This is a genomic window from Dyadobacter sp. CECT 9275 (genome assembly GCF_907164905.1).
Lineage (GTDB): Bacteria > Bacteroidota > Bacteroidia > Cytophagales > Spirosomataceae > Dyadobacter > Dyadobacter helix.
Map to the genome: position 1 here is coordinate 3,344,948 of NZ_CAJRAF010000002.1, position 115,343 is coordinate 3,460,290.

At 45.7% G+C, this 115,343-nt stretch carries 105 protein-coding genes and 1 tRNA gene (2 of these 106 running past the window's edge); 61 read left to right on the forward strand and 45 right to left on the reverse strand.

The features are described from left to right. The 3 genes from KOE27_RS21560 to KOE27_RS21570 all read left to right on the forward strand — a co-directional run. Positions 1-1,826: the 3' portion of a penicillin acylase family protein gene (locus tag KOE27_RS21560; protein ID WP_215240856.1), read on the forward strand. 631 nt of this gene lie to the left of the window's left edge; only the last 1,826 of its 2,457 coding nucleotides appear in the window; the start codon falls outside the window, past its left edge; the stop codon is at positions 1,824-1,826. Between the two features lie 13 nt (positions 1,827-1,839). After that, positions 1,840-2,178, forward strand: coding sequence for a hypothetical protein (locus tag KOE27_RS21565; RefSeq protein WP_215240857.1), 339 nt, complete (start codon positions 1,840-1,842; stop codon positions 2,176-2,178). Between the two features lie 95 nt (positions 2,179-2,273). Further along, positions 2,274-2,891, forward strand: coding sequence for an OmpH family outer membrane protein (locus KOE27_RS21570; protein WP_215240858.1), 618 nt, complete (start codon positions 2,274-2,276; stop codon positions 2,889-2,891). Positions 2,892-3,081: 190 nt separating this feature from the next. Here KOE27_RS21570 and KOE27_RS21575 read toward each other — a convergent pair whose 3' ends face one another. From KOE27_RS21575 to KOE27_RS21585, 3 genes are all read right to left on the reverse strand, one after another. After that, entirely contained in the window at positions 3,082-3,834 is a 753-nt protein-coding gene (locus KOE27_RS21575) for a succinate dehydrogenase/fumarate reductase iron-sulfur subunit (RefSeq protein WP_215241712.1), read from the reverse strand. Between the two features lie 85 nt (positions 3,835-3,919). Beyond that, positions 3,920-5,908, reverse strand: coding sequence for a fumarate reductase/succinate dehydrogenase flavoprotein subunit (locus KOE27_RS21580; RefSeq protein ID WP_215240859.1), 1,989 nt, complete (start codon positions 5,906-5,908; stop codon positions 3,920-3,922). A gap of 96 nt (positions 5,909-6,004) precedes the next feature. Further along, a complete protein-coding gene (locus KOE27_RS21585) occupies positions 6,005-6,676 on the reverse strand; it encodes a succinate dehydrogenase cytochrome b subunit (protein ID WP_215240860.1) in 672 nt (223 codons plus the stop codon). Positions 6,677-7,046: 370 nt separating this feature from the next. Between KOE27_RS21585 and KOE27_RS21590 the strand changes: the two genes are divergently transcribed. The 4 genes from KOE27_RS21590 (at position 7,047) to KOE27_RS21605 (ending at position 14,226) form a co-directional block, all read left to right on the forward strand. Next, entirely contained in the window at positions 7,047-9,932 is a 2,886-nt protein-coding gene (locus tag KOE27_RS21590; protein WP_215240861.1) for a T9SS type B sorting domain-containing protein, read from the forward strand. Between the two features lie 296 nt (positions 9,933-10,228). Then, positions 10,229-13,105 (forward strand): T9SS type B sorting domain-containing protein, encoded by a 2,877-nt coding sequence (locus KOE27_RS21595; RefSeq protein ID WP_215240862.1) that lies wholly within the window; start codon positions 10,229-10,231, stop codon positions 13,103-13,105. A gap of 105 nt (positions 13,106-13,210) precedes the next feature. Then, positions 13,211-14,089 carry an ACP S-malonyltransferase gene (gene fabD / locus KOE27_RS21600; RefSeq protein ID WP_215240863.1) on the forward strand — a complete coding sequence of 293 codons (879 nt, stop codon included), beginning with the start codon at positions 13,211-13,213 and terminating at the stop codon, positions 14,087-14,089. A gap of 66 nt (positions 14,090-14,155) precedes the next feature. After that, positions 14,156-14,226 (forward strand) — tRNA-Gln (locus KOE27_RS21605). Positions 14,227-14,292: 66 nt separating this feature from the next. On the opposite strand, the gene KOE27_RS29900 is transcribed toward KOE27_RS21605, so the two are convergent. The 5 genes from KOE27_RS29900 to KOE27_RS21630 all read right to left on the reverse strand — a co-directional run bounded on the left by KOE27_RS29900 (position 14,293) and on the right by KOE27_RS21630 (position 16,710). Then, the gene (locus KOE27_RS29900; protein ID WP_215240864.1) at positions 14,293-14,511 is read right to left on the reverse strand and encodes a Bor family protein; all 219 of its coding nucleotides are present in this window, start codon (positions 14,509-14,511) and stop codon (positions 14,293-14,295) included. Positions 14,512-14,521: 10 nt separating this feature from the next. Further along, on the reverse strand, positions 14,522-15,151 hold the full coding sequence (locus tag KOE27_RS21615) for a hypothetical protein (RefSeq protein ID WP_215240865.1): 630 nt from the start codon (positions 15,149-15,151) through the stop codon (positions 14,522-14,524). Between the two features lie 23 nt (positions 15,152-15,174). Further along, the gene (locus KOE27_RS21620; RefSeq protein ID WP_215240866.1) at positions 15,175-15,612 is read right to left on the reverse strand and encodes a hypothetical protein; all 438 of its coding nucleotides are present in this window, start codon (positions 15,610-15,612) and stop codon (positions 15,175-15,177) included. Between the two features lie 280 nt (positions 15,613-15,892). Next, on the reverse strand, positions 15,893-16,294 hold the full coding sequence (locus KOE27_RS21625; protein WP_215240867.1) for a hypothetical protein: 402 nt from the start codon (positions 16,292-16,294) through the stop codon (positions 15,893-15,895). A 20-nt stretch (positions 16,295-16,314) separates the two neighbouring features. Further along, positions 16,315-16,710 carry a hypothetical protein gene (locus KOE27_RS21630; RefSeq protein WP_215240868.1) on the reverse strand — a complete coding sequence of 132 codons (396 nt, stop codon included), beginning with the start codon at positions 16,708-16,710 and terminating at the stop codon, positions 16,315-16,317. Between the two features lie 276 nt (positions 16,711-16,986). Here KOE27_RS21630 and KOE27_RS21635 point away from each other — a divergent pair, with 276 nt between their 5' ends. The 4 genes from KOE27_RS21635 (at position 16,987) to KOE27_RS21650 (ending at position 22,307) form a co-directional block, all read left to right on the forward strand. After that, on the forward strand, positions 16,987-18,747 hold the full coding sequence (locus tag KOE27_RS21635) for a sensor histidine kinase (RefSeq protein ID WP_215240869.1): 1,761 nt from the start codon (positions 16,987-16,989) through the stop codon (positions 18,745-18,747). Beyond that, positions 18,744-19,511, forward strand: a complete 768-nt coding sequence (locus KOE27_RS21640; RefSeq protein ID WP_215240870.1) for a response regulator — start codon at positions 18,744-18,746, stop codon at positions 19,509-19,511. Before KOE27_RS21635 ends, KOE27_RS21640 begins: the two co-directional genes overlap by 4 nt. Before the next feature lie 511 nt (positions 19,512-20,022). After that, the gene (locus KOE27_RS21645; protein WP_215240871.1) at positions 20,023-20,628 is read left to right on the forward strand and encodes a TetR/AcrR family transcriptional regulator; all 606 of its coding nucleotides are present in this window, start codon (positions 20,023-20,025) and stop codon (positions 20,626-20,628) included. A 173-nt stretch (positions 20,629-20,801) separates the two neighbouring features. Beyond that, positions 20,802-22,307 carry a lipopolysaccharide biosynthesis protein gene (locus KOE27_RS21650; RefSeq protein WP_215240872.1) on the forward strand — a complete coding sequence of 502 codons (1,506 nt, stop codon included), beginning with the start codon at positions 20,802-20,804 and terminating at the stop codon, positions 22,305-22,307. 2 nt (positions 22,308-22,309) lie between these two features. Here the strand turns inward: KOE27_RS21650 and KOE27_RS21655 are convergent, their stop codons facing one another. Both KOE27_RS21655 and KOE27_RS21660 read right to left on the reverse strand, forming a co-directional pair. Further along, complete coding sequence (locus KOE27_RS21655; protein WP_215240873.1) at positions 22,310-23,062, reverse strand: ABC transporter ATP-binding protein; 753 nt, start codon at positions 23,060-23,062, stop codon at positions 22,310-22,312. 12 nt (positions 23,063-23,074) lie between these two features. Further along, positions 23,075-23,803, reverse strand: coding sequence for an MlaE family ABC transporter permease (locus KOE27_RS21660; protein WP_215240874.1), 729 nt, complete (start codon positions 23,801-23,803; stop codon positions 23,075-23,077). A gap of 62 nt (positions 23,804-23,865) precedes the next feature. On the opposite strand from KOE27_RS21660, the gene KOE27_RS21665 reads away from it, so the two are divergent. The 3 genes from KOE27_RS21665 to KOE27_RS21675 all read left to right on the forward strand — a co-directional run bounded on the left by KOE27_RS21665 (position 23,866) and on the right by KOE27_RS21675 (position 26,444). Then, positions 23,866-24,576: an SDR family oxidoreductase gene (locus KOE27_RS21665; RefSeq protein ID WP_215240875.1), complete on the forward strand. Its 711-nt coding sequence runs from the start codon at positions 23,866-23,868 to the stop codon at positions 24,574-24,576. Between the two features lie 76 nt (positions 24,577-24,652). Continuing rightward, on the forward strand, positions 24,653-25,561 hold the full coding sequence (locus tag KOE27_RS21670) for an ROK family protein (RefSeq protein WP_215240876.1): 909 nt from the start codon (positions 24,653-24,655) through the stop codon (positions 25,559-25,561). Positions 25,562-25,733: 172 nt separating this feature from the next. Then, positions 25,734-26,444: a glycosyltransferase family 2 protein gene (locus tag KOE27_RS21675; RefSeq protein WP_215240877.1), complete on the forward strand. Its 711-nt coding sequence runs from the start codon at positions 25,734-25,736 to the stop codon at positions 26,442-26,444. Positions 26,445-26,482: 38 nt separating this feature from the next. Here KOE27_RS21675 and KOE27_RS21680 read toward each other — a convergent pair whose 3' ends face one another. Then, positions 26,483-27,976 carry a hypothetical protein gene (locus tag KOE27_RS21680; RefSeq protein ID WP_215240878.1) on the reverse strand — a complete coding sequence of 498 codons (1,494 nt, stop codon included), beginning with the start codon at positions 27,974-27,976 and terminating at the stop codon, positions 26,483-26,485. A gap of 65 nt (positions 27,977-28,041) precedes the next feature. After that, positions 28,042-29,055, reverse strand: coding sequence for a UDP-N-acetylmuramate dehydrogenase (murB, locus tag KOE27_RS21685; RefSeq protein ID WP_215240879.1), 1,014 nt, complete (start codon positions 29,053-29,055; stop codon positions 28,042-28,044). Between the two features lie 114 nt (positions 29,056-29,169). Here murB and KOE27_RS21690 point away from each other — a divergent pair, with 114 nt between their 5' ends. Together KOE27_RS21690 and gmd are read left to right on the forward strand one after the other, a co-directional pair. Then, positions 29,170-29,736: an SPOR domain-containing protein gene (locus tag KOE27_RS21690; RefSeq protein WP_215240880.1), complete on the forward strand. Its 567-nt coding sequence runs from the start codon at positions 29,170-29,172 to the stop codon at positions 29,734-29,736. A gap of 44 nt (positions 29,737-29,780) precedes the next feature. Next, positions 29,781-30,893: a GDP-mannose 4,6-dehydratase gene (gmd, locus tag KOE27_RS21695; RefSeq protein ID WP_215240881.1), complete on the forward strand. Its 1,113-nt coding sequence runs from the start codon at positions 29,781-29,783 to the stop codon at positions 30,891-30,893. A gap of 85 nt (positions 30,894-30,978) precedes the next feature. On the opposite strand, the gene KOE27_RS21700 is transcribed toward gmd, so the two are convergent. Further along, the gene (locus KOE27_RS21700) at positions 30,979-31,446 is read right to left on the reverse strand and encodes a thioredoxin family protein (protein WP_215240882.1); all 468 of its coding nucleotides are present in this window, start codon (positions 31,444-31,446) and stop codon (positions 30,979-30,981) included. A 192-nt stretch (positions 31,447-31,638) separates the two neighbouring features. On the opposite strand from KOE27_RS21700, the gene yihA reads away from it, so the two are divergent. The 5 genes from yihA (at position 31,639) to KOE27_RS21725 (ending at position 35,848) form a co-directional block, all read left to right on the forward strand. Continuing rightward, on the forward strand, positions 31,639-32,247 hold the full coding sequence (gene yihA, locus KOE27_RS21705; RefSeq protein ID WP_215240883.1) for a ribosome biogenesis GTP-binding protein YihA/YsxC: 609 nt from the start codon (positions 31,639-31,641) through the stop codon (positions 32,245-32,247). Between the two features lie 155 nt (positions 32,248-32,402). Continuing rightward, positions 32,403-32,897 (forward strand): DUF5606 family protein, encoded by a 495-nt coding sequence (locus KOE27_RS21710; protein ID WP_215240884.1) that lies wholly within the window; start codon positions 32,403-32,405, stop codon positions 32,895-32,897. Between the two features lie 81 nt (positions 32,898-32,978). Then, positions 32,979-33,635, forward strand: a complete 657-nt coding sequence (gene deoC / locus KOE27_RS21715) for a deoxyribose-phosphate aldolase (protein ID WP_215240885.1) — start codon at positions 32,979-32,981, stop codon at positions 33,633-33,635. After that, positions 33,632-34,759 carry a glycosyltransferase gene (locus KOE27_RS21720; protein WP_215240886.1) on the forward strand — a complete coding sequence of 376 codons (1,128 nt, stop codon included), beginning with the start codon at positions 33,632-33,634 and terminating at the stop codon, positions 34,757-34,759. Before deoC ends, KOE27_RS21720 begins: the two co-directional genes overlap by 4 nt. A gap of 144 nt (positions 34,760-34,903) precedes the next feature. Then, a complete protein-coding gene (locus KOE27_RS21725) occupies positions 34,904-35,848 on the forward strand; it encodes a 3-oxoacyl-ACP synthase III family protein (RefSeq protein WP_215240887.1) in 945 nt (314 codons plus the stop codon). Positions 35,849-35,932: 84 nt separating this feature from the next. Here the strand turns inward: KOE27_RS21725 and KOE27_RS21730 are convergent, their stop codons facing one another. Beyond that, positions 35,933-37,927 (reverse strand): M1 family metallopeptidase, encoded by a 1,995-nt coding sequence (locus tag KOE27_RS21730; RefSeq protein WP_215240888.1) that lies wholly within the window; start codon positions 37,925-37,927, stop codon positions 35,933-35,935. 140 nt (positions 37,928-38,067) lie between these two features. Between KOE27_RS21730 and meaB the strand changes: the two genes are divergently transcribed. Both meaB and KOE27_RS21740 read left to right on the forward strand, forming a co-directional pair. After that, positions 38,068-39,063: a methylmalonyl Co-A mutase-associated GTPase MeaB gene (gene meaB, locus KOE27_RS21735; RefSeq protein WP_215240889.1), complete on the forward strand. Its 996-nt coding sequence runs from the start codon at positions 38,068-38,070 to the stop codon at positions 39,061-39,063. Between the two features lie 108 nt (positions 39,064-39,171). Continuing rightward, positions 39,172-39,648, forward strand: a complete 477-nt coding sequence (locus KOE27_RS21740) for a lipocalin-like domain-containing protein (RefSeq protein ID WP_215240890.1) — start codon at positions 39,172-39,174, stop codon at positions 39,646-39,648. A 22-nt stretch (positions 39,649-39,670) separates the two neighbouring features. On the opposite strand, the gene KOE27_RS21745 is transcribed toward KOE27_RS21740, so the two are convergent. Beyond that, a complete protein-coding gene (locus KOE27_RS21745) occupies positions 39,671-40,102 on the reverse strand; it encodes a YybH family protein (RefSeq protein ID WP_215240891.1) in 432 nt (143 codons plus the stop codon). A gap of 216 nt (positions 40,103-40,318) precedes the next feature. On the opposite strand from KOE27_RS21745, the gene KOE27_RS21750 reads away from it, so the two are divergent. From KOE27_RS21750 to KOE27_RS21805, 12 genes are all read left to right on the forward strand, one after another. Then, positions 40,319-41,197 (forward strand): diacylglycerol/lipid kinase family protein, encoded by an 879-nt coding sequence (locus tag KOE27_RS21750; protein ID WP_215240892.1) that lies wholly within the window; start codon positions 40,319-40,321, stop codon positions 41,195-41,197. Positions 41,198-41,227: 30 nt separating this feature from the next. Continuing rightward, a complete protein-coding gene (locus KOE27_RS21755) occupies positions 41,228-41,560 on the forward strand; it encodes a translation initiation factor (protein ID WP_215240893.1) in 333 nt (110 codons plus the stop codon). A gap of 88 nt (positions 41,561-41,648) precedes the next feature. Then, the gene (locus KOE27_RS21760; RefSeq protein ID WP_215240894.1) at positions 41,649-42,890 is read left to right on the forward strand and encodes a glycosyltransferase family 4 protein; all 1,242 of its coding nucleotides are present in this window, start codon (positions 41,649-41,651) and stop codon (positions 42,888-42,890) included. A gap of 28 nt (positions 42,891-42,918) precedes the next feature. Further along, complete coding sequence (locus KOE27_RS21765; protein WP_215240895.1) at positions 42,919-43,371, forward strand: methylglyoxal synthase; 453 nt, start codon at positions 42,919-42,921, stop codon at positions 43,369-43,371. A gap of 45 nt (positions 43,372-43,416) precedes the next feature. After that, positions 43,417-44,037, forward strand: coding sequence for a thioredoxin family protein (locus KOE27_RS21770; RefSeq protein WP_215240896.1), 621 nt, complete (start codon positions 43,417-43,419; stop codon positions 44,035-44,037). A gap of 99 nt (positions 44,038-44,136) precedes the next feature. Next, positions 44,137-45,471, forward strand: coding sequence for a 4Fe-4S binding protein (locus tag KOE27_RS21775; RefSeq protein WP_229252875.1), 1,335 nt, complete (start codon positions 44,137-44,139; stop codon positions 45,469-45,471). Between the two features lie 24 nt (positions 45,472-45,495). Continuing rightward, a complete protein-coding gene (locus KOE27_RS21780; protein ID WP_215240897.1) occupies positions 45,496-46,017 on the forward strand; it encodes an NADH-quinone oxidoreductase subunit J family protein in 522 nt (173 codons plus the stop codon). After that, complete coding sequence (gene nuoK, locus KOE27_RS21785) at positions 46,014-46,325, forward strand: NADH-quinone oxidoreductase subunit NuoK (protein ID WP_304488615.1); 312 nt, start codon at positions 46,014-46,016, stop codon at positions 46,323-46,325. The genes KOE27_RS21780 and nuoK overlap by 4 nt, the downstream gene beginning before the upstream one ends. Before the next feature lie 86 nt (positions 46,326-46,411). Next, positions 46,412-46,858, forward strand: coding sequence for a DMT family transporter (locus KOE27_RS21790; protein WP_215240898.1), 447 nt, complete (start codon positions 46,412-46,414; stop codon positions 46,856-46,858). 216 nt (positions 46,859-47,074) lie between these two features. Continuing rightward, positions 47,075-47,509 carry a MarR family winged helix-turn-helix transcriptional regulator gene (locus KOE27_RS21795; RefSeq protein WP_215240899.1) on the forward strand — a complete coding sequence of 145 codons (435 nt, stop codon included), beginning with the start codon at positions 47,075-47,077 and terminating at the stop codon, positions 47,507-47,509. Between the two features lie 273 nt (positions 47,510-47,782). Beyond that, positions 47,783-48,511, forward strand: a complete 729-nt coding sequence (locus KOE27_RS21800) for an SIMPL domain-containing protein (protein WP_215240900.1) — start codon at positions 47,783-47,785, stop codon at positions 48,509-48,511. A gap of 110 nt (positions 48,512-48,621) precedes the next feature. Beyond that, entirely contained in the window at positions 48,622-48,942 is a 321-nt protein-coding gene (locus KOE27_RS21805) for a YtxH domain-containing protein (RefSeq protein ID WP_215240901.1), read from the forward strand. Between the two features lie 61 nt (positions 48,943-49,003). Here the strand turns inward: KOE27_RS21805 and nudK are convergent, their stop codons facing one another. Further along, positions 49,004-49,594 carry a GDP-mannose pyrophosphatase NudK gene (gene nudK, locus KOE27_RS21810; RefSeq protein ID WP_215240902.1) on the reverse strand — a complete coding sequence of 197 codons (591 nt, stop codon included), beginning with the start codon at positions 49,592-49,594 and terminating at the stop codon, positions 49,004-49,006. Between the two features lie 50 nt (positions 49,595-49,644). Here nudK and KOE27_RS21815 point away from each other — a divergent pair, with 50 nt between their 5' ends. Together KOE27_RS21815 and KOE27_RS21820 are read left to right on the forward strand one after the other, a co-directional pair. Then, complete coding sequence (locus KOE27_RS21815) at positions 49,645-50,391, forward strand: DeoR/GlpR family DNA-binding transcription regulator (RefSeq protein ID WP_215240903.1); 747 nt, start codon at positions 49,645-49,647, stop codon at positions 50,389-50,391. 57 nt (positions 50,392-50,448) lie between these two features. Next, positions 50,449-50,955, forward strand: a complete 507-nt coding sequence (locus tag KOE27_RS21820) for a cupin domain-containing protein (RefSeq protein ID WP_215240904.1) — start codon at positions 50,449-50,451, stop codon at positions 50,953-50,955. A 15-nt stretch (positions 50,956-50,970) separates the two neighbouring features. Here the strand turns inward: KOE27_RS21820 and ggt are convergent, their stop codons facing one another. Beyond that, on the reverse strand, positions 50,971-52,737 hold the full coding sequence (gene ggt, locus KOE27_RS21825; protein ID WP_215240905.1) for a gamma-glutamyltransferase: 1,767 nt from the start codon (positions 52,735-52,737) through the stop codon (positions 50,971-50,973). Positions 52,738-52,963: 226 nt separating this feature from the next. Between ggt and KOE27_RS21830 the strand changes: the two genes are divergently transcribed. Both KOE27_RS21830 and KOE27_RS21835 read left to right on the forward strand, forming a co-directional pair. Beyond that, positions 52,964-54,205, forward strand: coding sequence for an ABC transporter permease (locus KOE27_RS21830; protein WP_215240906.1), 1,242 nt, complete (start codon positions 52,964-52,966; stop codon positions 54,203-54,205). Between the two features lie 63 nt (positions 54,206-54,268). After that, the gene (locus tag KOE27_RS21835) at positions 54,269-54,709 is read left to right on the forward strand and encodes a hypothetical protein (protein WP_215240907.1); all 441 of its coding nucleotides are present in this window, start codon (positions 54,269-54,271) and stop codon (positions 54,707-54,709) included. Between the two features lie 19 nt (positions 54,710-54,728). On the opposite strand, the gene KOE27_RS21840 is transcribed toward KOE27_RS21835, so the two are convergent. The 7 genes from KOE27_RS21840 to KOE27_RS21870 form a co-directional block, all read right to left on the reverse strand. Further along, on the reverse strand, positions 54,729-56,639 hold the full coding sequence (locus tag KOE27_RS21840) for a heparinase II/III family protein (protein ID WP_215240908.1): 1,911 nt from the start codon (positions 56,637-56,639) through the stop codon (positions 54,729-54,731). A 28-nt stretch (positions 56,640-56,667) separates the two neighbouring features. Next, on the reverse strand, positions 56,668-58,773 hold the full coding sequence (locus KOE27_RS21845; RefSeq protein WP_215240909.1) for a bi-domain-containing oxidoreductase: 2,106 nt from the start codon (positions 58,771-58,773) through the stop codon (positions 56,668-56,670). Positions 58,774-58,970: 197 nt separating this feature from the next. Continuing rightward, a complete protein-coding gene (locus KOE27_RS21850) occupies positions 58,971-60,023 on the reverse strand; it encodes a hemin-degrading factor (RefSeq protein ID WP_215240910.1) in 1,053 nt (350 codons plus the stop codon). 60 nt (positions 60,024-60,083) lie between these two features. Then, on the reverse strand, positions 60,084-60,869 hold the full coding sequence (locus KOE27_RS21855) for a heme ABC transporter ATP-binding protein (protein WP_215240911.1): 786 nt from the start codon (positions 60,867-60,869) through the stop codon (positions 60,084-60,086). Next, positions 60,866-61,975 carry a FecCD family ABC transporter permease gene (locus KOE27_RS21860; RefSeq protein WP_215240912.1) on the reverse strand — a complete coding sequence of 370 codons (1,110 nt, stop codon included), beginning with the start codon at positions 61,973-61,975 and terminating at the stop codon, positions 60,866-60,868. The genes KOE27_RS21855 and KOE27_RS21860 overlap by 4 nt, the downstream gene beginning before the upstream one ends. 9 nt (positions 61,976-61,984) lie before the next feature. Then, positions 61,985-62,827, reverse strand: a complete 843-nt coding sequence (locus KOE27_RS21865) for a heme/hemin ABC transporter substrate-binding protein (protein ID WP_215240913.1) — start codon at positions 62,825-62,827, stop codon at positions 61,985-61,987. An 11-nt stretch (positions 62,828-62,838) separates the two neighbouring features. Next, complete coding sequence (locus KOE27_RS21870) at positions 62,839-63,186, reverse strand: DUF6686 family protein (RefSeq protein ID WP_215240914.1); 348 nt, start codon at positions 63,184-63,186, stop codon at positions 62,839-62,841. Between the two features lie 221 nt (positions 63,187-63,407). On the opposite strand from KOE27_RS21870, the gene KOE27_RS21875 reads away from it, so the two are divergent. Beyond that, positions 63,408-64,682 (forward strand): cation:dicarboxylate symporter family transporter, encoded by a 1,275-nt coding sequence (locus tag KOE27_RS21875; RefSeq protein WP_215240915.1) that lies wholly within the window; start codon positions 63,408-63,410, stop codon positions 64,680-64,682. Positions 64,683-64,699: 17 nt separating this feature from the next. Here the strand turns inward: KOE27_RS21875 and KOE27_RS21880 are convergent, their stop codons facing one another. After that, positions 64,700-65,419, reverse strand: coding sequence for a tetratricopeptide repeat protein (locus KOE27_RS21880; protein WP_215240916.1), 720 nt, complete (start codon positions 65,417-65,419; stop codon positions 64,700-64,702). Positions 65,420-65,500: 81 nt separating this feature from the next. Then, on the reverse strand, positions 65,501-66,091 hold the full coding sequence (locus tag KOE27_RS21885) for an RNA polymerase sigma factor (RefSeq protein WP_215240917.1): 591 nt from the start codon (positions 66,089-66,091) through the stop codon (positions 65,501-65,503). Between the two features lie 291 nt (positions 66,092-66,382). On the opposite strand from KOE27_RS21885, the gene KOE27_RS21890 reads away from it, so the two are divergent. The 9 genes from KOE27_RS21890 (at position 66,383) to KOE27_RS21930 (ending at position 78,412) form a co-directional block, all read left to right on the forward strand. Beyond that, on the forward strand, positions 66,383-67,387 hold the full coding sequence (locus tag KOE27_RS21890) for a porin family protein (RefSeq protein ID WP_215240918.1): 1,005 nt from the start codon (positions 66,383-66,385) through the stop codon (positions 67,385-67,387). A gap of 97 nt (positions 67,388-67,484) precedes the next feature. Continuing rightward, entirely contained in the window at positions 67,485-69,215 is a 1,731-nt protein-coding gene (locus KOE27_RS21895) for a M3 family oligoendopeptidase (protein WP_215240919.1), read from the forward strand. 76 nt (positions 69,216-69,291) lie between these two features. Further along, on the forward strand, positions 69,292-69,543 hold the full coding sequence (locus KOE27_RS21900) for a hypothetical protein (protein WP_215240920.1): 252 nt from the start codon (positions 69,292-69,294) through the stop codon (positions 69,541-69,543). 243 nt (positions 69,544-69,786) lie between these two features. Then, on the forward strand, positions 69,787-70,020 hold the full coding sequence (locus tag KOE27_RS21905; RefSeq protein ID WP_215240921.1) for a PspC domain-containing protein: 234 nt from the start codon (positions 69,787-69,789) through the stop codon (positions 70,018-70,020). Positions 70,021-70,181: 161 nt separating this feature from the next. Continuing rightward, a complete protein-coding gene (locus KOE27_RS21910; protein ID WP_215240922.1) occupies positions 70,182-71,360 on the forward strand; it encodes an acetyl-CoA C-acyltransferase in 1,179 nt (392 codons plus the stop codon). A 106-nt stretch (positions 71,361-71,466) separates the two neighbouring features. Further along, entirely contained in the window at positions 71,467-72,468 is a 1,002-nt protein-coding gene (locus KOE27_RS21915) for a glycosyltransferase family 2 protein (protein WP_215240923.1), read from the forward strand. Further along, positions 72,468-73,586, forward strand: a complete 1,119-nt coding sequence (locus KOE27_RS21920; protein WP_215240924.1) for a glycosyltransferase — start codon at positions 72,468-72,470, stop codon at positions 73,584-73,586. Before KOE27_RS21915 ends, KOE27_RS21920 begins: the two co-directional genes overlap by 1 nt. Positions 73,587-73,596: 10 nt before the next feature. After that, complete coding sequence (locus KOE27_RS21925; RefSeq protein ID WP_215240925.1) at positions 73,597-76,476, forward strand: putative Ig domain-containing protein; 2,880 nt, start codon at positions 73,597-73,599, stop codon at positions 76,474-76,476. Between the two features lie 121 nt (positions 76,477-76,597). Continuing rightward, on the forward strand, positions 76,598-78,412 hold the full coding sequence (locus tag KOE27_RS21930; RefSeq protein WP_215240926.1) for an acyl-CoA dehydrogenase family protein: 1,815 nt from the start codon (positions 76,598-76,600) through the stop codon (positions 78,410-78,412). A gap of 95 nt (positions 78,413-78,507) precedes the next feature. On the opposite strand, the gene KOE27_RS21935 is transcribed toward KOE27_RS21930, so the two are convergent. After that, complete coding sequence (locus KOE27_RS21935; RefSeq protein WP_215240927.1) at positions 78,508-78,693, reverse strand: hypothetical protein; 186 nt, start codon at positions 78,691-78,693, stop codon at positions 78,508-78,510. 34 nt (positions 78,694-78,727) lie between these two features. On the opposite strand from KOE27_RS21935, the gene bshC reads away from it, so the two are divergent. Further along, on the forward strand, positions 78,728-80,314 hold the full coding sequence (gene bshC, locus KOE27_RS21940) for a bacillithiol biosynthesis cysteine-adding enzyme BshC (RefSeq protein ID WP_406566865.1): 1,587 nt from the start codon (positions 78,728-78,730) through the stop codon (positions 80,312-80,314). A gap of 3 nt (positions 80,315-80,317) precedes the next feature. On the opposite strand, the gene KOE27_RS21945 is transcribed toward bshC, so the two are convergent. From KOE27_RS21945 to KOE27_RS21955, 3 genes are all read right to left on the reverse strand, one after another. Then, a complete protein-coding gene (locus KOE27_RS21945) occupies positions 80,318-81,349 on the reverse strand; it encodes a DUF4097 family beta strand repeat-containing protein (RefSeq protein WP_215240928.1) in 1,032 nt (343 codons plus the stop codon). Next, the gene (locus KOE27_RS21950) at positions 81,318-81,923 is read right to left on the reverse strand and encodes an MbeD/MobD family mobilization/exclusion protein (protein ID WP_215240929.1); all 606 of its coding nucleotides are present in this window, start codon (positions 81,921-81,923) and stop codon (positions 81,318-81,320) included. Before KOE27_RS21950 ends, KOE27_RS21945 begins: the two co-directional genes overlap by 32 nt. Positions 81,924-82,083: 160 nt before the next feature. Beyond that, entirely contained in the window at positions 82,084-82,653 is a 570-nt protein-coding gene (locus tag KOE27_RS21955) for an RNA polymerase sigma factor (protein WP_215240930.1), read from the reverse strand. Positions 82,654-82,840: 187 nt separating this feature from the next. Between KOE27_RS21955 and KOE27_RS21960 the strand changes: the two genes are divergently transcribed. Together KOE27_RS21960 and KOE27_RS21965 are read left to right on the forward strand one after the other, a co-directional pair. Further along, positions 82,841-84,127, forward strand: coding sequence for a 4-hydroxy-3-methylbut-2-enyl diphosphate reductase (locus KOE27_RS21960; protein WP_215241716.1), 1,287 nt, complete (start codon positions 82,841-82,843; stop codon positions 84,125-84,127). Between the two features lie 126 nt (positions 84,128-84,253). Next, positions 84,254-89,710, forward strand: coding sequence for an alpha-2-macroglobulin family protein (locus tag KOE27_RS21965; protein WP_215240931.1), 5,457 nt, complete (start codon positions 84,254-84,256; stop codon positions 89,708-89,710). Between the two features lie 76 nt (positions 89,711-89,786). Here the strand turns inward: KOE27_RS21965 and KOE27_RS21970 are convergent, their stop codons facing one another. From KOE27_RS21970 to rpsU, 3 genes are all read right to left on the reverse strand, one after another. Beyond that, positions 89,787-92,372, reverse strand: a complete 2,586-nt coding sequence (locus KOE27_RS21970) for a phosphoenolpyruvate carboxylase (RefSeq protein ID WP_215240932.1) — start codon at positions 92,370-92,372, stop codon at positions 89,787-89,789. Between the two features lie 66 nt (positions 92,373-92,438). Next, positions 92,439-93,311, reverse strand: a complete 873-nt coding sequence (locus KOE27_RS21975) for a tyrosine-type recombinase/integrase (RefSeq protein WP_215240933.1) — start codon at positions 93,309-93,311, stop codon at positions 92,439-92,441. A 107-nt stretch (positions 93,312-93,418) separates the two neighbouring features. Next, entirely contained in the window at positions 93,419-93,613 is a 195-nt protein-coding gene (gene rpsU / locus KOE27_RS21980; RefSeq protein ID WP_090154901.1) for a 30S ribosomal protein S21, read from the reverse strand. A gap of 156 nt (positions 93,614-93,769) precedes the next feature. Between rpsU and KOE27_RS21985 the strand changes: the two genes are divergently transcribed. Both KOE27_RS21985 and KOE27_RS21990 read left to right on the forward strand, forming a co-directional pair. Continuing rightward, positions 93,770-94,705, forward strand: a complete 936-nt coding sequence (locus KOE27_RS21985) for a Ppx/GppA phosphatase family protein (protein WP_215240934.1) — start codon at positions 93,770-93,772, stop codon at positions 94,703-94,705. 225 nt (positions 94,706-94,930) lie between these two features. Continuing rightward, positions 94,931-95,599: a peptidoglycan DD-metalloendopeptidase family protein gene (locus tag KOE27_RS21990; RefSeq protein ID WP_215240935.1), complete on the forward strand. Its 669-nt coding sequence runs from the start codon at positions 94,931-94,933 to the stop codon at positions 95,597-95,599. Between the two features lie 95 nt (positions 95,600-95,694). On the opposite strand, the gene KOE27_RS21995 is transcribed toward KOE27_RS21990, so the two are convergent. The 5 genes from KOE27_RS21995 to KOE27_RS22015 all read right to left on the reverse strand — a co-directional run bounded on the left by KOE27_RS21995 (position 95,695) and on the right by KOE27_RS22015 (position 102,380). Beyond that, the gene (locus tag KOE27_RS21995; protein ID WP_215240936.1) at positions 95,695-96,921 is read right to left on the reverse strand and encodes an MFS transporter; all 1,227 of its coding nucleotides are present in this window, start codon (positions 96,919-96,921) and stop codon (positions 95,695-95,697) included. 37 nt (positions 96,922-96,958) lie between these two features. Beyond that, on the reverse strand, positions 96,959-97,627 hold the full coding sequence (locus KOE27_RS22000) for a FadR/GntR family transcriptional regulator (protein ID WP_215240937.1): 669 nt from the start codon (positions 97,625-97,627) through the stop codon (positions 96,959-96,961). A 75-nt stretch (positions 97,628-97,702) separates the two neighbouring features. Beyond that, the gene (locus KOE27_RS22005; RefSeq protein ID WP_215240938.1) at positions 97,703-98,455 is read right to left on the reverse strand and encodes an SDR family NAD(P)-dependent oxidoreductase; all 753 of its coding nucleotides are present in this window, start codon (positions 98,453-98,455) and stop codon (positions 97,703-97,705) included. A 107-nt stretch (positions 98,456-98,562) separates the two neighbouring features. Then, complete coding sequence (locus tag KOE27_RS22010) at positions 98,563-100,257, reverse strand: S41 family peptidase (protein WP_215240939.1); 1,695 nt, start codon at positions 100,255-100,257, stop codon at positions 98,563-98,565. A gap of 173 nt (positions 100,258-100,430) precedes the next feature. Further along, positions 100,431-102,380, reverse strand: coding sequence for an acetoacetate--CoA ligase (locus KOE27_RS22015; RefSeq protein WP_215240940.1), 1,950 nt, complete (start codon positions 102,378-102,380; stop codon positions 100,431-100,433). A gap of 303 nt (positions 102,381-102,683) precedes the next feature. On the opposite strand from KOE27_RS22015, the gene KOE27_RS22020 reads away from it, so the two are divergent. Further along, on the forward strand, positions 102,684-104,228 hold the full coding sequence (locus KOE27_RS22020) for a pseudouridine synthase (RefSeq protein ID WP_215240941.1): 1,545 nt from the start codon (positions 102,684-102,686) through the stop codon (positions 104,226-104,228). A gap of 81 nt (positions 104,229-104,309) precedes the next feature. Here the strand turns inward: KOE27_RS22020 and KOE27_RS22025 are convergent, their stop codons facing one another. Continuing rightward, the gene (locus tag KOE27_RS22025) at positions 104,310-105,848 is read right to left on the reverse strand and encodes a Do family serine endopeptidase (protein ID WP_215240942.1); all 1,539 of its coding nucleotides are present in this window, start codon (positions 105,846-105,848) and stop codon (positions 104,310-104,312) included. A 231-nt stretch (positions 105,849-106,079) separates the two neighbouring features. After that, entirely contained in the window at positions 106,080-106,511 is a 432-nt protein-coding gene (locus tag KOE27_RS22030) for an Hsp20/alpha crystallin family protein (protein WP_215240943.1), read from the reverse strand. A 292-nt stretch (positions 106,512-106,803) separates the two neighbouring features. On the opposite strand from KOE27_RS22030, the gene KOE27_RS22035 reads away from it, so the two are divergent. Then, positions 106,804-108,348, forward strand: coding sequence for a sensor histidine kinase (locus KOE27_RS22035; protein ID WP_215240944.1), 1,545 nt, complete (start codon positions 106,804-106,806; stop codon positions 108,346-108,348). A gap of 3 nt (positions 108,349-108,351) precedes the next feature. Beyond that, complete coding sequence (locus KOE27_RS22040; RefSeq protein ID WP_215240945.1) at positions 108,352-109,044, forward strand: LytR/AlgR family response regulator transcription factor; 693 nt, start codon at positions 108,352-108,354, stop codon at positions 109,042-109,044. 3 nt (positions 109,045-109,047) lie between these two features. On the opposite strand, the gene rnc is transcribed toward KOE27_RS22040, so the two are convergent. The 3 genes from rnc to KOE27_RS22055 are packed head-to-tail and all read right to left on the reverse strand — an operon-like array spanning position 109,048 to position 111,344. Then, the gene (gene rnc / locus KOE27_RS22045) at positions 109,048-109,794 is read right to left on the reverse strand and encodes a ribonuclease III (RefSeq protein ID WP_215240946.1); all 747 of its coding nucleotides are present in this window, start codon (positions 109,792-109,794) and stop codon (positions 109,048-109,050) included. A 13-nt stretch (positions 109,795-109,807) separates the two neighbouring features. Then, positions 109,808-111,061 (reverse strand): beta-ketoacyl-ACP synthase II, encoded by a 1,254-nt coding sequence (fabF, locus tag KOE27_RS22050; protein WP_215240947.1) that lies wholly within the window; start codon positions 111,059-111,061, stop codon positions 109,808-109,810. A gap of 46 nt (positions 111,062-111,107) precedes the next feature. Continuing rightward, complete coding sequence (locus KOE27_RS22055) at positions 111,108-111,344, reverse strand: acyl carrier protein (protein WP_015813362.1); 237 nt, start codon at positions 111,342-111,344, stop codon at positions 111,108-111,110. Between the two features lie 230 nt (positions 111,345-111,574). Between KOE27_RS22055 and kdsA the strand changes: the two genes are divergently transcribed. From kdsA to KOE27_RS22075, 4 genes are all read left to right on the forward strand, one after another. Then, positions 111,575-112,387, forward strand: coding sequence for a 3-deoxy-8-phosphooctulonate synthase (kdsA, locus tag KOE27_RS22060; protein WP_215240948.1), 813 nt, complete (start codon positions 111,575-111,577; stop codon positions 112,385-112,387). Continuing rightward, complete coding sequence (locus tag KOE27_RS22065; protein WP_215240949.1) at positions 112,384-113,088, forward strand: phosphatase PAP2 family protein; 705 nt, start codon at positions 112,384-112,386, stop codon at positions 113,086-113,088. The genes kdsA and KOE27_RS22065 overlap by 4 nt, the downstream gene beginning before the upstream one ends. Before the next feature lie 82 nt (positions 113,089-113,170). After that, on the forward strand, positions 113,171-113,629 hold the full coding sequence (locus KOE27_RS22070; RefSeq protein WP_215240950.1) for a hypothetical protein: 459 nt from the start codon (positions 113,171-113,173) through the stop codon (positions 113,627-113,629). A gap of 28 nt (positions 113,630-113,657) precedes the next feature. Then, complete coding sequence (locus KOE27_RS22075) at positions 113,658-114,197, forward strand: DNA-3-methyladenine glycosylase I (RefSeq protein WP_215240951.1); 540 nt, start codon at positions 113,658-113,660, stop codon at positions 114,195-114,197. A gap of 103 nt (positions 114,198-114,300) precedes the next feature. Here KOE27_RS22075 and KOE27_RS22080 read toward each other — a convergent pair whose 3' ends face one another. Both KOE27_RS22080 and KOE27_RS22085 read right to left on the reverse strand, forming a co-directional pair. Then, positions 114,301-115,110 (reverse strand): glycerophosphodiester phosphodiesterase family protein, encoded by an 810-nt coding sequence (locus tag KOE27_RS22080; RefSeq protein ID WP_215240952.1) that lies wholly within the window; start codon positions 115,108-115,110, stop codon positions 114,301-114,303. A gap of 137 nt (positions 115,111-115,247) precedes the next feature. Next, a protein-coding gene (locus tag KOE27_RS22085) for a PfkB family carbohydrate kinase (RefSeq protein ID WP_215240953.1) crosses the window boundary here: on the reverse strand, positions 115,248-115,343 show its 3' end. Its footprint extends 822 nt past the window's final position; the window shows 96 of its 918 coding nt (coding positions 823-918); the start codon falls outside the window, past its right edge — the gene reads right to left on this strand; it ends in the stop codon at positions 115,248-115,250.

Sequence of the window (115,343 nt, forward strand, 5' to 3'; positions counted from 1 at the left end):
TGTCCAATATCCTGAAAAAGTATGGCAAAGAAGTGGTAGACCAACTCTTTCCGGATTATCCCATGCTTCGGGAAAGCCCTGTTATTCCGGAAGGTACCGCCTGGGATTTCAAACGCCTTCCCCTGCCTGTGCAGCCTCCGGTCATGCCGGTAAATGACAGTATCAAAACTGCCCATACATTAATGAATCCCATGCCGGCCCGCGAACCAAAGGTTGAAGGCATTGGCAGCAACAATTGGGCAATAAGTGCTCAAAAATCAATAACAGGATACCCTATCCTGGCCAATGATCCGCACCTCGAACTGACTCTACCCTCCATTTGGTACCAGGTTCAGCTGCACTCCCCGGATATGAATGTCTACGGCGTTTCGCTGCCGGGCATACCCAGTGTCATTATCGGCTTTAACCAGCATGTTGCCTGGGGCGTTACCAACGTGGATGCGGACGTATATGACATTTACGAAGTGACATTTCAGGATTCTTCCAAAATCAGGTACCTGCACAATAATCAATGGAAACCTGCTAAAACCAGAGAGGAAATTATCTATGTCAAAGGCAGGGAGCAGCCCCTGAAAGAAAAAGTCATTTATACACACCATGGCCCTGTTTACCAACAAAAAGATAGTGCTGATGTGCTTCACAACTATGCAGTGCGGTGGATCGGCCATGAACCCGGCAACTCTTTTATTACCTTTTATGAGTTGAATCAGGCCAAAGATTATGAGGATTACCGAAAAGCGCTGAGTCATTATGTTGGCCCCGCCCAGAATTTTATTTTTGCTGATAACGGAAAGAACATTGCGATTACCGTCAACGGGAAATTCCCCTTGAAATATAAAGACCAGGGCAAATATGTACTGGATGGTAGCAATCCGATGGACGACTGGCAGGGCTGGATACCTTCCGACCAGAACCCCTTTGTTAAAAACCCGGCCAGAGGTTTCGTAAGTTCGGCCAATCAGTCATCCACAGATCCCTCCTATCCCTACTATCTCAACTGGGTATTTGCCCCATCGGAAAGGGCGATCCGAATCAACGAACGGCTGACAGCCATGTCCGGGGCCAATGCGGATAGCCTGCGTTTACTGCAGAATGACAATTTCAGTGTACTTGCCCGAACCATCCTTCCAAGATTGTTATCCTACCTGAAAAACCATCCGCTCACTCCATTTCAAAAAGCGGGTGAAATCACGTTGTCCGACTGGAACTATCAGAATTCTCCTGAATCCGTGGCGGCATCCATCTTTGAAACCTGGATGCCCATACTGGGGGAAGCTATCTGGCGCGATGAATTTTATTCTGAAAAAACGCCCCTGGACTATCCCTCCAGAGACAGAACACTTTATCTCCTTTTGAAAGAACCCGATTCAAAATGGTTTGACAACATCAGCACGCCTCAAAAGGAAACGATGCCGGATATTATCCTGAGCAGTTTCAGGACCACGCTGGACACCCTTACCTCCAGACACGGCCCCATGAGCCCTGAATGGCAATGGGCCAAAGTAAAAGGAACCGAAATACGCCATTTGAGCAGGCAGTTGAAACCATTTAATGCACCGAAACTAAAAACGGGCGGCGGAGGCAGCATCGTGAATGCTATTACCAGAAGAAATGGCCCCTCCTGGCGGATGGTGGTTGAGCTTGGGCCATCACCCCGTGCTTTTGGAATCTATCCAGGAGGGCAATCCGGTAACCCTGGCAGTCCCTATTATCTTAATCTGTTACCCAAATGGGAAAAAGGAGAGTTAAACGAGTTGCTGTACCTGTCGTCACCGGATCAGCAAAATGCGAGGCTCACTTCCAGCATGATATTAAAAAAGAACTGATACTGATGTCCCTATGAACTTTCTTATCATCATCATCACAACAGCCGTCCTGCAAATTTTTGCTCCCTGGTGGGTGATCGGCCTCATTCCCTTTCTGGTACATTTCTGGCGGCCTACTTCGTACAGCAATACTTTCCTTTCCAGTTTTGGTGCTATCGCCATGGTCTGGCTGGCCTACGGACTTTACCTGCATATTAATTCCGGAGGTGCCATGTCTGACAGGATTGCACAGATATTTTCCCTGCCCAATGGCCTGCTGATGCTCGCCGTTTCCACCCTTGTGGGCGGGCTGGCAGGTGGCTTTGCCGGCATGGCCGGATTTTCGGTCAGAAGTTTGTTTCTCAAAAATTGAAACAGATTATTACTTCAATCTATCATTCAGGCATTTATTGATGTTACATAATCCTTATCTTTGCGGTTCTTTCTAAAACAAAACAACAAAAAAACGTGAACAACAATACTTCCTTAATCTGGAACATCGTATTATCCCTTGCAGTAGCGGTGTTATTTTTCTTACATTTTTCGGGAAAACCAAGTGCAGATACTACCGTTGCAGACGGTAATGTAGTAGCAGGCCGCCGGACTGTTTATGTTCAGGTTGACTCACTTTTGAAAAATTACGATTTCTTCAAGGATACCAAAAAAGAACTTGAAAATAAAAATTACCAGCTCGAAAACGATCTGAATCAAAAAGGCCGTTCCCTGCAGAATGAGGTGGCTTTTTTTCAGCAAAAAGCACAGACCATGACTCCGGAACAGGCAAGGTCTACCGAGGCTCAGCTCATGAAAAAACAACAGGATCTGGTAGCTTACCGCGACCAGGCAGCGCAGGGACTGGCTCAGGAAGAAGCCAAGAAAAACGAAGAGTTATATAAAAATATCCGTGCCTATATTGAGAAATACAACAAGGAAAACGGCTATGAGTATGTACTGGGCTACTCGCTGGGAGGTGGAATTCTTTTTGCAAATCCTTCTATGGATGTAACCAAAAAGATCATCGATGGTCTTAACAAAGAGTATGCAAGCGCTGGAAAACCTGCAGCTGCAGATTCTACCAAGAAATAACAGGCTACTGTTTTCACATATTACGTTACAAAACGAGGACTTCTGTATGGGGGTCCTCGTTTTGCTTTGGTACATGCACCAAAACACTTTCAGCCAACCTCGTTAGTAAAAAAGGTATGGCCACACAACAAAAAAGAGGCCGGATTATCCGGCCCCCTGTAAAGATTTAATCCTTTTATGCTTTCCTGAACTAAACGGCCGTGGAAGACAACTTTGCTCCAAGGTACTCTCTGTTTAGCCTGGCAATATTCTCTAGACTGATTTCCTTAGGGCATTCTGCTGAACACGCACCAGTGTTGGTACATGCACCAAAACCTTCGGCATCCATCTGTGCCACCATCTTCTCTGCCCGAATGGTACGCTCTGCCTGTCCTTGTGGAAGCAGTGCGAGCTGGGAAACTTTGGCCGACACAAAAAGCATGGCAGACGCATTTTTACAAGCTGCAACACAAGCTCCGCAGCCGATACATGCCGCAGCAGAAAATGCATCATCCGCAGCCTCCTTTGGAATAGGCAAGCTGTTGGCATCCTGAGCATTACCGGTGTTGACAGAGATAAACCCTCCGGCTGCAATAATTCTATCGAAAGCATCACGGTTCACTACAAGATCTTTGATCACCGGAAATGCTCCTGCCCTCCAGGGCTCAACCACAATGGTATCTCCATCGTTAAAAGATCGCATGTGTAACTGGCAAGTGGTTACACCCTGTAGCGGGCCATGCGGCTGTCCGTTGATGTACATTGAACACATCCCGCAAATACCCTCACGACAGTCGTGATCAAAAGCTACGGGTTCTTTGTTTCCTTCAACCAGCTGTTCGTTCAGGACGTCGAACATTTCCAGAAAGGACATATCAGGCGAGATACCTTCCAGGTTATAATTCTCAAAATTCCCTGCTGTATTATTATTGCTTTGTCTCCACACTTTCAATGTAAGACGCATATTCCCTGCACTCATTGTTGTAATAGTTAATGATTATCAATTAACCGATATAATAGGAAAAACTTCCGGCCTGTGCCAGAAGTAATTATTTATAACTACGCTGTGCTATTTTGATGTTGTCATACACAAGTTCTTCTTTATGAAGCTCCCATTTTTCAACACCTAAATGTTCCCATGCCGCCACATAACGATAATTTTCATCATCACGTAGTGCTTCTCCTTCCTCCGTCTGATACTCCTCACGGAAATGGCCTCCGCACGATTCATTGCGGTTTAAGGCATCAATACACATCAGCTCTCCCAGTTCTATAAAGTCGGCAACGCGGTTGGCTTTGTCGAGTTCAGGATTAAACTCATTGATCTGCCCCATTACCCGCAGGTCGCTCCAGAACTCCTTCCGAAGCGCACGGATTTCAAGAATTGCTTCTTTCAAGCCTTTTTCATTCCTGGCCATTCCGCATTTTTCCCACATGATCTTGCCCAAACGGCGGTGAAACAACTCAGGAGAGGTATTTCCCTTTATGCCGATGAGCGTTTCGATTCGTTCCTTCACTTCCCGCTCCACTTTCACAAACTCTTCGTGATCTGTAGATATTTTACCGGTCCGGATCTCATTGGCAAGATAAGCACCAATGGTATAAGGTATGACGAAATATCCATCTGCCAATCCCTGCATCAACGCTGAAGCACCCAGGCGGTTGGCTCCATGATCCGAGAAATTTGCTTCTCCCAGCGCATAAAGACCAGGAACTGTTGTCATCAGATTATAATCAACCCAAAGCCCGCCCATGGTATAGTGTACCGCCGGATAGATACGCATAGGCACCTCATAAGGATCTTCTCCTGTGATTTGCTTATACATATCGAAAAGGTTGCCGTATTTTTCTTTTACAACCGCCTTTCCCCATTTGATAATATCTTCGGGAGAGGCATCGTGGATGTTGTTTTTATTTGCTTCTCCTTTTCCGTAACGTTCAATTGCAGCGGAATAATCCAGATAAACGGCCAGACGCGATGATCCCACCCCATAGCCCGCGTCACAACGTTCCTTGGCAGCGCGTGATGCTATATCACGCGGAACCAGGTTACCAAAAGCCGGATAGCGGCGTTCCAGATAGTAGTCGCGCTCTTCTTCTGGTATATCGTTGGGGTTACGGGTATCATTTTGTTTTTTGGGCACCCATATTCTCCCGTCATTTCTCAAAGATTCGGACATCAAAGTCAGTTTCGACTGATGCTCTCCTGATACCGGGATACACGTCGGGTGAATTTGCGTAAAGCAGGGGTTTCCAAAAAAGGCACCCCTTTTGTGCGCTTTCCAGGCGGCAGTCACATTACTTCCCATTGCATTGGTAGAGAGGTAAAACACGTTTCCGTATCCCCCCGAACAAAGCAAAACCGCATGCCCCGAATGTCTTTCCAGTTCCCCCGTAATAAGGTTACGGGCAATAATACCGCGGCATTTACCGTCGATATTGACTACATCCAGCATTTCGTGGCGGTTGTACATTTTGATCGTACCCATGCCCACCTGCCGTTGCAAGCCCGAGTATGCTCCCAGCAACAACTGCTGGCCGGTTTGTCCTGCCGCGTAAAAGGTCCGTTGCACCTGAGTTCCTCCAAACGACCGGTTGGACAACAACCCGCCGTACTCCCTGGCAAATGGTACTCCTGCAGCCACACACTGATCAATAATATTTCCTGATACCTCGGCAAGACGGTGTACGTTACCTTCTCTTGCGCGGTAATCACCTCCCTTTATGGTATCATAAAAAAGACGGTAAACCGAGTCTCCGTCATTCTGGTAATTTTTAGCAGCATTTATCCCTCCCTGAGCAGCAATAGAGTGTGCCCGACGGGGAGAATCCTGGAAGCAAAAAGCCTTTACCTTATATCCTAATTCGGCCAGTGTGGCAGCAGCAGAAGCTCCGGCAAGGCCTGTTCCTACTACAATTATCTCAAGGTTACGTTTATTGGCTGGATTTACGAGAGGTACTGAAGACCGGTATTTACTCCATTTGGTTTCCAGTGGTCCCTGGGGTATTTTGGCATCCAGACGAGGTGACGTTGCCATATATGTTTTAATGATTTAATTAATCCAAAAAATAAGATTCAAACACATCTTAAGGCCAGCCGTTTCATTTGATATAACACGAAAAGCCGAAAGAATTTACTTTACCCATCCCAGATACATGGAGATTGGCATCAAAGCAAAAAGAATAGGAATCACTATTGAAAAAGCAACCCCCAGAAAACTGATTAACCCGTTGTATTTTACGTGATTGAGACCCAGTGACTGGAAAGCACTTTTAAAACCGTGCAAAAGATGCCAGAACAATGAAAAACAACCGGCCACATACACCAGCACCACCCATTCGCTCTGAAATGTCTCTAGCATCCTTTGGTAAAGATTGATTTCCTCACCGGTAGCAAATTGATGGGAACGATTGGGAATCCAGAAATGTGATGTATGGATAACCAGGAAGATCAGGATCAGCGTTCCCAGCAAACCCATGCTGCGGGAGTACCAGGTACTGTTAGCAGAAGATTTGGTGACGGCATATTTAACCGGACGTGCATCATGATTGGTTTTGGTAAGCCATAACCCATCCGCAATGTGTACCAGAAAACCCAGTACGAGCCCGATTTCCAGCGTACGAATAATAGGGTTGGTACCCATGAAATGCCCCCAATGCGTAAATGTTTCACCATTGTCATTGTAAAAAATCATTGCATTAATGGTGGCATGAATGACCAGAAAGCTTATCAGAAAAATTCCCGTAAGAGCCATCAGAAGTTTCTTACCAATGGAGCTCGTTAACGTTTGTGTAAACCACGACATAGCAAACATCTATGATTTTAGTGCAAAAAAAAGAGGTATATTTAGAACCTTTCAAAGGTATAGCACAAACCTATGCGACACAATAAAACAACATCATTTTTGCAGAAGGGTATATTATTTATAATCATTATTAAATACTCAAAAGATTTCACCGGCAGACCTCCTGAAGAAATCCGGGAAATATCAGGCTAAACCAATACCTTGTGACCCGAAACGATTAACTAACCGTAATGCACATTAATTTAGACGGTTTTTACGTTCTTGAAAAGAAGTTAAAATGCCAGCCCAGTCGAGATCGGATTTAAGTTTAAGGAATGGCCTGGCATTCAGTATGGTATCCGTTTTAACCTCAATATCAGATTTTTAATATATGCATTCTGATCTACGCTTTCAGCCGATAGTTCTGCTGCTGTTTGTTTTACTTGCCTCTTTCTCCGCACATGCGACGCACATCCGTGCCGGAGAAATTACTGCCAAACGCATTTCAAGTACCGCGTTAACCTATGAAATAACGCTTACACTGTATTACGATATGCAGAACGGCCGGGACGCGGCCAATGCGGCAGATGACATCAATTTTTACTTTGGCTCGGTAGGTCCAATTTCCGCACCCAGGCTACAGCCCATTCTGGATGTTGGAAACAATACCACCAAAAATGTTTATAAAACGATATATACTTTCCCGTCACCTCAGGAATACAAGATCGCATTTACGGACGTAAACAGAAATAACAACATCTTAAATTTAAGTCCGGCTCCTACGCAGGTCATCAGCTTTTATGTACATTCCACTCTTGAGATCAATGCGAGCTTTGGCTTGAACCAAACTCCGGTTTTGCTCAATTCTCCTATCGATCTGGCGGCAGTGGGCCAGCGTTACATACACAACCCCGGTGCCTTTGATGCCGATGGAGACAGCCTCTCCTACCGGCTGGTGAATCCTCAGCAAAGCCTGAGCCAGGACGGAAGAGGTACCAACATCCAGTATGTTGATCCCAACCAGATTGGCGCGCCGGGTAATACTGAGACAGGTACAAGCCCCGCCACATTCAGTATGGATCCCGTCACTGGGGACCTCGTATGGGATGCTCCCATGGTAAAAGGATACTACAACGTTGCGTTCGTCGTGGAGGAATGGAGGGATGGATTCCGAATCGGGCAGATCGTCAGGGATATGCAGATCATCGTCGAAGATGCGCGCAACGACAGGCCGGTGGTAAACCCCCTGCCAGATATATGCGTCGAGGCAGGTACGCTCATCAACCAACCCGTGGTAGCTACTGATAAAAACGGTGATAAACTTACGCTCACTTCGACTGGTGGTGTATATGAAAGTACCCTGATCAAACCCGCACTGGCCAAATTCACCGTGGCCAACCAGGGCGCTCTCAATACCGTATCAGGTATATTCTCATGGCAAACAGGATGTGACCATATCAGGCAGGAACCATACGATGTCCTGTTCAAAGTCGAAGATGCCGCAGCGCCCGGTACACCCAACCCCAGCCTCTTCCGAAAACTCGTGGACATGACTACCATGAACATCCGTGTGTTTGGACCTAAACCCCAGAATCTCACCGGTGTGGCAGCAACAGATCCCGCAGGAACTGCATACAGGCTCACATGGGACCCCTACAAATGCCAGATCCCAGGAGCCCAGATCGTCATTTACAGGAAAGAAGGATGTACCAACATCCCCGAAGATGTCTGTATATCAGGAATCCCGGCAGGATACGGATATGACCAGGTCGCAAGGGTTGCCGTGGGACAAACCACCTATCTGGACAACAACAACGGAACAGGACTTAAAACCGGAGTTTCATACAGTTACAGGATCGTGGTCGAATTCCCCCGACCGGGTGCAAATATAAACGAGCCCGGAAGCCTGATAGGAGGAGGAGAAAGTATCGCTTCAGACGAGTTCTGTCTCAGCCTCCCGCTGGTAATGCCCGTCATCACCAATGTCACTGTCGATCAGACGCAGCAAACCACAGGAGAGATCACCATCAGGTGGACAAGGCCAACCGCACCGCCGGGGCTCCCCGCTCAGTACCGCCTCTTTAGGGCCGTAGGACAAAACGGAACAGCATTCACTCAGATCGCTGCCATCAGTACCAACCTGACCCCGGGAGCCCCAGATACCTTCTTTGTCGACAAAGGACTCAATACTGTAGCAAATGCCTACAATTACCGCATCGAATATTATTACACACAGAACAACACTCTCGTTAAACTCGATGTAACCGAACCCGCCAGCAGCGTAAGGCTCCAGCAGGGCTCCGCACTACCCAACAGCATCAGGCTCAACTGGGCTGCCATTGTACCATGGAGCAACAACAACCAGGTCCACAGGGTTTACAGAGAAGACAAAGCGAACCCTGGCGTATTCAACAGGATTGCGGATGTGCCCGTACTGGGAAACCAGACTTTCACATACACAGACGACGGTACCGATAAATATGCCGCTGACGGGGTCATCAACGTGCCCATTTCTACTCAGCTTTCCTATTGCTACAAAGTGGAAACCGTCGGCTCCTACAACAACTCACAGATCAAACCCGATATCCTATACAATTTCTCTCAGATCATCTGTGTTTCGGCTTCTGATACCACAAAACCATGTCCACCAGTGCTCGCCATTGACCTGATCGACTGCGCTACGCTGGAACCAGATGCTTTCTGTAACATGCTTTCTTTTACAAACAACCTCTCATGGACATACCCCCAGCAGGTAGGAGGTAAAGATTGTGACCCCAATATTGCTGCATACAATATCTATTATGCCAGGTATGACTCTGATACACCAACACTGCTCACTAAAATAACTACACCACCGGCGCCTCTGGCTACAACCTACGCACACGAAGGACTTAAATCCTTTGCAGGTTGTTATTACGTCACAGCGCTCAATGGGTTTGGTACCGAAAGTGCTCCAAGCAATACAGTATGTAAGGACAACTGCCCCATGTTTGTGCTTCCTAACGTATTCACTCCTAACGGCGACGGAAAAAATGATGTATTCCAGCCCCTGGAATGCCCCGCTTTCGTGCAGGCACTCGAATTTAAAGTATTCAACAGATGGGGCGCCCAGGTGTTTGACACAAAAGATGTCAACGTCAACTGGAACGGCAAAACAAACGCAGGTAAAGAACTCGCAGCAGGGCAGTACTACTACGAAGCTGCAGTTACTTTTGAAGCATCCAAAAAAGATAATAAACCATACATTATTAAAGGATGGGTACAGATTATTAGATAAATGACAGCCTCTTTCACCTGTCCTATCATTTGATTTTTCACCAGAAATCAAACACTATCCTTATATTGCTCTGTGTTTTAGCAAATTCTGTATCCTCCAAAGGAAATTGAACAAATTTCTTTTGGAGGATTGTGGATATTATCCCCATAACACACATTTTTAGTTAAATTTTCGTTGAATGAATGATTGGGGAGCGGGGCTCTACCTCGTTTTTTTGATCGTCCGATTTCAGAAATAAGTGTGATTCGATGTGGGAATCCGGTCAGGGCCTCTATCTTAAAAGTAACTCATCATCTATGCGGTCTGTTTTACAATATTTGTTTTTCGCCTTCTCTATTTTATTGCTGCACGGATTTGAAGCACGGGCTACACACATCCGTGCCGGAGAAATTACGGCCCGCCGTATTTCGGCCTCTGCATTAACCTACGAAATTAAACTTACTGCATATTTCGATATGCAGAACGGGGAAGGTGCGGCAAATGCACAAAACGACGTTGACTTTTTCATAGGAACCACCGGCCCCATAAAAGCTCCCCGGGTCCAGATCGTTAACATTGGAAATAATACCACACAGAATACTTACATCATTAACTATACTTTCCCCTCTGCAGGAAGGTTCCGTATTTCTTTCGAAGAAGATAATCGCAATAACAATATCCTTAATATCGGCCCTCCGCCAACGCAAAATCTCAATTTCTACGTGAGCACTACCATTGAGATCAATGCAACCCTGGGCTTGAACCAAACTCCGGTTTTGCTCAATTCTCCTATCGACCTGGCGGCAGTGGGCCAGCGTTACATACACAACCCCGGTGCCTTTGATGCCGATGGAGACAGCCTCTCCTATAAACTATTTATCCCTCAGAGAGGTACTGCCAATGGGGCTGGTATCAATCTCCAGTACGTGGATCCCAACCAGATTGGCGCGCCGGGTAATACTGAGACAGGTACAAGCCCCGCCACATTCAGTATGGATCCCGTCACTGGGGACCTCGTATGGGATGCTCCCATGGTAAAAGGATACTACAACGTTGCGTTCGTCGTGGAGGAATGGAGGGATGGATTCCGAATCGGGCAGATCGTCAGGGATATGCAGATCATCGTCGAAGATGCGCGCAACGACAGGCCGGTGGTAAACCCCCTGCCAGATATATGCGTCGAGGCAGGTACGCTCATCAACCAACCCGTGGTAGCTACTGATAAAAACGGTGATAAACTTACGCTCACTTCGACTGGTGGTGTATATGAAAGTACCCTGATCAAACCCGCACTGGCCAAATTCACCGTGGCCAACCAGGGCGCTCTCAATACCGTATCAGGTATATTCTCATGGCAAACAGGATGTGACCATATCAGGCAGGAACCATACGATGTCCTGTTCAAAGTCGAAGATGCCGCAGCGCCCGGTACACCCAACCCCAGCCTCTTCCGAAAACTCGTGGACATGACTACCATGAACATCCGTGTGTTTGGACCTAAACCCCAGAATCTCACCGGTGTGGCAGCAACAGATCCCGCAGGAACTGCATACAGGCTCACATGGGACCCCTACAAATGCCAGATCCCAGGAGCCCAGATCGTCATTTACAGGAAAGAAGGATGTACCAACATCCCCGAAGATGTCTGTATATCAGGAATCCCGGCAGGATACGGATATGACCAGGTCGCAAGGGTTGCCGTGGGACAAACCACCTATCTGGACAACAACAACGGAACAGGACTTAAAACCGGAGTTTCATACAGTTACAGGATCGTGGTCGAATTCCCCCGACCGGGTGCAAATATAAACGAGCCCGGAAGCCTGATAGGAGGAGGAGAAAGTATCGCTTCAGACGAGTTCTGTCTCAGCCTCCCGCTGGTAATGCCCGTCATCACCAATGTCACTGTCGATCAGACGCAGCAAACCACAGGAGAGATCACCATCAGGTGGACAAGGCCAACCGCACCGCCGGGGCTCCCCGCTCAGTACCGCCTCTTTAGGGCCGTAGGACAAAACGGAACAGCATTCACTCAGATCGCTGCCATCAGTACCAACCTGACCCCGGGAGCCCCAGATACCTTCTTTGTCGACAAAGGACTCAATACTGTAGCAAATGCCTACAATTACCGCATCGAATATTATTACACACAGAACAACACTCTCGTTAAACTCGATGTAACCGAACCCGCCAGCAGCGTAAGGCTCCAGCAGGGCTCCGCACTACCCAACAGCATCAGGCTCAACTGGGCTGCCATTGTACCATGGAGCAACAACAACCAGGTCCACAGGGTTTACAGAGAAGACAAAGCGAACCCTGGCGTATTCAACAGGATTGCGGATGTGCCCGTACTGGGAAACCAGACTTTCACATACACAGACGACGGTACCGATAAATATGCCGCTGACGGGGTCATCAACGTGCCCATTTCTACTCAGCTTTCCTATTGCTACAAAGTGGAAACCGTCGGCTCCTACAACAACTCACAGATCAAACCCGATATCCTATACAATTTCTCTCAGATCATCTGTGTTTCGGCTTCTGATACCACAAAACCATGTCCACCAGTGCTCGCCATTGACCTGATCGACTGCGCTACGCTGGAACCAGATGCTTTCTGTAACATGCTTTCTTTTACAAACAACCTCTCATGGACATACCCCCAGCAGGTAGGAGGTAAAGATTGTGACCCCAATATTGCTGCATACAATATCTATTATGCCAGGTATGACTCTGATAAACCAACACTGCTCACTAAAATAACTACACCACCGGCGCCTCTGGCTACAACCTACGCACACGAAGGACTTAAATCCTTTGCAGGTTGTTATTACGTCACAGCGCTCAATGGGTTTGGTACTGAAAGTGCTCCAAGCAATACAGTATGCAAGGACAACTGCCCCATGTTTGTGCTTCCTAACGTATTCACTCCTAACGGTGACGGAAAAAATGATGTGTTCCAGCCCCTGGAATGCCCCGCTTTCGTGCAGGCACTCGAATTTAAAGTATTCAACAGATGGGGTGCCCAGGTGTTTGACACCAAAGATGTGAACGTCAACTGGAACGGCAAAACAAACGCAGGTAAAGAACTCGCAGCAGGGCAGTACTACTACGAAGCTGCAGTTACTTTTGAAGCATCCAAAAAAGATAATAAACCATACATTATTAAAGGATGGGTACAGATTATTAGATAAATGTACATCGCTTTTTTCTTTCGAAAGCAAATGGTTTCTTTGTAGCCCGGTTTGAAAAAGCCGGGCTTCATGCTTCCATGAACTTATTGTAAAACATAATCACCTATGAAAAAAGCGTATGTATTCCCGGGCCAGGGTTCCCAGTTTAAAGGAATGGGTTTAGACCTCTACCAGTCCTCAGACACGGCGAAGGGATTGTTCGACCAGGCCAATGAAATTTTAGGATTTGATATTACTAAAATCATGTTTGAAGGTACTGACGAAGAACTCAAGCAAACCAAGGTAACCCAGCCTGCCATTTTTATCCATTCCGTGATTCTCGCACAGACAAGTGGCGACTTTAATCCGGATATGGTTGCGGGACACTCGCTGGGCGAATTTTCGGCCCTGGTGGCTGCAGGTGCGCTTTCTTTCGAGGATGGTTTACGGCTCGTTGCCAAGCGGGCTGAGGCGATGCAGAAGGCTTGTGAATTACAGCCGTCTACGATGGCCGCTATTCTGGGACTTGACGACCAGAAAATAGAAGAAATATGCGCGGGGATTGAAGACGATATCGTTGTGCCCGCCAACTACAACTGTCCGGGGCAGGTAGTAATTTCAGGATCCCTTTCAGGTGTTGAAAAGGCATGTGAACTGTTGAAAGCCGCCGGAGCCAAAAGAGCACTCATCCTGCAGGTAGGCGGAGCATTTCATTCCCCGCTGATGGAACCAGCCAGGGAAGAACTTGCTGCCGCTATCCACGCCGCCAAATTTCAATCTCCGGTATGCCCCGTTTATCAAAATGTAAATGCCTCCCCTGCTACCGACGTTGACATTATTCGCGAAAACCTTATTTCTCAGCTTACAGCGCCTGTCCGGTGGACACAATCGGTTGAAAAGATGGTAGCTGACGGAGCAGGTGTATTTATTGAATCGGGCCCGGGGAAAGTACTTCAGGGACTTGTAAAGAAGATCGCCGGAAATGTGGAGTTAAAAAGTATTTAATTTTTTTCGGTTAAAACTTGACAAGTTAACTTCCACGCGTTACTTTTGCACCACTATTCACGGTTTTGGCCGATGGTGTAATGGTAACACAGGACATTTTGGTTGTCTTATTCAGGGTTCGAGTCCTTGTCGGCCAACAGAGTAACACAAAAAACCCCGCTCAGATTTCTCTAAGCGGGGTTTTTCTTTTCTCAACTGGTTTTTTACTTTCTAACCGTTGTAGCGGTTGGTGTGTAAATACCGAAAGTGATGGCAGCCATTAAACCATTTACAAATGTTTGTCTGGTATGAACCGTATAATCCGCCGCTCCTCCAGCCATAGCTTTAGAATCGGAAACGTTAACTGGCGCCGGTCCTTCAATTAAATAATGATTCCAATTGAGTCGTTTTCGGCATAGTTTGCGGTTTTGATACCTTCTCATTAACAGCGATTCACTTCGCCTTTAAGGCCGAGACAATATCTGCATCGTTGAATACTTCCCCTATTAAATTCTTTAACGCCTCCGGCATATATTGTTTATATTTCCCAGGGCCAAAAAACCAACTACCCCCAAGCGGTTTTTTGCCAGTAAATGCTTTTTGCTTTATCACAGTACCGTTACCAGTATAAACATTTACGATTAAATTATATAATAAATATCTGCCCCCGGTACCATCCATATGCAATTGCTTACAATTGATGAGTATTAATCTGTTTTTGCCAGATTTTTTAAGATTGCTAAGAATTGTTAATTCCGACTGGTTAGCATTGGTAGCAATAACCGAAGCAGTACTCCCCTGTGCGGACAATGAAGAAGAAACATTATTTGATATCAGGTTGGCAAGAGGTTTTCCACTGGTTGTTCCCATCGGATAGGCAATACCTGCCCCTGACCGCATGTAACCTACAAAATCGGGTTTACGTGAACCCGATACAATCTGTTCTCTTTGATCCCAGGTGGCTACACTAATTTTTTGATTGAAAGCAGGTACATTGGCGTGAACGTTTTCAAAATTTACTTTTTTGGAACATGCGTAGCCAAATAGTGAAAGTACAATGATTATAACAGTAATTCTTTTCATAATTAATAATTGGATTATTCCTGTTACTTGGTCATGGTTGTCACTATTTCTCCCGCAACCGGCCCTCTGGATGAGCCGAATGTCCATGTACCTTCAATGGAGCTGGTATAAGTAATTTTGCCCGAACTTACTTCACCTGTTGTTTCCGCCAGGGCCAGCACCGACGCCCCCAGCGGAGTATTAAACCTCATTTCATCCGAATCGGCAGTCAGTTGATCCCCTTCAAGTATAAATTCTTTTTCATCAATCAATAAGCCGTTTTCACCTGACTTGGAAATCGTCAGCGTACCATTGTCATTCCAGGGTAGTGATTCTGCAATCTGCCCATTATTATACGTATTGACACCGCCTGTCGATTTATACTTCCAGGTACCTACATATTGATCTCTTACATCAACATCTTTTTTAGAACAGGAGGCAATGAAAAGGATAGTAATGAGGGAGAGGAGTAAGTTTTTCATTTTAAGCTGAGTTTCGTTTATTTATAAATTACTATTCAAGTCTAGCCATATTTTTAACATGCCCTTAAGGCCATCTGTCTAGTTGGGTTGATTTCTTTCCCAATAACAGTAACTTCTTTCCGAACGCTTATCGGAATTTTGTCGAGTGATCCTGGGAGATACAAGTCAAATGAGTGTTGTGGCGGAGGTCACAAAAAACCGGGCTGTCGCCCGGAATAAAATTCGTTCGAAAGCCCCGCTTTTGGTGCCTCTGCAAGATGCCGCCCGTCAGATTTCGTTTCTATTTCCGCTTCTTATAATCCAACTTTGCAACGGCAAGGGCTTTATTGAGGTGCTTTTTGGCAATTTTTTCCATAATGGCGGAGCCGGCCTGGTACCCATTGAATACAGAAGGGCTTCCCCCCACTTCTTCCGTCCTGTATATCTCATTTCCGGTTTTTGTGTCGGATATTTTTAAGTAACCGTGAAAGTTCTTTTTGACTGAAATAGCCTTATAACTACCGTCAACCAAACAATCAATTACATAATCCGAGGACTCCTTAGATGCCGCAAGTTTGTACCCATCGGATTTCATTTTCTCCACGATCTTGTTTTCAAATCCCTTTTCCGTAGGTGCCACATAGAACACTTGACCAAAGCCCACAAAAGGGACAAACATGAGGAGAGCTAATAGTCTTTTCATAGTCTGAGATATCCCAGGGTTTACTTGCTGGCTATAATTTTCGTGCGCTCCCCGTCTTCATTATCCTCCAAAACAATCTTTTTACCTTCTACGTAACCTATTTCATCTCCCTCAAACTTCAACAAAATCCTATCACCTGATTTGGATAAGATGACCTCTGAATTGTCTTGCTCAATAATTTTTCCAGCGTTGTATAATGCTATCCATAAATCTACACTTACATCATCTATCCTGCTGATTTTCAATTCACCGCTAATCCCGCCCTGAGGTAGAGTAACAGTCTGTCCATCAGACTCAATACTGGATATTTTATATGTGCCCTCCACCTGAGCAGCTAAATTCGGATCCACATCATCCTTTTTAGAGCAGGAGGCGATGAAGAGAATAGTAATAAGGGATAAAAGTACCTTTTTCATTTTTCGTAGAATTTGTTTTTTTGTAGATAACGGCTCAATTCTAGTCATATTTCTAATACGTCATCACGGTAGACAGCTTAGTTAGGCTTACTTCTTTCCCAAGGACTGCAACTTCTTTCCGAACGCTCATGAGACCTTTTACTGGTGAGCTGGTATATACAGATCAAAAGAGTGTTGTGGGGGCATACAAAATCAGGTTTGCCCGAAAGAAAATACCGCTGATAGTCCTATTTTTGTCACCTCACTCCGGGCAATTGTAACTTTTTATTTGAGTTGATGGGAATCTACCAACACTACATCTGGCTCTTGCTTTTCCTGATTACAGCCAGGATAACAATTGCCCAGCCGCGGGTTGGTTTACCTCTTCAACCCGAAAAACTGGCTTATGCAAAAGAGGTTGAACAGGAAGCCCAGGAGAAAAAAGATACCCTGCTCATGGCCGAGGCCTACTATCTGTATGGAAAAATATATGTAGACGCCCAGGATTATCTGACTGCCAAGCAATATTTCATAAAGTCGCTGCGAATTGTGGAACAGAAGCATCAATTCGATAAAATCAGCAGGATTTATACGCGCCTGTCCTGGCTGGAACGAGATCAAAAGAATCTGATCAAGCAGCTCGAATATGCCCAAATTGCTCTGGGTTATGCCCGCCTTGGTACGCAGAAAACCCTGATGTCTGCCTCTCAGTCTATGAGTGATGCCTATCTGGCTATTTGCTCTGACAGCCTGGTTAACCATCGGAAGCATCCATTGCAGGATAGCCTGCTTTACTACTGTAAACTGGCGGAGCAGATTGCCTACAAGCTAAAGGATTCGGTTAGCATAGCCGGTGTGAGTAGCACCCTTGGCGAATTTTACGGATTTCAGCGGAATGCCCAGGCATTTCATTACTACCAGATAGCCCTGCGGATACACACAGCCCGAAACCACACAAGCAGCCAGATTACCACCAGCCAGCAGCTTGCTCATCTCTACCTGCAATTCAATCAGCCCGACAAGGCCTATCCTTTGTTGCAGCAGGCGAGCGAATTGTATCGTTTAATGAAAACCCGAGAGTTTAGAATAGAGAAGGATTTTGCAGAAACCTACATGCAGTATTACCAGCAAAAGAAAGACTGGCAAAAAGCATTTGAGCAATCATTAAAAGTTCGGCGTTATGAGCGCGATCAAATGATAGCGGACCGGAACGGAGCCGTCTCACGGCTTAGCATTGAATATGATACTAAAAAACACGAAGCGCAACTCGAAAGTCAGAGAAGAGAGCTGAAACTGGGCGAGCAAAACCAGCGCACACAACACTGGTTATTGGTTGTTTTATCCGCTTTGCTATTAGGAACGGCCGGCACCAGTATCGCCTTTTACCGGATTTCGCTAAAAAACCAACGATTGAGCCAGCAAAATGCAGTCCTGGTTCAGGAACAAAATCACCGTGTTAAAAATAATTTACAGTTAATATCCAGCCTGTTGAGTTTGCAGTCGAATAGGCTGGACGATGAAACCGCCCGGAATGCCGTAGAAGATAGCCAGCGCCGCATTGAAGTGATGAGCTTGCTGCAACGTAAACTCTATGATGGCGACAATCTGGTGGCTGTCCACGTCGCAGATTTTGTCCACGAACTGGTTACAATAGTACTAAAAGCCTTTGAACAAGAGCAGGTTGAAGTCATTTATCAGATTGAGCCTTCTGTGATGCTACCAGCCGATAGCATGATGCGGATTGGTTTGATCATCAATGAACTTGTTACAAATGCCTGTAAATACGCTTTTCCTGATAATCCGGAGCCTGCATTACACATTGAGGCCTCCATTTCGCATAAAACATTTCATCTGCGTGTGATTGACAATGGTCCTGGATTTACAACCGAAAAGGCACCTGTCCGGTCTTTTGGACTCCGCTTAATCCAAATGCAGGTGGAGCAATTGTTTGGTACGTACAAGTTCCGGAACAACGGGAATTTTCAATTTGATATGTCATTTACCTTATTTCCTCCTTCCCCATTCCGGAGAGAATCCAAAATAAAAAAGGCTCCATGAAAGCGCTTAAAGTTTTAATCATTGAAGACGAGCTAGTGACCGCCCATGATATCAGGGAAACATTGGAAAAAGCAGGTCATAGCGTAACCGATATTGTCCGTAATCTGTCTGGAGCCTTAACCTCCATCCGGACCAGCCCGCCAGATATCATATTGATCGACATTTATTTAGAGCATTCTGCCGAAGACGGTATCGACATTGCCCAGCGTATCCCAGCCGAGCGAACCATTCCCATCATTTACCTGACAGGGCACTCGGAACAAGCCACCATTGCGCGGGCGCAGCAAACACGCCCGGCTGCTTATTTGCTTAAGCCATTCAGGCATAAAGAGCTCGCGATTCAGGTAGAGCTGGCGTACTATAATTACCAGGCTTCATTGGTGAATTCAATAGATCCTTTTATATCGGATAGCCTTTATTTGCCTGTCGACAATGGGCGGGGTTATACAAAAATAAGGAAAAATGATGTGCTCTATCTGGACGCCGATCGCGCCTATGTGGAAATCTATTTAGTGGGTGAGCCTAAAAAACGGGTTTTTGCCATGAACCTGGGTTACATTGCCCAGTTCTTCACCGCGCCAAACTTTTATAACCTTTCCCGGTCCCTGGTCGTTAATCTAGACTATGTGGAACGCATCGAAAAGGGGCAATTTTATATAAAAAGCCGGAGTGATTATCCCGTCCCATTTCCGGAAGCGAACTACAAACTTTTTCTTCAGCAGTTTGCTATCGTCAAAACACCAAACAAACGCGACGGCAAATGAACGCGTAGCAGATAATCATTTCATTCCAGGTACCAGGAAACTCCTCTTCATGGATGAAGTCCAGCTACGAACGCGCCGCCAAACCAAAATCTCAATTATTGAAACGACAGGATACTCACAACAGACCTGAAAAGATCACTCCCAACAAGCATCCCACCGCCACCCCGAATACCACCCCGGAAGACCATCAGCCCCTCCCTACAACCCATGGTTGTTTCTCACTAAAATATAGTCCACACCCTGCCATTTGCTCCTGATTTATGGTATATTCCCGTCAATAAGATGCGGAACGTAACTGGCAACCTATGTCCTTTTTTCAAGAAAGCTTGTTACAAAAAGGTGCGCAGGATAAGTTTTCTGACCGATAGAAAAATTTAATTGCAATTTAATCCCCTCTAACCACAGTTTTAGGTACCATTAGCTCAAATTGAGTGACATATACACCGATCGCGATATTATTTTTCCAATCGAAATACTACATTTACTCCTAATTAACCTAAACAGAACCCACATGAAAGTTGAGAAAGTAAAAAAACGCGACCGCGAGAGAACGAAGGGCAAAATCCTTAAGGCGGTTGGAGAAGTAATTGAGCAGCATGGTACTGAAAAAGTGGGGGTCAACCTCATAGCCAGGACCGCAGGCGTTAACAAAGTACTGATTTATCGTTACTTCGAGAGCGTAGACGGGCTTATGGAACAGTACGTCAAATCGGGTGAGTACACCTCTACTGCGGGTGACGAGTTTATCGACTCCCTGGAGTATGTAGAACCCAAAGACAGACCTGCCGCCCTCACCAGTATCATGCACACTTTTCTGCACGACCTCCGGGAGCGTAAAGCCACCCGCGACCTGCTTCGCTGGGAAATTGGCACAGGAAAATCCATGTTGTCCGATGCTCGCAATACCGTTGCGACACGGACGCTTGACAAAATTGGTACGCTTCCGAATTTTGAAGATACCAGCGCGCTTATCGCTTTTATTTCTGCAGGAATTTATTACACCACCATTTCCGCTGATTACCGGGATAAAATGGTTGATGTGGATCTTCATTCCAATGATGGCTGGAAACGCATCGAAAATGTAATCGAGAGAATAATAACAGATATCGGTAAATAGCTACGGCTGTTCCGTTTACCAAAGTCCTCCGCTCCTTGTGGAGGACTTTTTTTGTCCCCGGTGAACGATCTTACCCTACTTCTTAACATCTTTGTTCTCCGGAGTTCCTGTATCAATAAACAAAGGGTATAGGTCGTTAAGGAACAAAATCAGATACCGGGTTACATAACTATATGAGTGCATTAAAAAAACTGGCAAGTGATACCGCCGTTTACGGTATCAGTACAATGCTGGGCCGCTTTCTTAATTACCTGCTGGTTGCGCTTCATACCAAACTTTTCCTGGCCGACCAACTGGCCGTTCAGGTTCAGCTTTATGCCTATGCGGGTCTGTCGCTGGTGCTCTACACCTTTGGAATGGAAACGGCTTTTTTCAGGTTTGCCAGAAAGGAAGAAGATGAAAAACAATACTACAATCTGATCCTCTCGGCTGTCATTGTGGTGAGTTGTTTCGGCTCGGGTATTCTTTTCCTTTTTTCCGATCAGGTAGCCTCTTATATCCAATATCCCGAAAGCGGAAGGCTCGTCAGATGGTTTGCCATCATCATGGCAAGTGATGCCATTGTGGCCATTCCGTTTGCCCGCCTGCGGCTGGAAGGCAAGGGCAAAAAATTTGTAGTGATCCGGGTAAGTAACATCATCATGAATATAGCGCTTAATCTCTTCTTTCTGGTGGTGTGCAAGGCTATATACGCGGGTGAGTACCTGCCATTTTTGAAACCCGCTGTGAGCCTCTTTTACGATCCGCTGCATGCAGCGGATTATATTATCCTGGCCAATCTGGTGGCTAACCTGCTGTTCTTCTGGATGCTGCGGAAGGAATTAATGGATTTCCGCTTCGTCTTTAATGCACAGCTTTTCAAACCCGTGTGGGTATATGCCGTTCCGATCATGATCATGAATGCTGCCGGTGTGCTAAATACCCTCTACGACAGGGCCGTAATTCAGTTTTTACTTCCTGAAAATTTCTATCCCGGCCGAACCACCAAGGAAGCCGTAGGTATTTACGGACAATGCTATAAGCTGTCCATATTCATGAATCTGGCCATCCAGGCATTTAAATATGCTGCTGAGCCCTTTTTCTTTTCCAAAGGAGAGGATAAAAATGCCCCGCCGGTTTTCGCACGTATCATGAAGTACTTCATTATTATTTGCGTGTTGATGTGGGTAGGTATAAGCATCAACGTGGATCTTCTGGCTGAACTTTTCCTCAAACGGAAAATGTATCACGAAGGCTTATCGGTAGTTCCCTGGCATTTGGCAGGTTTTCTTTTCCTTGGCGTATATTATAATCTTGCAACCTGGTTCAAACTGACCGACCGGACCCAATACGGTACCTACTTGACCATCACCGGGGCCTTGGTTACCATACTTACCAGTTATGTTCTGGTACCACTGATCGGTTATTTGGGATTTGCCGTGGCTTTTGCCCTTTCGGGTTTCACCATGATGACATTATGTTATACATTGGGACAGAAATATTATCCCGTACCCTACGATATCAAATCGGCACTGGGGTATATCTCTGTTGCGGCACTGGTCATATACGCCTCATCCCTGGTCCATTTCGACAGCCTGCTGGTAGCAGTACCGGTTCATTTTTCAATATTATTCATCCTGGTAATGGTGGCTTACTTTATTGAAAAAGATACCTTGCCTGGTATCGGGCTCAAAAAATAAACTCAGACATTACGCCCCATTTCCCTGAGAAGCTTGTTCGAGAAAAGAAATTCTTTTAACTCCGGAACGTCCGTTTTGGTGATGTCGGTATTGATACCTTCCCACAGCTTGCTTCCTTCGTAAAGGAAAATAATATTCTGCCCTATTTCCATCACCGAGTTCATGTCGTGCGTGATGATGACCGTTGTGATTTCATACTCCTCGGTAATTTCCTTGATCAGCTCATCAATTTTAACCGAGGTCAGGGGGTCAAGCCCGGAGTTAGGTTCATCACAAAATAAGTACATCGGGTTCATTACAATGGCGCGGGCAATGCCCACACGCTTTTTCATCCCGCCGCTGATTTCGGAAGGCATTCGCCTGGCGGCTGCACCAAGGCCCACACGCTCCAGACAAAAAGCCACCCTTTCGCGTTTTTCCTCGGAAGACTGGTCCGTGAGCATATCAAGCGGGAAACGGACATTTTCCTCCACTGTTTTTGAATCAAACAATGCTCCGCCCTGAAACAGCACACCCATTTCGCGTCGGATGGATTGCTGTGTTTCTTTATCGCTGTTATAAAAATCACGGCCATTGTAAAGCACATGGCCCTGATCGGGCTTCACCAGGCCGATCATGCATTTCAGAAGAACGCTTTTTCCAGTACCACTTCCACCGATTATCAGGTTGGTCTGCCCTTTTTCGAACTTACTTGAAATCCCTTTTAAAACTACCTTATCATGAAAGGCCTTCGCAATATTCTGTATCTCAATCATAGGTTCATTTCTTTATAGGAGCAATTGTGCCAGCAGATAATCTGCAATGAGAATAGCTATGCAACTATTGGTTACGGCCTGTGTGCTTGCCTTACCTACTTCCAATGCACCACCCTTTGTGAAAAATCCCTGAAAAGAAGAAATAGAGGCAATCAGAAAACCGAATACGAACGGCTTCACACACATGAAAAATATATTGTAAGGAACAAACGAATCGCGGATCCCGTATAAATAATCCCTTTCAGTGATTACACCGGTTAAGGTTCCGGCCATATATCCTCCCAAAATTCCCAGAAAAGCCGAGAAAATTACCAGCATCGGAAAGGTGAACATGGCAGCGAGCACCTTGGGCAGTACCAGGTATGACGAAGAATTGATCCCCATTACTTCCAGAGCATCTATTTGCTCGGTGATACGCATAGTACCTAACTCACTGGCGATATTGGAGCCTACTTTTCCTGATAAAACAATACAGGTAATGGTAGGTGCCAGCTCCAGAATTTCCATGTCACGCACAATCAGCGCAACTGTGGAAACAGGGATAATCGGGCTCACGAGGTTATAGGCCGTCTGGATACAGGATACCGCCCCGATAAATGTTGAAACAATGGCTACAATGAAAATAGAGCTTACCCCTATTCCCACGCATTCCTCCATAAAACGCCGCCAGTACACGGATAATTTTTCGCCTTTGCCAAAGAGGCTGCCTAAAAAAATGAAGTATTTACCGATTACTGACATAATATCTAAATTCTAATCAATATTTTCGGGAAAATTAGGCAAAAAAAGAAGTAAACAGAAAAATGAATCCATTACTGGTAATCACCGGAGGTACAAAAGGAATTGGCAGAGCCGTGATTGAAAAGTTTATGAGCGAAGGGTTTGATATAATCACCTGTGCCAGAAGTGATAAGCAACTGGAATCGCTTCGGCAGGAAATGGAACAGAGGTTTCCTGGCAAAAATTTATTTTACCAAACGGCGGACCTTTCCCTTAGGCAGGACCAGGATTCCTTCCTGCAATTTATCGTGTCAAAAAACCAGCCGGTTGCGGTGCTGGTCAACAATACGGGTGTTTTCATGCCCGGACAAATTCATAACGAGGCAGAGGGTGTTTTGGAAAAAACAATGGAGACAAATCTTTACAGTGCCTACCATCTCACGCGCGGGGTGCTGGCAGATATGATCCCTAATCAACAGGGGCACATTTTTACGCTCTGTTCAACAGCTAGTATCATGGCCTATCCGAACGGGGGTTCGTATTGTATATCAAAATTTGCGCTGCTGGGGATGACAAAGGTGCTGCGCGAAGAGTTAAAATCCTATAATATCAGGGTAACGGCCATCCTTCCCGGCGCTACTTTTACCGATAGCTGGCAAGGTACCGAGCTACCTGAAGAACGGTTTATGGGAGCGGACGACATTGCCGAATCCATTTGGTCAGCATACCGGTTATCCCCCAGAGCAGTGGTGGAGGAAATTTTAATCCGACCTCAGCTGGGAGATTTAGATTGATTAGTAAACAATACAGCAATTTTACTAAATTGCCACATTTTTAAAATTATTTATTAAAACCCGTATTTCATTTTTCATGGAACAATACCTCGGTATAGACGTGGGCGGTACGAACGTAAAAATGGGAATCGTTGACGCTACAGATGGCAGAATTTCAAATTTTTATAGCCATGATACCGCCAGCTGGCGTAGTTCAGGGCATTTTATTGATCGCCTTGGTGACGCTATCGCACTACAATTGGTTGAATATCCGGAGGTTAAACGTGTAGGTATAGGAGTTCCGGGGCTGACTACAAGAGACAGAACCACCTTGATAGAGATCACTGCCATTCCTGAAATAGATGGTGTTGCCATCGTGCCAGACTTGAAAAAACGTTTCCCAGGCCATGATTTTTTTCTTGAAAACGATGCGAATGCAGCCGCTTTGGGAGAATATTATTTTGGAGAAGACAAACTTCCTGAAGATTATATCTTTGTTACACTCGGAACCGGCATAGGCGGTGCAGCCATTATTGACAAAAAAGTCTTTAAAGGTGGTGGCGGAAATGCGATGGAGCCCGGGCATATTCCTTCCAAAAACAGTAAGGTACTGGAAAGAAATATCGGAAAAAAAGAGCTCCTGGATATGGCCAACGCCATGAGGGCCAGCTATACAGGCGAAACGCAGCTTCCCGCTGATGGTACCATTTCGACTACAGGGCTGGTTGCCGCAGCTGCTGGTGGAGACGAACTTGCCAAACAGGTATTTTACGAAATGGGGTATCTGCTTGGAGAAGGTCTGGTAGCTATGATCAGAATTCTGGACATCACCACCATTCTGATAGGCGGAGGGATTTCTGCCTCCTTTGAATATATCCTGCCTGCCATTAATGAAAGATTCAATTATTGGCTCACACCCTACTATACAAAAACAATAAGCATCAAACGGGCAACACTTGCCAACGATGCGGGCTTACTAGGTGCCGCGTCACTCTGTTTTGACTAATAAAATTAACAACACACACCGTCATACAGAACTTCTGATTTGCCGAAAATCAGAGGTTCTGTATGACAACCTTTTCCGGCCATTCACTAACTAATTAAAATTCATTAGTTCCAATTGAATACTTTTGGATTAGAATTGTTTTTACAGCGCTTAACGCAATAATCATTACCTAATGAAATTATCAGTAATTGTACCGGCTTATAACGAAGAAAAGACTATTTGGAAAGTCCTGGAAAAATTAAAGTCTGTCGAGTTGATAGGTAATTTTCAAAAAGAGCTGGTTGTCGTCAACGACTCCTCGGCGGATGGTACAGAAAGTGTTGTCAAAAGATTTATTCAGGAAAACCCCGGGCTTCAGATCAGTTATACATGCCATGAATATAACCAGGGAAAAGGCGCTGCCCTGCATACCGGAATCCGCAAGGCAAGCGGAGATTATATCATTGTTCAGGACGCGGACCTGGAATATGACCCTCAGGAATTTAACATACTGCTGAAGCCGGTCCTGGAAGGCTATGCCGATGTCGTATATGGATCACGTTTCATGGGAGGCCGGCCGCACAGAATTCTTTTTTTCTGGCATACCATCGGGAACAAGTTCCTTACCTTCCTCAGCAACATGTTCAATAACCTGAATCTGACGGATATGGAAACATGTTACAAGCTTTTCAGAGCTGACATTCTTAAAAGTATCCATCTGGTGGAAAATCGGTTTGGATTTGAGCCCGAGGTTACCGCCAAGGTAGCCAAAGTACCCAAAATAAGGATTTACGAGGTGGGTGTATCGTACTACGGCCGGACCTACGAAGAGGGTAAAAAAATTAACTGGAAAGATGGCTTTCGGGCCATATACTGTATTTTTCGGTATGGCATAGGGAAATAAGGAGCCGTCGCAGTCCACGAAGGCCCTGTGTCAGCTCCTTATTTTTTCAGCAGATACTCCTCAAAAAAACCTCCCCGTTTCAGAGAATATTGCTTCAATACCTCGATTTCATGACCTTGATACGCCTTTTCAATGGTATCATAATAATTGCTGCCTAGCCTGGGGTCCGAAGGAGCTTCAATGGTTGTCTTTATAAGCCCCCGAAAGGTGAAAAACCGGTCATAAAAGAATTTTACCGGGCTAAGCAGATTCATCCCCCAAAACAGCATCCCAAGTGTGAAAAGTACCTGCCTGAACCGCAACTTAACCTGCGTTACGATGACATATCCGATACTTAACCCCAACACCACCTGAGGGATGATAGCCGAACGGATGTTAAGGTCATTAAAATGCCCGATCTGAAATAAAGAAAGGATTAACACGGATACCAGTGAAATGACTACCGCACGGGAGTCAAAAAGGAGCAGATCATTCCGGAAGAAAACAAACCATATACCGTAAGCAGAAAAAAGATAAAGACTATAATATCCCCACCAATGCACTGCCCCTGCCTGCCAGATCACTCTGTTACTTTCCATGTCTGTTGCTTCCGAGCTTAGCAGAAAAATAATTACCGGAAGAAACCCTGTTAGCAAGAGCACCCCATAGACAAGTGCTCTCCGAAAATATTCCTTTCCTTCTCTATATACATTTCTTACAAAGCCCATCAGCATAAACCCAGACAAGCCGATGGCAGCAAAAGGAGTCAGAAACAAAGTACTGAGAAAAAAATACGCCAGAGCAAAAATATAGGTTGGACGGTTAATAACAGCCAGCAAAAAACTTATTCCTAAAATAGCGGGCAGCGCATGCTGGGGGGATTCGGACAGGTTCCTGGTAAAAACAGGTATCTGGTTTAAAACAAACTCGTTGTTGATACTTATTCCGTTTTTGTCAATAAAGGTCCAGTCTGGAAACAACCAACTGAGCACGGGAAAAATCACACATACATAACATCCTACTACGACTGCGGCGCAGATGACCAGTACCCGCTTATAATGTGTGAGCCCAATGAGTTTTACCTGTATCCAGATAAAGCTGAGGCCAATACCCAAAGAAGACCATAAAAAGAAATATAACTTCACCAGACTGAGCGAAGTATACTTCCCCAACAGTGATGGCACAATGTAGTTTCCCAGATAATAACACATATAAATACCCCGTGCCTCGTCATATAAGGGAATATCATCTGTTGCCAGCATATTGAATTTAAAATTATGCGCCAGGTAATCATAGCTTTGGTAAGGCAGCCAACCAAATTCTGAAAATATACATACCAAGAAGGACAGGAAAAATGAAGAACCCAGCAGTGGAACAAATTTTGCCCTGTCCAGGTCAGCACCATCAGCCTGCACGTATTTAACGGCTAAATAAAACGCCAGCAAAAGCGCAGCTACGGCACATACCGCAATATAGAATTTAAGCCATAGGAACAGAAACAGGAAAGTCGGAAGGGATATATATGCCAGCGTCACCGCCGTCAGTTTCTTCATAATAACGTTGATAATTGAAGTTATTCTAAACGATGCAGCTGTTCGGCTTCCCCGGACAACATTGTTCACACCAGGTTCACTTCCGGCGTCAGTCTGATCTCAAATTTTGACTCTACCGAGTCCTGTATTTTTTGGGACAACATCCTGATCTGATCTCCCGTGCCCCCGCCATAATTAACCAATACCAGCGCCTGTCGGGTATGAACACCTACCTGCCCCTCCCGATAGCCCTTCCAGCCCGATTTTTCAATAAGCCATCCCGCCGGAACCTTAACCCCAAGGTCGGTCGGGTATCCAGGTATTTCGGGGTATTTTGATTTTATCCTTTCATAGTCACCTAAACTTATTTCAGGATTTTTAAAAAAACTGCCTGCATTTCCGATTTGTGCTGGGTCAGGTAGTTTACTCCGTCTGATACTGATGACAGCGTTACTCACTGCTCTGAGCGATAACTCTTTTACGCCATGCTCTTCAAGTGTTTTACTGATATCTCCATATTCAATATGATACTGAGGTATTTTGTTTAATACAAAATTTACCCCGGTAATAATGTATTTCCCTTTAAGCTCTTTCTTAAAGATACTTTCCCTGTAACCAAACTGGCATTCCTGATTTGAAAAGATGCGCAGGTCACCGGTTTCCATTTCAATCGCCTCCACGGTTTCGATCACATTTTTTACTTCCATGCCGTAGGCTCCTATATTCTGCATAGGTGCCGCACCAACGGTTCCGGGAATCAACGACAGGTTTTCAACTCCTGCGTATTCCTTCGATACACAGTACATGACAAAATCATGCCACATTTCACCGGCTCCCACATGCAGACGGACATGCTCCTCGTCCGCAGCTGTTTCCACTATCCCGTCAATGCGGTTGTGGATCACCAGAGCGGATATATCCCCTGTCAGTAATACATTACTTCCTCCCCCCAGAATGAATCTTGGAAGGGACTTCCATTCCTTGGCTTCAAGAATTTCGATCAGATCTTTTACAGACCGGGCTTCTACAAAAACCTTGGCCTTTGCATGCAGCCCAAATGTATTATATTGATGTAAAGAAGCATTAAAAACAGGCACCATCTGAAAATTGTGATTACGACCCGGCAAAGTTAGGTATTACATTCAAAATTAGTGCAGTATGGTGATTCATCCATTTTTGGTTAAGTTTGCACCTTCATTAATGATTAAACGGTTATGTCGGAGAGAAGAAATAGATGGGCAATTGTTCTGCTTGCTGCTGGCATCATACTTTCCGGCTGTAGCAGAAAGCCTGCAGCTTCTTCCTCTGCATCAACGTATAACGAAGATCTTTCCAGGGTAAGGCCCAAGTACGAATACAAGGAACCACCGGTAAAGAAAAAGTCAGAAGAGATTCAGCAGGAAGGAAAGCCCAAGGCAGATACCAATCCCGGCAAGTCCCTGAGCGTGAATAAAAAGCTGGAGGCAGTGCTGGATACGATGGTCAGCCAGAATAAGTCCATTAAATACATTAACGGCTTTCGTATTCAGATTTATGTAGGAAATGTGCGTCAGGAGGCCGATGCTGCCAAGTCGTACGTTTATCAGGTTTTCCCCGATCTTAACCCCTATATGTCCTATACCCAGCCCACCTACCGGGTTAAAGTGGGTGATTTTATGTACCGTAGCGACGCCGAACAGTACCTTGAACAGATCCGGGAGCAGTATTCCTCAGCCACCATTCTGGCCGACAGGGTAGAAATAAAGAAAAGTTTAATGCTGAATTCCTCCTATGAGAATTGAGGCAGTTTTATGATTCCAACTATAAACCTATACACTTATTTTAAATGAAAAAGGCTTTAATCACTGGTATAACCGGACAAGATGGTGCTTACCTGGCCGAATTACTCCTGAGCAAGGGTTATGAAGTCCATGGGATCAAGCGGCGGAGTTCGCTTTTTAACACGCAGCGGATTGACCATATTTATGAAGATCCTCATGAAAAAAATCCAAAGCTTCACCTGCATTATGGTGATCTGAGCGACTCCACCAACATTATCCGGATCATCCAGGAAGTGCAGCCCGACGAGATCTATAACCTTGGGGCTATGTCACACGTACAGGTTAGTTTCGAAGAGCCGGAATATACCGCTAATGTGGATGGCATCGGTACGCTGAGGATACTTGAAGCCGTGAGACTTCTGGGTTTAACGGAAAAAACACGTATTTACCAGGCGTCAACATCCGAACTCTATGGGTTAGTTCAGGAGGTACCTCAGTCTGAGCGCACGCCGTTTTATCCACGCTCTCCCTACGCCGTTGCTAAACTATATGGTTATTGGATCACTGTAAATTACCGTGAGGCATATAACATGTATGCGGTGAATGGAATTTTGTTCAATCACGAGTCGCCTCTGCGCGGAGAGACTTTCGTTACGCGTAAAATCACACGTGCCGTTGCAAGGATTGCACTGGGTTTGCAAGACAAAATTTACCTGGGAAATCTGGACGCACAGCGCGACTGGGGCCATGCTAAAGATTTTGTGGAAGCGATGTGGCTGATTCTGCAGCAGGAAACACCGGAAGACTTTGTGATCGCAACCGGTGTGACGACCCGCATCCGGGAGTTTGTCCGCATGGCATTTGCAGAAGTAGGCGTTGAACTTGAGTTTACCGGCACAGGTGTTGACGAGGTAGGAAAAGTACTGAAATGTAACAATCCGGATTACAAACTTGAAATCGGGAAAGAAGTGGTGGCTGTAGACCCCCGTTATTTCCGCCCGACAGAAGTTGAACTACTGATCGGTGATCCGACCAAATCCATGACAAAACTTGGCTGGAAACCTAAGTATGATCTTAAAGCGTTGGTGAACGATATGGTCACCTCTGACCTGGCCTTGTTCAAAAAAGACAGGCTTCTGGAAAGCAGCGGACACAGGGTCCCCAACTATTACGAATAGTTAAAACAAAAATGCCGGCTTCTGCAAGCCGGCATTTTTGTTGTTTGTTAATATGTTTCAGCAAAACAATACGCCCCTCAGTGCCTCAGATGGAGGAAGACTGCCTGGGAATTTTCTTCGCTATTTTAATCAAAGTTTCCGGATTCTGATACCCAATCACCTCTTTCACGAGCTTCCCGTCAGGATCTATAAAAAAAAGTGTCGGGTAGCCCTGCAAAGGATATTTCTCAGCCAGCATAGGTCCTTCGCCACTCTCCATATCAAACTTCACATTTATAAAATTCTTGTTGAAAACCTCCGCTACGTCAGCGCGGGTGAAAACATTTTTCTGGAGCATCTTGCAGGGCCCGCACCAGGTTGTGTATGCGTCAAAAAAAATAACCTTTTTTTCTGCTTTCGCTTTTTTCAGAATGGAAGCCCAGTTGCCCGAAGTAAACTGAATGCCCTTTTCTGCTTTGGTTTCCTTCCTTTTGCCTTCCTCGCGGGCTTCTGCTGCTGATAATACCGCAGCGGCAAGCGTAAAGGATAATATCAACTTCTTAAAAACTTTCATTTTCCCTATTTGGTTACGGTTTGATAATTGCTAAACGAAATTACACGACCCTTTTATTTTATCAAACCAATTCTTATTCAATAGGTTCATTTTAGGCAACGGATATCGTCTGTCGGCAAAGCTAAAATGCCAGGACAAAGCCTCCGTAATCAGGAAAGGAGTACCTTTGCACTTTGAAAATAGCCGATCAACATGAAAATACAGGATGCCAAATATGTTATGAGCAATTCCGATTACCGGAAATGCCCTTCCCCTGACATCCCCGAATATGCCTTCATTGGGCGTTCAAATGTGGGAAAGTCTTCGCTGATCAACATGCTGACAGGAAAAAAATCTCTGGCCAAAACTTCTCAGCAACCAGGCAAAACGCAGCTGATCAACCATTTCATCATCAATGGAAGCTGGTATCTGGTCGATTTGCCCGGGTATGGTTATGCCAAAGTGAGTAAAGTGGAGCGGGACAAATGGGAGAAAATGATTCATGATTATCTTTTCCAGCGTACCAGCCTTGTCTGCACGTTTGTCCTTGTCGATATCAGGCATAGTGCTCTGGCCACCGATCTTGACTTTATGCAGAAATTAGGGGAAGAGGGCGTTCCTTTCCATATTATTTTCACAAAAGCCGACAAGCTGAAAGCTTATCAGATTACCACCGCCGTAGAGGCCTACAAAAAAAAACTGGAAGAGATCTGGGAGGAAGTACCGCCCATGTTTGTAACCTCAGCTGAAAAAAACGAAGGTAGCGAGCCCATTTTGAAGACAATAGAAACTTATAACGCGTCGTTTCAAAAATCGGAATAACGCAGAAGTTGTTTACCGGTTAATCTTTCACTTATTTTGCGACAAAATTAAGTTCACCAAATTGGTACTGTACAGGTTATCGTATTTGTCCGATTAATGCAGATTAAAATCGTAAAGAAAATTTACAGTAACAGAAAACTAATTGCCCAGAAAGGATGAGTGAAAAAACAGAGACGACCGGAATAGATTTGTTAAAGGAAGTTGCCAATGTGTCTGGTAAAAGTGGTTTGTACCGCATTTTAAAACCAAGCCGTGCAGGAGTTATTGTTGAAAGCCTGGATGAAAAACGTGAAAAAACCCTGATTGGACCCACTGCACGCGTTTCGGTGTTAAAGGATGTATCCATTTTTACCGACGGTGAACAGGAATCTGTTGCGCTGGCAGACGTGTTCTTAAAAATCCGGGAAGCACATGGAGAGGAAATAAGTCTGCAGGTTAAAACGGCGTCGGACAAGGAACTGATAGAATTCCTGAACCATATCCTGCCTGAATTTGACAGGTCAAAAGTTTATGTTTCGGATATCAAAAAAATCATCACCTGGTACAATTTGTTATCCAAATATATCCCTGAATTATTTGTGGCGGCAGCAGAGGAGGAGGAATTGGCCGAAAAGCCGGAAGCGTCAGAAGCATCCGAAGAAAAAGCCTGAGCACTTTCGTAAGATATACCTGTAAGCCCTGTCGGACCGACAGGGTTTTTGCATTCATACTGTTAAAGCCTCCAATCTGATATGAACCTTGCTCCCTACATCGATCATACCCTTTTATCTCCGGTTGTCCGCGAAACGGATATCAGAAAGATCTGTGAAGAGGCATGGATTCATCAGTTTAAGGCGGTTTGCGTTGCTCCGTCTTATGTTGCTTACACCGTAGAAATGCTGGAGTTTTGCCCTGTTAAAATCGAAATAGCAACAGTGGTTGGTTTTCCAATGGGATACGCTCTTACGGGAACGAAAATAAAAGAGGCCGAAACGGCTTTGAAGCAAGGGGCAACGGAACTGGATGTCGTCATGAATTTATCACAATTTAAATCCATGGCCTATCTGAGCGTAAGAGAGGAGCTTCAGATGCTCTCGAAACTGGTACATGACCATCATGCGATTATCAAAATAGTGATTGAAACCGCCTATCTGGACTCATTTGAGCTACATACCGCCTGTGAGATCTGTACGGAGGCCAATGCCGATTTTGTGAAAACTTCCACCGGCTTTGCGCCCACGGGTGCAGAAGTTGAAACGGTACGGAAGATGCGGGATATCTTACCACCCCACATTCAAATCAAAGCCTCCGGCGGAATCAGAACTTATGAACAGGCAAAGTCCTTCATGGAAGCCGGGGCTGAGCGTATCGGTACCTCCTCGGGTGTAGCCATTGTAACACAGGCATGAAAACGCGCGTTTTATTGTTAAGCACCGTACATCCGTCTTGCGATCCGCGCATTGTTTATAAAATTGCCCCGTCACTTGCGCAACAATACCAGGTTTTCTGCTGCCTGCCGGAGGCACGGCAGCTGGACGAAAATCCGGAAATAAACATGATCCGCCTGCCACACTTCCGAAGTCTGCTGTTCCGGTTATTATTTAGTCACACTATTTTGCTTTGGAAGTGTGTACGGTTAAAGCCGGGGATTGTTCATGTTTTTGTGCCAGAACTTATTCCCATCGCCTTTATCTTTAAATGGCTGGGAGCTGTTGTTATTTATGAAGTGCAGGAAAATCTGTATAAAAAGTTTTCGATCAAGCAATACAATAACGGGAAAGGTTTTCAGGCACTTTTCAAGTATTTTGATCAGCTGGCCAGAAAAAGGTTTTTTTTTATTTTTACCGAACACAGTTATCCCGAGGACTACAATGACCTGAAGTACCCCAGTGCCGTTGTCCATAATTACGTTTCATTGCCTTTTATTGACCAATACACGCACAAAAGGCCGTTGTCGGATCCGCCCGTTTTTTTCTACTGTGGCGTGTTATCGATCGAAAGATGTTTTGATGTCATGATTGAGGCTTTTGCCAGGTTAAAATCCGACATTCCTGATTTCACGGTGCATCTTTTTGGCCCGCTCAGGTTTACAATGGCCGAAGCAGAGCAGCTCCCCGGTTTTAATCTGGTACGTAACCATTTGAATTTTTATGGTTATACAGATTTGCGAATTGCACTGAGATATGCGGAAGGCGCAACGGCAGGCATTGCATTGCTAAAACCGGTGGCCGATTATCTGGATTCCTATACAACCAAGTTGTTTGAGTACATGGCAATGGAACTTCCGGTACTTACTTCCGATTTTCCATTGTACCGGACAGTTGTTGAAGCAGCGCGATGCGGGTATTGTATTTCACCATACAGTGCGGAACTGCTTGCGGAAAAACTCCTTTACCTTTTTAACCGGAAAAACGAAGCCTTAGTCATGGGACAAAACGGAAGAAATGCGGTAGAGGAGCGCTATAATTGGCTGTCAGAAGAGAAAATACTGCTGTCGTTTTATCAAAAAGCAGAAAAACGAACATTTTCCTAAAAAATGAGATCAGAAAACATTAAATTTTGGCATTTTTAAAACTTATTATTGAATTGTTCAAATATTAAATACTACGATTTCTACGAAATATTTAACTTTCGGAACTTTATCAGAATTATAGTTTGCGAAGTCAACTTCCCAACCATGTATATTAATACAATAAGCCATTATTTTCCAAGCCAAGTAATTGGCAATGAGTATTTTACACAACTCAACAACCTTTCAACCGAGTGGATTGCAGAACGTACCGGGATTTACGAGCGCCGTAAAGCAGGAGAGGGGGAGAATACCTCGACAATGGCCATCGCGGCGGTCGATTTATTGCTGGAAAATATTCCTTACAGCAAAAATGAAATAGATCTGATTGTAGGCGCCACCTACACCCCTTATGATACCATCGTAACGCTTGCACATGCTGTACAGCACCACATACAGATTCCGGACATTCCGGTACTGAGCCTTTCAACAGCCTGTTCGTCCTTTCTGAATGCCATCGAAATTGTGGAAGGGTACTTCGCCATGGGAAAAGCCAGCAAAGCATTGGTGGTAGTATCGGACCATAACACGGCTTATTATAATGAGATGGATACCGTTTCGGGCCACCTCTGGGGAGACGGTGCTTCGGCCTTGCTGATATCCAAAGAGCGGCAGACAGCAACCGATATGGTCATCAAAAAACTAATTACCGGTGGCGCTGCAACAAGCGGAAAAGCGGTGGAAGCGGTGGTACTGCGTCCTAATGACAAGGGCGTGGTGATGCCCTTTGGCCGCGACGTATTCCAGAATGCCTGTGTGTATATGCCCAAAGTAAGCCAGCAGGTATTACAAGCCTGCGGGTTGACGATAGACGACCTTGACTACCTCATACCGCACCAGGCCAACCACAGGATCAGCCTGAATGTGATCAATACACTAGGGATTCCGGTTGAAAAACTAATATCCAACATTCAGTACCTGGGCAATACCGGCTCTGCCGGTTGTGCCATTGCCTTGTCTGAGAATAGGGATAAATTTAAAAAAGGCGAGAATATAGTCATTACTGTTTTTGGCGGAGGGTATTCCTACGGTGCAATGCTGATCACCATCTGACCCGAAAAAGGATCAAGGAAAAAGGCCCGGCGAATCTGAAATCCCCGGGCCTTTTTCCCTGTATATCGTTCTACTATTATCTGTTTAATTAATCTCCTGATCGGTTATTTTATAAGGCTTCCACACATTGTTTTCCGGGTCAATGTCGGGAAGATTATTATCCGGATCAATAGTGACGGTACGGATTGGCTGGGTGGTAGCCGCTTTAAAAGTCCATGAACCACCGCGCTGCCAAATTTCCACCGGTAATTCAATCCTGGTTTTTTTCCCGTTTACTTCCTCAATATCCACCCGGGCAGGCATAGCCCACTGGCTTAAATTTTCGATGGTTATCAAAGAGCCCTTCTGCGGATTCTGCTCAATATATGCCACATCCTTTACACTTTGGTCAAGTTTGTAATTTTCAAAAAACCAGCCTTTCCAAAACCAGCCCAGATCCTCGCCAGCGGCGTCTTCCATCGTTCTGAAAAAATCATAAGGTGTAGGATGCTTGAACGCCCATCTTTTGACATACATTTTGAAGGCATAATCAAAACGCTCCTTACCCAGTACCTGTTCCCGTAACATTCTCAGGCCGAGGGCTGGTTTGTAATAAGCTTCCCAACCCAGGTTCTGCGCCTGCACCACATCGGGAATGGTCATGATGGGATCCGCTTTGGGCCGGAAAATAATGGGTGCAACCCGGTGAAGATCATTCAGCCGGGTATCCTTGTATTCGCCGTTGTTAAAATTATCGCCGGACAGAAAATTGATAAAAGTATTAAAGCCTTCGTCCATCCACGCATATTTCCGCTCATTATTACCCACGATCATCGGAAACCAGTTGTGCCCGAATTCATGATCCGTAACGCCCCACAGCTCTTCCTTACGGCTTTTGCTGCTGCAGAAAACAATTCCGGGATATTCCATTCCTCCCACTATCCCCGCCACGTTGGTGGCAACCGGATAGGTATATTCGTGCACATAATTCGAATAAAATTCAATGCAGCCTTTTACATACTCCGTAGATCTTCCCCATCCGTCGGTACCTCCATCCTCAGCAGGATAAACTGATTGCGCCAGCGCCGTTTTTCCTCCAGGCAGATTAATCCTGGCAGCATCCCAGACAAACGATCTGGAACTTGCCCAGGCAACGTCCCTTGCCTGCAAACACCTGAACTTCCATGTGAGTGTTCCCGATTGTTTTGGACGGCTGGCTGTGCTTTTTACTTCTTCCTCCGTTCTGATCATCACCGTCTGGTCACTCTTTGCAGCATCTGCCAGCCGCTTTCTTTGGTCCGCCGTCAACACTTCGTTAGGATTCAGCAGTTCTCCAGACCCCACCACGATGTGGTCCCAGGGAACAGTTACATTGTATTCAAAATTACCATATTCCAGATAAAACTCTCCGGCGCCCAGATATGGCAAAACGTTCCAGCCTTCAATATCATCAAAAACAGACATGCGGGGATACCATTGGGCCATTTCATAAACAATGCCGTTTTTGGTTTCGAGGGTACCCATCCGGTCGGAGCCATATTCGGGAACCTTGAACGTGTATCCTATTTTTATTTTGATCACATCCCCTCCCGCTTTCACCGGCGTAACAAGGCGGATCTGCATTCTGGTGTCATTAATGATATAACTGGCATCAACAGCCTTTTCTTTCCCTTGCTGAACCGATACCGACTTAATGGCATTTCCCCCATCAAAACCCATGTTTCCGAAACGTCCGCCACTAACCGCGGTTGTTTTTCCTCCGCGTGACGCATCATTAAAGGCATTCTGGTCCAGCTGGAGCCAGAGAAATTCGAGGTCTTCCGGGCTATTATTTTTATAACTGATCTCAACTTCTCCATTTACCGTTCCCTCCTTTTCATTCAGTGCCACGTTGATATGATAGTCTGCCCGGTTCTGCCAGTACTTGGGCCCAGGTGCCCCACCCCCGCTGCGATACTCGCTGCCAGGCTGAAAATTAAACAACGGGTGGAAAAGTACATGCGCATCATACTTGCCTTTCTCCGCCTCCTGGGAAAACGAAGCCGAGAAACTCATTAAACATAAAGCCAGAGTACCTAAGCTGATTTTTGAAATTTTCATCCTAAATAATAATATGGAAACAATGTTATTCTAAACGAGCAATATACGGCTTTTAGCCTTTTAGAGATTAAAAAGTTTGATCAATGGTTTTTCATTAACAATTTTGGTAATCTTTTTCAGTAATCCAGAATAACTAATATATGCACCATCGCCTTTCCGTCGACGAATTTATCCGGGGTATTACAGCGGCAGACAGGGTTATACTAGGCCGGGCAGTAACGTTAATCGAAAGTTCACTGGAGACAGACCGGCACCTGGCCGACCAGCTTATGGTGGGAATTCTTCCGTTTACAGGAAAGTCGTTGAGGCTAGGGATTACAGGTATCCCCGGCGTGGGAAAAAGCACCTTTATCGAAGCGCTTGGAAAAGTGATTACACAGTCTGGTCATAAGCTCGCGGTATTGGCGATAGACCCCTCCAGCGCCCGTTCGGGAGGAAGTATTATGGGTGATAAAACCCGCATGGAAAAATTATCCCAGGATCCGAATGCGTTTATCCGTCCTTCACCAGCAGGAAACTCCTTGGGCGGGGTGGCCCGCACCACGCGTGAAACCATACTATTATGTGAAGCGGCCGGATATGAAATTATCCTGGTTGAAACCGTCGGCGTGGGACAATCGGAGACGCTGGTAAAAGGTATGACGGACGTATTCGTGTTACTCATGCTGGCAGGAGCAGGTGATGAAATACAGGGTATCAAGCGCGGAATTATGGAAATGGTGGACTTGCTGGTCCTCAACAAAGCCGACGGCGACAACAAAGCCAAAACTCTTGCAGCAGTTGCAGATTTGAGCAATGCCCTGCATCTGTTCCCACGAGCAACCTCCGGACTTGAACCTAAGGTTATGCCCTGTTCCGCCTTAACAGGAGAAGGAATTCAGGAATTGTGGGGGCTGCTGCAGGAATATCAGAACATTACAACCACCGGCGGTTTTTTCGGGGATAACCGAAAAAGGCAGAATACGGATTGGATGCATGACTATATCCGTAATGCCCTGGAAGAAATGTTCTATCACAACCCCGCTGTGAAGCAAAAGTTAGCGATGATTGAAAAAGAAGTGCTGGACGGGAAAGCAGTACCCTTTCATGCGGCCCAAACGCTGCTTGATCTTTATGCCCAAAATAAAAACCGATGAAAAACTGTAACGGATGAGGTTATGAGTAGGAAAAACGCTTCTGACGAACAATTTTCGTAAGTTTGATCGTTTAAAACAACGTATAAAAAACTTATTAATATTACCCTTATGCAATTGATTAAAAAACTCAGGATATTATCAGTACTCGCTTTATTGGTCACTTTCGCGATCGTTTCCTGCAAAGACAAAGATGACGATACCACTCCGGAAGATAAAAACGAAATCGTAGGCAGCTGGAAACTGACTTCCGTGGCACCTGAAACAGCAGGTACAACCATCCCCGCACTGGCTGCTATCCCTACCTACGCGCCTTGTTATCTTGATCTGGTTTTTGTTTTTACCTCACAAAACAAGGTTACCGTAAGTGGCTGTGATGCGGCCATTACCTTGCTGAGTGTAAGCGGATATATTACTGTGGGATCCGAAACAACCTGGAAAGTCACCGGCGATAAACTGGTACTGACCAACGGATCTACCAACCAGGAACTGACGATCAAACAAAACGGAGATCAGATGTCCATTATCATCAACACTGCTACCAGCGGCCCTGCAGTAAATGCGGTCTTGTTGTTCAAGAGACAGTAATTTTCCTGAAAAATTTAACATGTCAGCTGGTATGGTCGCAAACGATATACCATTTGCCTTTGATCTTTTTCCACAACAAGGTATAAAATCCGCTCAGGTCACCTTTTGCAGGACGGCTCAGGTAAAATTTCCCAACCAGAAACGCCGTTTCTGCTGAGGGAAAACTGATATTGATGAATTCAAATTTTAAGGTACCCATGGTCGCACGGTCAGGGTACCTTTTTACATAATTTTCGTAAGTGGACAGATAACCATACGTTACTCCGCTCTTCCCTACGAACATTAGCGAGTCGGACTGCCAGTAACCTTCCATGAATCGATCGATCTTTCCTTCGTTCCAGGCCGCCACCTGAGTGTTGAGAACAGAGAATATTGCATCTTTGTCGGCCTGGTTCTGAGCCAGGCAAACCGAGCAGAGTACCGACAGGAATAGTGACAACAGCGGGTTTCTCATATTTTTTGCAGATTTTTGTGTCAGAGTTTTAAATTAAAGATAAAACAAACAGCGCTTTCAAAAAAACGTCCGTGATTATTACCCTATAATTCTGAAAACATGTTCGATGATTTATTCAAAAAGCTGGACCGCCAGAAATATCCGTTTATTGATGGCCTGTATTACCTTTTTATCATCGTCTTTCTCCTGATCCTGTTTTTATTCTTTGCGTAAATCGTGGATAAACCTTCATATCTTTTTATTCTGAATCCCAACTCGGGAACGTCCACGGGAAAAAATGCTCTTTTTACTTCACAATCCATTGAAAGACTGGCAAAGAAAAATAACGTTCATGCAGAAATCATCTTTACCGAATCTCAGGGGCACGCTACGTTGCTCACCCGGGACAACCTTGATAAAACCAACTGGCAGGCCATTGTGGCCATAGGAGGCGACGGTACCGTGAATGAAATAGCGCGGTCGCTGGTATTAACCGATACTCCGCTCGGTATTTTACCGATGGGATCGGGAAACGGGCTGGCCAGGCATCTGGGTATTCCGCTGCAGCTGGAAGCCGCTCTCCATAAACTGTTCCGGGGCACGGTCCATACCATTGACAGTGCTTTGCTGAATGATATCCCGTTTTTTTGTACCGCCGGAATCGGCTTTGACGCTTATGTGGGTAAACTCTTCAGTGAACAGAAAATCCGTGGCCTGGCAACTTACATGAATGTATCGTTCCGGTCCTACTGGGATTATCAGCCTCAGCAAATCAAACTGAACGGAGTCACACAGGAAGTTTTTTCACTCACTTTTGCCAACGCCGGGCAATACGGGAATAATGCGTGGGTTGCTCCGCAGGCCAGCCTGCAGGACGGCCAGCTGGATATCTGCACCATCCGCACGTTTCCCAAATGGTATGGTACCTCGCTTGTATACCGGCTCTTTACTCGCCAGCTGAAAGATTCAGACTATATTACCTATCACCGAACCACCGATGCCACCATTGAGACCAGCGCCCCTCCGCTCATCCATTACGACGGAGAACCCCTGCAACTCGATGTTGATCATTTTACGGTAAAAATAAGGCCGGCAAGCCTCAAAATTGTGCTTTAAAATTCTGCTGACTATTTTGATTTAAAAGTTATGTCAAAAAAGAACCGCTCAGGCATCGTTTATTCTACCAATCCTGAATTTGAATTTTCAGACAACGAAGATGATATACAAACGCTCCCACCCACCCAGCAGGACCTGAGGATCTGGCTGGAACGCAAAGGAGGCGGCAAGGTAACCACAGCAGTGAAAGGCTTTACAGGTACATTGGCTGATCTGGAAACTTTGGGAAAATTACTCAAAAACTTATGCGGCAGCGGCGGAACCGTGAAGGACCAGGAAGTGCAGATACAGGGAGATCACCGCGACAAGGTTATTGCCTGGCTGTTGTCCAAAGGTTATAAGGCAAAAAAAGCCGGCGGCTGATACAGCAATACATCGACTGTCAATCCGGCCAACGCCACTTATTGAAAAAGAATCGGACGGGTATTAAACCCTACCTTTGAGCTCTGCAATGCGTATTCTACTTATTCATCAGTACTTTCTGGAAGATCATGACGGAGGTGGTTCCCGCTGGAACGAAATGAGCAGGATATGGACGCAAGCAGGCCACGAAGTAACGGTACTGGCCGGAATGGTGCATTATATGGGTGGGCGGCCGGAGGAGTATAAAGGAAAATATTTTGTCAGAAAAACCAATAAGGATCGTGTTGAGGTGATTCGCTGTCATGTATCTGAAAGCTATAATCAGAGTTTTTCCGGGCGCTTGCGGGCCTATTTTTCATTCACATTTTCCAGTATCCGGGCCGGGCTTTTTAAAGTAAAAGGCCCGTACGACCTAATTATCGTAACTTCTCCCCCGCTGTTTGTAGGTATCACGGCCCTGGTACTGTCGTGGTGGAAAAAAACTCCTTTTATCTTTGAAGTCCGCGACCTGTGGCCGGAATCGGCGATTGATACCGGGGTACTTACCAACAAACAGCTGATTCGGTTTGCCTATTGGTTTGAGAAAATCATCTACCAGAAGGCCTGCAGGATAAATGTACTGACGCCCGCCTTTCGTGACAAACTCATCATGGAAAAACGGGTTTCGCCGGAAAAAATAATTTTTATACCCAATGCCGCCGACTTCGCTATTTCTGAAGAAGTGATGCGTTCCTTTAATTCAGACCGATTCAGAAAGGAGCACGCGCTCGACGGCAAATTTGTGATCACGTACGTGGGCGCACATGGCGTAGCCAACCACCTGGTTCAGTTGCTGGATGCTGCGGAAATGCTCGGAAATACCCCTGTTTATTTTTTGCTGATCGGAGATGGTATGCAGAAAAAAATGCTGATGGCCGATGCAGAAAAACGAAAAATCACCAATATCAGGTTTGTAGACCCGGTTTCCAAAAGAGAGGTGTTCAAATACATACTGGCGTCGGATATGGGCATTTCGGTTTTGAAAAATGTGGCAACTTTCAAAACCATTTACTCAAACAAAACCTTTGACTATTTTTCTTGTAAAAAACCGGTTCTGATAGCAATTGACGGAATTTCCAGGCAACTGGTTGAAGAAGCAGATGCAGGGATGTATATTGAGCCGGAAAATACCGGAGACTTCGTAAACAAGATCCTGTTCTGCTCTGCACATCCTGAAACAATAAAACAGCAGGGAGAAAACGGATATACATTTGCCCGGAAGCATTTTGACAGAGGTGTGCTCGCAAAAAGGTATCTCGAATACATTGAAGAAGCCATCAGGAAAATATAATTTGAAACCGAATGTAACCCCATCAACCATGCTGGATTTCAGAACAATACCCGCAAGTAAGCGCATCGCTATGGTAGCCCATGATAACCGGAAAACAGAGTTGCTGGAATGGGCGCTGGTAAACCGGGAAGCATTAAGCAAAAATACATTATATGGTACCGGAACTACCGGTAAATTACTGGAAGAAAAACTGAACCAGCCGGTGATCAGGTTGCTTAGCGGGCCACTGGGCGGAGATCAGCAGGTGGGTAGCATGATTGCGGAGGAAAAAATTGATCTGCTGATTTTTTTCTGGGATCCCATGTCTGCCCAGCCGCATGATCCGGACGTGAAAGCCTTGCTCAGATTATGCGTGGTCTGGAATATTCCGGTGGCCTCCAATAAGGCAACGGCTGATTTCATTTTTTCGTCCCCGCTGATGAACCAGGACTATACTGCCACCCAGATCGATTACAGTACCTATTTGAACCGTAAACTCTGAACTCAAAAAGTACGCTTACGGTTTCATTTATAAATAAAATTACAAATGAGAAACGTAGCGCACTTATTCCCCCCCTCGGTTACCGAAAACACCTATACTTATTCTGATTACATGCTTTTGATGGAAAAAGTGGTTCAGGAAAAGAGAACCACCGGACCGAAACAATCGGAAGAGCTGAATTACTATACCAGGCTCAACCTGGCCAGGATGCAGCGGCTCAACAAAACAGTACTGGTGAACGATGACCTTAAAATCCTAACAGACCAAATTGACGCTCCCCAGACCTGGTACATCCTCACAGAAGCATGGTGCGGCGACGCCTCCCAGAGTATCCCCGTCATAGTGGCTGCCGCTCAATCCAATGAGCTGATTACCATAAAGTTACTACTTCGGGATGAAAATCTCTCCCTGATGGATGAGTACCTCACGTTCGGCGGACGTTCGATTCCCAAGCTGATTGCAGTGGACGAAAATCACAATGAACTTTTTACCTGGGGACCACGGCCCGCGGGAGCTCAACAGCTGTTGGTAGCATACAAAGCCAATCCCGGTAAACCCTATAAGGAATTTGCCGAAGACATCCAGCGCTGGTACAACACCGATAAAACGCAATCGATACAAAATGAATTGAAAGCGATTTTGGAAGGTGTTCTGATAGAAAGGTAATTTTTAGCGAGTTTACTCTATCTTTGCAATAGGCTAAATTTTTTGGTAAAGGAGGGCTCCATCAGCTCCCTTTCAAAATGATTATTGAAATTCCGAGAGTTGTCAACCTACTTTAAAAACATATCCGAAGGTATCAGTACCACCCTCACAGGCATGCGGCTTACCTTGCGCCACTTATGGCATGCGAGGCAGCGTCGTTCTTTCACGGATATCAGGAAGGATAATTTCTACGAACAAAATGAAGGCTTGGTTACCATTCAGTACCCCCTGGAAACCATTCCTATTCCCGACAATGGCAGGTACCGTCTTCACAATGAAATGGACGACTGCATTGTATGTGACAAATGTGTGAAAGTCTGCCCGGTTGACTGCATTGAGATTGAGCCTATCAAGGCTATTGAAGAAGTGGGCCGGGCATCCGATGGCTCTCCGATCAGGCTTTACGCTGCAAAGTTTGATATCGATATGGCAAAGTGCTGTTACTGTGGCCTTTGTACTACGGTATGTCCCACCGAATGTCTTACCATGACCAAAACGTTTGACTACAGTGAGTTTGATGTGCGGGATATGGTCTACAACTACGCAAATCTCAGCGCAGAGGAGGCGGATGAAAAGCGCAGGTTACTGGAACAGTTCCAGAAAGAAAAAGAAGCATTAAAGGCAGCCAGTAAGCCCGTTACAGCATCCGAACCAACGCCTGCTGCACCTAGGCCTGTATTTAAGCCAAGCATAAAACCCAAAGTCCAGGAAGCGGAAACCGAAGTACCTGCAGATGACGCCAAACCGGCAAGGCCTTCCTTTCAGCCCCGCAAACCTGTTATTCCTCCGGTAGCTGATAAGTCGGATGAATCAGCGACGGAGAAACCGGCCGTGAAGCTGCCTTTTAAACCTTCCATGAAACCGAAAACTGCAGAAACTGATGGAAAAACGATTGATGTTTCACCAGAAACAACAGAAGGAGTTTCACCGAAACCGGCTTTCAGGCCAACCATGAAGCCGAGGGTTCCCGGCAATACAAACGAAACCAAGCCTGAAGCAAATACTGAAACAGTACCGGAACAGGAAAAGCCTAAGCCCGCTTTCAGGCCGACAATGAAGCCGAAGGCTCCGGACAATACAAACGAAACCAAGCCTGAAGCAAATACTGAAACAGTACCTGAACAGGAAAAGCCCAAGCCCGCTTTCAGGCCGACCATGAAGCCGAGGGTTCCTGACAATACAAACGAAATCAAGCCCCAGGCAAAAGCTGAAACCGAGGCGGAACCGGTAAAACCCAAACCGGCTTTCAGGCCGACTATGAAACCGAAGGTACCCGACAATACAAACGAAACCAAGCCCCAGGCAAAAGCTGAAACCGAGGTGGAACCGGTAAAACCCAAACCGGCTTTCAGGCCGACTATGAAACCGAAGCCTAAATCGCCTGATGACGAATAGATACCTAACTGTGACGATGAGCAGATGGAAATAATAGCTTTTTACAGCTTTGCTGTGCTGACGATCACTTCAGCTATTTTTATTCTTTTTTCAAAAAACCTTCTTTATGCTGCATTCGCTCTGTTTGCAGCATTTCTTGGGATAGCTGCTTTATATGTGCTGGCAGGTGCGGACTTCCTGGCCGTCACCCAGATCATGGTATATGTGGGAGGTATTCTGGTGCTGTTGATATTTGGGATTATGCTTACACAAAAAGCGGATAAAAACGCTCCGTCTTCCAGTCCTAATAAGGTGCTAGTAACAGCCAACAGGCAGCTACCCGGTTTTATCTTTGCTTCGGTTTCTTTTATTTTTTTGACCTACGTAATTTTCAGTGCCAACTTCAAAATGATTGGAGAAACAATTGTCAGTAAATCAACCATAAAGACTATTGGGGTGGAGCTGATGACCAGCCACTTACTCCCTTTTGAAATTGCCGGAATTCTGTTGCTGGTGGCACTTGTAGGTGCTGCCTACCTCGCCATGAACCGTAATCCTGCCCCATGAATACCATCCCTCTGGAACATTTTCTGTTTGTTGCCGCAGCGCTTTTCAGCATCGGACTGGCCATTACCGTCACCAAGCGGCATTTCATAGGCATGCTGTTAGGCATTGAGTTAATGCTTAATGCCGTTAATTTAAACCTGATTGCCTTTAGCCGTCATGATCCTGAGAGGCTTGGAGGGCAGCTTTTTGCCTTATTCGTGATTGTGGTGGCAGCAGCAGAAGTGACCGTAGCACTGGCCATCATCCTGCGTGTATACGGGCACTTCCAAACGGTCGATCCCGACAAAGTAAGCGAAATGAAAAAATAGATTTGCTTCAAAAGTATATCTTTAAGCAAATTTTAGGACCGTAAACGTTAAGCGACCCGCCAGATTCTCCCCGGCGGATTAAAACTATGAACTGGCTTTTTCTATTTTTTGCCTTTTTAATTGGTATCTCCAACACCGTTCAGTCGGGTGTGAACGTGCAGCTGCGTGAATCTCTGGGAAATCCAATACTGGCGGCGGTCTCTTCTTTTTTTGTCGGCCTGGTGGTGCTTCTTATCGCCTTTGTTTGTTTTAACCAAAGTCCGGTTCCCAGTATTCAGGAAATCAAATCCATCCCCTGGACGCGGTTCCTGGGAGGTCTCATGGGCGCATTTTATGTACTAACGGTTGTATTTATCGTGCGGGATATCGGGCCCGCCAACATGATTTGTCTGGTTGTTGCCGGACAGATGATCGCCGCCATGACCATTGACCATTTCGGCTTACAGGGTTTTGCCATTCACCAAATTACCCTGCCCAGGATAGCAGGTGCTATATTATTAGTTGCGGGGGTCTACCTGATTCTTAAAAATTAATACATCATCCATGGATGCGCTCTCTCAATAACTAGCTTATAAAAACCACCTGTCAAATTTCTTGCAGCTTTTGTAAAAGGAAAGTTAATATTCGGGTGATTTTCTTCGCGCTTCAGTTTCAGAATGAATAAATTTGAATAATAATTGGTAAGCCAATAGTTAAAAGACATATAATAAGTATGCTTTTCATTAGCATTGAAATTTTATCATACCCACATGACACACCATTCCGATCACCGTGCCTATTTTTTCAAAATAGACACCACCATAAAAAAAATCAGAAATGCCCTTCAGAAGCAGCTTAATGAAGCCGGTTTTGATCTCACCGTAGATCAATGGGTGCTCATTGACCATATATTTCGTCAGCAGGGTATCAGCCAGAATGAACTGGCCGAACTTACCTTTAAAGATCCGCCCACGGTTACCAGGATTATTGACCTTCTGGAAAAGAAAGGACTGGTGGAGCGTGGCCTGGCTGCTGGCGACAGACGAAAATTTAATCTGTTCCTGACAAAGACCGGTGAGGAGATCTACCAGAAAGCATATCCCATCGTAGTAGAGATCAGGAGAAAGGGTTGGGGTGACCTGAGCGAGGCGGATTATCAGCATTTTGTAAGGATCATGGACTCCATTTATCAGAATTTTACCTGACCGTCCTGATTTTATATCTTAACTAAGGGAGTGACTGCAAACTGGTTCACTCCCTTTTTATTTTTGGTTAACAAACCTTAACAAAAAGGATAGCCACTTACCCGCTGTTGCTGTAAACCTTTTGCAGATATCCCGTGTCTAAACCCTGTATCATGAAGTAAGATTACCAAAACTGATGATACCGTTAGCATTTTAAACACCTATCAGCTCAGACGATTTGCTCAGGAGTTAATATCGGAGTATCTAAGCTGATTTTAAACAACAAACAGACAAATGAAAAAGGGAATGTTATTGAGTGCTCTGCTGGCCGGAGCCGTTGCATTGGAGTCCGTCGCTCAGGTGAAGTATATCGAACAGCTGCCGCAACGCAAAATTGAAGTTACAGGTACTGCGGAAATGGAAGTCGTTCCGGATGAGTTGTATTTTAATATCTCTCTGAGAGAATATTATGGAGATGAAAAAAATCAGAAAGACAAAGTTCTCATCAGTACCCTGGAAAAGCAGCTGGTCAAGGCCGTAGCGGAAGCAGGACTACCCGAAAAGAGCTTATCCATCAGTGGTGTTGGCGGTTATCAGAATTATGTTGATAAAAAGAAAAAACCTGCTTCCTTCCTCGAAAATAAACAATATGAACTGAAAGTAAACAGTCCGGAGAAGCTTGATATCATCCTGTCGAAGATAGACAGCCGGGGCGTTCAATACGCGAATATCGGCAGAGTAGATCATTCCAAAAAAGAAGAATTCAAAAAACAGGTAAAATCCGATGCATTGAAGGCGGCGAAAAGCAAAGCTGAATATCTGCTGGCCTCGATAGATGAAAAACTTGGAAAAATACTGGAAATAAGAGAGCTCGACGAAAGTATCAATTATCCTCAACCTATGTTTGCCAAAGCCAATGTCCGCGCTTTTGCGGAAGCAGCCGACGCGGTAACTGAAAGTGATGTGCAGTATCAAAAGATAAAAATAACCTACAGAATGCAGGCAGCTTTCGAAATCAAATAGGCTGGCACAATTGTTTCTGGTACCTCGTGATATCCGATGAGAAAAATCATTTCTTTTCTTTCAAAACATCGGTAACTTTAATGGATCAACCAAAAAAACCAGATAAAATCATGAGTATCAACGCAAAACACCTTGCCACTTTTATACTTGGAGCTGCCGCAGGCGTGGCAGCGCACAAATATCTTCAGTCAGAAGAAGGCGAAAAGCTTCTGGAAGATTTGAAAACCAAAGCGAGCGATCTTAAGGCGGAAGCAGAAAATGCCGTGGACAAAGCGCCCGAGTATTTTGAAGAACTTAAAACCAAAGGGGCCGAAACACTGAAATCAAATTTCCCCGATGCAGAGCAGTTCTTTAAGGAACTGTTTGAAAAGTTTTCAGGAAAAGGCACAACGGCCACAGGAACGGACATTGATCCGAATCCTGCCACATAACCGATTCGTATAGCCTGAAGACAGAAAAGGGCCGGAAATTTTCTTCGGCTCTTTTCTGTCTTCAGGCTGCCAACAGATTATTCAGTTGCGCATACTGGATGAGCATCATGGTTTTTGCATCCCTGATCTCCCCACTTTTAAGCATCTGCACGGCTTTTTCAAAGGCAATTTCCATCACTTCAATATTTTCCTGCTCGGCATCACAGCCGCCTCCGGCACCCATCTTCATGCCCTCATCATATTCGGCCACGAAAAAATAAAGGATCTCCGTGACAGAACCCGGTGACATGTAGGCTTCAAATATTTTCTTCACCGAACCGATCTTATACCCTGTTTCTTCCTCCGTTTCCCGCCTGATACAGGCCTCAGCATTATCCTTGTCGAGCAACCCCGCACAGGATTCTATCATCATCCCTGTTGCATTACCGTTGGTATAGGTCGGCAACCTAAACTGTTGCGTTAGAATAATACTTTGCTTGATTTTATTGTACAGCAAAATCGTTGCACCGTTTCCGCGGTCGTAGGCTTCCCTGGATTGCCTTTCCCAAACGCCATCTTTCCGCTGATAATCGAACGTGAATTTTCGGAGGGTATACCAGTTGTCCGACAATACCTCTTCCGACACAATCTTTACATTTTTATTCGTGAACATGATAAATGCTGATCATTTATGATTATTTTTGAACAAAAGTACTTCTAAATATGAGTTTTCAAAACCGGAAGAATAAAATTCTTCAGCTTGTCAGGGAACATGGCGAGGTGAACATAAAGGAATTATCCGCTGCCACCGGCGCCTCAGGAATCACAATCAGGCGTGACTTGCAGGTACTAGCCGAAGACGGCCTGATTTTCCGCACCCACGGTGGCGCCATGAAACCCGACCTCGTTAAAACACCTGTGGATTTTATAAACAAAGTTGCCCGCCATATTTCAGAAAAAGACCAGATATGCAGGCGGGCCGTACAGCTGATCGAGGAAGGAGATACCCTCTTTATGGATTGCGGCAGTACGGTTTTCCGGCTTTGCGGATTGATAAGGCACATGGATGTTCGGGTGATTACCAATTCTTTACCCGTGGTGCACGAACTGATGGGCAGTACAGTCCGGCTGAACCTGATCGGCGGCGAACTGGATAAAATGCGGCAGGCAATGCATGGCAGTATTGCGGTGGAGCACATCGGCCGATACCACGCCAACAAAGCTTTTGTCGGTGTGGATGGCATTTCCGCCGCAAAGGGCCTGTCCGCCAGCAGTGAGAAGGAAGCTGAAATTACAATGGCCATGGCAGCAAATTCCAGCCAGACCTACCTGCTTTGTGATGCTTCCAAAGTTGGCAGGGACAGCTATCTTCAATTTGCGGATATTGATATCCTTTCTGCTTTGGTAACCAATGAAAAAACAGAATCCGTATTGAAAATTCAGGAGAAAGGCCTTCCGGTGCTTATTTGATAGTTAAGTTTTATATTGCCGTTTCAAAATAAAATCTAAAGTAACAATAATACCCTTATGAAAACTGCCTCTTACTGGATTGAAAGATACAACCTGCTTCCGCATCCGGAAGGAGGTTATTTTGCAGAAACCTACCGGTCAGCGGAGGGTATCAGCCAGGAAGCGTTGCCTGACCGGTTTTCGGGAAACAGAGCGTTTTCAACGGGGATATATTTCCTTTTGGAATCACATCATTTTTCTGCTTTACACAGGATCCACTCGGACGAGATGTGGCATTTTTATGCTGGCGACCCGCTGGACATATTCGTAATGTATCCTGAAACCGGGGATCTGCAGATCATTCAGCTCGGACCGGACCCGGAGCTGGGACAAACGTTTCAGGCCGTAGTTCCCGCCGGAACCTGGTTTGGTTCGCGTACGGCTCCCGGCGGGCGTTTTTCTCTGGTGGGCTGTACTGTAGCCCCGGGTTTCGACTTTGCCGATTTCGAAATGGGCAGCCGCGAATTCCTTTCAGAAGAATTTCCCCAGCATCATGCCCTGATACAGGAACTTACACATTCCTGAATCCGACGAATTCTTTCAATAACCAACGCTTACATCATCCCCCCTTGGATCTGAACCGCCTTCCAGCCAGCCATCCGGACGGATCAGGATACAATCCATCCGACCGATGGTGTTACGTTGCTGTTCAAGGATATATCCTTTTCCCGTCAATCGCTGGATGGTGCCTCCGGAAAATGCATTGGCCTCAAAAGTGGTTTTATCAGGCAGCCACTGATGATGGAATTTCAATGCATTTACAGCCTGCTGCATAGTCATGCCATGTTCCAGAACATTTAACAGGGTCTGGTATACCGACGTTATGATTGTTGAGCCACCTGGAGTGCCCAGCACCATCAGCAGCTTTCCGTCTCTTTCAATGATCGTTGGCGTCATGGACGATAGCATCCTTTTTCCTGGGGCTATAGCGTTGGCTTTATTTCCAATGAGGCCATACATATTGGGAGCTCCTGCTTTTATACTGAAATCATCCATTTCGTTGTTCATTAAAAATCCGCCGCCCTTCACCACCACTCCGCTGCCATAACTCCCGTTGAGGGTGGTGGTAACGGCCACGGCGTTGCCCTCTTTGTCCACAACCGAAAAATGCGTGGTTTCCATACTTTCATATCCCGCTATCTCCCCACCATGGATATTTTTGCTATCCGTGGCCTGGGCCCAGGAAAAATCTTTCCAGCGGTTTTGCAGATAATCCTTGCTCATAAGGCGGGATGCAGGGATTTTCACAAAATCAGGATCTCCCAGAAATTTTGCCCTGTCGGCGTAAACCCTCCGTTCGGCTTCAATCATCACCTGGACGGTGGAATCATTGTGCCATCCCCATTTCTTTAAAGGATAAGGTTCAACCAGGCGCAGTAATTGTACCAGCGCAATTCCGCCGCTGGATGGCGGCCCCATGGTAATTACCTTATAATCCTTATAGTTTTCCAGAATGGGTTCTCTCCATTGTGCATGGTAATTGTTTAGGTCTGCCCGGGTTATGATACCCTGTTGATCCCGGCCAATATCTTTTGAAAGCAGTCTGGCCACTTTCCCTTTGTAAAAACCGTCCCGCCCTTTTTTCTGAATTTTCTTCATTACCTTGGCCAGATCTTTCTGAACAAGCACATCTCTCGCGGCCCAATCCTTACCAGACGGCGCCTGAAAATACCCCGTTCCGGGATTTACCGCCAGCAGGTCTTTTTTAATAGCATTAAGTCCACGGGCTTCTCTTTCCGTTAGCAAGACACCCTTAGTGGCCAGATCGACGGCCGGCTGAAGCAGTGCTTTCCAGGGAAGCCTGCCATACCTGGCATGAACCTGCGCCATACCATCCACAGAGCCCGGCACTCCTGAGGCCAGCCTCCCCAGGGTACTCAAATCAGGGATGATGTTACCAGCCTTGTCCAGATACATATCCGCATGGCTTTTGGCGGGTGCTTTTTCCCGGAAATCGATGCTGTAACTTTTTCCTGTATGCTCACGGAAAACCAGAAACCCTCCTCCGCCTATATTACCTGCCGCCGGATGTACCACGGCCAGTGCAAACTGCACCGCCACAGCGGCATCCACGGCATTGCCTCCCGCTTTCAGTATTTCAACGCCTACACGGGATGCCTCCGGATGCGCAGAAGCTACCATGCCATTTTGGGCCATTACACCTTGCCTGTCTGTAAAAAAAGCCTTTTGGGCCGGGTCGTCGGACAAAAACCGATAGAATCCCGTGGATTCCCTTACCGGCTGCTGAGCCAGGGATATTCCTGAAAAAAAAGTAAATACTAAAATAAACCGGCAGGGTATTTTCATATGGTTTCTATTGGCGTTGATGCTGTAATTTACCAAATGTTGGTAAAAGGTTGATAAGAAATCGTTTTTGTGAAATTTTTAATAAAAATCATTTTACTGAGATTTTCATTTCAGCAATTCAAACAGGTTAAATGCCTTTTATAACAATTTACTTCGCCACCAAAAACAATACCATTACCTTTTGTAAACGATTGGCCCTGTATTTCAAATCAAGAGACTTATAACAATGAAATTTTTACGGCAGATATACGAGAGTTTCCGGTTTGCATGGCAGGCGCTTAAGTCCAATATAACCCGTACGATTCTTTCCCTGCTGGGTGTCACCGTCGGGATTTTTGCTATTGTGGCCGTATTCACCATTGTTGACTCGCTGGAAAAAAGTATACGGGATAGCCTCAAGTCCATTGGTGAAGATGTTTTTTATGTACAAAAATGGCCCTGGGGCTTTGGAGGTGAATATCAATGGTGGAAGTACTTCCAGTGGCCCAGCCCCTCCAATGCGGAATACAAGTTCCTTTATGACAACATGGAAAAAGCAAGTGCCGTAGCCGTTATGGACTTCAGGGGCGGGGTTACTTTAAAAAACGGAAGTAACAGTATGGATGCCCTCATTCAGGGAATATCCTATGAATACAACCAGATCTCCGATGTTCCGCTGGTATCAGGCCGCTATTTTATGCAGCAGGAAACCTCCAACGGAAGAAATGTGGCCATTATTGGCTGGGATATTGCACAGGCACTTTTTCCAAACCAGGTTGCCGAAGGAAAGATTTTTAAACTGGCAGGGAATAAATTTACGGTTGTTGGTGTACAGGAAAGAAAGGGGGAAAGCCTGGTTGACTTTGGCGGAAACCCGGATAAGAAATGTATCATAACCTATGGATCTTTTGCCAAGATGTTCCAGTCGGGCAGGCCGGACCCTGATATTGTTGTAAAAGGCCTGCCGGGTGATGAAGGCCTCAAAGAAGCAGAAGCCGAGGTAATCGGCCTGATGCGAACCAAAAGGGGAATCAAACCCAGAGGAGAGAATAATTTTTCTATCAACCGCCCCGAAGCGGCCGCTCAGGCAGTTTCAGGCTTGTTTTCCGTACTCACGCTGGCAGGTTGGGTAATCGGGAGCTTTTCTATTCTGGTAGGAGGTTTTGGAATCGCCAACATTATGTTTGTATCCGTCAAAGAGCGGACAAACCTGATCGGTATCCAAAAATCTCTGGGAGCGAAAAATTATGCTATCCTCTTCCAGTTCCTTTTCGAGGCTGTCATGCTCAGCCTGGTGGGCGGTCTGGTGGGTATCTTCCTGGTTTTTCTGCTGAGTTTTATGCAATTAGGATCCCTGAAGATTATCCTGATGCCTTCTAACGTCGTACTAGGTCTGGCTGTTTCATCGGTGATCGGGGTACTTTCCGGAATTATCCCTGCTATGCTGGCGGCACGCATGGACCCCGTAATAGCCATACGCGCCAAATAATCTCTTGGAAAAATCATTCCGATTTACGAAGTTCGCTTTCATTCACACTTAGACGATCATACTATGCGCAAATGGCTCATTCTCTTTATATTCCTGGCAATCATTTTCGGGATATTGTATTACATTACCTTCGGCTATTACAGCGAAGGAAAGCGTGGCGGATATGTAAACAAAATCAGTAAGAAAGGATATCTGTTTAAAACATTTGAAGGAGAACTGCGCATCGGCGGTATTTATGAGGGAGACGGAACGATGAATGCTTCTGAATGGTCGTTTTCTGTCAGTAATAGCAACAAAGAGGCAATTGCCAATCTGGAAGAAGCCATCAAAAACGGTTCAAGGGTTTCATTGACCTATGAAGAGAAATTTTTCACGTTACCCTGGAATGGAGATACCAAATATTTTGTGACAAAGGTTGAGGTTTTACACAACAGCCGCAGTGCTTTCCCGCCTGCCCAGCAATTACCTGCTCCCACGGAAATAGACACCAATTCGGTTTTATAAATTAGTCAAAATGGTTATATCAGGAGAGTCGCTCAATGACTGTCCTGATATAACCATTTCGACTACTGAAGGTGAGCTGTCTGCTCTCCGTTTTTTGGCCATACAAACCCGAGTACCACCCGGCAGACGCAACCGCCGGAATTTCTGTTCCCGCATGATCAAAAGCAATGAGGGAGAAGCGCTCCGGAAAAAATTCGGATGGGTGCCAGTGCTGACACATAGAGATACCCGCGGGGATATTTGCCATGCGATCCTCAACTTCCCAACGCAGCCTTCCTGCATTTTTCCGGACACGCCGGTAATGTACAATCCCGTTACCTGCTTGCCTGAAACCTTCAAAACTTCCCTCAAACACGGTATCTTCCCCTTCTTCCGTCCACTTTCCTTCGCTTTTATGAATCCAGTCGTACCAGATAAACCGGGGGCCTTTCCGCATCTGATCAAAATCCCCGGGCATCACTGTATTGTGGCTGGCCGTTCCGGCAAAATACTGCGTCAGCTTTTCGTCCGTATTATATTTAAAGGTACCTGCATCGCGCAATATATTTTCTCCGTTTACCCAGAGGTCAAGATGCAGGTTGTCAGCCTGAAAAGGCCTGTTTTTATAATTTCCGCAACGCAGAAACGTGAGACTTTCCTTCTCTTTTAATAGGTAATATCCTCCGCTGGCAAATTCAAAAGCGCCTGATCCTCCGGAGATCTTTCTAACAGGCAGGTTGTCTGTTACACCCAGCCAGCCCGCTTCTTCCTGCCAAATACCATCGGAATACCCCAGATTTATTTTTAAAGTACCAGCCAATGCGGATAACTGCGGGCGATAATCGCGGAAATGGGAATTTGTCAGCGGAAAAAATAAGGCACCGTCGTTATTACCATAATTGGGTAACCAGCCCGAGGTATCATCCTGGCAGGTTCTGAGAAACTGAAGCGATTTCTCCGCCCTGTCGTAAACAATATCACTGAATTGCTCTCCGTTTAATTCGGAAAGTTTCAGCCCCCAGGTAAGTAGCTGCACCACCACCCGATGGTAATTCATTGAGAACTGAAGATAGGTCCCATCCTGATCAATCTGGTACTCAATTTCCTGCTCAAACCATTTCTTGCCGTTTTCTTTCCAACGCTCGCTTTCCGGGAAAAAAGGATATAAAAGTCCCACCAGATACAACGTGAGTGTTTCGGTGATGGCGTGATTATTTCTGACTGCAATTCTGGAGAACTGAATATTTTCAGCTACATGCCTCATTTGCTGGTCCATACTGCGGGAAATTATCTGAAACGTTTCGGCCGTAAGGTTATCCGAATATTTGTAATAATACAAAGCGAATGTCCAGTTTAAAACCCGTAGCGATATTTCCTGGCTACACCTCCAGTTGGGCCCGCAATTAACAGGGTTGGCTTTAATCCAGTCTTCTATTTCATAAAATACCTTTTCGGACTGATCTTCCTTAAAATGGTGGTCATACCTTATGAGGTCATATAAAAAGGTAAACCGGGATCTTTCCCAGACATATTTGATGTCACCCGCCTGTTTGGAAAAATCAGGGATTTCTGTCCAGTGTTTATCCCGATCATACCGGTACCCGGTTTCGGGATTGGTATGCCAGCCGGTGACCGTGTACCAGGTTGAGCTGAAAAACAGATGCGTTCCCGCGTAAAGTCGTTCAACCTTTTGCTTCAGGCTATCCTTCTCTTCTTCCGGCAAAAAAGGTATCCCGGATAAAGTCTCATCTCCCGGTTTCCCATCCAGAAAAAACCTTCCGCCCTGTTGGTACCATTGTTCCTTGGTCATAAAAGTGCCGCTGGTTTTGTCGACAGGGAATCGCCTTTTCAGCAGTCCCGTTCGCAGCTGAAACTCGTGCCAGCTCCTGAACGCCGCATATCGAAAGCCCATGTTGCGGAATAGCTGGAAAAGATTCAGAAAACGGGTCATTTATGATCAGGATATATTTTGACAAATTTCACAGGTTCACCCAGCGCTCCTCTCTCAGACTTTGCAGGGCGGCAAAAGTGGCCTTGGAAGTATTGATAATATCCTCTATCGGAATAACGGGCCCGCCTCCTGTTTTAACATTTTCAATCAGCCGGCGAAACTGCTCCCTATGCCCTTTGTCCTGGCTGCTTTTCATTTTGGAAAAACTTTTGAAACCATAACCTGCAAGCGTGCGAAAGTTATCCAGCACCAATGTTCGTTCCTGTGTGTAAACCTCTACGCGCTCCTTGGAATATGCTTTGCTTCCATTCGAAAAATAATTGATGACACCGGTAGACCCGTTTTCGAATTTCATAAGGAGGCTGGCGTTATCTGTAGTTTCGGCGGGATTGTTTCCCATGGCATTCATGCAAACCGCCGAAACCCTGCTGCCGGTAAGATACACCAGGAGGTCAATAAAATGGCAGGCTTCCCCAATGATCCTGCCGCCCCCTACGTGCCTGTCATGCACCCATGATCCCGCCGGGATAAATCCGGCGTTCATAGTGGCAATGATATTCACAGGAGCAGTACCCAGCAGCGTTTTCATCTTTTGTATATACGGAGAAAAACGACGGTTGAATCCGACCGTCAAGGACACATTCCGGGGTGTTGAAAAAAACTGCGTGATTTCGTTCAGTTCCTCTTCAAAAATTGCCAGTGGCTTTTCCACAAAAACGTGTTTTCCGGCTTCCAATCCTTCCAGGGCCATTGCGGCGTGCTGATTGTGCCGGGTCGTGATCAGTACCAGGTCTACTTCCGGATCGCGGAGTATCTCTTTATAATCGGTGGTACTGAAAGCAATTTTATGTTTTCGGGCCAGGGAGGTCGCTGACAGCCCGTTTGCACTGGCAATATATTTAAGAGAAATATCTGTCAGCACGGGTAACATGGTCATTTTGGTAAAATTCCCCGCTCCAATGATCCCAGCCACACCCTTTCTTCCTTCAAATGAAATATCCTGGTACTGAATAACTTTGGATGTTTCGGGTCTTTCCGGATAGGTAAGAATGGAGGCTATGGAGCCCGAATTTCCCAGCGAGCCATAGATCTTGTCAAATTCTTCCAGCTCGGCTATTTCCGTAATGAAGGGTTTTACATCCAGCAGGCCTGTGGAAAGCAGCTGCAGAATGGTCTGAAAATTTCTGTTTTCCGTCCATCGCACATAGGGCAGCGGATAATCCATCCCTTTTTGTTCATACGCATCATCGTAACGCCCTGGCCCATAGGAGCAGGAAACCTGGAAAGTCAGCTCCTTCTCATAAAAGTCCGCCCTGCTGATGTCCAGCCCAATCACACCGATTAACACAATCTTACCCCGCTTGCGTGACATCCTTGCAGCCTGCGCAATAATATCGCTGGTTTTGGCTGATGCGGTAATGATAACCCCGTCGGCACCTGCGCCTCCGGTCAGGTCTGTTACATACTTATCCACAGCATCCTGCGCGGGATTCAAGGCAATGATTCCCTTTGCTGCTGCGAGGTCCAGTTTATTCACGTCCGGATCAATCCCGACGACCCGGCAGCCATTCATTTTAAGCAGCTCGGCAGTGAGTAAACCGATCAGTCCCAGGCCTATCACCACCACCGTTTCTCCCAGGGTAGGGCTGAGCAAACGGATTCCCTGCAGACCTATGGCGCCGATTACCGTAAAAACGGCTTCCTCATCGGATACGCCCTCCGGGATTTTAGCAACCAGATTCCTTGGCACACACACCATTTCGGCATGCTGCCCGTTACTGGCCACCCGGTCGCCCACCTGAATATCCTGAACGCCTTCCCCCACGGCCGTCACAATACCCACATTACAATAGCCCAGCGGAATAGGCTGCCCAAGTTTGTTGAATACCGCTTCCATCGTAGGCAGCAATCCATCAGACTTAATCTTATCGATCACCATTTTAACACGGTCCGGCTGCTGCCTTGCTTTTTCAATCAGGCTCGCTTTTCCGAACTCGACCAGCATTTTTTCGGTTCCCAGAGATACCAGGCTTTTGGTGGTTTTAATGAGTACCGCGCCTGTTTTTACCAGCGGGGCAGGTACTTCTTCCAATAGGGTCTGCCCTGTTTTCAGGTTCTGGATAAGCTGTTTCATTCGTTTTATTTACCTGGATTTACTCCGGAGTAACTGTTTTGGTATGGATTTGATCATGCCGGGATGCAAGATAGCAGACTGAATGCAAAAACCACAGCGCAAAAAAAGACCGATCCACACCAGACCGGCCTTTTCTAATTACTATGGCGAAATTATAGATTGGCTTCCGGCTCGGGGCCGACAGTACTTAATATCTTTTAACCTTCAAAAGGAATTGCCGTTTTCTCAACCAGCTGGGTCCATTCCGGGAGCTCAGGAATACCTGGTTTCCTCTTGCCAAAAAACTGATTGAACATCGTTCCCTCCTTGTCGATTAGCTCAATACCGGTTACAATCCCGGCTTCACTTGGTTTTTTCACAACCCAGGCTTCATCAATTGCATCCTGACGCAGGTGCAGATTAAACTCCGGATCCATGATATTGAGCCATGGGCCCATTACGAATATTTTATCAACAGGTCCGGTATGGATCTGGATACAGTTCTGATTGGATACAAAAACCATGATCGGTACCTGCGTTTCCGAAGCTCCGTCGAAAATCGCTTTCATGCTATCCGGTGCAATACGGTAAGCATATCCTTCCGGAGCCAGCCGCAGTGCCTGTTTGCGGCTCAGTTTATACTTTCTCAGCAAACCAAAAAAATCGTGGGTATCTTTCAAGGTCAGCCATTCTGCCTGAAAAGCCGCGGTATCTATGTCCGGAGTATTCTCCTCTTCCATCTTTTTCTCCTCGCGTGGTTTCACAAGGAGATTCACCTCCTGGTCCGCAGCAGCATATTTGGCAACAAGTGCATCAAATGCCTCCTTGTTGCTTTTATCTGTCAGGTAAATTTTGTGTGCAGCATCACCAAAGCTATTGAAAAACTGAAGGCTATGGCGGTCGTTTTCATGGACCGCAAATCCAAACTTCCAGTCTCCCAGAAAAAGGCGAAGGTCAATATCCGGACCTAAGGCAAGCCCTACGTGGTTGTTAAAAGAGACGTTTTCATATACTCCTTTTCGCTCATGAACCACATGATCGTTACGCGTCAGGGCCATCACATGCCCCAATGTACCCACTTCTTTGAGCAGTTCACGAAAATCCCCTTCCAGCAAAATCGCCGTTTCTCCGATACCAGTGGCAACCAGTTCTGCTTCGGTTGTGTTCAGTTCTCTGGCTGCGTCACGTATGCGTGTTTTAGGGTTCCGGATCTTAAATTCGTTCCAGATTTCTTTCAGTTCCGGACGACTGGGTGTGAGGATTGTTTTCATATTATACACTTTGATTTTAGAAAGTTCGGTTTCAAAATTTTGCTTCAACCTATCATAAACTTACTGACGCCTGAACATATCTGGAATAATTACCGGGAAAGGAGCATTCTCCGGTCGGATGATCTGCACAGGTAACCCAAATGCCGATTTAATATTCTCTTCCGTTAACACCTCCTGAGGTGGCCCATCCGCGATAATACTTCCCTTTTTCATCACCAGCACCTTGTCAGCATATTGCAGCGCATGATTGAGATCATGTACCACGGCCATAACCGCGAAACCTTTCCCGCACATATCCTTGGCCAGCCTGAAGGTTTCATACTGATGCAGAAGGTCCATGCCGGTAGTGGGTTCGTCCAGCAGAATAAGCCCGTTTTTTACTTCCCATATCTGCGCCAGTGTGCGGGCAACCTGTACGCGCTGCTGCTCTCCACCCGACAAGGTTGGGTACAGCCGGTTTCTTAAAGAGGCAATACCTGCTTTCTGCATGCAGAGATCCACAATCGCGAGGTCGCGCTCAGAGGGTTCGGCACTGTAATAAGGATAGCGGCCCATGAGCACGATATCTTCCGCTGTGAAAGAAAGCGTGATACTATTTTGCTGGGCCAGTATGGCTCGTTTTTGGGCTAATTCCCTCAGCTTATATTTATTAAGGTCTTTCCCTAAAAAGGATATACTGCCGGTAGTAGGCGAATATTCCCTTGACAGCAATTTCATCAAGGTAGATTTCCCGGCTCCGTTTGCTCCTACCACAGCCCGAAACTCCCCCGACTGCACACGAAACGTAAGATTATGAACAAGGTTTCGGCTCTTCACTCCAAAAGTAACCTGGTTTACTTCAATCATAATTTCTTCCTTTTTTTCTCCCAGAGAATATAAAGAAAGAACGGTGTACCCAACAGGGCGGTAAGTATCCCGATGGGCAGTTCGGATGGCGCTACCAGTGTGCGGGAAATGGTGTCGGCCAGCGTGAGCACAATAGCACCGCCCAGTGCAGAACCCATCAGAAGTGTCTTGTGATCAGGGCCGAAAGTGGTACGGATGATATGGGGTACCACCAGCCCTACAAATCCAATGGTTCCGGCAACGGCTACCGAAGCCCCTACACCCATTGTGGCCAGAATAATTACCTGCCGTTTCAGAATTTTCATATTCACACCCAGGCTGGCAGCCTGGCTCTCGCCGAGCACCAGCAGATTCAGCGCTTTGGCCAGATAAGGCATAAAAAAGGCCGAAATCAGTACGAAGGGGGCAATTGAAATAACCGAGGTCCAGTTGGCCCCACCCAAACTTCCCAGATTCCAGAAAGTAATGGTACGCAGCTGGTCATCGTCAGCGATATAGGTCATCAGGCCGGTCACAGCACCAACCAATGCATTTATAGCAATCCCACAAAGCAACATGGTAGTTACACTGCCTTCACCGGTTATTTTTGAAAGCTGATACACCAGCCCGGTGGTAAGCACAGCACCCATGAAGGCAACCAGCGAGATAGCATACGCACCGCCCACTTCGTTGAGGATAAGGGTGTATTTTACATTGAGCATAATCACGAACACGGCGAACATGGACGCTCCCGAAGTAACGCCGATCAGTGTTGCATCGGCAATGGGGTTTCTGAACAATCCCTGCAGAGACGCCCCTGCAATACCTAGCCCGATCCCGACAAGTACGGCCAGACAAACCCTTGGCAGCCGTATCACCCAAAAAACGATTGATTTTTGCTCCTCAAAAGACGCATTCGACGAAATCCCCAGCTTAAAGCTTATGATTTGCCAAAGTTCGGGCACGGAAATAGATAATGCTCCGGTGCACGCAGAGAACAACACGCATCCCAGTAAAATAAACCCCAGAATAAAAAGCATGCGTCCGTTAGTCGCAGGCTTTCTCTTACCCAAGGGCAGGATCGTTTCCTCATTTATAAGCTTTTCCTTTAGTGTTTCCGCCATCATAATGATATACTACTTAACTTTTTGGGCGAGCTCAATCACAGCCTTTCCCAAACGTGGGCCGAAACCGGTCAGAAACTGACCGTCCATTGACACCACTTTTTTATTTCTGCCTGCATTTGTTTGGGCAACACCAGGTACTTTTAACAATCCCTCCATCCCTTCCAAACTTTCCAGTCCGCTCGAAAATAGTACCAGCACATCAGGATTGGCCACAATCAGCGACTCTGAAGTCAAAGGTTTGAAATCACTAAAATCCTGAACGGCATTTTTATATCCGGCGAGGCCGAACATCTTATCCAAAGACGTGCCGGTTCCCGAAACCATGAGGGTACCTGTGCCTCGTGCATAGATAAAAAGCAGTTTTTTGGATGATGTAACCGGAGGTATTCTGGCCAGGTCGGACTGAAGGGTTCTCACCAATTTTTCGGCTTGCGGTTTGGCGTTAAAATAGGCTCCTACTTCCCTGATAAGCTTTATAGCCCCTTCTTTGGAATACTCGTGCCGAAACTCCACCACCTTTTTTCCGCTGCTTTTCAATTGCCTGATGACCATGGGAGAGATCATACTCTGGTCGGTGTAAATAATCACGTCGGGGTTCAGCGTGATGATCCCTTCTGCTGCAATCGTCCGGTTATGACCTATCTTAGGTACCTTGTCCAGAGAGGCAGGATAGGTACTGGTGACGTCCACACCAACGATCTGCTTTTCGAGCCCTAACCCCACCAGTATCTCACTTAAGGTTCCGTTTGCCGAAACAATACGAAGTTCCTTCGCCGCGAATACCCTGGCAGGCAACGAATTAATCAACAGAACCAAAACCAGCAAACCATACTTCAACCTGTAATTTTGCATGAAACGGGTACTTATTTTTTAAAGGAAAATATCTTGTCAATTTCCAGAATCAGAAAGGTTTCCTGAAACAGATTTTTGATTTCTTCCAATTCAGGCCCATCGAAAGAAAGCATGAAATTGGGTATCGGTGATGGCAAAAGGTGCGTTTTCCCGTGTGGCAATGCCTCGTTCAGCTCGTGCAGATGATCCTGCTCATACAGGATGGACTGAAAGCCTCGCAGACCATCTTCCGTGAAAACAAACAGAATATTACCAAAAACAAAATTGTAATGATCGCAGCAATTGCATTGTCCGATATACCCTCTGTCCGACTGGCTCAGAATGCGCAGAGAGTTGTATGAATGAGATGCTTCCGGCATAAAACACAGTTAAATAAATACCACCATTAAGATTTTATCGTCTGAAATTTATTCCGCCATTACCACTAACAACGGTAAAGGTAACGTATTTATTTAGACCAAGTATAAACAATAATAAAAAATACTTTTATGCGCCTCCAATCACAATCCTACCTCAATTCTTTGCTACCTTGTTAGGCTGGGCGAGAAGTTCAATCCTATATCCTTTACCTTTCATCGAAATGAGTTTTAAAAATCTCCTTACCAACCTCACTTTCTGGGTACTTACTGCTATCACCGCCGGGGCGCTCCTCGGCCACTACAATCCTGAGCAGGCGGTCAAAATGGACCTTTTGGGTAAGGGCTTTATCAGTATTGTAAAACTTTTTATCAATCCCATCATTTTCCTGACCATCACCCTTGGAATCATAGGTATGGGCGACCTCAAAAAAGTGGGAAAGGTGGGTGCAAAGGCCATTCTTTACTTTGAGATCGTCACCACGCTTGCGCTCATTGTCGGCATAATCGTGGCCAATGTCATTCAGCCTGGTCAAGGTGTGGTGACAGCCTCGTTACAGAAGGGGGATATATCTGCCTATGCCAGTAAGGTTCAGGATTTCAGCTGGTTAAAGTTCTTCCTGGATAATCTCACGCTTCAGGTACTGCTTTTTTCGCTGGTGCTTGGTACGGTTCTCAGCAAATACTCCGGGAAGGATCAAATTATTTACTGGCTTAATTTTATTTCAAAATACGTTTTCCGGGCACTTCATTTGGTCATGCTGCTGGCGCCGATCGGTGCTTTTGGCGGAATGGCCTTCACCATTGGCAAGTACGGCATTCATACTTTGCTGCCTCTTGCAAAACTGATGGGAACGGTATATGCCACCATGGCCATATTTATTTTTGGCGTACTCGGCCTTATCCTGCAAACCTACAAAATAAGTCTTTGGTCCTTTCTCAAATACATTCGTGAAGAACTGCTGATCGTTCTGGGAACTTCATCTTCGGAAGCAGGGCTTCCTTCCCTGATGGAAAAGCTGGAAAGAATGGGCTGTTCCAAACCGATCGTCGGGCTGGTGGTTCCGGCGGGATACTCTTTTAACCTGGACGGTACCACCATTTACCTTTCTATGGCAACCATTTTTCTGGCCCAGGTTTTTAACGTCCATCTTACGATCGGGCAGATCCTGTCTCTTATAGGCATACTCATGGTAACCTCCAAAGGAGCCGCCGGGGTTACTGGCAGTGGTTTCGTAGTATTGGCCTCCACTCTGACGGCCATTAAGGTAATCCCACTGGAAGGCCTGGCCCTGTTACTCGGGGTGGACAGGTTTATGTCTGAGGCACGGGCGATCACCAATTTTATAGGAAATGGCGTGGCAACCATTTGGCTGGCTAACAATGAAAAGGAATTTGACCGGTCCAAAATGACCTACGCTTTCAACAGGGTACACGAAACGGAAAATATCATAACGGATAACCTCACGGACGTTACGCAGCAAAAGAAGGATTCCTGAAACCGAAAGGCTGATTCCTAATCCATCCACTTGACGGCTTCTTCTTTCCCTTCTAGGTTTCCTTCTATGACCTGATGCAGTAAATCTTTTGCTTTTTCCCTGTCTCCCGCTGCCCCGCGTTTCAACAATGCTATGGCTTCATAAAATTTCCCGGGATTGGCATAAAGGCCCTGCTGTTCCCCGAGCTGATGGAAATAATCAATCGCCTTGTCATATTCCAGCAGTTTCAGCGCTATGATTCCCGCAACTCTTTTCGCTTCAGCATGCTGCGGATCCTTGCGGAGAATCCCTTCGCATATTGCCGTTGCCGTAGCATATTGCCCTCTGTTATAATTATGTATCGCCAGCTGAAGACTATCCTCAGCGCTTCCCATCTGAACGCCCAGGGTAGTAAAGTTTTCCATTGTGTAACCATTGGCAAGCTGTTGCAGATCCTGTGAGCGCGGGGCCAGGCGATACCAGGCGAGGCCAAAAGCAATAAAAGCGACTGCAGCCGCTACGGCATACCATGTCCTGAGCGAAACAAACCGGGCATCATCAGGCTGCTTTTGTGAGCTCCATTCGGCATGGCGCTGTGCCAGTTTTATTTCCCTCACGTGCTGAGCTGCTTGTTTCGAGGCAAGATAAAAAGCCACATCATCGGCAAGTATGGGGTCCGACTTTAAGTCAGCCTCAAACTTTTCTTTTTCCTCCGCGGAAATTTCTTGTCCAAAATAACGCTCAATCCTTTCGTCCATGATCTGTCGGGCTACCTCCGGCCATTCACCTTCGGCTCCATTTTAATTAAAAGGAAGTTGATCCCTTATACTGTTGATGAGTCAATTTTGTGTTTTATATATAGCCCTGAGCTTCTCAAGGCACCGCAACCTGCTGGTTTTGACCACCGCTGCGGACTGGTACCCCATTTTCACCGCTATTTCCTGATCCATAAATCCTTCTCCCCATGCCAGTATCATTTGCTTGCATTTTTCACCAAGTTCCTGCATCCGCCGGTGCAGCAAATCAATATCATACTGTTCCATCAGGCGCTCCACAACACTGCGGGACTCGTCGGGAAGGATATTCATATAGTCATCAATGCCCACCCCGCGGTTAACCTGTTGTTTGTTAGTCGCATTTTTCCTGATGAGGTCAACACATTTATTTGTAAATATCTGATACAGATAAGTTTTAAGCTCCGCCCGCCCCTCAAACCTGCCTTTCTGAATATTTTCAATAACGGTAAGTACCGTATCCGAAAAAGCCATGGAGCATTCATCCTCGGTAAGCCGGTGTTTACGAACTCCTTCGCGGATCAGGTAGGCATACCTGGAGTACAACTGGTTTTCGAAAAACCGTTGCCGGTTACCTCCTTCGAGAATTCCTTTAACTAGTTCACTATCTGAAACGGTTTTGCGGAAGAAGGCCATCTTTTATTTATCAATGATGATGGAAATATAAGTAAAAACAGGGGTTTTTGACAAAATTTTCCATCAACTGTTTCCTGCCCGGTACCCGTTAGCGACTAAGTGAACGGCTGCCAGCTACGTTACGCTATCTGTATATAAATCAACTCCCAAAATCTCTCCGTTAATATGATCGCTTAAATAATAATCCTTATCCATTTCCCCCAGGGCAAATAAACGCCCTACTGGAGAGGCATCACTGCCTTCCGTTTACCTGTCATCCAATTCAAAACAATCCTCAAAAATTACCCGATTATGAAAAAATCAATTCTATTAACTGGCTTACTGATCGTTACACTATGTACCATACTCCGTGCCCAGACTAACAAAAAGCCTGCTGTCAAAAGCAGTACGCAGAAACCGGCTGTCAAAACAAGCAGCGCTTCCAGGCAGGAAGCTATTAACAAAGCCCGCGAAGACTCTATTCTGGCCGTTTACGCATTAGCAAAACAACTTGCCCAGCAGATGGTCAGGGAAGATTCCATTAAAAAAGCGAAAGAGGCAGCGGTGCTTCTTCAGCAAAAAGAAATGGACAAAAAGGCTGCAAAAATACCCGAAAAAAGCCGCACTGCGCCCAGAGCGGCGACCACCAATCAAAAGAAAACTGCCAATGCCCGTGCAACCGGAGGTTTTTGGATAGGAGCCAAAGGAGGTGTTAATTTTTCAAAATGGACCAGGGAAACCGACTACGATTCGGAAGAGTCCTTAACAGCGTTAACCGGTCCGTCAGCCGGGTTCGTTGTGAAGATACCGTTCAACAACTTTCTTGGTTTAGAAGTAGAACCCGGTTTTTCCCAAAGAGGTGTTGTTAACACGAGCGTATTGTATTCCGACCTCTCCGACTGGGAAAGGAACGAGCTCAAACTCATCTGCAATTATCTGGAAATGCCTGTCCTATTACAATTTACACCCAGACTGGGTCCTCTTGAAGGCATTCTGGCACTGGGCCCCGAATTAAGATACCAGATCGGATCGCTGAAAACAAAATATACCACGAAATATTACAGCGACTACGAATTAGAGTTTGAGGAAAGCGGCGAGACAGACCTGCCCACCGAAGGATACATCAAAAAATTCGACTATGGTGCCGTGGGTGTTGCAGGTATTGCCTTTCCTTTTTCCAAACTGAAGATATTCGTCGACGGCCGTTATCATTACGGTTTGGGTAACCTTGACTCGGGCGTTGGATATAGTGATCACAAAGTGAACAACCGGGGAATAAGTTTCAACGCCGGCATTCTCTATAGGATCGGAAATTAATTCCGGTTTTGTGTCAGGATGAAAAGAGGGGGCTCTTGCACATTCCCCTGATTCCGCCTTACCTTTGAATTACTAAAAACTGCAATCCAAAGGTAAAATGTCAAATACAACACCAGCCATACCAACTCGCTCCAAAAGGGTATTCATAGGAGAAGAATTTGATCTCAGGAAATGGGAAGACCTTCAGCCGCTTTTTGAAAATCTGAAAGATCGGGAAATTAATTCCGTTGATGAGCTCAAGCACTGGTTTTCAGACCGCAGCGAACTGGAATCTTATCTGTCGGAGAATTTCGCCTGGCGTTACATCCGGCAGACCTGTGATACCGCGAACCAGGGGCTCATCAACGCACTCCAGTTTTTCATTACCGAAATCCAGCCCAAACTGGCCGAATACAGTAATGCCCTTGATAAAAAAGTAGTGGATAGTCCTTTCTGGACAGAATTGAAAGAGTCCGGTTTTGAGATCGTTCACCGGGGTATGAAACGCGGTATTGAGATTTTCCGCGAAGAAAATATCCCTCTGTTTACAGAAGCACAAACCGAGGAACGGAAATACGGCGCCATTGCGGGAGCCATGACGGTAACGCTGGACGGAGAAGAAATAACTTTGCAACGTGCGGCAGACCGCCTTCAATCCACAGACAGAGCTGTTCGCGAAGAAGCCTGGACGGCCATCAGTAACCGCAGATATGAGGATCATGAAAAGCTGGATGAGCTGCTCAACAAACTGGTGGAGCTCCGGAATAAAATCGGGATCAATGCAGGATTCGACAATTACCGGGACTATATGTTTGCAGCCATGGGCCGTTTTGACTATACCCCTCAGGATTGTTTTGATTTTCACGCCTCGGTAAAAAAAGCAATAGTACCCCTGCTGAATGAAATGGCAGCTGCCAGAAAAGAGGCTTTGCAGGTGAATCCTTTGCGCCCATGGGATACCAAGGTAGATCCAAAAGGATTAGCTCCGCTAAAGCCTTTTGAAACAGGAGAAGAACTGCTTGACAAAACGATAAAATGTTTCAGCCGCCTCGATCCCTTTCTGGGTGACTGCCTTAGGATCATGAAAACAATGAAACACCTTGACCTGGAATCCAGGAAAGGGAAGGCACCCGGAGGCTATAATTATCCGCTGGATGAAATTGGCGTACCTTTCATATTCATGAACGCCACCTCTAACCTCAGGGATATGATTACACTGTTACATGAGGGCGGCCATGCTGTGCATTCACTGGTAACACGTGACCTCGCCCTGAATGCCTTCAAACATACCCCTTCGGAAGTTGCAGAACTTGCTTCTATGTCAATGGAACTGATCACGATGGATTTCTGGGACGAGTTCTTTGAAAATGAAGACGATTTAAAAAGAGCCAAGATCCAACACCTGGAATCCATCGTAGAAACCCTGCCCTGGGTTGCAACAGTTGATAAGTTCCAACACTGGATGTATGAAAACCCAACGCATACGCCCACACAGCGTACCGACAAATGGGTTGAAATTTACAACGAATTCACTGACAACGTGATAGACTGGACGGGTCTGGAAGACAAGCGAAAATATCTATGGCAGCGTCAGCTTCATATTTATGAGGTACCTTTTTATTATATCGAATATGGAATTGCGCAGCTCGGCGCGATAGGTGTCTGGAAAAACTACAGGGAAAATCCCGAAAAAGGCTTAAAGGGATATTTAGACGCGCTCAAACTGGGATATACTACTCCGATTACGGAGATATATCAGAAAGCAAATATTCCTTTTGATTTCTCAGAAAAGAACATAACGGAACTTATCCAATTTGTTCATAAAGAGCTTTCTGAATTAAAAAAATAAGAAATCGTGTGCCATGCGTTTGGTGTTTTTAAAAATGGCGGCTATTTTTGTAAGAGTTACCTTGAACGAAACGGAAATGAAATTTTATAAAGTAATTGCATTTGTTGGCTGTATAGCATTGTTGTCGTCCTGCGATTATCAAAAGTATAACCACAAAGAACAAAAGGATGTGAATGCGGGAAACGAATATGTTTACGGTGTCAGTCCCGACAGCCTGCCCCGTCAGATGGCTAACAAATATGAAGCCAATCCTGAAATTGAAACAAGAGTGAACGCAATCCGAACCAAGCTTTACAGCGGTGCCACAAGCGCAGTTGTGAAACAATAAGATATTTACGATAGCAGAAAGGCCGGCCCATTTCAATATGAGTCGGCCTTTTCTTTTGGGTTGAACTTACCCAGGTAAGTCTGTAATCCCCTATTTGTACCCATCTTCCGCTACCCCCTCGCCCGTCTCTTCCCTGAAACGAACCTTTTCTAACCTCCCGCAACCATCCGTAACAATTTGCTTTCAAGTACTGTGTATTACCAAGTACCTTTGGTTCATCAAAAACAAAAAATGAAAACAGCCATGAACAACAATAGATTATTTCGCAATACAAACAGTAAGGTTATCGGTGGTGTTGCCTCAGGATTAGCCGATTATCTTCAGATTGATGTCGTGATCGTAAGGGTATTATTTGTAATGGGTTTCTTCATTCCTGCCCCTTTTCCCATCGTACTCTTTTACATCGTACTGTGGATAGTGATGCCCGACATTGCCAAACAGCCAAAGGAATTACAGGAAAGCCACCGCACTTCGTAGCAGATTAAACCACCATCAGAAAAGACTTTGTATTTACAAACCGCAGGAAAACAAATTTCTGCGGTTTGTTGTTTTCAAGTTAATTGTTAATTTTACAAATAGTATGCCTGCATACTATTTTTGACTTTTCCTAAGTTAGCAGCCAAACTAAAACCTTTTTTATGAACGCTTACATTGTATCCGGATACCGCAGCGCAGTGGGCAAAGCCGGCCGGGGTGGTTTCCGATTTACCCGCCCGGATGACCTCGGTGCCTCGGTAATCAAATATATCCTGGAGAAACTCCCTGAACTGGACCCGGCCCGGGTAGACGACGTGATCGTTGGCAATGCCGTTCCTGAGGCGGAGCAGGGTATGCAAATGGGACGCTATGTGGCACTGTTATCATTGCCACAGCATGTTTCGGGTATTACCATTAACAGGTATTGCGGGTCAGGCATTGAAGCTATTGCCATGGCCGCTGCCAAAATCCATGCGGGTATGGCCGAATGTATTATTGCGGGCGGTACCGAATCCATGTCTCTGGTACCTACTATGGGCTGGAAAACAGCGCTCAATTATGATATTGCAAAGAGCCACCCGGATTATTATCTGAGCATGGGCCTCACTGCCGAACAGGTAGCGAAGGATTTTAACATCAGCCGTGCAAAACAGGACGAATTTGCTTTTAACTCACACCGCAAAGCCCTAAACGCTCAGAAAGAAGGTTACTTTACGGAGGGTATTGTCCCGATTACCGTAAAGGAAACTTATTTTGACCCGGTATCAGGAAAAAAGAAAACCAAAGAAATAGTTGTAAGCCAGGACGAAGGCCCCCGGGCAGATACCAGTTCCGAAGCGCTGGCAAGGCTTAAACCTGTTTTTTCAGCGGGCGGGTCCGTTACTGCGGGTAATTCTTCGCAAACTTCTGACGGCGCGGCGTTTGTGGTGGTCATGTCAGAAAACATGGTGAACGAACTTGGCCTTAAGCCCATTGCGCGTATGCTTTCCTATGCCACCGCCGGAGTGGACCCCCGGATCATGGGTATAGGACCCGTGGCTGCCATACCAAAGGCACTGAAACAAGCAGGCCTGAAACTTGCGGATATTGAACAAATTGAACTTAACGAAGCGTTTGCCGCCCAGGCACTGGCCGTTATTCAGGAGCTTGATATAAATCCTGAAATTGTAAATCCAAACGGAGGCGCCATAGCACTGGGGCATGCACTAGGCTCTACCGGAGCCCGGCTTTCGGTACAGCTGTTAAATGAAATGTTTCGTCAAAACCAAAAATATGGAATGGTTACTGCCTGCGTGGGCGGAGGCCAGGGCGTAGCCGGAATATACGAAAGGCTCCATTAGTACCAGACATAAAAAAGCTGACTTTATGGTGATCTGCGTGTAAGATATTTCCATCTTACACGCAGATTTTTCTATTTTTGCGGATCAAACCGTACTCCGCCCATTCATGGATGTATCCATTATCATTATAAATTACCGTACTCCTCAACTAATTATAAACTGTTTAAGGTCCATTTATCAATTCACCTCCGGAGTTACCTTTGAAGTTATTGTGGTTGACAACGATCCTGAAAACGGGCAGGGCCAGCTGGTTTTAAGAGAATTCCCTGAGGTCAACTGGATCAATATGGAATACAATGCCGGTTTTGGAAGAGCAAATAACAGAGGTATGGCCGTTGCTAGAGGTAAGTATTTCCTGCTTTTGAACGCCGACACGCTTGTAACAGACAACGTGATCGGCAGATGCTTCCACCGGATGAACCAACGCACTGATATCATTGCCTGCGGCGCACTGCAATACTATCCGGACCATACCCCGATGCCCTTCTACCGGAGTTTTAATGAATTCAGAAAAACTTTTTTCATTTTACCTCCCACTCCTTTTTTTGATAATCTGTTAAATTCTCTCTATCCCGAACCACAGTATCAGGATGCTGACCAGCACGACTGGCTGGTAGGTGCTTTTATTTTTTTGAGAAAAGAGGGCTTTGAGCAGACCGGTGGCTTTAGTGATGATTTCTTCATGTATGGTGAAGATGTGGAATGGTCAGGAAGGCTTGCCCGCCTTGGCAAGCTTTGTTATTTTCAGGATTGTAAATTTATCCATCTCGAAAACAACAATCCTTTCCGCCGTACTCACATTTCCTGGATTAATCGTTTCAGTACCCAGATGCAGGTTTCCAATTTATTATGGGTAAGAAAACAATATGGGTTCTTTGCTTACATAATGCTGATCCTCCATTACATTGTAATGATACCAGTGGTATATTCCTGGAAATTATTACACAATTACAATAAAAACGGAAAACCGTTTTCGGAATTAAGGACACAATATATATATACCAGGAAAATTGGGGTTCTGCTCAAATATTTCTGGAAAACTGCTGTTCTTAAAAGAGGATTATACAAAATCAAACCAACCGAGAACATTGATCTTTTAACCTCCTGATGAGCAAGCCAAAACAAAAAATCTTATTTTTTACCCCTTTTGCAACACGGACCGGTTCAGAAATGATGTTGCTTTATATTTTGCAACAGATAGACAGAACCCGTTTTGATATAGGCATTGTCAGTTTTGCGGATGGGGAACTGCTCAAAGAATTCCCCGAAGATATCCCTGTCTTCATAGCTCCAAGGAAATTCAGTATACTTCAGAAAATATCTTTCCATCTGGGCATCAATCCTACATTAAGATATTTACGAAAACTGGCAAAAGAATTCGGCGCAGATTTCTGGTACGTGAATACCACCATGCTGCCGGAAACAATTACCGTGGCCCGCGAATTTTCCATTAAAGTAATTACCCACTTTCACGAACTACCTCTGACCTATATCTACCTGAGTGACAAAGATTTTAAAGGAATCATAGATTATTCGGATCTCCTGATCGGGTGCTCCGAAGCAACCTGCACAGCCATTAGCCAGTCTGGCGGTAAAAATGTTTCCCTGCTTTATTCCTTTATCGATCCGTCCCGAATAGTCCCCAACACGGCGCGCTCCTTGGAATTGCGACAGATGCTGGGCATTCCGCAGGAAGACTATGTATGGATATTGTCGGGAATGACCTCTGAACGAAAAGGGTTTGACCTCCTGCCGGAAATATCAGATGAGATCAACGATAGCCGGGTACATCTGGTTTGGATAGGTGACAGGATCAGCGACGGACTAGTCCATTATACCGAACAACGGATCAAAAACCAGGACCGCAAGACACGTGTACACCTGGTCGGTAAACAAAAAGAGGACTACTACGCCTATCTCAACTGCGGAAACGGATTTCTGCTTACTTCGCGCCAGGACCCTTTCCCCCTTGTCATGCTGGAAGCAGCAATGCTAGGAAAACCGATCGTTTCGTTTCCCTCCGGAGGCGCATCCGAATTTGTTAAGGATGGCATGGGTATTGTAACAGAAGATATCAGCGTTAAACAAATGGCTGCTGCCATGCGAACGGTTATGAAAGGTGAAATTCCGCTGGACGCTTCCAAAAGTATTGAAACAGCAAGTCAATTTAATGTCGAAAATGGATATAAAAACTGGTTGGAAATAATTGACAAACAAATAAATTGATTTGTGGCGTATGGCTCCTTTTTCCTGTAAACTCACGCAGTGTCGTACCGGATTCATATTGTTACTGATTCTGTCTACCTATTTCAAAAGCCTGGGACAGGAAACAGCAACAACAGAAAGCACGGATAACCAGAGGTACCTGGCACTGATGCTGCTGAACCTTCCTGTGGAAAAAGGTCCTGAAGTTGAAATTATCCGCATGGGCCAGCAATACGGCATGAACGCCGTATATCTCACCATTCCCTGGGATAAAGTATATTATACATCCCCTACCGACCCGCCTAACTGGGAAAAATACGACGAACAGATTAAGACTGCCACGGGCCTTGGCATGAAAATAGCGCTGAGAATCCACATAGGCCGGCATAACACCCGGATCAACGGCTTTTGGGATGCCAGTGACAGCCAGATCAGCGACTCGGGAAAACCCTTGCTCGGAGGCTACCAGGATACCTCCTTCGGCTTCGACAATCAGCCGATAGTAGACAAGGCCGTTGGTTTTGTCAAGGAGGTGGTCAGCCGGTACAAGTATCTGCAGGCTGAGAAGAAACTATTATTTGTATCCGTCACCAACACGCCAACACAAGAGGGAGAATACCCCGGCGGCATCATTACCGACGGAAAAGAAACAGCGGCGGGTTACGACTATTCTCCCCGTATGGTAAAAGGTTTCAGGGCCTTTCTGAAAGAGCATTATACCAAAATTGAACGGCTGAATTTTTTGTGGGGAACTACCTTCAAATCGTTTGATGACCCCGCACCACCTTCAACGCCCTGGGAACCGGGTGAAGCGTTCAGGCAACGCTTTGGAAAAGACTGGTATATCTATCGCCATATGACCATGAAAAAATTTGTGGAACAGATGGTCAGCGCGGTAAAGGGTATAGATCCAGGCATCAAGTATGTTTCTGATTACGGCTCGGTTTTTGACCTCAGCTCCGTTGTAAGAGGCACAATAGGTTACAAGGATCTCAATAAAAAGACCGACGGAATCAAGGTCAATGATGCCCTGTCTGCCTACGATCATCGCTGGTCTGTGGACATTCTGAAAAGTGATTCCCCTCCCAATTTCATCACTGCCAACGAACTCTTCGTAAGCCAGTATTATGATAATAACACGCATCAGAAGCAGATCACTGAAAACTTTGAACATGGTGCCAACGTGGTTGCAGTGGTGGTATCAACAATCGCCCAGATGCAACGCTCCGAGCCCTTTTTAAGATCTTCATCTTCCGTCTGGCTTAACCGCCCGATGGAGCCCATCGTATACCAAGACTCGGTTAGTTACCGTATGTCCGCTGCCGTTGAAAAAAGAGGAGCTTCAAGCCTGATTTATGATCAATGGGCCAAAAAGGCATATGCTGACCCTGCCAGGCCCCGACCCGTGAGGATCAGGCTGAACGAGGATTTGCTGTCCGACGAATACTGGAAAGATGCATCCAACTATCCTCCCTATGTTCTTCAGCCCATTCCGATGCAGATCATACCGGTTAACAAAGATTTCGCCTACCGGCTGCCAACGAATGCCTTTGCGGATGTGGACGGGACCATTGTACGGATGGAGGTGGAATCACTTCCGTCCTGGCTTAAATATGAAGGCGGGCAATTAAAAGGAAGACCGGCCACCATAGCAGATTACCGTATTACCGTGAAAGGAATTGATGATGAAGGCGGAACAACCGAAGCCTTTTTTACGATCAGGGTGGATACCAGGGAAAACGCCAACAAACCTCCCACTGTCAACAGTAATTTTTCTAACCAGACGATCGCCATTAATAAAGAATTTTCCTTGCCCATTCCTCCCGATGCTTTCATCGACGTTGATGGAAAAATCACAAAAGTGGAAGCCAAAGACCTGCCCGACTGGCTTAAATTCACCAATGGCGGGTTTGTAGGAACACCTGTCAAGCTGGGAGAATACCGCGTTTTTCTGAAGGCCTATGACGATCTGAACGCATTTGTGGAAACGTATTTTACGATCAGGGTTGTAGAACCTCACATGCTCAACAGCCCGCCCTTTGCCTTCAGCACGTTGCCTATCAAATATGCATCGCTTAATCATCCCTTTTCATTTGTCCTGCCCAATGTTTTTGGGGACAACGATGGGTATATCTCTTCTATCACAATTCAGAACCGTCCTTCATGGCTGAATTTCTCTTTAAATCAATTTTCCGGAACTCCGACCGAAGAAGGAGAATACCGGCTGATTATCAGGGCTTTCGATAACGGCGGTGCCTATGTAGATCTTCCATTCATACTTATTGTTGAAATTCCAAGGCTGCGGTTTGAACTCGTCAGGGGAGGAAAGGCTATTGACCAGCAGATCATCCGTAAACTTGAAGGAGATGATGTGATACCGTATAGTATCCTTCCGCCATTACTCAATATTTATGCCTATGGCAACTTTGACTATGACCAGGTTATTTTTGAGTTAAATGGGCCCTACCGGAAGCGATCGGTAACTTCGAAATTCCCGTATGCACTTTATGAAAATGAGAGTGGTTTTCCTGCTTTTGCCGGCCGCTATACCCTCACAGTTACAGCCACCAACAAGGATTCGTCCGTCGTTACCAATTCCATCCAGTTCGGGATCAGTTACGGTGACTCCGTTAATATTACCAGGGATATCAAGGAATGGCAGTTTTACCCCAACCCGACCGAAAATATTGTCAACATCAAACTGCCTGAATCTCAAAGCAATATAAATATCCAGTACGCTCTGGTAACCATTTCTGGAAAAAAAATCCCTGTGAACACGCACGTCGTTCATGTCTCCGACAACCTGGCCAGTGTGGACGTGGGCGCCTTGGGCATTCCTTCGGGCATCTATTTCCTCAGGCTCGAAAAAGAAGGAGTTCTCCTGCAGCAATTTAAAATCTTCAAAAAGTAATGCAGGGAATTATTTTCAATAGTATGCTTGCATAATAATTGGAAAGATATAACTTTGCTTCCCTATGAATAGTATGCACGCATACCATTCATATTCCTGATAAAAATTAATGTTCGCTATCATGTCTGCTTCAGAAGTAAAAAACTCATCGATTAAAGGAGGTGAATTTCTTATTAAGGAAACATCCGCTTCGCAAATTTTTATACCCGAAGAATTTGATGAAGAGCAAAAAATGATTGCAGAAACCTGCCGCGATTTCCTTCGTACAGAGGTGTGGCCCCGGCTGGATGAGATCGACCACGCTAAAAGCCCTGAGCTGATTTCTTCGCTGATGGATAAAGCAGGAGAACTTGGGCTGCTGGGCACGGTGGTGCCTGAAGAATATGGTGGCTTCGGCATGAATTTTAATACATCCATGCTAGTTGCAGAAGCAACCGGCCCAGGTAATTCGTTTTCAGTAGCACTATCCGCTCATACCGGCATAGGTACTTTACCCATTCTTTATTATGGAAATGAAGAGCAGAAAACCAAATATCTGCCCAAACTTGCCTCAGGGGAATGGAAAGCGGCCTACTGTCTGACCGAACCGGATTCAGGATCCGACGCAAACTCAGGAAAGACAAAAGCCCGGTTAAATGAAGACGGGACACACTATATCATCAACGGGCAAAAAATGTGGATCACCAATGGCGGATTTGCAGATATCCTTATTGTTTTTGCCAAGATAGAAGACAACGAGCAGACAGATAAAAACCTTACCGCTTTCATTATTGAAAAAGGGTTCGGTGGCATTACCATGAATGAACCCGAACATAAAATGGGTATCAAGGGATCAGACACCCGGCAGCTCTTCTTCAACGACTGCCCGGTTCCCGTTGAAAATATGCTCTCGGATCGAGGAAACGGCTTTAAAATTGCTGTTAATATCCTGAATGTGGGCAGGATCAAGCTTGCTGCGGCTGCACTGGGTGGCTCAAAAAAAGTAGCCGAGCATGCTATTCACTATGCCAATGAACGCAAGCAATTTGGAACAGCCATTGCAAATTTCGGGGCTATCAAGCATAAACTTGCGGAAATGGCAGTCCGCATGTTCGCAACAGAGTCTGCGGCTTATCGGGTAGGTCAGAATATTGATGATCTCATCTCCGCCTATCAGGAAAAAGGGATGTCCGATGCAGAATCCAAATTAAAAGCACTGGAAGAATTTGCAATTGAATGTGCTATCATGAAAGTTCATGGTTCCGAAACGCTGGATTATGTTGCCGACGAAGGGGTACAGATTTATGGCGGCATGGGATATTCCGCGGATGCCCCTATGGACAGAGCCTACCGGGATAGCCGTATCAACCGGATTTTTGAGGGTACCAATGAAATTAACAGACTTTTGGTCATTGATATGATCTTAAAGCGCGCCATGAAAGGGCAGCTGGATGTCATGGGCCCGGCCCAGGCTGTGGGCAAAGAAATTTTATCAATTCCTGATTTCAGCTCCGAAGTGGATGATAGCCTTTTTGCGGCAGAGAAAAAGGTGATCAGCAGCCTGAAAAAAGCGGTTCTGATGATTTCAGGCGCTGCCGTTCAGCGCTTTATGATGAAGATTTCGGATGAGCAGGAAATCATTATGAACCTGGCAGATATGGTCATCGAGATTTACATTGCTGAATCTGTGCTGCTTCGTGTCGAAAAACGTACCGGATTATTTGGTGCAGGCGCCAATGTTTTGCATAAGGACATCGCCTTGGTATACCTGAACTCCGCGGTGGAAAAAATAAATCAGGCAGGCCGTGCAGCCATTACAAGCTTTGCCGAAAATGACGAGTTGCGGGTAATGCTGATGGGCTTGAAACGTTTTACCAAGATTGAACCGGCGAATCTGAAAGATGCCAGACGGAGAATTGCCGAAGAACTTATTAGTAAAAACAGCTACACCTTTTAAATATCCAACCAATATTTCAGGTTTTAAACCTGCACAACTAAAAACCAATGGATGCAGAAAGCCGGAGCTGACTCAGCTCTGGCTTTTTATTTTATTCAATCCGAGGCCCGGGTACCCAGCGCCCGCTCGCTATGCTCTAACTTACTGAACAATGCAAGGGTACCAGCACCCTGCTCTCTCCCGTACAGGATGCTGTAGACGAACTTACTGCCGCTGATATTGTGTCCTGACCAATATCTTTTTGCAACAAGAGATATCCTGAACTTTAACGATATTTGCATGGTTTCCTAAAATATTACCAAAAAATAAGACGTGTTGGATTCTCTACCAGCTATTGAAAAACCACCTTTCATAACTGTTTGCCCAGTTGATTTACGTGATACCGGCCAGTTTCCGGTGTTATTGCTTGACTATCTGGACAAAAAAAAATCTTTATCCGAATTTTATAATACTTTTCCATCACTGGAAAATGCGGAGCAGGTAATATCCCAACGCAAAAATTTTGATGCTGACAAAAGAGCGACGCTGGTAAGCGTCCTGGAAAAACAATACAAAGGTTTACCTAACATTCCGGATTTTTCACTCCTGCAGGAAGCCACTACTTTTACTGTTACGACCGGCCACCAGCTCAATATATTTACAGGGCCGCTGTACATTATCTACAAAATTGTAACGACCATTAACCTGGCCAGAGCGCTCAAGCAGGCCTATCCGGAGTATAATTTTGTTCCTGTTTACTGGATGGCAACCGAGGATCATGATTTTGAAGAAATTGCTTCATTTCATCTCTTCGGACAAACACACAAATGGCAGGGAGAATATAAAGGTGCGGTAGGCCGCCTGAACCCAAAGGACCTGGATAATATCCTGAAGCTCCTGCCCGGCAGGCCTCTTATTTTCGCAAAAGCCTATCTTGAGAATGATACCCTGGCGGATGCTGTACGATGTTACATGCATGAGCTTTTCGGGATGGAAGGGCTCATTTGCCTGGATGCCGATGATGCTGATTTAAAAAGAGAATTTTTACCTGTAATCAGGGAGGAACTGATTAACCCCAAATCTGCCGGACTCGTTGCGGATACTTCCGCCAAGCTCGCTTCACTGGGATACCACACCCAGATTCACGCCCGGGAGATCAACCTGTTTTATCTGGAAGGAAATGTAAGAGAACGTATCATTCGTGAAAACGGAATATTCAAAGTTCTCAACACAGCTATTTCCTTTACCGAACAGGAATTACTGGACCTTACCGAAACAAATCCAGAAAGATTCAGCCCCAATGTGGTATTGCGCCCTGTGTACGAAGAGGTGATATTACCCAATCTGGCTTACATAGGAGGCCCGTCCGAAGTTCCTTACTGGATGCAACTGAAAGGAATATTTGACCACTACCAGGTGGTTTTCCCCATGCTGATTCCCCGGAATTTTGCACTGTATGTCAATGAAACCCATGCTAAAAAAGCGGCCAAGCTAAACATTGACCTGGTTGACCTGTTCCTCAACGAAATAGCGCTTAGAAAAATTTACATCCGTAAGAATTCAGACAATAAACTGGACCTCGAAGATCAGAAAGCCGCTTTCACTGCAGTTTTTGACTCAATACTACAAAGAGCAGTACAGGTAGACAAAACCCTCGAAGGCACTGTAAAAGCCGAACTTACCCGGCTCAACCATGCGCTGGAGGGGTTGGAAAAGCGCATCAGGAGGGCGGAAGAACGAAATCACGAATCAGAAATAGAGCAGCTGATCCGCCTGAAAAACAAGTTGTTCCCGAACGGAACCGCCCAGGAACGCTATGATAATTTTCTAAACTTTTATCTGGATGATCCCGCTTTTATCCAAAAACTGCTAAAAACTTTTAACCCCCTCGATTTCAGATACAATATCCTGGTTGAAAAATGATCCTTATTCTTTCAGCCTGACGTCACCGTATCTGGAAACAATGGTTATTTTCTTGCCGGATCCCGATCCCACCGTTCCCTGGTACTGCCTCACTTTGTTCGCTTTATCTTCTTTTGAAGGTTGCATTGAAAAGTTCACATTGGCGGCAGGATAGCTGAAATTTCCATAACTAACAGTTACATTGAACCTGTTCGATTCCGCCGGCAGAATGATCGAAGAATAGGAAGCCTGAATGTCCAGATTTTCAACCGAATTGGTCATTTCCTCAATTTTAAAGTTTCCGGAATAATTCAGCCTGATTTTGCCAGGCCCGCGGATGGTACCAATTTTAGCCCCTGAGTAATCAATATCCGCATCCAGGCTTGTGACATCCCCAATATTCAGTTCGCCGGATTTATTATTCAGCATCAGTTTTCTGACCTGATCCAGCTTAAGATTAGAATACTGGAAATCCATTTTACAGTTAGCGATCTTCCCTATTTTAGCACTTCCATATTTTACATCGATCGTATTCTCGGTGCTTTCCAACGTATTGGCGATGAAATTACCATGTTTTGTTTCGATCGTCAGAGGCGCGTAAAAAACAGGGATATCGGTATCTCCAAATCTGTTTCTCACAGTCAGAGGATTTTCCCTGGGCATATACACCGTGTAGTTAATCTGCAGATAATCCTTGTCTCCCTTCTGATTATTATTCCAGAAACTACTGCCAAACTGCCCTTTATTAATCACTGTAACGAGGCTGATCTTATTTTTTTCGCGGGTTTCCTCTATCTCAACGGTATTCAGGTAATCCGATGCCCTACTGTCCGAGGATGCATTTGCCATTATCAGTATCTCAACCTTGATCTCCTTTTTATTCCAGAGATTTACTTTCACCAAACCAAACTGATTATCCAGCGCAAGTACTTCCTTTTCCTTTACATCAAATTCCTTTATGATATTCCGTCGTTTTTCTACCGTCTGTGGATTGGCATCCAATGCATATGTTGCTGCTGCTAAGTTAAATAACAGGAGCGTTACGATTATCTTCATCTTTTTTCACCTTATTAATGCGCTGTAAAATGTTTAATTGTTGGTTGAGCAAGTCAACCTGCCATTGAAGGTTCCGGACCATGGCCTGTAACAGTGCTTCCTGGTTGGGAGCATTGGACAGGCCCGAGCGCAGGTTCTTGTAACTGCTCTCCAGATCTTGTAAATCGGCCGAAAATTCTTTGTACAGCTCAGGATTGTCACGGGTGAGTTTGATGATCTCTTCCCTTTTTTGATCAATAGAAACATTATACTGATTAAATTCACGGGCGTAAGCCGGTACTTTCAGTGCTACCCCGGGATCCCGCGTAACACCATATTCCTTATTGACATAAAAAAGGAAACCTGCTCCAACCGCCAGAAACACCCCGGCAGCAATGCGCCAGTCGAAGAAGGCACGGTTGTGAAGACGCTTATTTTTCCCGTTTGGGGCTGGCTCCGAAAGTGGAATACCGCCATGTAGCTTATCATTAATATGGTTCCACAAATCGTCCTTTGGTAAGAAAGTGTCAAACCCATCCCTGTTATCACGCACAAACCGCTCCAGTCGATCCTTTTTATCAGAAGAATTTTTCATTGGTTACTAATTGATAATTTGTAAAAAGTGTTTCAAATCGGTTCAAATGTTAGAGTGTTATGACCTGTTCGTTCTGCTGTGGTATCGACTTAAAAATCTATACCGTTACTTATATAAGTTGAAGGAACTGCTTCCTTTCCAAAGACCCATACCTTCCCGATTACCTCACGCCTATTATCTCTGTCAGCTTTCGCTTCCCGCGCATATACTGCGTCCGGGATGTTGTTTCGCTGATCCCCAACACCTCCCCGATCTCCTCATGGTCATAGCCCTCGAACAAATAAAGGCTTAAAACCACTCTATAACCATCCGGAAGTTTCATTACCGCGTTCCGTATCCTTTCCACTTCGTAAGACGTATCGTCCTCATTCCATAATTTCTGTTCCTCCGAAGGAACGCCGTATTCCTGCTCAGACTCCTGCCACTCTTCAATCTCAATCCACTTAACTTTTCTGCTTCTGACCTGGTTAATGGCCTTGTTCACAACAATTTGTTTCAGCCATGCACCGAAAGTGGACTGCTGCCTGAACTGGTGCAGATTTGTGAATGCATCCACAAAAGCTTCCTGCAGAGCGTCCTCTGCCTCACCCATATGATTCAATATCCGCATACATATATTGAACATGGCCTTGGAGTAACTTTTGTACAACTCATATTGTGCCTTTCGATCGCCGAGTTTACAGCGCTCCACAAGTTCGACATGCCGGTCGATGTACAAATTTGTTTTCAAGCAGAAGGTTTAGTTTTGAACGTTCTGAATCAAAGACCTCTGTCTTTCTATAATGTTGCATATACTGCGAAATATTTTTAAAGATTCGCCTCCCGAACAAAGCAACACCACGGATTGTTCTTTATGCGGCAGGATGTATCTTTGAATAAATATTCCGGCAACCGGGTATTATCTTAAAGATAAAAATATCCGCCGGAATTTATTAGTACGTTGCGCAAATTATAGCCGAAGAAGACCGACCGTCATGAAAACGTTTAACATACCTGATTTTTACCGAAGCAGTATTATTACTCCAATCAAAGAATTCAGGCGTAAAAATGATAAGTTAAAAAGAGACTTCAGCCCTACGATACTTGATTTCGGGCCCGTCACTTTTCTGATAGCCAGGCATTTCGGATTTTGTTATGGTGTCGAAAATGCGATTGATATCGCATACAGGGCCATTGCGGAAAATCCTGGAAAAAGGATTTTCCTGCTCAGTGAAATGATTCATAACCCGGACGTGAACCTCGATCTCACAGAGCGCGGTGTACGGTTCCTGATGGATACCAAAGGCAGGCAGCTCATACCCTGGGAGGACCTGACCACCGACGACATCGTCATCGTTCCCGCTTTTGGTACCACCATCGAAAACCAGAAAAAGCTCGAAGAGCTGGGTATCAACTCAATGGTATACGACACCACCTGCCCTTTTGTAGAGAAAGTATGGAACCGTGCTTCACAGATAGGAGAGAAGAACTACTCGATTATCGTACATGGTAAACCTACACACGAAGAAACCAGAGCTACATTTTCGCATAGCAAGGAAAATGCTCCGACGGTGGTGGTGAAAAACATGGCACAATCCGAAATACTGGCCCGGTACATCACGGGAGAACTTCCTGTCAGCCAGTTTTTTGAAGATTTCAAAGGCCAGTACTCCGAAGGTTTTAACCCGGCTAACGACCTAAAGCGGATTGGTGTGGTCAATCAAACCACCATGTTGGCTTCTGACACTCAAGGCATTGCTGATTATCTCAAAAATGTGATGATCAAACATTATGCCTTACGCCCCGAACAGGTGGAAGATCATTTCGCAAACACGCGTGATACTTTATGTTATGCCACGAACGACAACCAGGATGCAACCTATGCCTTACTTACCCACCCGGCGGATCTGGTCGTTGTAGCAGGAGGTTATAACAGTTCCAATACTTCGCACCTTGTGGAACTATGCGAAGCCAAATTCCCTACTTATTTCATCGAATCCGTTAATAAGATACTGGGCACCAACCTGATCAGGCATTTCGACCTGCACAACAAACAGGAGGTGGTGACGGAAAATTATCTTCCGCAAACCACACCGGTACGCATTATGCTTACATGCGGGGCTTCCTGTCCGGATGCGGTTGTGGAGGGAATCCTTGTCAGACTGCTTTCTTTTTTCGAGGAGGCCAAAACCGTTGAAGAAGTGATGGCGGGTTTTACCGCTTAAAATCCAGGCAGACTATGCATGCCGCTCCAACCGTATAATTAAAACCTGCAGCCTTTGGGACAATAAATATTACTTATTTTCCATAATAGATTAAATTCGGAACGCAATTTAATCCTGCACAATGTTATGAAAAAATTTACGGATCTGCGTCATCCTTTTTTCCTCTTCATCATCATTCTGTTTGCCGGCTGCTCCTCGCTTAATAAGATACGAATCAACGGAACCAATTTTACCGGGGAAATCAGTCAGTCTCAAAATCTGGTATTTACCTTTAACAAGGATATCGTTTCCTACAGTCAGCTGGATGCCTGGGATTCAACCCAGTATATTCATTTTGAACCTGAGGTAAGAGGGCGTTTTAAGTGGACTTCCCCTAACGAAGTCATTTTCTCGCCCTTATCCGGTTTCAGCCCTGCAACGGCTTATACTGCTACACTATCTAATTCCTTACTCACAACATCGGTCAAGGACAAGAATTACGATATTGATACCGAGCCTATCCAGTTTCACACGCCCTACCTTCAGTTAACAGATACCGAAACCTGGTGGACACTTTCCAAAGAGAACAGCCGCCCCGAAGCTCGCCTTCGCCTGACATTCAACTATCCTGTCCAGGCACAAAATGTGGCCGAACGGCTTAAAATTATTATTACTGAAAAAAACACCGACTTTAAAATTCTTCCTTCAACCGACGAAAAATCCTTAACGCTGGCGCTCCAAAAAACCGGGAACAGCGACAACAATCCGGTACCGCTCAATATTCGGATTGAAAAGGGGATTAAGGCACAGCACACCAACCATATTACCCAGGAGACCATCAGCCGTACTACCAGCCTTCCCTCTCCTTTGCATCTGGAAATTACGGATATCAAAACTGGCTTTGAGAACAACCAGGGCTATGCCAAAATCATCACTACCCAGGAACTGAATGGTGAAAATATTACAGCTGCATTTTCTGTCAATCCAGAGCTACAGACAAAAACAGAGATCACTGACAACGGATTTATCATCCGTGCAGACTTTAATGAAACCGATACCTACTCCCTCCTCGTCAATACAAGCCTGAAAGGAATTCTTGGCCCTGTACTGGAAGAAGAAGTACCACGTGATCTGTTTTTTGGAAAAATGCCTGCCGGAATATCCTTTGCCAATAAAAAGGCACTGTACATGACACCAAAAGGCTCGCGTAATATGGGTGTGCAAATTGTGAATGTTCCAAAAGTTCAGGTTAGAATTTCCAAGCTGTATGCAAATAATATCCTCGCCTATGTCCGCAACAGCCGCTGGGATGATTATGCGCAGATCGGCGATGAATGGAAACCTACTGGCGCTTATCAGTATAGCGACGACCTGGAAAGCAATTTCAGCGATGTACTGGTAAATAAAACGGTTGACGCAGAAAATCTTCCCAAATCAAAAGGAATATCAGCACTTAACATTGCCCTGCCCGATGATAACGGCAGGAAGGGCGTCTACCTTGTTTCTGTCAATTCGAAAGAAGAAGCATATATGGGCGCCACCAAGCTCGTCTCTATATCGGATATCGGTCTGATCGTAAAACAAGGAAAGGATGAAATATGGGTCTTTGCCAATTCTATCAAAACCAATGACCCACTTGCCGGTGTAGAAATAACCCTGGTAAGCTCCAATAACCAGCCTATACAGACACTGACAACCGGCAATCAGGGAGTCGCGCATGTGGATAAACTATCCGAAAAGGCTCCCAATTTCCGTGTTGCCATGCTCACTGCAAGTAGTCAGGATGACTTCAATTATCTGTTGCTGGATGATACGCAGGTAGAAACTTCCCGGTTTGAGGTGGACGGAGTCAGGGATAATACGTCAGGTTTACAGGCCTTTATATATGGACAGCGGGATATTTACCGCCCGGGCGAAACCATGCATTTCAATACCGTGATCAGGAATCAGGCATGGGAAGCAATTCGAGAAACACCTGTTAAAATAAAACTGATTACGCCCAATGGCCGGGAATACCGAACCTGGCGAAAAACGACAAACGAACAAGGCGCTGTGGAAACCGACGTTCCGGTGGACGCTGCCGGTCTCACGGGTTCGTATAACTTTGAGGTATACAATGCCAATGACGTGTTACTGGCATCTCAATCGGTAAGTGTTGAAGAGTTCCTTCCAGACCGGATCAAGGTAGATCTGGCAGGAGCAAAAAAAGAATATCAATCCGGAGAAACCGTTCTTCTTCAAGCAACAGCGGTTAACCTGTTTGGCCCTCCAGCTGCGGGAAGAAATTATGAAATGGAGTCTCAGCTTAAAAGAAAAGGATTTTCCCCAAAAGATTTTCCTGAATATATTTTTGATATCCCCTCCGAAACAACTTTTGAAAAGGAAAGCAGGCAAGGTACTACCAACGAGCAGGGAAACGCAACGGAACGCTTCCCTCTTAACCCGACAATCAAAGATATCGGCGTGCTGGAGGGAAAGATATACGTAACGGTTTTTGATGAAAACGGGCGGCCGGTAAACCGTCTTCAAAAATTTGATGTATTCACACAGCCTGTTTTTTATGGTATCCGCCTTCCTGATTCATATGTCGGTGTAAATGCCCCCATACCTGTCGACATTGTGGGTGTGACCAGCAAAGGTACTTTAAAGACAGGTACCACTGCCAAAGTAGAGGTTGTCAGACTTGAATATCAGACCGTTGTTGAAAAGAAAAATGACCAGTTGCGGTATACCTCCCGCAAAAGTGAAAAGATTGTATACGCCAATAATCTCAGCCTGCCACAGGGGAAAGCCACACTCCGTTATGTTCCCACGGTATCGGGGCAATATGAAGTGCGGGTACGCCGTCAGGGCGCTGAATATTATACCGTAGCCGGATTTTATGCTTATGGCTATGGTTATACGCAGTATTCCTCCTTTGAAGTCAGCAATGAAGGGCGGGTGATTATCAAGGCGGATAAGGAAAAGTATAATTCTGGTGAAACAGCCACTGTTCTTTTCCAGACACCCTTTGACGGGAGGTTGCTCGTGACCGTGGAACGCAACCATGTTTTGGAACAACATATTATCTCAACCGAAAAAAAGGCTGCGGAGCTGAAGTTAAAACTGAAGGACGAACACCTTCCCAATGTATACGTCTCGGCAACGTTGATCCGGCCACTGGATGCATCCGATATGCCCCTCACAGTAGCACACGGTTTTATGCCGCTGACTGTTGAAAACTCAGACCGAAAACTGGATGTATCCATAACTGCTGTTGATAAATCCCGCTCTAAAACAAAACAGACGTTAAGCTTCAAAACAAACCCTCATGCACAGCTGACCGTTTCTGTAGTGGATGAAGGTATTCTCCAGATCAAAAATTTCAAAACACCGGATATTCACGGTTATTTTTATCAGAAACGTGCGCTGGAAGTTACCAGTCATGACTTATATGCACTCCTTTTCCCTGAGCTCAATATCTCAGGGGTATCCAGTTTTGGTGGTGACGGGTTTGACCTGGAACGGCGGATTAATCCGCTCAGCAACGGAAGAACTGCCCTGGTATCTTTCTGGAGTGGTGTGATCACCGCAGACGGAAGCGGTGATGCAAAATTTGATATTAACATTCCTCAGTTCAGTGGTGATCTCCGGGTGATGGCAGTGGCCTACAAAGACAAGGCTTTTGGCTCGGCCAGTAAGAACATCAAAGTTGCCGATCCCATTGTCATCAGTGCGGGCCTGCCACGTTTTTTGAGCCCCGGCGACGAACTGGACCTACCGGTAAATATCAGCAATACAGAACCTAAAACAGCCGACGCAACGGTAACTATTCAACTGAGCGGGCAGTTAAGTATATCAGGACCAGCTGCGCAGAAAGTTATCATCCCGGCAGGTAAGGAGGAAAGAGCCGGATTCCGGATAAAGGCATTAACCGCCATCGGGACCGGGAAAGTGACGGTCAGGGTGATGTCTTTTGGGCAAACCTTCGTTCAGGAAACAGCTATTACCGTACGACCCGCTTCTCCCTTACTGAAAACCAGCCGTTCGGGCGTAATTGCCGGCGGGAAACAGGAAGTTGTTAACCTGGCTTCATCTTTTATTCCGGCCACCACCAGAACGGAGTTAGTCCTGAGCAGGTCGCCATTGGTGCAGGGAGGTGGAAAAGCATTGGCAGGCTTGCTAGGATACCCATTTGGCTGTATGGAACAAACCATTTCAAAAGCATTTCCGCAACTTTATTTTACAGACCTTACCAAAGCCATGGCTCCTCAGGTATATCAGGTAAAAAATGGGGAAAGTGATTTTAATCCGGTAGCCAATGTGCAGCTGGCGATCAGAAAGGCGGAGTCACAGCAGCTTTTCAACGGTGGAATGGGCATGTGGCCAGGTGCTACCCAGGAAGACTGGTGGGTAACTGCTTACGCCGTTCATTTTTTGGAAGAGGCCAGGAAAGCAGGGTTTGAAGTTAATTCCCAAACCATTAATAAGGCAACGGAATACCTGACCTTAAAAACCGGTAATATTTCAACCAGGGAGATTGTTTTGGCCAGTAATGGAAACGGCTTAGCTTACGGTGCGGAGCCTGGCGCTGGTTCACAAATCAGGAAAACCGTGGCGCGCCGGGAAGTGCTCTATTCGTTATATGTGCTGGCACTGGCAGGTCATCCCAACCGTTCGGCCATGAATTATTACAAGCAAAATCCGCAGTTGCTGACCACCGACTCCAGGTATCTGCTCGCTGCTGCTTTCCAGCTCACCGGCGACAGCAGAAGTTTTGTTTCCTTATTACCCAAATCATATACGCCAGAAACGGCGCAGGCGATGGACGGCAGTTATTCGTCTCCGCTACGGAATACGGCCTTGGTATTGAACACATTACTGGAATCTGATTCGGATAACCCCCAGGTCACTCCGCTGGCCCGGCAGCTGTCCAAAGCAATTGCATCAAGCAGTTATATCAACACACAGGAGGCCTCGTTCGTAGTTTTGGCCCTTGGAAAAATTGCAAAAAGAACATCCGCTTCGTCCGTCAAAGCCACCTTAAGTTTGAAAGGTAAAAAGCTGAGCACATTTGAAGGAAAAGAACTTAAACTGGTGCAGGGCCTGGTTAACCAAAAAATAGAAATTGCAACACAGGGAACAGGCGGGTTGTATTGGTTCAGCCAGTCAGAAGGTATTTCATCTACGGGTTCCTATGTAGAAGAAGATCAGGGCTTGCGGGTACGCCGGGAGTTCCTGACAAGAGACGGTAAACCCGCCGGATCGTTACACCAGAATGATTTGGTCGTAGTGAAGGTTTCGCTTTTAAGCACCACGGGATTACCTGTTGACAATGTAGTGGTTACGGACATCCTGCCCGCAGGCTTTGAAATAGAAAATCCACGGATCACAGAGGTAAGAGATATGCCCTGGATCAGCAATGCATCTGTTCCCGACTATTACGATATCCGCGACGACCGCATTCATTTCTTTACGCAAGCCAGCCATATTGAAAAGTCCTTTTATTATCAGGTAAGGATTGTTTCAAAAGGGAAATTTACCGTTGGTCCGGCGGCGGCTGACGCTATGTACCAGGGTGAATACCGAAGTTACTCCGGAGGCGGCAGGATTACAGTGGAATGACAGGTTATAAAAAAAGCAGTTGTCCGGGATGCGGACAACTGCCAATATTCCTTTCATATCATTCCTCCTTTATTTCCTAAGCAGAGTTCCGTGCAGCATTAATGATACCAAACATCGCCCTGACGATCAGCTGATTATAGGTTTCTACATCTACCGGGAGCGTTTTAGGATCTTCTGCCAGCATCTGCAGCGCATACTGCTGGATCGTGATCAAAGGTAATACAATCCTCTCACGGGTTTTGATAGAAACCTTTGTAACATTATTGCTATCCAGCAGCTCCTTCTGCCCCGACACATCCAGCAAAGTATCCAGCGTCAGCTTAAATTCCGCGTACATTTTATCCCAGAATTCACGGTATTCCTCGTCATCACGCAGATATTTGGTCGCCGGAAAAAATGCTTTCGAAAGCGATTGCATTGAGTTCTCGATCAGTGTGCGGAAGAAAAGTGACTTTTTATAAAGTTTTTTAATCGCATCCTTTTTCCCCTCTTTATCCATCTGCTGAATGGCCGATCCAAAACCATAAAAGCCAGGAACGTTCTGCTTCATCTGCGCCCAGGAGCCTACAAAAGGAATGGCTCTCAGATCTTCAAATTTCAGACCTTCATCGTCATTACCACGCTTGGTAGGGCGGCTCCCGATATTGGTTTGTCCGTAAAAGCGTAACGGAGTTTTCTTGTCAAGATACTTTACAAATTTCGGATGCTTTTTAAGATTCAGGTATGAATCGTACGCTGATGCAGCCATCTCCTCTATCAGAGCCTTATCCGCTTCATCCAGGTCCTCCTCCGTACGATTTGCCTTAAAGAGGTGATTTTCCAGCCCGGCTGTGAATAACCTTTCCAGGTTATACATAGCTGTCGTGACAGTTCCGTAATTGGAACTGATCGTTTGCCCCTGCACTGTCAGTTGTATCTCTTTGTCCTCAATATCCTGGCCCAGTGAAGAATAAAAATTGTGGTTGTTGCCTCCGCCACGTGCAGGAGGTCCTCCGCGTCCGTCGAAGAAAGTGACTTTTATTCCAAATTCCCTGGAAACCTTGGTAAGTGCTTCTTTGGCAGTATAAATTGACCAGTTAGCTCGCAGATATCCGCCATCCTTGGTACCATCCGAAAATCCGACCATGATCGTCTGGTGGTTATCCCGATTTTCCAAATGAGCGCGGTAGTAGTCGTTGTTATACAACTTCCGCATGATTTCGGGAGCGTTTGCCAGGTCATCTACTGTTTCGAAGAGTGGTACCACATCCAATGCCAGTTTACCCTTATCGTCTGCTATCAGATTTTTGGCCAACGCAAGCACCTGCATCACGTTCAGCGCCGAGGTATTGTTGCTGATCACATAGCGGTGTGCCCCTTTTTCCCCGTTTAATCCCTGAATTGTTTTGATCGCACGGATAGATCCCAATATATCCTTGGTGAGCGGATCTTCGTAATCTTCATCTCTTAAAGGAATATTGAGCGATAACAGCATGTCTATTTTCTTGTCCTCGTCCCAGCTTTCGTAATCGCTGTATTTCAGCAAAGGAATTTTCTTTTCAAGCCGTTTCAGGATATCCTCCCATGCTTTTGCATGTTTTCTGCTATCCTGCCGCACATCCAGGCTGGCAAAAAAGAATCCGAACAGGTTAAGTTTAAGGATAAAGTTATCCAGCAGCTCCACAAAAAGTCCCTGATGTTTATTCACAAGTACATCCCGAGCCAGTAGCAGTTCATCAATCAGCTCCTGCGCATTGTTATATCCTTCTTCATAAGGGCCGAAAATGGTACTGTTCATTTTGCGTTCGGCAAGTGCCACCGCATCATCCACTCCCTTAAAGGTAAGTCGTCTTTTGAGGGTGCGGATATCCCGGTAATAACCACGCAGAAGCGTTTCCCGCAATCTTTCTGCGACTTTTAGCGTGATCTCAGGGTTTACGAAAGGATTCCCGTCCCGGTCACCGCCCGGCCAGAAACCCAAACGGAAAACATTTGGATAGGGCCAGTCGTGCAGGCTCATCCCCAGTCCCGTAATCAGCTTGGTTAATATAGAAGGAATGGCGTCATAATATACATTTTCCAGGAACCAGCATAAACTTACGGCTTCGTCAAAAGGAGTCGGTTTTTCATGATTGATAAAAGCCGTTTTCCCCAGCTGAAGCAAAAGCTGGTTCACTTCTGTAAAATCGTTCTTTTTAATTGCGTCCTCCAGATCGGTAATGATGCCGAGTACCTTTCCCGAATAAAACTGGGTAGGATGCGCGGTAAGAACTATACGAACACTGAAATCCTCCAGCTTGGCGAGCAGTTTCTTCTTTAACACTTCACTGTCCAGCCGTTCGGTAAGATATACAACCGAGCCCTTTCCCGTAAGATCATGTGTTTGATCAAATGCTGCATCCTCAACTGAGTCAAACAGAACGACCTGTCTTTCAATATACTGAATAAAAGCAAATAACAGATCCGTTCTTTCCTTAGGTGTGGCCGTTTCTAAAAGCTCTTCAAAAAAATGCTCAATGATCTGCCTGGGTGATTTTCCTTCCTGAAATCCTACCTCACTTTGCTGTGTCAGTATCGGAAGTAATGAGCCGGTCTGGAAGATTCCCCGGTAGGGCAAACTCAGAAAAAGGCTGTTGAAAATATTGTACTTCGTAACTACGGCGTCCTGGAAACTGTTATTCATAGTGGAGTGACAAAATTTTATTTTGGGACTGACAACTTGAAACAAAGATACCTGAAAATTTCGGTTTCAGGCTTTTGGGTGCGCTTGTTGGTGCGTTTTTTTAAGTTTCTCAATGGTATTATGGGTATAAATCTGAGTAGCGGCAAGATTGGCATGCCCCAGTAATTCCTTGATTGCATTAAGCTCCGCCCCATGGTTAAGCAGATGCGTGGCGTAGGTATGCCGCAGGATATGCGGGCTTTTCTGGGATAACGTCGTGACGGCAGCAAGATACTTTTTCACTACCCGCTGAATGAAAACAGGGTAAGCTGCCTTTCCGGAATCTGTGATGATCAGGCAATTGGTATCTTCCTCCGGCGCTCTTTGAGCCAGATATCTGACCAGTAAATCACAAAGTAAGGGAGATACCGGAATGATACGCTCCTTCGCTCTCTTACCAAAAACACGTATGGTCCGGCCAAAAACGTCTATATCTTTTAATTCGAGCCCGATCAGCTCCGCGAGGCGGATCCCTGTCCCGTACAAAAGCTCAAGTATGGTTTGATCCCGCAATCCCTGAAAATCCTCCGAAAACCCTATTTCATCAAAAAGGACGCCCATTGCTTTTTCTTCTACAAAAGCAGGCAGCTTTTTACTGGTTTTCAGAGAAGATAGTATTTTGGAAGGATCTTTCGGGATGATAGCCCGCTTTCTCAGAAAAGAATAAAAAGACCTTAAAGAGGCGATTTTCCGGTTAATGGAGATGGGATTCATGCCTTCTTCCATCAGCGCTACTATCCATGACCGCAGCATAACTGGCTGCGCAAGTTCCGGCTGGCCGGATTCGTACTGCAAAAGCAGATATTTCCTGAACTGTTCCAGATCGGTCTGGTACGACTTTACCGTATGTCCGCTGGCTCGTTTTTCAAATCGCAGGAAATCTAGAAATTGTTCAATCATTGGGACAACATACAAAAAAGAGTTGTCTTATTCAAGACAACTCTTTTTCCGACTGAAAAGGATATAATAATCCTTCCCACAAAATCACAGAAAACAATTCCTAAGAACTAGTCTTCCAGGTGACCGTAAGTTTTTTCTTTATATACCGCACGCAAAACTTCGAAACGACGCTTTACAGATGGTTTTTCGAAAGCTGTACGCGCACGAAGCTGACGCATAGTTCCAGTTCTTTCAAATTTCTTTTTGTAACGCTTCAACGCGCGGTCGATCGATTCGTTGTCTTTGATGTTAATAATAAGCATGCTTATAAAATATAATGTTCTTTGAATTGGTTTCTGAAATCGGACTGCAAAGAAAATATATATCAATCAGAAAATCAAGAAATAATCTTTAAAAATTAGGATATTTTTGCATCTTGTGACGCATTAAGAACTCCGGTTACTAAATAAGACCTGTTTATGGATTCCCGCTGGGGTATTATTGATCTTGGAACAAACACTTTTCACCTGTTGATCGTTGAAAAGCAAGGTGATCATATCCGGAATATTTGCCATGAAAGCCGTCCCGCACGCATCGGAATGGGTGGTATTACTAAAAGGGTCATTACAGAAGACGCCGTTGAACGTGCCTTATCGGTTCTTTCGTTTTTTCGGGAAAAACTGGACGAACACAACGTATTCCCTACCCATACCTTTGCCTTTGGCACCAGCGCCATCAGAAATGCCAGCAATAAGGACGATTTCTGCCGGACCATAGAGGATGTTACCAATATTAAAATAACCGTAATCGATGGCGACCAGGAAGCCGGGTACATTTATAAGGGAGTACGCTACGGCGCAAAACTTGGAAATGACCCCTGCCTGATTATGGACATAGGCGGCGGCAGTGTGGAATTTATCATCGGGAATGATACCGCCATCTTTTGGAAGCAGAGTTTTGAAATTGGAGGTCAGAGGATGCTGGAGAAATTTATGCGTAATGATCCTCTATCGGATTCTGACAGAAAAAGACTCTACAACTATTTTGAAGAAAACCTTATCCCGCTGGCCAATGCCGTTCATCAGTATGCCCCTGTGAAACTGGTTGGTTCGTCCGGCACTTTCGATACCCTGGTGGATCTGGATTTTCAGCACCGTACCGGCGCATGGCCACCCGCGGAACAAACGGATTTCAACTTGTCTCTGGAAGAGTTTTACCGCTCCTATGCTCTGATTCTCAGCGGAAATCATGAGGAGCGCCTGGCCATTCCGGGGATGATAGAATTAAGGGTAGACATGATTGTGGTAGCCGTTTGCCTGGTGGACTATGTACTGAAAAGTTACAACATACCTGCCATTCAGGTTTCTACTTTTGCCCTCAAAGAAGGAGTACTAGCACATTTACTGGGCCGGTAACTTCCCGAAAAATTATTTTTCTATCCTTGCTGCAACCTGTGATGCTATTATCGCATCATTAACCGTTGCAACCATTCATCCATAATCTCCCGGATGCTGTGAAACCTGACTTATTTTTGCAACAGGAATCCTAACATCTCTTAACGAATGACCCCGAAACAATATATCAATTTCCCTGCGGGCAAAATTACTTTTAATTCCGCAAGGCTTTACCCATCCCATTAAATGTCGCAAATTATTGATGTACTCCAAAAATATCCTGGCTTTCCCGGCGTAATTGTAAACCGGAAACCCTACAAAAAGCTGGATTTTTCTGCATCCAATACCGATTTGGCATCCCGTAACCTGACAGCAACCCGGGATTTCTCGGACTATGTACACAAGGAATTACTCGGAGACGGCACCTATATAGGCATTGGCGGGTATCTTGAAAACCGTGTAATTTACCGCAACCGGGAGCATTTCGGAAAACAAAAAGCCGCCAGAAGCATTCATTTGGGCGTAGACATCTGGGCCAAGGCCGGTGAACCGGTATATACACCCTTAAAAGGTATTGTGCACAGTTATGCTTTTAATGATCAGTATGGCGATTATGGCCCTACAATCATCCTGCGGCATCATTTAAATGGCGTCAGTTTCTATACCTTGTACGGACATTTGTCGCTTGATTCCGTAGATGGATTATATACCGGAAAACTTTTTGGCGCGGGAGAAAAAATAGCTGAAATAGGAAACTTTCCCGAAAACGGCGATTGGCCGCCGCATCTTCACTTCCAGGTGATTACAGACATTGGAAATTACGAAGGCGACTTTCCGGGAGTATGCAGCGTTCAGGACCAGGATTACTATCGAAGCATCTGTCCCGATCCGAACCTGATCCTGAGAATTGAATAACGAGCATCACTGCCCGATAGCCATTGCTGCCCATTATTTTAAGTCTGCCTTGGTGCAAAATCACTCAACCGTCAACCTCCATTCACGGAGGCTGGTCAGGCCGTTTTCACTTTTCTTTCCAGATTGGGCAAAAATCCGGTGAGTAGCCCAATTAGCGGCAGGAAGGAGCAGACCTGAAAGACATATTCAATGCTGGTATTATCTGCCAGACTTCCTAAAATGGCGGAGCCAATACCCGCTATGCCAAAGGCAAAACCAAAGAATAATCCCGCAATCATACCTACTTTTCCAGGAATAAGTTCCTGCGCATAAACGAGGATCGCTGAAAAAGCGGACGAAAGGATCAGACCAATGAGGCAGCTCAAGACTCCTGTCCAGAAAAGGTTTACATACGGAAGCGCGAGCGCAAACGGAGCAGTACCCAGGATGGAGATCCAGATCACATACTTTCTGCCGATACGGTCACCCACCGGCCCACCCGCGAAGGTACCTGCCGCCACCGAAAATAAAAATGCGAATAAATATATCTGCGAGTTCTGGATGGATACCCCGAATTTATCGATCAGATAAAACGTAAAATAGCTGCCCAGACTAGCCATATAGATATATTTAGAAAATATGAGCAAAAGCAATATCCCTATAGAAATAACCATGCGGCTTTTCGGAATGATCTTCACCGTAGTATCGCTGGTATTTACTTTCCGCTTCACGCGGTTTATGTTAGCCTTGTACCAATTACCGACCCGCCCAAGAATATAAATAGCAACAAGTGCCACAAGGGAAAACCAGATGATCTGAAACCTTCCAAAGGGTAGCAGGATCAGTGCGGCCAGCAACGGGCCCAGCGAACTTCCTGCATTTCCACCCACCTGAAATAGCGACTGTGCCATGCCATGCCTGCCTCCGGATGCCATGCGCGCCACTCGGGAAGCCTCCGGATGAAAAACCGCCGAACCAACGCCTATAAGGCCAACCGACCATAAAATCATATAAAAACTATTGGCCATAGACAGTGCAATGAGCCCGATCATGGTAAAACACATTCCTACTGCGAGGGCATAAGGCTGAGGCTTTTTGTCGGTATATAATCCCACCAAAGGCTGTAATAAGGAAGCACTTACCTGGAAGGTAAAAGTTATAAGCCCGATCTGCGAAAAACTGAGATGGAACGAATCCTTCACCATCGGATAAATGGAGGGTATCAGGGATTGAAGGGTATCGTTTAATAAATGTGAAAAACTCAGAGCGATGAGGATAGAAAATACGGTATCGTTGGCTGATTCTGTTGCTGAAACCTGAGATACTTCACCGGTTGCTTTCATAATATTGCGGCAAAATGAAAAGAGAATTTATACTGTTTTAAATCTTTAAATGTGAAACCGGTTGACCGGTAATTTTTGCGGCCCATTCCCAGGCTTTTTGCGGGTCACAGTCATGGATACTTTCCCAAAGAGACTCATGCCAGTCCTGTGTGGTGATGAAACCTTCGGTATCAAAATAAATTTCGCGGAAATAACTCTGGAGGTGACTGGCTATGGTCTTGTACAGATCGAGCAGGATGTCACTTTTGGCGGCTTCTGCAATGCTCAAATGAAAAGAAATATCGGCCTGGATACATTTGTCAGGGATATTCGCCATGGCCATGATTCGTCTGTCTTCCAGATACCCTTTCATTTTTGCCAAATCTGCTTCCGATCTGTTGATGGCGGCGTTCTGGGCAATTTTAAGTTCAATAAGCTGGCGCACCTCATTGAGCTCAATACCCTTTGCCCGCAATAATCTGTCCGAGAGGGATTCCGATGGTATTTCACTTTTTTCCACAAAAGTCCCCAGCCCCTGCTGAACCCTTACCAGCTTGATATTCGATAAATTCCGTATGGCCTCGCGTATCGTTGATCTGCCGACACCGAAAAGTTTCATCAATTCCGGTTCTGTGGGAAGCTTCTCTCCTACCGAAAACTCTCCGTCCAATATCTTTTGCCGCAAGCGGCTGGCTACCTCGTCGGCAAGGCTTAATCTTCTGATCATCTTAAAACATCATATCATCTGATGATTCAAAAGTAATAAAAACCGGCTGATTAAACAAAACCGGTTTTCACACCCCTATTTTCTGTAGATCGTAGTAGCAGCCGACTGAGCCCCTGCCAGCAAGGTGATATCGGCTACGGTCACCCGTGCCGGAGCGTTAATGGCGTACAGGATCGCATCAGCAATATCCTCCGGCTTAAGCGGCTCAAAACCCTGGTAAACTTTTTCGGCTCGGTCTTCATCTCCCTTAAACCTGACCAGTGAAAACTCAGTTTCAACGGCTCCTGGGGCTACATTGGTAACTTTGATACCATGCTGTGTGAGTTCCAGCCGCATTCCTTCACTTAATACCTCCACCGCCGCTTTGGACGCACAATATACCGCCCCGTTGACATACGTTTGTTTCCCGGCGATTGAACTGATATTAACGATGTGGCCTTTCCCGATTTCCAGCATCAGCGGAATTACCGCTTTCGAAACATACAACAAGCCCTTTACATTCCCATCGATCATCGCATCCCAGTCGTCTGTATCCCCTTCATCAATGGTACCCAGCCCATGCGCATTCCCGGCATTATTGACCAGGATATCAATGTTTTTCCACTCATCCGGAAGGGAACCCACCATAGCCATAACGGCCCCTTTGTCCCGTACATCGAATAAAAGCGTGGTAACCTTCACTTTCGAAGACAACCCTTTTGATACCTCGTCGAGCCTTTCCTGGCGGCGACCGCAAAGTATGAGATCAATCCCAGCGCCGGCAAATGCCTCAGCGGTTGCCTTCCCAATTCCGGAAGTTGCTCCGGTTATTAATGCTATTCTTGACATTGTGACAATTTTTCAACGGTTACAAACAAAAGGTACACAAGCAGGACTGTTACAAAACGGTCTCTGCCTGTGTACCTGCAAATATCAGTCTATTTATTTTAACGAGCCTATTTCCTTGTGTTCAAACTACTGAAATTCCCTTCTTCAAGTTCGGAAGCCTTTCCAAAAAGTAATACTGCCCGCTGGTACACATTGTCTGTTGGATTTAACACGCGGTATACCTCGTTATTCAGGCCACCTTTTTGCTTCCTGCCCCATACATACCTTCCGATAATGGCTTTTGTCTGCGACTGAATAACCGGTTTAGAATGGTTCAGTTCCTTTTCATTGAGCCGGATACCTGCTCTTGTAGCATCCTTTACCAGTTCTGATAGCATGGCATCAGATATCTGGAATGAATTCAGGTACTCGTCAAATGTCTGTTTTTCCAGTTTTTTCTGATTTTCATTGGCATACCTTAAGGCATATTCCCGGATAATGTTTTTGGAGTAAAGCTCCACCAGGTACTTACTGTTCAGCGTGGTATCCCTGGGAACAAACACATCCGGCGTGATGCCTCCACCGCCATATACGATCCGCCCTCCGTCGGTTTTATATTCCTTGGTTTTATCAAATTTGATACTATCCGCATTAAAAAGCTCTCCGCTTTCATATCTGTGCGACAGATCCTGGCTGTAATCATCTCCCTTGCCCAGTTCATAAGGCTTTTGAATACTGCGACCGCTCGGCGTGTAATATCTTGAAATAGTAAGGCGCAGTTCAGAGCCATCCGAAAGTTTGACCGGCATTTGTACCAAGCCTTTGCCATAAGATCTCCGTCCAACGATCAGCGCCCGGTCATGATCCTGCAAAGCACCTGCCAGGATTTCCGAAGCAGAGGCACTGCCTTCATCCACCAGTACAATAACCGGCCCCTTTTCAAAATTGCCGTCTACATGCGAGCGTGTTTTACGGTCAAACCGGCTGTCTTTTCCTTCTGTATAAACCAGGAGCTTATCCCCTGAAATAAATTCATCGGCCATGCTGGTAGCGCGCTCCATATATCCGCCCGGATTTCCGCGCAGGTCCAGAATCAGCTTTTTGAGGCCATCTGCTTTCAGTGTTTTCAGCGCGGTTTTAAACTCATCAAACGTAGTCTCGGAAAAACGGCTGACCTTGATATATCCCACCTCGCTATCTACCATATAGGCCGCATCTACCGAATAGGTCGGGATGCGGTCACGCACTACTGCAAAATCCATCTTATCGGCCAGGCCCACGCGTTCAATCGTGATTTCAACCTTGGTGCCCCGTTTACCCCGCAGCAGCTTGTATACCTGAGCATTGGTAACACCAGGGCCCGACAACGGCTCTTTGTTGACAGACATGATCCTGTCGCCGCTCAATATTCCTGCTGCCTCAGAGGGCCCCCCGCTCAGTGGCGTGACCACGTATACGGTATCATTGTAAATATTAAATTCAACTCCTATCCCGTCAAAACCCGATTCCAGCTGTGAGCGCGCTGCAGTTGCCTCTTCCGAATTGAAATAAGCAGTATGCGGATCCAGCTTTTCCAGCATTTTGGTGATCGAATAATCGACCAGTTCCTCGGTATTGACAGAATCCACATAATTATTTTCTACCAGCATCAGCACCTCCCTGAACTTGGCATAACCTTTTGCTACGTCCGTCAGCTTTTTCCCTCCGCTGAAAAACGTACTGCCAATGAGCATCCCTGCCACAAGGGTAATACTGACAATAATCGGCAAACGTATGGTGCCCTTCGAATTACGGATGTGCCGCTCAGGACTTTCTTGATTCATGTATCTGTCTGTTTTATAACCAGGCCCGGAAATGTTTTATCGGTTTGGGGAATAACGCATAACCGGCAATTTTCGTTGTGTCTGATATTAAATATACACAAACGATCCAAATTTGGATTAAAGTATAAGATAAAATAATTGCGGTAAGGTGGCTTTTAACATACACCCCCTCTTCACAAAAACTCCTTCAACGATTCCGGATTCCGCATGGTTTCGGTATTGATGTATTTTGCCGGGTCCATGCCCATCAGTATTTTTTTGATCGGTGCTTCCATTTTTTTCCCGCTGATGGTATAGGGGATATCTTTCACCTGCTCGATGGTATCCGGTACGTGACGTGGGCTGTATCCGGTACGCAGCGCATCTTTTATACGTGCTTTCAGATCGTCGTCCAGTACCTTATCTTTGGTCAGCACCACAAACAGGGAGATAGTCCCTCCTCCATCCGATTTTTCCAGGTATACCGCCAGGCTGTCTTTCACTTCAGGAAAACTTTCAACGGCATTATAAATTTCCGCCGTTCCTATTCTCACCCCTCCGCGGTTGAGCGTAGCGTCCGAACGGCCATAAATAATGACCGAGTTGCGGCTGGTAATTTTAATCCAGTCGCCATGCCGCCATACCTTGGGATAAGTATCAAAATAACTGTTTTCATAACGTTCGTTAGTCTCATCTCCCCAAAAATAAATGGGCATGGACGGCATGGGTTGTGTAATTACCATTTCCCCCAACTCATCCAGCACCGGTTTCCCGTTTTCGTCAAAAGCTTCCACCTTGCATCCCAGCGTCCGGCACTGGATCTCTCCCGGGTAAACGGGTAATATGGGACACCCTCCCACAAATGCGCTGCACACATCGGTACCGCCGCTCAGAGAAATAAGCCAGACATCCTTTTTAACATATTTATAAATCCACTGAAAAGCTTCGGGGGTAAGCGGTGAGCCCGTGGATCCGATCGTTTCCAGACTTTTAAGTCGTTCAGACGCAATACTTACGCCAGCCTTCATGCATGCGATGTAATACGCTGCGCCATTGCCAAAATGCGTAATCTTTGCTGTTTCGGCCAGCGTCCACAGTACCTGCGAAGAAGGGTACATGGGTGCGCCGTCATAGAGTACCAGCGTGGTTCCGCACAACAACGATCCAAGTGCATAATTCCACATCATCCATCCCGTTGTGGAATTCCAGAAATACCGGTCGCCCGGCTTCACATTCTGGTGCAGCGACAGCGACTTCAAGTGTTCCAGCAAACAGCCTCCAACGCTGTGGGTAATGGCTTTGGGTTTGCCCGTGGTACCCGACGAGTATAGTATCCATATCGGGTGGTCAAACGGAACAGCTTCAAAATCAATCCCCTGATTAGGCAAATGAAGGATATCTTCCCAGGAAGTGGTCCTTTCCGGCTTGAGCTGGCCACCAATATAGGATACCTGAACGATGTCCCTAAGAGAAGTAAGCGCAGCGGATAATTCGTGATGGATTAATGACGCGTCATATATCTTGCCGTTATAAGAATACCCGTCACTCAGAAAAAGTACCTTCGGTTCGATCTGACGAAATCTGTCAACAATACCTGCCAGCCCAAAGTCCGGCGAACAGGAAGACCATACGGCCCCAACTGCATTGGTTGCCAGAAATGCAATGACAGCCTGCGGGCTATTGGGCAGAACAGCCGCCACGCGGTCTCCCGGTTTTATTCCCTTTTGCCTCAGCCAGGCCGACACGGCCGCAACCTGTGCTTCCAGGGTTTCCCAGGAGATTTTTTCCAGTTCGGTTTTCTCCGACTGGAACATCAGAGCGGGCCTCTCCTTTGTTTTGTTGCGGAAAATATGTTCGGCATAATTAAGCTTGGACCGGGAAAACCACCGTGTACCGATCATTCCCGTTTGTGGACGCTGTATAACTTCGAGGTATAAATCGTGTGACTTAATATTGAAGTACTGCCAGAGGCTTTCCCAGAAATCCTCCAGGTCAGTTACCGACCATTCCCACAAATCATGATATGAACGAAAATAAAGGCCCTTTTTTACAAAAAGCCAGTCCATATACTTCTTCAGATTGGACTGTTCCAATAAACTGCGGCCCGGCTTCCATAACGGTTGTAACTGAATTTCCGTTGACATATTCTGCTCAAAAAGGGTTGAAGGCAACTAAACGAAAAATGTATTTAAATATTGGCTTTCTCCAATAGTATTTATAAACGAGCGGATACAATTTTTCGGATAAAATAAAGCTGAATTATTTGACGAAAAATTACGCTACCTTTGCATTTTAAAACTAATGTTACACGTAGTACTCTGATGATCAGATACGTCCGTTCAAATGTTTTAGTGGCAATACAAACATAAACATCCTGCATCCACTAATCCAATTACGCACATCATTTGTTAAGAGGAAAAAAATCCAGTAGTGATACTGCATTCCTGATGAGAAAAAGAATTAACACCCCCAGAGATGCCAAGGCATCCCGCCCGGCTGCGGGCAACCAGAGTTCCTTCAGAAAAAGAAGCGGAGATGCTCCGAAGTGGGAAGTTGAAAGCCGTTTCAGCAAGCCATCCATTAAAAAATCCAGTCTGAGAACCTCAAATGCAGCTCCGGCTCCCGAAAGGCCAGCCAGGAAACCTGGCACCCGTAAAGAGGGAGACTGGAACTCGTTCCCAAGACAGGGAGAAGACAAACCGAAGCGTTACGGAAAAACAGGCCACGCAAAGCCTTATTCCGAAGGCCGGAGCTTCGACAGACCCGACAGGGACAAGCCATTCCGTTCTTTTGAAAAATCGGATGATACGCGCAGCTTCAGGCCAAAAAGAGATACCGAAAACGGTGATCGCCCGGCATACGATGGCTCTACAACCAGAAAATTCGGAAAATCCTCTTTTGAAGCAAGAGATCGTTCCAAACCATCTTTCGGAGATAAAAAACCATACGGCAAGCCTTCATTTGATAAAAGCAGAGATACTGACAGGAAGGACTATACCGATAGACAAGAGGGTGCCGACAAACCTTTCAGAGCAAGAGAGGACAGACCGGCCTATGGAAAACCTGAGTTCAGGAGAAACGATGCAGAGAAGCGTTTCGAAAAACCATTTGAAAGAACCTCATCGAGAGAAGACCGCCCGGCGAGGGAAGAGTCTGCCGGTAAAAGAGAGGGTAAAATCTCTGGTACAGAAAGGCGCGTCGGAAGGTTTGAAAATGCTCCGCGTTACAACCTGAGCGATTACGAAAAAAAAAACGGAGGTAAGCAGCAAAAGCAGGAGAAATCGGACTACATCAGGCTGAACCGCTACATTGCCAACGCCGGGATATGTTCGAGACGTGAAGCAGATGATCTGATTTCTTCGGGTCAGATTTCGGTAAATGGAAAAACCGTTACCGAAATGGGTTATAAAGTGCAGTTATCGGACGTGGTAAAGTACGGCAAACGTGCCTTGAATCCAGAGAAAATGGTATACATCCTCATCAATAAACCAAAGGATTATATCACTACAACGGACGATCCGGAAGAACGCAAAACGGTATTGGACCTTATTGAAGGAGCCTGCCAGGAAAGAGTTTATCCTGTGGGCCGCCTGGACAGAAATACCACGGGCTTGCTGTTGCTGACCAATGACGGGGAACTTGCTGAGAAACTGACACATCCGTCGAGTGGTATCAAAAAAATATATCAGGCAGAGCTGGATAAACCCATTACCAATGAGGATTTTGAATTACTTCAGCATGGGCTAGAACTGGAAGACGGTTTCATTCATCCTGATGAAGTTGGTATCGTAACACCGGATGCAATGGTGGTAGGCCTGGAAATTCACAGCGGACGTAACAGAATTGTACGTCGTATGTTTGAACATCTGGGTTATGAGGTACAAAAACTTGACAGAACTGTATTTGCAGGATTAAATAAGAAAGATCTGCCCCGTGGAAAATGGAGATTCTTATCTGAAAAAGAGGTAATTAAGCTCAAATTTATGATGTAATTCCTTATTTCGGAGACAAGCAACAAAAAAACCCAGGCTTAAACACCCGGGTTTTTTTGTAATCATTGCTTTTCAAAAATCCTACAATCGGAATCCGAAGGAATATACATCGTAGGGAGCATCCGGATACAATCCTTCAAACTGTACCATGGAATCCTCTTTTCCGGCCAGCGCGCTTTCAAATTCTTTTACAGAACGCACCGCTTTGCCATTCACTTTGGTAACAATAAATCCTTCCTCTACACCGGTACGGGCCAGTTTTCCGCCTTCCACAGAAAGTACCTTCACGCCGCCCTCATGTTTGAATTTAGCCAGTTTCTGTTTTTCGCCATCGGTAAGGTTTCCGAATTGTGCTCCCAAAGAACTAAGTACTGCGGCAGACTCGTCTCTTTTTATGATATCTGATCCTCCAGTACGGTTTCTGAGCGTCACGGTTATGTCTTTCTCTTTGCCATCACGATTCACCGTCAGATTCACCTTATCGCCAGGCTTATGCAAACCTATGGATTGCTGTAATTCCGGGATGGAATTGATTCTCAGACCATCCACTTTTACGATCACGTCCCCTTTTTCAACGCCGCCGGCTTTGGCCGCACTGTTATCAGTAAAATCACGTACGTACACCCCATCATTAACTTTCACGCCGTACTCTTCAGCTTTTCTGCTATCCAGATCGTCGAGGGAAATACCCAGGTAACCACGTTGTACATTACCGAACTTGATCAGGTCGCTGGATACCTTCTTAACAATGCTGGAAGGAACCGCAAAAGCATAACCTGCAAAACTTCCCGTGGGACTAGCAATGGCGGTGTTGATCCCGATCAATTCACCCTTCAGGTTCACCAGAGCACCACCGCTGTTACCGGGATTGACCACGGCATCCGTTTGGATGAACGATTCCAATGGAGAATCTACGCTTGCCAGGGAGGCTGGTGTGGCGTTATTACCATATCTTCTGCTGGATCCGATAATTCCCAAACCACGGCCTTTAGCACTTACAATACCTGCTGTTACAGTTGATTCCAGATTGAATGGATTACCCACAGCAACTACCCACTCTCCTACTTTTACTGCATCAGAATTTCCAATGGTAACGGCTGGAAGATCCTTGGATTCAATTTTAATCACGGCTATGTCCGTAGAAGGATCCGTTCCTATTACTTTGGCACGAAGCTTGGCTTTATTATGCAGGGTAACTTCAAGTTCCTGTGCTCCTTCAACCACGTGGTTGTTGGTAACGATATACCCGTCAGGAGAAATAATTACCCCTGAACCGGTTGCCTCAGCTGGCTGTGCACTACGTCCACCACCGCCTCCGAAACCATCACCAAAAAAATCACGGAAAATATCGGGAATCTGCTGTTCTCTGGATGATGACTGACGTGACATGGTTGACTTAATGTGCACCACCGTGGGGGTAGTGGCTTCTGCAGCATACACAAAATCACCAGGAGCTCCTGCAGGCGTGCCTGTTGAAGTAAAGCGTGCGAGTGATTCCGACTGCGCCTCTTTAAATATCACATCCTTCTCACTGTCGTTACTAAGTAATTTAAAGCCCGCGAGCGTTGTTGCACTTGAAAGCAGCCCAACAAACACCAAAGCTTTCCAATTTGTTTTCATATCTATCCTTTGGGGTTTAAATTTTTATGAATGGATAACGCTAACAACCTTCTGATTTATTCCCGGCCTTGTGCCGTTTTAACATAATTTAACAAAGATATCAGTTCAAAGAACATGCCAAAAACAGGGTCATAAAATTAATATTTAGTCATCATAAAACAATGCGTTGGCCGATGGGCATAAAAAAGGGCGTTATCACCTAAAATAACGCCCTTCGGAATTTTCGGTTGATCAGGCAACTTCAATTTCACGCGCAGGCTTTTCCTTTGCTTCCTCCCTTTTGGGCAAAACAATACTCAGAACGCCGTCAGAATAGTTGGCAACTATTTTTTCACCATCCACAGTATTGGGTAAAGTGAAAGTCCTCTGGAAGGAAGAATATTTGAATTCCCGACGGGTGTACCTTTCATTGTTCTCTTCTTCTTTCTGCTCTTTATGCGCAGAAATCGTCAGCTGATCTTTCACCAGATTAAGCTTGAAATCAGTTTTCTGAAGACCCGGTGCTGCCAACTCTATTTTAAATCCTTCTTTATTTTCCACAACATTAACTGCAGGAACACTTCCCGAGAATGCGGGCGTATTAAATTCTTGCAATAAATCCTTACCAAAAAAACCGTTCAAATAAGAAGGTGTTGCGAAATGGGTTTTAACTAAAGTGCTCATGGTTTTTATATTTTGTGTTTTTTAGATTAATGTTTTGTACCAGTCCGGTATGCTTTCAGTATAACAACTTTTATTCCCAGGCCGCCCAGCTCAAAAAATTACAGACAAAATGGCGCATTGTTTGCTTTTTGCTCCATATTTGTGTCATTTTGTCGCTTTTTTACCTGTAACTGTCAGACATCATGTTTCATTAAGCCAAGGATAGCCTGTTCACAACATTTTTTGGAGTGTTCACAACATTTTCAGCCGCCCGGTACCTGAGTGTTTTAGCTTTGATCAAAAATAAAAGCTCATGACAAAAACCTCGCTGATCCGAAAATTTGAATGGATGCTTGTAATCACCGCTTCGGTGGGCTACATCATTAAAAGTCTGCTCTACGATGCCCTTGATTTTGACATCAAGGTCAGAGCGGCCATTGGCAGTGGCGTAAGTGTACCCACAATTCTCAAGGCCCTATCTCATTACGACCACACGCTTAATCATAACTTACCGGTGATTGCAGCAGGAGTGCTGTGCCTGACCGCCTGGTATCTCTTTCATTACCTGCTGTTTCCAAAAATCACAAAGGAGCCATTCGGCGTATTTGAATTTACCTTACTGACCGTTATAGGCGGGCTGCTTGCTTCCGGCGCTTTTATCCTGCTGAATACCATAGAGATCGATTTCAGACAAGATGCACGGGCCAACATCGTTGGACTGAAAGACGTAACGCATTTCCGGAAGTTGTTCGTAATATCCGATTCCATTGCCTTTTTCACCCTCATTTGCATTTATGAAGTAATGGCGCAGGGTTACTATAAGCTCTATGAAAGACTGGAAGAGGAGCCTCATGGCAAAACCCTGAACTACTTCCTCATGCTGCTGCTTGGCTCCTTCGCATTTGCTGCGATGGTGAGTACCCGGCTGGTTCCTTTCCTGCTGCGCGCCAACGACTCCCGGGTTGTACTGGCAATTGCCCTGGTACTCCTGTTTCTGTATATTTTGCAAGAATATTATTTCCGGCACATCCACTTTGCCCTGCCCGGTGATTTCATGCTCACCAGGTTCCGGACTCAGGTCAGTACCTATCTCTTTTTGGTGTTTATTGCTTCAATGCTGTTCCTGGGCATCAGGGCCCGCATCAGCACACGTATGTCTCCCTCATTGATATGGGTGCCCGCTTCTCTCCTGATTTTCCCTGCCGGGATTGCGATTGGCAGGCGAAAACGGCAAGTGGAAAGTAGTAAGCTAAAAGCTCAGGTATCAGTAAAATCAGCCGAACTGGCACAGCTCCGTTCTCAGATCAATCCTCATTTTTTATTTAACGCGCTCAATAGCTTGTACGCAACGGCTTTAAAAGAAAACAGTTCACAAACCGCAGAAGGAATTCAGAAACTGGGGGATATCATGCGATTCATGCTGGATGAAAATAACCGGGACAGGATTCCGCTGCAACAGGAAATAGCCTATTTGCATAACTATATTGACATACAGAATATGCGTTTGGACAGGAGCCAGCAAATTGAGGTAAAGGTTCACCTGCAGGATACGGAACAGGAAATATACGTAGCCCCTATGCTACTGAATCCCTTTGTGGAGAATGCTTTCAAACACGGGATCAGCTTCCAGTATCCTTCCTGGATTTACATAACCTTAACGCTGGACAGGGAAAAACTTTTTTTTAAGGTTCATAATTCATTGCATAAATTTCAGGGATTAAATACCGAAAAAAGCGTTGGAGGCATAGGCCTTGATAATGTCCGCCAACGTCTGGAGCTGGTATATCCTGGTAGGTATGCACTGGCAGTCCAGGAATCCGAACGGGATTTTTTTATCTCACTTACCCTGACGTACTGATTCATGAACCTGAACGCCATTGCAATTGACGACGAACCGAACGCACTGGACGTGGTTCGGCTCCATGCAGCAAAGGTTCCTTTCCTTGACCTGAAATCCTGTTTTACCAATGCATTTGAAGCGATACCGTACCTGCAGAAAAACAAGGTAGATCTCATTTTCCTGGATATCAAAATGCCCGATATTTCCGGAATCGAATTTGTGAACAGCCTTCCCAAAGTACCGATGGTTATTTTTACCACTGCGTATTCGGAATACGCCGTACAAGGCTTTGAGCTGGATGCTCTGGATTACCTTTTAAAGCCATTTTCACTTGCCCGGTTCACCAAGGCATGTAACAAGGCATTGGAAGTCCAGAATCTTCGCGATGGCAAAGCGAAGGAATTCATATTCGTAAAAACCGGATATGAAGACGTGAAAGTATTACTCAGTGAGATTGTCTACATTGAAGCTGAAGGGAATTATGTAGTCTTTGTGCTCAAAAATAAAAAAATGTTAAGCCGCCTGTCTATGCAGGAAGTATCCCAATTGCTACCTGAAAGCTCGTTTATGCGAATTCACCGGTCTTACATTATTTCTTTGGACCACATAGAAAAGATAACCCGGCAGGAAATATTCCTTGAAGGAAGCAGTATCCCTGTGGGCGCGTCCTATGAAGAGAAACTTGCCGAAATCAGGACCAGGATGAAAATTTAATTGTTATTTTAATTCGAGAAGCGCACAAGCCTGCTCAGAAGCCGACTGCTCCGCTTTTTTCTTGGTGAAACCGTTTCCGGTTGCAAAAGGCTCGTCATTGACGAGTATCTGTGAAATAAACTCGCGGTGATGGCGGGTACCGCGTTCTTCCAGTATCTCAAAACGGATTTCTTTCCCTTCACGCTGTGCCCATTCAATGATAAGGCTCTTGAAGTTGATGTTGTTCTGGATAATATTGTCCAGATCGTAATGCGTGAGCAGTTTGCTGATAATAAAAGTGCGGGTAAACCTGAAACCTTTGTCCAGGTAAATGGCCCCTACAAAAGCTTCGAGTGCGTCGCCATACATCGACGAGCGCGGAGACATTCCCCTTCGGTTACCATCGTATTCAATGAGATGATCCAGCCCCAGTTTGCGGGAAATCTGGTTCAGCGATTCCCGGTTGACGATGCGGGAACGTATTTCGGTCAGGAAACCTTCGTCCTTATAGGGGTACTTGGTAAAAAGAAATTCAGCCACCACCATCCCCAATACAGCATCTCCAAGGTATTCCAGGCGCTCGTTAGATTCCCTGAAACCTTTGATAGCCGTTTCCCTTGAAGCCGAAGTATGCCGGAACGCCAGTTGATACACCCCAAGATTGGATGGACGATCTCCGATGACGTGGGCAATGGATTCTTTAAATTTCTTATCCTCAGTACTGCCGGGACTGAAAAGAGAAAGAATCGGTTGAAGAATTCGTTTTGCCAATGGAATGGAATAATCAGCTTTCGTACTTTTTGAAAATGACGGATGCATTATGACCGCCAAAACCAAAAGTGTTACTTAGGGCAATATTGACCTTACGCTTCTGTGCCTTATTGAAAGTCAGGTTCAACCTGGGATTGATGTCCGGATCTGCCGTAAAATGGTTGATCGTTGGTGGAATAATCTGATCCTGAATCGCCAGAATACACGCTGCGGCTTCAATTGCACCAGCTCCTCCAAGCAAATGACCTGTCATAGACTTGGTTGAACTAATGTTCATATTGTAGGCGTGTTCACCAAAATACTTCTCAATCGCAGTGATTTCCTGGGGGTCTCCCAGTGGCGTAGAAGTTCCATGCGTATTGATGTAATCGATATCCTCGGGCCTGACGCCTGCATTTTCGACTACATTTTTAATCACATTAAAAGCTCCGAGACCTTCCGGATGTGGTGCCGTAATATGATAGGCATCAGACGACATGCCTGCACCGATCATCTCAGCATAAATTTTTGCACCTCTGGCTTTTGCATGCTCGTATTCTTCCAAAATAATACAAGCACCTCCTTCACCAAGTACAAAACCATCACGGTCCTTGTCATAAGGACGAGACGCGGTTTCGGGAGAGTCGTTTCTTTCCGAAAGCGCTTTCAGTGCATTAAAACCACCCACACCGGCATTGGTGACAGCCGCTTCGGAACCGCCAGAAATGCATACATTCATCATACCCAGACGGATATAATTGTAGGCGTCTATCAGTGCATTGGTTGCAGAAGCACAGGCCGAAACGGTGATGAAGGTGGGCCCGCGGAAACCGTACCGGATGGAAAGAACCCCGGAGGCGCTGTCGGCGATCATCTTGGGGATAAAGAACGGATTAAACCGCGGTGACTTGTCGTTTGCAGCAAAATTTAGGACTTCATCTTCGAAGGTTTTTAAGCCCCCGATTCCCGAGCCCCAAATTACACCGGCTTTGTCGAGATCCAGCGTATCATCGGCAAAGCCGGCGTCCTTCATAGCCTCATCAGAGGCAATAACGGCATACTGTGTGAAGGGATCCATTTTACGGGCTTCCTGGCGAGGAATGTAATCATTAATGTCCAAACCTTTTATTTCACAGGCAAACCTGGTCCGAAACTTTTCAGCATCGAATCTGGTAATGGGAGCAGCACCGCTTACGCCTGCAACCAAATTTTTCCAATAGGTAGAAACATCATTTCCAATGGGTGTAATAGCACCCATACCGGTAATTACAACTCGCTTAAAACTCATAAAAAAAGGACAGAAAAAGAAAGATGATATTGGGAGAACTACGTAATTATTTTACGTTTTCTTCCAGATATGCAACAGCCTGGCCAACAGTACCAATGTTCTCGGCCTGATCGTCAGGAATAGATAGATTAAATTCTTTCTCGAATTCCATGATCAATTCAACGGTATCTAGAGAGTCCGCTCCCAAGTCGTTCTGGAAGTTAGCTTCTGGCGTTACTTCCGACTCTTCCACGCCGAGTTTTTCGACGATAATTTGCTTAACTCTTTCTGCAATTGCTGACATTTTATAAACACTTTTTGGTTAAAATCGCAACAAAGAAAGATATTTCAGTTCACTTTGTCAAAATTTTTTTAAGCCTTTACTTTTATTGTATCAATATGGGAGAAATTTAAAAATTCAGAAAATCAAATGCTTAACGGTCTATATTCTAAGAAATCTTGTAATTGCATTCAGAACATAATGGATAAGTGTACTTTCGCAAAACTTTTATTCTGTTATTTATCTCCTTCAACATGCTGACTATCCCCAAATTAAGACATTCAAATTCTCCCCTTTTCTTCCTCATGGCGGGCCCATGCGCTATTGAAGGGAGAGATATGGCCCTGCGGATTGCTGAACATATTGCCGGGCTTACCGACAAATTGGGTATTCCCTATATATTTAAAGGTTCTTACCGCAAGGCTAACCGCACCAAGATAGACTCGTTTACCGGTATCGGTGACGAGAAAGCGCTGAAAATCCTGAAAGAAATAAGTGATACTTTTGGGGCTCCCACAGTAACCGACATTCATGAATCGCATGAAGCGGCTCTGGCTGCCGAATATGTGGACGTACTTCAGATACCTGCTTTTCTATGCAGGCAGACCGAACTCATTGCAGCGGCAGCCAAAACCGGGAAAGCCGTTAACGTTAAAAAAGGTCAGTTTCTATCAGGTAACTCCATGAAATTTGCAGTGGAAAAAGTGAGGGATACCCATCCGGAAAGCCAGGTGCTACTCACCGAAAGAGGAAACAGCTTCGGATACGGCGATTTGGTGGTTGACTATCGGAACCTGCCGGAAATGCAGGCTTTTGGTGTTCCTGTGATCATGGATTGTACGCATTCTCTGCAGCAGCCCAACCAGACTTCCGGTGTAACAGGCGGGAAACCGAGGCTGATCGAAACCATTGCCAAAGCGGCCATTGCCGTAGGTGCCGACGGTCTTTTCATTGAAACACATCATAATCCTGGCGAGGCCAAGTCAGACGGGGCTAATATGCTGCCTCTTGATCAGCTGGAGGATCTGTTAAAGAAACTGGTCAGGGTAAGGGAGGCTATTTTATGACCGGAGACAAAAATTTAAAATCCGGCACAGGCACTCGTTCCTTCCTGGCTACTGAAATCTTTGTATTTCTGTTTATATGCAGAATCTCCTTTCCCGCGGCTTCCTTTGCCCAAACCGACTCAACCCTTTGGAAGGTAAAGGTAATGGATGTTGTTCCGCCCGTAACGCTGGCCACGGCGGGATTAATAACCCAGGGTGCCATCAGCAGACAGCTTAACCGCTTCACACAAAGCAGGTATCCTCATTTCCATACCCGTGCAGACGACTACCTTCCTTATGCACCGGGTGTGGTCAGTCTTGGCCTGGCAGCTTCAGGCGTGAAGGGAAAGCACAAGCTAGGCGACCAGCTCATCCTTGCACTGCTGTCGAATATAATTGCCCAAGGGGTAACCCAAAGTCTGAAACGGATTATTTCGTACCCGAGGCCCAATGGAGAAGATAACCATTCCTTTCCTTCAGGACATGCTACCACGGCATTCACCAATGCCACTTTACTTCATGAAGAGTATGGGCAAAGGAGTGTTTTGTATAGTATAGGAGGATATGGCACCGCCACGGCCGTTGGTACCATGCGCGTTCTGAACAATAAACACTGGCTGGCCGATGTCCTGATGGGAGCCGGGGTAGGAATCGGGGCAACAAAAGTGGTGTATATTAGTTATCCCTGGCTGCAAAAACGGGTGCGGATGATGAAACGCTGATGCGGAAATTGTCCAGCCTGCTGACATACTGTTGTCATCAGGTACCTTTTCCTTTGCCGCAGACTTAAATCTCTAATTTATCATGCAGGAACGAAATATACCTCCGCTGACCGCCCTTTGTTTCGAAACACAAACCTCTTTTAAAGATATGCTGCAGTATGTGCGGGTTATCGCAAGAAGGTTGCATATCAGCGCCATTGCCAGCGGCCTGGAAATTGCGGGGCCTATCCAGTGGATATACGTTGGTGCCGACGGCCAGCCCGATACTCTCTTTTCCCTGACCATAGCTTTACCGATAGTACCTCCCGGAAAAATAATTGATATTCCGGAATTTGCTGTCAAGAACCTCCCTGCTTTCAGGTGTATCAGCAGTCGGCATGACGGCGACTGGGGGCGACTGGGTGAAACTTATGGGCTGATCATCGGTAACGTTATCTCGGAAAGCCGGGTGATGACTGGTGAAAACCGGGAATTATATATTCATATGGATTTTGAAAACCCTGATTATAATATCACAGAAGTTCAGGTAGGAATTGTTTAATAGCCTTGCATGATAAATCTTTGGAGCCATGTCTTATTGTAACTACGTCAACAACACTGTCTCGGAGCATCCCGATTACCTCCTGCACAAACACTATCACGACAACCAGTATGGCTTCCAGATTTTGGATGATGATGAATTATTCGGAAGATTTTTGCTGGAAATTAATCAGGCAGGGTTGAGCTGGACTTTGATGCTCCGGAAACAGGAAGGTTTCCGGAAAGCCTATGACCAGTTCTCTATTGATAAAATCGCATCGTATGAAGAGGAAGACCGGGACCGCCTCATGCAAAATCCGGATATCGTCAGAAACCGGCTTAAAATAAACGCCGCTATTGTTAACGCACAGAAGATTGTGGAGCTTAAAAAGGAATACGGTACCTTCAAAAACTGGCTGGATGAGCACCACCCGCTGACGCTTGAAGCGTGGATGAAACTTTTTAAGAAAAACTTCAAATTTACAGGAGGTGAAATCGTCAACGAATTTCTGATGAGCACAGGATACCTCCCAGGCGCGCACAGTCCCGGCTGCCCGATTTATAACCTGATTTCGCCGCCGGGCATTTAGTCCTTAATACAAAGTTCGTATGAACAGTTACGAATGACTGACTTCGGCAAACAGCTTTCGGCTGCATTTGGGCAACGGAACAATCACATAGCCATTGACATGGTCACGGATTGTTATTCCTGATATACCTTACCAATTCCCCCGGTTTGTCAGTCTGTATGCCTTCGGCACCCCGGTCTAATGCCTCCTGCCATTTTTGCGGGCCTTCCGTGGGCGACTGCACGTCCAACCATACCTGTATCTTCCTATTCCTAAGCACTTTAAGGAATTCCGGATTCGTAACATTATCCACTACCTCTACCTTAAAGTGATCCAGAAACTGGTTTAACTCCGCTTCAGTTTTAACGTTCTCCGGCAGGCTGGTCATCAGTGGAAGGTTGGGGGCAACCTTTTTCCATTCGCCGTACTGTTCCTTTTTATTGATGTAAACAATCACCTGATGCTCCATACCCGCAACTTTGATTTGCTTCCATGTTTTTTCAGGATCAGCATCTTTAAAATCCAGGTAAATGTTGATTTTTCCCTTGCAGACTTCGAGGATTTCATGAAACTGGGGAATCCGAAGGGTTTTTTTATTTCTGTTAAATACCTGCAGAGCCTCCACCTGGGAAAGCGTCATCTCACTGACTTTACCCTGCCCGTTGGTGGTACGGTCCACGGTAGCATCATGTAAAGCCACCAGATACCCGTCCCTGGTTGTACGGAGGTCCACCTCCACATAGTCTACCCCTGCACTGATCGCTTCCTTGGTAGAGGCCACCGTATTTTCAGGTACCAATACGTGATTCCCGCGGTGTGCGATCAGGACAACTTTATTTTTCGTTTTGGGCAGCTGGTTGTGTTGTGCCTGTGAATGGCTCACAACAATCTGTACCAGGAAGCAAATCAGGATAATTACTCGGCGCTTATTCATTTGAAAAGAAATTTATAATTAGGCATACCCGCTTTCCTGGCAAAGAGGCTAACAGCAGCAGGAAAAAAACAGAAGGGCCTGCGTCCGGAATCACATATACTCCTGCGCAGGCCTCTGAGAAAGATATTAAAATTCGCTTATCGGATCTCAAAACTGGACAAATTCACAAATTGCTGTACCCGGTCTTTGATCTCGGCTTCCGTAAGATTTACCAAACGCTCCGTTCCAAATTT

Excerpts from the sequence above, each read along its gene's own strand:
- KOE27_RS21865 (WP_215240913.1), bottom strand. The coding sequence starts at position 62,827 with ATGCAAAATTACAGGTTGAAGTATGGTTTGCTGGTTTTGGTTCTGTTG.
- yihA (WP_215240883.1), top strand. The coding sequence starts at position 31,639 with ATGAAAATACAGGATGCCAAATATGTTATGAGCAATTCCGATTACCGG.
- KOE27_RS21880 (WP_215240916.1), bottom strand. The coding sequence starts at position 65,419 with ATGGACGAAAGGATTGAGCGTTATTTTGGACAAGAAATTTCCGCGGAG.
- KOE27_RS21905 (WP_215240921.1), top strand. The coding sequence starts at position 69,787 with ATGAACAACAATAGATTATTTCGCAATACAAACAGTAAGGTTATCGGT.
- KOE27_RS21820 (WP_215240904.1), top strand. The coding sequence starts at position 50,449 with ATGAAAACTGCCTCTTACTGGATTGAAAGATACAACCTGCTTCCGCAT.
- rpsU (WP_090154901.1), bottom strand. The coding sequence starts at position 93,613 with ATGCTTATTATTAACATCAAAGACAACGAATCGATCGACCGCGCGTTG.
- KOE27_RS29900 (WP_215240864.1), bottom strand. The coding sequence starts at position 14,511 with ATGAGAAGGTATCAAAACCGCAAACTATGCCGAAAACGACTCAATTGG.
- KOE27_RS21835 (WP_215240907.1), top strand. The coding sequence starts at position 54,269 with ATGCGCAAATGGCTCATTCTCTTTATATTCCTGGCAATCATTTTCGGG.
- KOE27_RS21990 (WP_215240935.1), top strand. The coding sequence starts at position 94,931 with ATGTCGCAAATTATTGATGTACTCCAAAAATATCCTGGCTTTCCCGGC.
- KOE27_RS22015 (WP_215240940.1), bottom strand. The coding sequence starts at position 102,380 with ATGTCAACGGAAATTCAGTTACAACCGTTATGGAAGCCGGGCCGCAGT.
- KOE27_RS21985 (WP_215240934.1), top strand. The coding sequence starts at position 93,770 with ATGGATTCCCGCTGGGGTATTATTGATCTTGGAACAAACACTTTTCAC.
- KOE27_RS21840 (WP_215240908.1), bottom strand. The coding sequence starts at position 56,639 with ATGACCCGTTTTCTGAATCTTTTCCAGCTATTCCGCAACATGGGCTTT.
- KOE27_RS21635 (WP_215240869.1), top strand. The coding sequence starts at position 16,987 with ATGGGAATCTACCAACACTACATCTGGCTCTTGCTTTTCCTGATTACA.
- KOE27_RS21565 (WP_215240857.1), top strand. The coding sequence starts at position 1,840 with ATGAACTTTCTTATCATCATCATCACAACAGCCGTCCTGCAAATTTTT.
- KOE27_RS21965 (WP_215240931.1), top strand. The coding sequence starts at position 84,254 with ATGAAAAAATTTACGGATCTGCGTCATCCTTTTTTCCTCTTCATCATC.
- KOE27_RS21830 (WP_215240906.1), top strand. The coding sequence starts at position 52,964 with ATGAAATTTTTACGGCAGATATACGAGAGTTTCCGGTTTGCATGGCAG.
- KOE27_RS22000 (WP_215240937.1), bottom strand. The coding sequence starts at position 97,627 with ATGATCAGAAGATTAAGCCTTGCCGACGAGGTAGCCAGCCGCTTGCGG.
- KOE27_RS21580 (WP_215240859.1), bottom strand. The coding sequence starts at position 5,908 with ATGGCAACGTCACCTCGTCTGGATGCCAAAATACCCCAGGGACCACTG.
- KOE27_RS21730 (WP_215240888.1), bottom strand. The coding sequence starts at position 37,927 with ATGAAAATTTCAAAAATCAGCTTAGGTACTCTGGCTTTATGTTTAATG.
- KOE27_RS21625 (WP_215240867.1), bottom strand. The coding sequence starts at position 16,294 with ATGAAAAGACTATTAGCTCTCCTCATGTTTGTCCCTTTTGTGGGCTTT.
- KOE27_RS21575 (WP_215241712.1), bottom strand. The coding sequence starts at position 3,834 with ATGCGTCTTACATTGAAAGTGTGGAGACAAAGCAATAATAATACAGCA.
- KOE27_RS21845 (WP_215240909.1), bottom strand. The coding sequence starts at position 58,773 with ATGAAACAGCTTATCCAGAACCTGAAAACAGGGCAGACCCTATTGGAA.
- KOE27_RS21975 (WP_215240933.1), bottom strand. The coding sequence starts at position 93,311 with ATGATTGAACAATTTCTAGATTTCCTGCGATTTGAAAAACGAGCCAGC.
- KOE27_RS21690 (WP_215240880.1), top strand. The coding sequence starts at position 29,170 with ATGTCGGAGAGAAGAAATAGATGGGCAATTGTTCTGCTTGCTGCTGGC.
- KOE27_RS22035 (WP_215240944.1), top strand. The coding sequence starts at position 106,804 with ATGACAAAAACCTCGCTGATCCGAAAATTTGAATGGATGCTTGTAATC.
- nudK (WP_215240902.1), bottom strand. The coding sequence starts at position 49,594 with ATGTTCACGAATAAAAATGTAAAGATTGTGTCGGAAGAGGTATTGTCG.
- KOE27_RS21640 (WP_215240870.1), top strand. The coding sequence starts at position 18,744 with ATGAAAGCGCTTAAAGTTTTAATCATTGAAGACGAGCTAGTGACCGCC.
- KOE27_RS22020 (WP_215240941.1), top strand. The coding sequence starts at position 102,684 with ATGAGAAAAAGAATTAACACCCCCAGAGATGCCAAGGCATCCCGCCCG.
- KOE27_RS22070 (WP_215240950.1), top strand. The coding sequence starts at position 113,171 with ATGCAGGAACGAAATATACCTCCGCTGACCGCCCTTTGTTTCGAAACA.
- KOE27_RS21620 (WP_215240866.1), bottom strand. The coding sequence starts at position 15,612 with ATGAAAAACTTACTCCTCTCCCTCATTACTATCCTTTTCATTGCCTCC.
- fabF (WP_215240947.1), bottom strand. The coding sequence starts at position 111,061 with ATGAGTTTTAAGCGAGTTGTAATTACCGGTATGGGTGCTATTACACCC.
- KOE27_RS21680 (WP_215240878.1), bottom strand. The coding sequence starts at position 27,976 with ATGAAGAAACTGACGGCGGTGACGCTGGCATATATATCCCTTCCGACT.
- KOE27_RS21780 (WP_215240897.1), top strand. The coding sequence starts at position 45,496 with ATGGAAATAATAGCTTTTTACAGCTTTGCTGTGCTGACGATCACTTCA.
- KOE27_RS21770 (WP_215240896.1), top strand. The coding sequence starts at position 43,417 with ATGAGAAACGTAGCGCACTTATTCCCCCCCTCGGTTACCGAAAACACC.
- KOE27_RS21585 (WP_215240860.1), bottom strand. The coding sequence starts at position 6,676 with ATGTCGTGGTTTACACAAACGTTAACGAGCTCCATTGGTAAGAAACTT.
- murB (WP_215240879.1), bottom strand. The coding sequence starts at position 29,055 with ATGGTGCCTGTTTTTAATGCTTCTTTACATCAATATAATACATTTGGG.
- KOE27_RS21875 (WP_215240915.1), top strand. The coding sequence starts at position 63,408 with ATGAGTTTTAAAAATCTCCTTACCAACCTCACTTTCTGGGTACTTACT.
- gmd (WP_215240881.1), top strand. The coding sequence starts at position 29,781 with ATGAAAAAGGCTTTAATCACTGGTATAACCGGACAAGATGGTGCTTAC.
- KOE27_RS21760 (WP_215240894.1), top strand. The coding sequence starts at position 41,649 with ATGCGTATTCTACTTATTCATCAGTACTTTCTGGAAGATCATGACGGA.
- deoC (WP_215240885.1), top strand. The coding sequence starts at position 32,979 with ATGAACCTTGCTCCCTACATCGATCATACCCTTTTATCTCCGGTTGTC.
- KOE27_RS21805 (WP_215240901.1), top strand. The coding sequence starts at position 48,622 with ATGAGTATCAACGCAAAACACCTTGCCACTTTTATACTTGGAGCTGCC.
- meaB (WP_215240889.1), top strand. The coding sequence starts at position 38,068 with ATGCACCATCGCCTTTCCGTCGACGAATTTATCCGGGGTATTACAGCG.
- KOE27_RS22040 (WP_215240945.1), top strand. The coding sequence starts at position 108,352 with ATGAACCTGAACGCCATTGCAATTGACGACGAACCGAACGCACTGGAC.
- nuoK (WP_304488615.1), top strand. The coding sequence starts at position 46,014 with ATGAATACCATCCCTCTGGAACATTTTCTGTTTGTTGCCGCAGCGCTT.
- KOE27_RS21660 (WP_215240874.1), bottom strand. The coding sequence starts at position 23,803 with ATGTCAGTAATCGGTAAATACTTCATTTTTTTAGGCAGCCTCTTTGGC.
- KOE27_RS22030 (WP_215240943.1), bottom strand. The coding sequence starts at position 106,511 with ATGAGCACTTTAGTTAAAACCCATTTCGCAACACCTTCTTATTTGAAC.
- KOE27_RS21920 (WP_215240924.1), top strand. The coding sequence starts at position 72,468 with ATGAGCAAGCCAAAACAAAAAATCTTATTTTTTACCCCTTTTGCAACA.
- KOE27_RS22075 (WP_215240951.1), top strand. The coding sequence starts at position 113,658 with ATGTCTTATTGTAACTACGTCAACAACACTGTCTCGGAGCATCCCGAT.
- kdsA (WP_215240948.1), top strand. The coding sequence starts at position 111,575 with ATGCTGACTATCCCCAAATTAAGACATTCAAATTCTCCCCTTTTCTTC.
- KOE27_RS21670 (WP_215240876.1), top strand. The coding sequence starts at position 24,653 with ATGGAACAATACCTCGGTATAGACGTGGGCGGTACGAACGTAAAAATG.
- KOE27_RS21790 (WP_215240898.1), top strand. The coding sequence starts at position 46,412 with ATGAACTGGCTTTTTCTATTTTTTGCCTTTTTAATTGGTATCTCCAAC.
- KOE27_RS21995 (WP_215240936.1), bottom strand. The coding sequence starts at position 96,921 with ATGAAAGCAACCGGTGAAGTATCTCAGGTTTCAGCAACAGAATCAGCC.
- KOE27_RS21630 (WP_215240868.1), bottom strand. The coding sequence starts at position 16,710 with ATGAAAAAGGTACTTTTATCCCTTATTACTATTCTCTTCATCGCCTCC.
- ggt (WP_215240905.1), bottom strand. The coding sequence starts at position 52,737 with ATGAAAATACCCTGCCGGTTTATTTTAGTATTTACTTTTTTTTCAGGA.
- KOE27_RS21895 (WP_215240919.1), top strand. The coding sequence starts at position 67,485 with ATGTCAAATACAACACCAGCCATACCAACTCGCTCCAAAAGGGTATTC.
- KOE27_RS21935 (WP_215240927.1), bottom strand. The coding sequence starts at position 78,693 with ATGCAAATATCGTTAAAGTTCAGGATATCTCTTGTTGCAAAAAGATAT.
- KOE27_RS21655 (WP_215240873.1), bottom strand. The coding sequence starts at position 23,062 with ATGATTGAGATACAGAATATTGCGAAGGCCTTTCATGATAAGGTAGTT.
- KOE27_RS22065 (WP_215240949.1), top strand. The coding sequence starts at position 112,384 with ATGACCGGAGACAAAAATTTAAAATCCGGCACAGGCACTCGTTCCTTC.
- KOE27_RS22055 (WP_015813362.1), bottom strand. The coding sequence starts at position 111,344 with ATGTCAGCAATTGCAGAAAGAGTTAAGCAAATTATCGTCGAAAAACTC.
- KOE27_RS21815 (WP_215240903.1), top strand. The coding sequence starts at position 49,645 with ATGAGTTTTCAAAACCGGAAGAATAAAATTCTTCAGCTTGTCAGGGAA.
- KOE27_RS21890 (WP_215240918.1), top strand. The coding sequence starts at position 66,383 with ATGAAAAAATCAATTCTATTAACTGGCTTACTGATCGTTACACTATGT.
- KOE27_RS21870 (WP_215240914.1), bottom strand. The coding sequence starts at position 63,186 with ATGCCGGAAGCATCTCATTCATACAACTCTCTGCGCATTCTGAGCCAG.
- fabD (WP_215240863.1), top strand. The coding sequence starts at position 13,211 with ATGAAAAAAGCGTATGTATTCCCGGGCCAGGGTTCCCAGTTTAAAGGA.
- KOE27_RS21710 (WP_215240884.1), top strand. The coding sequence starts at position 32,403 with ATGAGTGAAAAAACAGAGACGACCGGAATAGATTTGTTAAAGGAAGTT.
- KOE27_RS21800 (WP_215240900.1), top strand. The coding sequence starts at position 47,783 with ATGAAAAAGGGAATGTTATTGAGTGCTCTGCTGGCCGGAGCCGTTGCA.
- KOE27_RS22005 (WP_215240938.1), bottom strand. The coding sequence starts at position 98,455 with ATGTCAAGAATAGCATTAATAACCGGAGCAACTTCCGGAATTGGGAAG.
- KOE27_RS21590 (WP_215240861.1), top strand. The coding sequence starts at position 7,047 with ATGCATTCTGATCTACGCTTTCAGCCGATAGTTCTGCTGCTGTTTGTT.
- KOE27_RS21745 (WP_215240891.1), bottom strand. The coding sequence starts at position 40,102 with ATGAGAAACCCGCTGTTGTCACTATTCCTGTCGGTACTCTGCTCGGTT.
- KOE27_RS21970 (WP_215240932.1), bottom strand. The coding sequence starts at position 92,372 with ATGAATAACAGTTTCCAGGACGCCGTAGTTACGAAGTACAATATTTTC.
- KOE27_RS21700 (WP_215240882.1), bottom strand. The coding sequence starts at position 31,446 with ATGAAAGTTTTTAAGAAGTTGATATTATCCTTTACGCTTGCCGCTGCG.
- KOE27_RS21595 (WP_215240862.1), top strand. The coding sequence starts at position 10,229 with ATGCGGTCTGTTTTACAATATTTGTTTTTCGCCTTCTCTATTTTATTG.
- KOE27_RS21740 (WP_215240890.1), top strand. The coding sequence starts at position 39,172 with ATGCAATTGATTAAAAAACTCAGGATATTATCAGTACTCGCTTTATTG.
- KOE27_RS21850 (WP_215240910.1), bottom strand. The coding sequence starts at position 60,023 with ATGAAAACAATCCTCACACCCAGTCGTCCGGAACTGAAAGAAATCTGG.
- KOE27_RS21675 (WP_215240877.1), top strand. The coding sequence starts at position 25,734 with ATGAAATTATCAGTAATTGTACCGGCTTATAACGAAGAAAAGACTATT.
- KOE27_RS21765 (WP_215240895.1), top strand. The coding sequence starts at position 42,919 with ATGCTGGATTTCAGAACAATACCCGCAAGTAAGCGCATCGCTATGGTA.
- KOE27_RS22025 (WP_215240942.1), bottom strand. The coding sequence starts at position 105,848 with ATGAAAACAAATTGGAAAGCTTTGGTGTTTGTTGGGCTGCTTTCAAGT.
- KOE27_RS21900 (WP_215240920.1), top strand. The coding sequence starts at position 69,292 with ATGAAATTTTATAAAGTAATTGCATTTGTTGGCTGTATAGCATTGTTG.
- KOE27_RS21615 (WP_215240865.1), bottom strand. The coding sequence starts at position 15,151 with ATGAAAAGAATTACTGTTATAATCATTGTACTTTCACTATTTGGCTAC.
- KOE27_RS21645 (WP_215240871.1), top strand. The coding sequence starts at position 20,023 with ATGAAAGTTGAGAAAGTAAAAAAACGCGACCGCGAGAGAACGAAGGGC.
- KOE27_RS21665 (WP_215240875.1), top strand. The coding sequence starts at position 23,866 with ATGAATCCATTACTGGTAATCACCGGAGGTACAAAAGGAATTGGCAGA.
- KOE27_RS21915 (WP_215240923.1), top strand. The coding sequence starts at position 71,467 with ATGGATGTATCCATTATCATTATAAATTACCGTACTCCTCAACTAATT.
- KOE27_RS21860 (WP_215240912.1), bottom strand. The coding sequence starts at position 61,975 with ATGATGGCGGAAACACTAAAGGAAAAGCTTATAAATGAGGAAACGATC.
- KOE27_RS21910 (WP_215240922.1), top strand. The coding sequence starts at position 70,182 with ATGAACGCTTACATTGTATCCGGATACCGCAGCGCAGTGGGCAAAGCC.
- KOE27_RS21755 (WP_215240893.1), top strand. The coding sequence starts at position 41,228 with ATGTCAAAAAAGAACCGCTCAGGCATCGTTTATTCTACCAATCCTGAA.
- KOE27_RS21885 (WP_215240917.1), bottom strand. The coding sequence starts at position 66,091 with ATGGCCTTCTTCCGCAAAACCGTTTCAGATAGTGAACTAGTTAAAGGA.
- KOE27_RS21925 (WP_215240925.1), top strand. The coding sequence starts at position 73,597 with ATGGCTCCTTTTTCCTGTAAACTCACGCAGTGTCGTACCGGATTCATA.
- KOE27_RS21650 (WP_215240872.1), top strand. The coding sequence starts at position 20,802 with ATGAGTGCATTAAAAAAACTGGCAAGTGATACCGCCGTTTACGGTATC.
- KOE27_RS21855 (WP_215240911.1), bottom strand. The coding sequence starts at position 60,869 with ATGATTGAAGTAAACCAGGTTACTTTTGGAGTGAAGAGCCGAAACCTT.
- KOE27_RS21930 (WP_215240926.1), top strand. The coding sequence starts at position 76,598 with ATGTCTGCTTCAGAAGTAAAAAACTCATCGATTAAAGGAGGTGAATTT.
- KOE27_RS22080 (WP_215240952.1), bottom strand. The coding sequence starts at position 115,110 with ATGAATAAGCGCCGAGTAATTATCCTGATTTGCTTCCTGGTACAGATT.
- KOE27_RS21795 (WP_215240899.1), top strand. The coding sequence starts at position 47,075 with ATGACACACCATTCCGATCACCGTGCCTATTTTTTCAAAATAGACACC.
- KOE27_RS21945 (WP_215240928.1), bottom strand. The coding sequence starts at position 81,349 with ATGAAGATAATCGTAACGCTCCTGTTATTTAACTTAGCAGCAGCAACA.
- KOE27_RS22010 (WP_215240939.1), bottom strand. The coding sequence starts at position 100,257 with ATGAATCAAGAAAGTCCTGAGCGGCACATCCGTAATTCGAAGGGCACC.
- KOE27_RS21720 (WP_215240886.1), top strand. The coding sequence starts at position 33,632 with ATGAAAACGCGCGTTTTATTGTTAAGCACCGTACATCCGTCTTGCGAT.
- KOE27_RS21950 (WP_215240929.1), bottom strand. The coding sequence starts at position 81,923 with ATGAAAAATTCTTCTGATAAAAAGGATCGACTGGAGCGGTTTGTGCGT.
- KOE27_RS21725 (WP_215240887.1), top strand. The coding sequence starts at position 34,904 with ATGTATATTAATACAATAAGCCATTATTTTCCAAGCCAAGTAATTGGC.